Source organism: Stenotrophomonas sp. 28608_Sma (genome assembly GCF_056486185.1).
This window is the reverse complement of sequence record NZ_CM151308.1, coordinates 4,811,208-4,924,262: the sequence shown is the minus strand read 5'-3', so window position 1 is coordinate 4,924,262 and position 113,055 is coordinate 4,811,208. Positions and strand designations below refer to the sequence as shown.

At 67.4% G+C, this 113,055-nt stretch carries 103 protein-coding genes, 1 tRNA gene, 1 pseudogene and 1 riboswitch (2 of these 106 running past the window's edge); of the genes and pseudogenes, 66 read left to right on the top strand and 39 right to left on the bottom strand.

The features are described from left to right. The 4 genes from ACZLHH_RS23180 to acs all read right to left on the bottom strand — a co-directional run. Window positions 1-12, bottom strand: partial view of a manganese efflux pump MntP gene (locus ACZLHH_RS23180; RefSeq protein ID WP_107433447.1) — the 5' portion only. Its footprint begins 564 nt before the window's first position; 12 of the gene's 576 nt are visible here — the first part of the coding sequence; the start codon lies at window positions 10-12; its stop codon lies beyond the left edge, outside the window. 88 nt (window positions 13-100) lie between these two features. Continuing rightward, a riboswitch (yybP-ykoY riboswitch) is annotated at window positions 101-190 on the bottom strand. Between the two features lie 246 nt (window positions 191-436). Continuing rightward, window positions 437-808: a hypothetical protein gene (locus tag ACZLHH_RS23175; protein WP_125893301.1), complete on the bottom strand. Its 372-nt coding sequence runs from the start codon at window positions 806-808 to the stop codon at window positions 437-439. 168 nt (window positions 809-976) lie between these two features. Beyond that, a complete protein-coding gene (locus ACZLHH_RS23170) occupies window positions 977-1,642 on the bottom strand; it encodes a response regulator transcription factor (RefSeq protein ID WP_005420420.1) in 666 nt (221 codons plus the stop codon). A 121-nt stretch (window positions 1,643-1,763) separates the two neighbouring features. After that, complete coding sequence (gene acs, locus ACZLHH_RS23165) at window positions 1,764-3,707, bottom strand: acetate--CoA ligase (protein ID WP_180844895.1); 1,944 nt, start codon at window positions 3,705-3,707, stop codon at window positions 1,764-1,766. 245 nt (window positions 3,708-3,952) lie between these two features. Between acs and ACZLHH_RS23160 the strand changes: the two genes are divergently transcribed. From ACZLHH_RS23160 to xth, 4 genes are all read left to right on the top strand, one after another. After that, on the top strand, window positions 3,953-5,380 hold the full coding sequence (locus ACZLHH_RS23160) for a DcaP family trimeric outer membrane transporter (protein WP_180844894.1): 1,428 nt from the start codon (window positions 3,953-3,955) through the stop codon (window positions 5,378-5,380). Window positions 5,381-5,540: 160 nt separating this feature from the next. Continuing rightward, the gene (locus ACZLHH_RS23155) at window positions 5,541-7,202 is read left to right on the top strand and encodes an MFS transporter (protein WP_180844893.1); all 1,662 of its coding nucleotides are present in this window, start codon (window positions 5,541-5,543) and stop codon (window positions 7,200-7,202) included. 184 nt (window positions 7,203-7,386) lie between these two features. Next, window positions 7,387-8,796: a coniferyl aldehyde dehydrogenase gene (locus ACZLHH_RS23150; RefSeq protein WP_180844892.1), complete on the top strand. Its 1,410-nt coding sequence runs from the start codon at window positions 7,387-7,389 to the stop codon at window positions 8,794-8,796. A 119-nt stretch (window positions 8,797-8,915) separates the two neighbouring features. Next, complete coding sequence (gene xth / locus ACZLHH_RS23145) at window positions 8,916-9,698, top strand: exodeoxyribonuclease III (RefSeq protein ID WP_049455824.1); 783 nt, start codon at window positions 8,916-8,918, stop codon at window positions 9,696-9,698. A gap of 103 nt (window positions 9,699-9,801) precedes the next feature. Here xth and ACZLHH_RS23140 read toward each other — a convergent pair whose 3' ends face one another. Further along, entirely contained in the window at window positions 9,802-10,053 is a 252-nt protein-coding gene (locus ACZLHH_RS23140) for a GlsB/YeaQ/YmgE family stress response membrane protein (protein WP_005411656.1), read from the bottom strand. An 84-nt stretch (window positions 10,054-10,137) separates the two neighbouring features. On the opposite strand from ACZLHH_RS23140, the gene ACZLHH_RS23135 reads away from it, so the two are divergent. The 9 genes from ACZLHH_RS23135 (at window position 10,138) to ACZLHH_RS23095 (ending at window position 18,309) form a co-directional block, all read left to right on the top strand. Then, window positions 10,138-10,737 carry a 4'-phosphopantetheinyl transferase family protein gene (locus ACZLHH_RS23135; protein ID WP_049399162.1) on the top strand — a complete coding sequence of 200 codons (600 nt, stop codon included), beginning with the start codon at window positions 10,138-10,140 and terminating at the stop codon, window positions 10,735-10,737. Between the two features lie 39 nt (window positions 10,738-10,776). After that, on the top strand, window positions 10,777-11,415 hold the full coding sequence (gene rsmG / locus ACZLHH_RS23130; protein WP_012512505.1) for a 16S rRNA (guanine(527)-N(7))-methyltransferase RsmG: 639 nt from the start codon (window positions 10,777-10,779) through the stop codon (window positions 11,413-11,415). A 112-nt stretch (window positions 11,416-11,527) separates the two neighbouring features. Beyond that, window positions 11,528-12,325, top strand: coding sequence for a ParA family protein (locus tag ACZLHH_RS23125; RefSeq protein ID WP_005411653.1), 798 nt, complete (start codon window positions 11,528-11,530; stop codon window positions 12,323-12,325). Continuing rightward, window positions 12,325-13,248: a ParB/RepB/Spo0J family partition protein gene (locus ACZLHH_RS23120; RefSeq protein WP_005411652.1), complete on the top strand. Its 924-nt coding sequence runs from the start codon at window positions 12,325-12,327 to the stop codon at window positions 13,246-13,248. The genes ACZLHH_RS23125 and ACZLHH_RS23120 overlap by 1 nt, the downstream gene beginning before the upstream one ends. Before the next feature lie 125 nt (window positions 13,249-13,373). Beyond that, complete coding sequence (locus ACZLHH_RS23115; RefSeq protein ID WP_180844891.1) at window positions 13,374-14,108, top strand: suppressor of fused domain protein; 735 nt, start codon at window positions 13,374-13,376, stop codon at window positions 14,106-14,108. Window positions 14,109-14,154: 46 nt separating this feature from the next. Beyond that, window positions 14,155-15,120 carry an NAD-dependent epimerase/dehydratase family protein gene (locus ACZLHH_RS23110; RefSeq protein ID WP_049424262.1) on the top strand — a complete coding sequence of 322 codons (966 nt, stop codon included), beginning with the start codon at window positions 14,155-14,157 and terminating at the stop codon, window positions 15,118-15,120. An 89-nt stretch (window positions 15,121-15,209) separates the two neighbouring features. Further along, entirely contained in the window at window positions 15,210-15,932 is a 723-nt protein-coding gene (locus ACZLHH_RS23105; RefSeq protein ID WP_010482377.1) for a glycosyltransferase family 2 protein, read from the top strand. Next, window positions 15,932-16,279, top strand: coding sequence for a lipid-A-disaccharide synthase N-terminal domain-containing protein (locus ACZLHH_RS23100; RefSeq protein WP_005414908.1), 348 nt, complete (start codon window positions 15,932-15,934; stop codon window positions 16,277-16,279). Before ACZLHH_RS23105 ends, ACZLHH_RS23100 begins: the two co-directional genes overlap by 1 nt. Window positions 16,280-16,536: 257 nt before the next feature. Continuing rightward, on the top strand, window positions 16,537-18,309 hold the full coding sequence (locus ACZLHH_RS23095) for a DUF885 domain-containing protein (RefSeq protein ID WP_180844890.1): 1,773 nt from the start codon (window positions 16,537-16,539) through the stop codon (window positions 18,307-18,309). Window positions 18,310-18,442: 133 nt separating this feature from the next. On the opposite strand, the gene ACZLHH_RS23090 is transcribed toward ACZLHH_RS23095, so the two are convergent. The 5 genes from ACZLHH_RS23090 to ACZLHH_RS23070 all read right to left on the bottom strand — a co-directional run bounded on the left by ACZLHH_RS23090 (window position 18,443) and on the right by ACZLHH_RS23070 (window position 25,099). After that, window positions 18,443-21,652, bottom strand: a complete 3,210-nt coding sequence (locus ACZLHH_RS23090) for an efflux RND transporter permease subunit (protein WP_180844889.1) — start codon at window positions 21,650-21,652, stop codon at window positions 18,443-18,445. A 10-nt stretch (window positions 21,653-21,662) separates the two neighbouring features. Continuing rightward, the gene (locus tag ACZLHH_RS23085; RefSeq protein WP_180844888.1) at window positions 21,663-22,868 is read right to left on the bottom strand and encodes an efflux RND transporter periplasmic adaptor subunit; all 1,206 of its coding nucleotides are present in this window, start codon (window positions 22,866-22,868) and stop codon (window positions 21,663-21,665) included. After that, window positions 22,865-24,118 carry a TolC family protein gene (locus ACZLHH_RS23080; RefSeq protein ID WP_049462266.1) on the bottom strand — a complete coding sequence of 418 codons (1,254 nt, stop codon included), beginning with the start codon at window positions 24,116-24,118 and terminating at the stop codon, window positions 22,865-22,867. The genes ACZLHH_RS23085 and ACZLHH_RS23080 overlap by 4 nt, the downstream gene beginning before the upstream one ends. Before the next feature lie 56 nt (window positions 24,119-24,174). After that, entirely contained in the window at window positions 24,175-24,510 is a 336-nt protein-coding gene (locus ACZLHH_RS23075) for a hypothetical protein (RefSeq protein WP_006402574.1), read from the bottom strand. Window positions 24,511-24,700: 190 nt separating this feature from the next. Further along, complete coding sequence (locus ACZLHH_RS23070) at window positions 24,701-25,099, bottom strand: RidA family protein (RefSeq protein WP_049399172.1); 399 nt, start codon at window positions 25,097-25,099, stop codon at window positions 24,701-24,703. A 108-nt stretch (window positions 25,100-25,207) separates the two neighbouring features. Between ACZLHH_RS23070 and ACZLHH_RS23065 the strand changes: the two genes are divergently transcribed. Further along, complete coding sequence (locus ACZLHH_RS23065) at window positions 25,208-26,101, top strand: LysR family transcriptional regulator (protein WP_180844887.1); 894 nt, start codon at window positions 25,208-25,210, stop codon at window positions 26,099-26,101. 55 nt (window positions 26,102-26,156) lie between these two features. Further along, window positions 26,157-26,666: a DNA polymerase III subunit epsilon gene (gene dnaQ / locus ACZLHH_RS23060; protein WP_032130518.1), complete on the top strand. Its 510-nt coding sequence runs from the start codon at window positions 26,157-26,159 to the stop codon at window positions 26,664-26,666. A gap of 13 nt (window positions 26,667-26,679) precedes the next feature. Here dnaQ and ACZLHH_RS23055 read toward each other — a convergent pair whose 3' ends face one another. Next, the gene (locus tag ACZLHH_RS23055; protein WP_180844886.1) at window positions 26,680-27,894 is read right to left on the bottom strand and encodes a nucleotide disphospho-sugar-binding domain-containing protein; all 1,215 of its coding nucleotides are present in this window, start codon (window positions 27,892-27,894) and stop codon (window positions 26,680-26,682) included. A 278-nt stretch (window positions 27,895-28,172) separates the two neighbouring features. On the opposite strand from ACZLHH_RS23055, the gene rpmB reads away from it, so the two are divergent. From rpmB to ACZLHH_RS23020, 7 genes are all read left to right on the top strand, one after another. Beyond that, on the top strand, window positions 28,173-28,409 hold the full coding sequence (rpmB, locus tag ACZLHH_RS23050; protein ID WP_005411638.1) for a 50S ribosomal protein L28: 237 nt from the start codon (window positions 28,173-28,175) through the stop codon (window positions 28,407-28,409). Window positions 28,410-28,419: 10 nt separating this feature from the next. Then, window positions 28,420-28,587: a 50S ribosomal protein L33 gene (gene rpmG, locus ACZLHH_RS23045; RefSeq protein ID WP_170272460.1), complete on the top strand. Its 168-nt coding sequence runs from the start codon at window positions 28,420-28,422 to the stop codon at window positions 28,585-28,587. A 339-nt stretch (window positions 28,588-28,926) separates the two neighbouring features. Further along, entirely contained in the window at window positions 28,927-30,345 is a 1,419-nt protein-coding gene (gene cls / locus ACZLHH_RS23040) for a cardiolipin synthase (protein ID WP_049403632.1), read from the top strand. A 45-nt stretch (window positions 30,346-30,390) separates the two neighbouring features. After that, window positions 30,391-31,812: an FAD/NAD(P)-binding protein gene (locus ACZLHH_RS23035; protein WP_180844885.1), complete on the top strand. Its 1,422-nt coding sequence runs from the start codon at window positions 30,391-30,393 to the stop codon at window positions 31,810-31,812. 9 nt (window positions 31,813-31,821) lie between these two features. Continuing rightward, window positions 31,822-34,014 (top strand): DNA helicase II, encoded by a 2,193-nt coding sequence (gene uvrD, locus ACZLHH_RS23030; protein WP_107433467.1) that lies wholly within the window; start codon window positions 31,822-31,824, stop codon window positions 34,012-34,014. Between the two features lie 177 nt (window positions 34,015-34,191). Next, a complete protein-coding gene (locus ACZLHH_RS23025) occupies window positions 34,192-34,518 on the top strand; it encodes a low molecular weight protein tyrosine phosphatase family protein (RefSeq protein WP_049462274.1) in 327 nt (108 codons plus the stop codon). A 206-nt stretch (window positions 34,519-34,724) separates the two neighbouring features. Continuing rightward, window positions 34,725-35,279, top strand: a complete 555-nt coding sequence (locus ACZLHH_RS23020) for a hypothetical protein (RefSeq protein WP_107433468.1) — start codon at window positions 34,725-34,727, stop codon at window positions 35,277-35,279. 48 nt (window positions 35,280-35,327) lie between these two features. On the opposite strand, the gene ACZLHH_RS23015 is transcribed toward ACZLHH_RS23020, so the two are convergent. Next, a complete protein-coding gene (locus tag ACZLHH_RS23015) occupies window positions 35,328-35,474 on the bottom strand; it encodes a hypothetical protein (protein WP_005411630.1) in 147 nt (48 codons plus the stop codon). 185 nt (window positions 35,475-35,659) lie between these two features. On the opposite strand from ACZLHH_RS23015, the gene ACZLHH_RS23010 reads away from it, so the two are divergent. Continuing rightward, complete coding sequence (locus ACZLHH_RS23010; RefSeq protein WP_005411629.1) at window positions 35,660-36,106, top strand: universal stress protein; 447 nt, start codon at window positions 35,660-35,662, stop codon at window positions 36,104-36,106. Window positions 36,107-36,241: 135 nt separating this feature from the next. On the opposite strand, the gene ACZLHH_RS23005 is transcribed toward ACZLHH_RS23010, so the two are convergent. Continuing rightward, entirely contained in the window at window positions 36,242-36,526 is a 285-nt protein-coding gene (locus ACZLHH_RS23005) for a DUF2782 domain-containing protein (protein ID WP_107433469.1), read from the bottom strand. Window positions 36,527-36,624: 98 nt separating this feature from the next. On the opposite strand from ACZLHH_RS23005, the gene polA reads away from it, so the two are divergent. From polA to ACZLHH_RS22990, 3 genes and pseudogenes are all read left to right on the top strand, one after another. Next, window positions 36,625-39,399 carry a DNA polymerase I gene (polA, locus tag ACZLHH_RS23000; RefSeq protein ID WP_107433470.1) on the top strand — a complete coding sequence of 925 codons (2,775 nt, stop codon included), beginning with the start codon at window positions 36,625-36,627 and terminating at the stop codon, window positions 39,397-39,399. Between the two features lie 536 nt (window positions 39,400-39,935). Continuing rightward, window positions 39,936-40,382: pseudogene (locus ACZLHH_RS22995) on the top strand (DNA polymerase); the annotation flags it as partial. 370 nt (window positions 40,383-40,752) lie between these two features. Continuing rightward, complete coding sequence (locus tag ACZLHH_RS22990) at window positions 40,753-41,232, top strand: DUF421 domain-containing protein (protein WP_087924032.1); 480 nt, start codon at window positions 40,753-40,755, stop codon at window positions 41,230-41,232. 82 nt (window positions 41,233-41,314) lie between these two features. Here the strand turns inward: ACZLHH_RS22990 and hemF are convergent, their stop codons facing one another. The 6 genes from hemF to ACZLHH_RS22960 are packed head-to-tail and all read right to left on the bottom strand — an operon-like array spanning window position 41,315 to window position 48,450. Beyond that, complete coding sequence (gene hemF, locus ACZLHH_RS22985) at window positions 41,315-42,211, bottom strand: oxygen-dependent coproporphyrinogen oxidase (protein ID WP_107433471.1); 897 nt, start codon at window positions 42,209-42,211, stop codon at window positions 41,315-41,317. 54 nt (window positions 42,212-42,265) lie between these two features. Then, a complete protein-coding gene (locus ACZLHH_RS22980; protein WP_107433472.1) occupies window positions 42,266-43,882 on the bottom strand; it encodes a hypothetical protein in 1,617 nt (538 codons plus the stop codon). A 37-nt stretch (window positions 43,883-43,919) separates the two neighbouring features. Then, entirely contained in the window at window positions 43,920-45,038 is a 1,119-nt protein-coding gene (locus ACZLHH_RS22975) for a hypothetical protein (protein ID WP_107433473.1), read from the bottom strand. A 35-nt stretch (window positions 45,039-45,073) separates the two neighbouring features. Further along, a complete protein-coding gene (locus ACZLHH_RS22970) occupies window positions 45,074-45,634 on the bottom strand; it encodes a hypothetical protein (RefSeq protein WP_049398641.1) in 561 nt (186 codons plus the stop codon). Between the two features lie 30 nt (window positions 45,635-45,664). Beyond that, window positions 45,665-46,084, bottom strand: coding sequence for an NUDIX hydrolase (locus tag ACZLHH_RS22965; protein WP_071228602.1), 420 nt, complete (start codon window positions 46,082-46,084; stop codon window positions 45,665-45,667). Beyond that, entirely contained in the window at window positions 46,081-48,450 is a 2,370-nt protein-coding gene (locus ACZLHH_RS22960) for a S9 family peptidase (protein ID WP_107433474.1), read from the bottom strand. Before ACZLHH_RS22960 ends, ACZLHH_RS22965 begins: the two co-directional genes overlap by 4 nt. A gap of 167 nt (window positions 48,451-48,617) precedes the next feature. On the opposite strand from ACZLHH_RS22960, the gene ACZLHH_RS22955 reads away from it, so the two are divergent. The 28 genes from ACZLHH_RS22955 to ACZLHH_RS22820 all read left to right on the top strand — a co-directional run bounded on the left by ACZLHH_RS22955 (window position 48,618) and on the right by ACZLHH_RS22820 (window position 76,069). Further along, on the top strand, window positions 48,618-48,947 hold the full coding sequence (locus ACZLHH_RS22955; protein ID WP_005414880.1) for a hypothetical protein: 330 nt from the start codon (window positions 48,618-48,620) through the stop codon (window positions 48,945-48,947). Between the two features lie 37 nt (window positions 48,948-48,984). Continuing rightward, on the top strand, window positions 48,985-49,638 hold the full coding sequence (locus ACZLHH_RS22950; protein ID WP_107433475.1) for an RNA polymerase sigma factor: 654 nt from the start codon (window positions 48,985-48,987) through the stop codon (window positions 49,636-49,638). Continuing rightward, the gene (locus ACZLHH_RS22945) at window positions 49,635-49,850 is read left to right on the top strand and encodes a hypothetical protein (protein ID WP_012512479.1); all 216 of its coding nucleotides are present in this window, start codon (window positions 49,635-49,637) and stop codon (window positions 49,848-49,850) included. The genes ACZLHH_RS22950 and ACZLHH_RS22945 overlap by 4 nt, the downstream gene beginning before the upstream one ends. 318 nt (window positions 49,851-50,168) lie before the next feature. Continuing rightward, the gene (locus ACZLHH_RS22940) at window positions 50,169-51,467 is read left to right on the top strand and encodes an ABC transporter permease (protein WP_107433476.1); all 1,299 of its coding nucleotides are present in this window, start codon (window positions 50,169-50,171) and stop codon (window positions 51,465-51,467) included. Between the two features lies 1 nt (window position 51,468). Beyond that, a complete protein-coding gene (locus ACZLHH_RS22935) occupies window positions 51,469-52,668 on the top strand; it encodes an ABC transporter permease (protein ID WP_180844884.1) in 1,200 nt (399 codons plus the stop codon). A gap of 128 nt (window positions 52,669-52,796) precedes the next feature. Then, a complete protein-coding gene (locus tag ACZLHH_RS22930; RefSeq protein WP_049462287.1) occupies window positions 52,797-54,194 on the top strand; it encodes a cytochrome ubiquinol oxidase subunit I in 1,398 nt (465 codons plus the stop codon). Between the two features lies 1 nt (window position 54,195). Further along, window positions 54,196-55,209, top strand: coding sequence for a cytochrome d ubiquinol oxidase subunit II (gene cydB / locus ACZLHH_RS22925; RefSeq protein ID WP_005414876.1), 1,014 nt, complete (start codon window positions 54,196-54,198; stop codon window positions 55,207-55,209). A gap of 217 nt (window positions 55,210-55,426) precedes the next feature. Beyond that, window positions 55,427-56,170, top strand: a complete 744-nt coding sequence (locus ACZLHH_RS22920; RefSeq protein WP_180844883.1) for a beta-ketoacyl synthase chain length factor — start codon at window positions 55,427-55,429, stop codon at window positions 56,168-56,170. Beyond that, window positions 56,163-56,960: a lysophospholipid acyltransferase family protein gene (locus ACZLHH_RS22915; protein ID WP_180844882.1), complete on the top strand. Its 798-nt coding sequence runs from the start codon at window positions 56,163-56,165 to the stop codon at window positions 56,958-56,960. The genes ACZLHH_RS22920 and ACZLHH_RS22915 overlap by 8 nt, the downstream gene beginning before the upstream one ends. Continuing rightward, entirely contained in the window at window positions 56,947-57,204 is a 258-nt protein-coding gene (locus tag ACZLHH_RS22910) for a phosphopantetheine-binding protein (protein ID WP_005411610.1), read from the top strand. The genes ACZLHH_RS22915 and ACZLHH_RS22910 overlap by 14 nt, the downstream gene beginning before the upstream one ends. A gap of 18 nt (window positions 57,205-57,222) precedes the next feature. After that, the gene (locus ACZLHH_RS22905) at window positions 57,223-57,480 is read left to right on the top strand and encodes an acyl carrier protein (RefSeq protein WP_006402206.1); all 258 of its coding nucleotides are present in this window, start codon (window positions 57,223-57,225) and stop codon (window positions 57,478-57,480) included. Window positions 57,481-57,502: 22 nt separating this feature from the next. Then, window positions 57,503-58,054 carry a COG4648 family protein gene (locus ACZLHH_RS22900; protein ID WP_012512473.1) on the top strand — a complete coding sequence of 184 codons (552 nt, stop codon included), beginning with the start codon at window positions 57,503-57,505 and terminating at the stop codon, window positions 58,052-58,054. Beyond that, the gene (locus ACZLHH_RS22895; protein ID WP_180844881.1) at window positions 58,047-59,732 is read left to right on the top strand and encodes an ApeI family dehydratase; all 1,686 of its coding nucleotides are present in this window, start codon (window positions 58,047-58,049) and stop codon (window positions 59,730-59,732) included. The genes ACZLHH_RS22900 and ACZLHH_RS22895 overlap by 8 nt, the downstream gene beginning before the upstream one ends. After that, complete coding sequence (locus ACZLHH_RS22890; protein WP_180844880.1) at window positions 59,722-60,492, top strand: glycosyltransferase family 2 protein; 771 nt, start codon at window positions 59,722-59,724, stop codon at window positions 60,490-60,492. The genes ACZLHH_RS22895 and ACZLHH_RS22890 overlap by 11 nt, the downstream gene beginning before the upstream one ends. A 1-nt stretch (window position 60,493) precedes the next feature. Further along, complete coding sequence (locus tag ACZLHH_RS22885; protein ID WP_180844879.1) at window positions 60,494-61,435, top strand: LpxL/LpxP family acyltransferase; 942 nt, start codon at window positions 60,494-60,496, stop codon at window positions 61,433-61,435. Next, complete coding sequence (locus ACZLHH_RS22880; RefSeq protein ID WP_180844878.1) at window positions 61,425-62,975, top strand: HAL/PAL/TAL family ammonia-lyase; 1,551 nt, start codon at window positions 61,425-61,427, stop codon at window positions 62,973-62,975. The genes ACZLHH_RS22885 and ACZLHH_RS22880 overlap by 11 nt, the downstream gene beginning before the upstream one ends. Then, entirely contained in the window at window positions 62,962-63,393 is a 432-nt protein-coding gene (locus ACZLHH_RS22875) for an acyl-CoA thioesterase (RefSeq protein ID WP_071228589.1), read from the top strand. The genes ACZLHH_RS22880 and ACZLHH_RS22875 overlap by 14 nt, the downstream gene beginning before the upstream one ends. Then, window positions 63,390-64,019 (top strand): outer membrane lipoprotein carrier protein LolA, encoded by a 630-nt coding sequence (locus ACZLHH_RS22870; RefSeq protein ID WP_180844877.1) that lies wholly within the window; start codon window positions 63,390-63,392, stop codon window positions 64,017-64,019. The genes ACZLHH_RS22875 and ACZLHH_RS22870 overlap by 4 nt, the downstream gene beginning before the upstream one ends. Then, a complete protein-coding gene (locus tag ACZLHH_RS22865; RefSeq protein WP_197573153.1) occupies window positions 63,991-66,366 on the top strand; it encodes an MMPL family transporter in 2,376 nt (791 codons plus the stop codon). Before ACZLHH_RS22870 ends, ACZLHH_RS22865 begins: the two co-directional genes overlap by 29 nt. Before the next feature lie 53 nt (window positions 66,367-66,419). After that, window positions 66,420-67,670, top strand: a complete 1,251-nt coding sequence (locus tag ACZLHH_RS22860; protein ID WP_180844875.1) for an NAD(P)/FAD-dependent oxidoreductase — start codon at window positions 66,420-66,422, stop codon at window positions 67,668-67,670. Then, entirely contained in the window at window positions 67,658-68,215 is a 558-nt protein-coding gene (locus ACZLHH_RS22855; RefSeq protein ID WP_107433485.1) for a DUF3261 domain-containing protein, read from the top strand. Before ACZLHH_RS22860 ends, ACZLHH_RS22855 begins: the two co-directional genes overlap by 13 nt. Next, window positions 68,212-69,396, top strand: a complete 1,185-nt coding sequence (locus ACZLHH_RS22850) for a beta-ketoacyl-[acyl-carrier-protein] synthase family protein (protein WP_049424190.1) — start codon at window positions 68,212-68,214, stop codon at window positions 69,394-69,396. Before ACZLHH_RS22855 ends, ACZLHH_RS22850 begins: the two co-directional genes overlap by 4 nt. After that, a complete protein-coding gene (locus ACZLHH_RS22845; protein WP_032129169.1) occupies window positions 69,393-69,848 on the top strand; it encodes a hotdog family protein in 456 nt (151 codons plus the stop codon). The genes ACZLHH_RS22850 and ACZLHH_RS22845 overlap by 4 nt, the downstream gene beginning before the upstream one ends. Next, on the top strand, window positions 69,845-70,576 hold the full coding sequence (locus ACZLHH_RS22840) for a 3-ketoacyl-ACP reductase FabG2 (RefSeq protein WP_012512461.1): 732 nt from the start codon (window positions 69,845-69,847) through the stop codon (window positions 70,574-70,576). Before ACZLHH_RS22845 ends, ACZLHH_RS22840 begins: the two co-directional genes overlap by 4 nt. Beyond that, window positions 70,576-71,814 (top strand): beta-ketoacyl-ACP synthase, encoded by a 1,239-nt coding sequence (locus tag ACZLHH_RS22835; protein WP_032129167.1) that lies wholly within the window; start codon window positions 70,576-70,578, stop codon window positions 71,812-71,814. Before ACZLHH_RS22840 ends, ACZLHH_RS22835 begins: the two co-directional genes overlap by 1 nt. Before the next feature lie 62 nt (window positions 71,815-71,876). Beyond that, window positions 71,877-72,317, top strand: coding sequence for a hypothetical protein (locus ACZLHH_RS22830; RefSeq protein ID WP_010482305.1), 441 nt, complete (start codon window positions 71,877-71,879; stop codon window positions 72,315-72,317). Between the two features lie 160 nt (window positions 72,318-72,477). Beyond that, complete coding sequence (locus ACZLHH_RS22825) at window positions 72,478-72,738, top strand: YcgL domain-containing protein (RefSeq protein ID WP_010482302.1); 261 nt, start codon at window positions 72,478-72,480, stop codon at window positions 72,736-72,738. Next, window positions 72,731-76,069, top strand: a complete 3,339-nt coding sequence (locus ACZLHH_RS22820) for an ankyrin repeat domain-containing protein (RefSeq protein ID WP_180844874.1) — start codon at window positions 72,731-72,733, stop codon at window positions 76,067-76,069. The genes ACZLHH_RS22825 and ACZLHH_RS22820 overlap by 8 nt, the downstream gene beginning before the upstream one ends. Window positions 76,070-76,195: 126 nt before the next feature. Here ACZLHH_RS22820 and ACZLHH_RS22815 read toward each other — a convergent pair whose 3' ends face one another. Next, window positions 76,196-77,974 carry a monovalent cation:proton antiporter-2 (CPA2) family protein gene (locus ACZLHH_RS22815; protein WP_180844873.1) on the bottom strand — a complete coding sequence of 593 codons (1,779 nt, stop codon included), beginning with the start codon at window positions 77,972-77,974 and terminating at the stop codon, window positions 76,196-76,198. A gap of 341 nt (window positions 77,975-78,315) precedes the next feature. On the opposite strand from ACZLHH_RS22815, the gene mgtE reads away from it, so the two are divergent. Together mgtE and ACZLHH_RS22805 are read left to right on the top strand one after the other, a co-directional pair. Beyond that, window positions 78,316-79,686, top strand: coding sequence for a magnesium transporter (gene mgtE, locus ACZLHH_RS22810; protein WP_032129164.1), 1,371 nt, complete (start codon window positions 78,316-78,318; stop codon window positions 79,684-79,686). A gap of 143 nt (window positions 79,687-79,829) precedes the next feature. Beyond that, window positions 79,830-82,550, top strand: coding sequence for a bifunctional acetate--CoA ligase family protein/GNAT family N-acetyltransferase (locus ACZLHH_RS22805; RefSeq protein ID WP_180844872.1), 2,721 nt, complete (start codon window positions 79,830-79,832; stop codon window positions 82,548-82,550). A 22-nt stretch (window positions 82,551-82,572) separates the two neighbouring features. On the opposite strand, the gene ACZLHH_RS22800 is transcribed toward ACZLHH_RS22805, so the two are convergent. Both ACZLHH_RS22800 and ACZLHH_RS22795 read right to left on the bottom strand, forming a co-directional pair. Continuing rightward, a complete protein-coding gene (locus ACZLHH_RS22800) occupies window positions 82,573-83,535 on the bottom strand; it encodes an IS110 family transposase (protein WP_132810434.1) in 963 nt (320 codons plus the stop codon). Window positions 83,536-83,817: 282 nt separating this feature from the next. After that, entirely contained in the window at window positions 83,818-84,198 is a 381-nt protein-coding gene (locus tag ACZLHH_RS22795) for a YbjQ family protein (protein WP_071228577.1), read from the bottom strand. Window positions 84,199-84,337: 139 nt separating this feature from the next. Here ACZLHH_RS22795 and ACZLHH_RS22790 point away from each other — a divergent pair, with 139 nt between their 5' ends. After that, the gene (locus tag ACZLHH_RS22790; protein ID WP_134951294.1) at window positions 84,338-85,045 is read left to right on the top strand and encodes an alpha/beta fold hydrolase; all 708 of its coding nucleotides are present in this window, start codon (window positions 84,338-84,340) and stop codon (window positions 85,043-85,045) included. A 113-nt stretch (window positions 85,046-85,158) separates the two neighbouring features. Here ACZLHH_RS22790 and dkgB read toward each other — a convergent pair whose 3' ends face one another. Together dkgB and ACZLHH_RS22780 are read right to left on the bottom strand one after the other, a co-directional pair. Beyond that, a complete protein-coding gene (gene dkgB, locus ACZLHH_RS22785) occupies window positions 85,159-85,968 on the bottom strand; it encodes a 2,5-didehydrogluconate reductase DkgB (protein WP_180845439.1) in 810 nt (269 codons plus the stop codon). Between the two features lie 88 nt (window positions 85,969-86,056). Continuing rightward, on the bottom strand, window positions 86,057-87,271 hold the full coding sequence (locus ACZLHH_RS22780; RefSeq protein WP_032129157.1) for an MFS transporter: 1,215 nt from the start codon (window positions 87,269-87,271) through the stop codon (window positions 86,057-86,059). 107 nt (window positions 87,272-87,378) lie between these two features. Between ACZLHH_RS22780 and ACZLHH_RS22775 the strand changes: the two genes are divergently transcribed. Continuing rightward, window positions 87,379-88,281: a LysR substrate-binding domain-containing protein gene (locus ACZLHH_RS22775; RefSeq protein WP_180845440.1), complete on the top strand. Its 903-nt coding sequence runs from the start codon at window positions 87,379-87,381 to the stop codon at window positions 88,279-88,281. Between the two features lie 461 nt (window positions 88,282-88,742). On the opposite strand, the gene ACZLHH_RS22770 is transcribed toward ACZLHH_RS22775, so the two are convergent. Then, window positions 88,743-90,863 carry a methyl-accepting chemotaxis protein gene (locus ACZLHH_RS22770; RefSeq protein ID WP_180844664.1) on the bottom strand — a complete coding sequence of 707 codons (2,121 nt, stop codon included), beginning with the start codon at window positions 90,861-90,863 and terminating at the stop codon, window positions 88,743-88,745. 183 nt (window positions 90,864-91,046) lie between these two features. Between ACZLHH_RS22770 and ACZLHH_RS22765 the strand changes: the two genes are divergently transcribed. Next, a complete protein-coding gene (locus ACZLHH_RS22765; RefSeq protein WP_071228571.1) occupies window positions 91,047-91,502 on the top strand; it encodes an Rrf2 family transcriptional regulator in 456 nt (151 codons plus the stop codon). Next, window positions 91,492-92,397, top strand: a complete 906-nt coding sequence (locus ACZLHH_RS22760) for an NAD(P)/FAD-dependent oxidoreductase (RefSeq protein WP_180844663.1) — start codon at window positions 91,492-91,494, stop codon at window positions 92,395-92,397. The genes ACZLHH_RS22765 and ACZLHH_RS22760 overlap by 11 nt, the downstream gene beginning before the upstream one ends. Before the next feature lie 164 nt (window positions 92,398-92,561). On the opposite strand, the gene ACZLHH_RS22755 is transcribed toward ACZLHH_RS22760, so the two are convergent. From ACZLHH_RS22755 to ACZLHH_RS22740, 4 genes are all read right to left on the bottom strand, one after another. Continuing rightward, entirely contained in the window at window positions 92,562-93,782 is a 1,221-nt protein-coding gene (locus ACZLHH_RS22755) for an RtcB family protein (protein ID WP_180844662.1), read from the bottom strand. 56 nt (window positions 93,783-93,838) lie between these two features. Beyond that, on the bottom strand, window positions 93,839-94,963 hold the full coding sequence (locus ACZLHH_RS22750; RefSeq protein ID WP_164115353.1) for a slipin family protein: 1,125 nt from the start codon (window positions 94,961-94,963) through the stop codon (window positions 93,839-93,841). Between the two features lie 357 nt (window positions 94,964-95,320). Further along, window positions 95,321-95,394: transfer RNA gene (locus ACZLHH_RS22745), tRNA-Thr, on the bottom strand. Window positions 95,395-96,076: 682 nt separating this feature from the next. Continuing rightward, on the bottom strand, window positions 96,077-97,033 hold the full coding sequence (locus ACZLHH_RS22740; protein WP_049424161.1) for an aldo/keto reductase: 957 nt from the start codon (window positions 97,031-97,033) through the stop codon (window positions 96,077-96,079). 169 nt (window positions 97,034-97,202) lie between these two features. On the opposite strand from ACZLHH_RS22740, the gene ACZLHH_RS22735 reads away from it, so the two are divergent. The 3 genes from ACZLHH_RS22735 (at window position 97,203) to ACZLHH_RS22725 (ending at window position 99,050) form a co-directional block, all read left to right on the top strand. Then, window positions 97,203-98,060 (top strand): class I SAM-dependent methyltransferase, encoded by an 858-nt coding sequence (locus ACZLHH_RS22735; protein ID WP_180844661.1) that lies wholly within the window; start codon window positions 97,203-97,205, stop codon window positions 98,058-98,060. A gap of 118 nt (window positions 98,061-98,178) precedes the next feature. Beyond that, window positions 98,179-98,442 carry a hypothetical protein gene (locus ACZLHH_RS22730; RefSeq protein WP_223276875.1) on the top strand — a complete coding sequence of 88 codons (264 nt, stop codon included), beginning with the start codon at window positions 98,179-98,181 and terminating at the stop codon, window positions 98,440-98,442. Window positions 98,443-98,510: 68 nt separating this feature from the next. Then, on the top strand, window positions 98,511-99,050 hold the full coding sequence (locus ACZLHH_RS22725) for a pseudouridine synthase (RefSeq protein WP_049398657.1): 540 nt from the start codon (window positions 98,511-98,513) through the stop codon (window positions 99,048-99,050). Window positions 99,051-99,144: 94 nt separating this feature from the next. On the opposite strand, the gene ACZLHH_RS22720 is transcribed toward ACZLHH_RS22725, so the two are convergent. Both ACZLHH_RS22720 and hrpB read right to left on the bottom strand, forming a co-directional pair. Further along, window positions 99,145-99,519: a hypothetical protein gene (locus ACZLHH_RS22720; RefSeq protein ID WP_019336760.1), complete on the bottom strand. Its 375-nt coding sequence runs from the start codon at window positions 99,517-99,519 to the stop codon at window positions 99,145-99,147. Window positions 99,520-99,654: 135 nt separating this feature from the next. Continuing rightward, window positions 99,655-102,159 (bottom strand): ATP-dependent helicase HrpB, encoded by a 2,505-nt coding sequence (gene hrpB / locus ACZLHH_RS22715; RefSeq protein ID WP_180844660.1) that lies wholly within the window; start codon window positions 102,157-102,159, stop codon window positions 99,655-99,657. A 67-nt stretch (window positions 102,160-102,226) separates the two neighbouring features. Here hrpB and ACZLHH_RS22710 point away from each other — a divergent pair, with 67 nt between their 5' ends. Further along, window positions 102,227-103,024 (top strand): TatD family hydrolase, encoded by a 798-nt coding sequence (locus ACZLHH_RS22710; RefSeq protein ID WP_180844659.1) that lies wholly within the window; start codon window positions 102,227-102,229, stop codon window positions 103,022-103,024. 76 nt (window positions 103,025-103,100) lie between these two features. On the opposite strand, the gene ACZLHH_RS22705 is transcribed toward ACZLHH_RS22710, so the two are convergent. The 5 genes from ACZLHH_RS22705 to ACZLHH_RS22685 all read right to left on the bottom strand — a co-directional run bounded on the left by ACZLHH_RS22705 (window position 103,101) and on the right by ACZLHH_RS22685 (window position 108,080). Further along, window positions 103,101-103,985 (bottom strand): Rossmann-fold NAD(P)-binding domain-containing protein, encoded by an 885-nt coding sequence (locus ACZLHH_RS22705; protein WP_343205602.1) that lies wholly within the window; start codon window positions 103,983-103,985, stop codon window positions 103,101-103,103. Beyond that, on the bottom strand, window positions 103,982-104,920 hold the full coding sequence (gene panE, locus ACZLHH_RS22700; protein ID WP_180844658.1) for a 2-dehydropantoate 2-reductase: 939 nt from the start codon (window positions 104,918-104,920) through the stop codon (window positions 103,982-103,984). The genes ACZLHH_RS22705 and panE overlap by 4 nt, the downstream gene beginning before the upstream one ends. Window positions 104,921-105,220: 300 nt before the next feature. After that, window positions 105,221-105,988 carry a hypothetical protein gene (locus tag ACZLHH_RS22695; protein WP_180844657.1) on the bottom strand — a complete coding sequence of 256 codons (768 nt, stop codon included), beginning with the start codon at window positions 105,986-105,988 and terminating at the stop codon, window positions 105,221-105,223. A gap of 335 nt (window positions 105,989-106,323) precedes the next feature. Then, the gene (locus tag ACZLHH_RS22690; protein ID WP_005411568.1) at window positions 106,324-107,115 is read right to left on the bottom strand and encodes an ABC transporter permease; all 792 of its coding nucleotides are present in this window, start codon (window positions 107,113-107,115) and stop codon (window positions 106,324-106,326) included. Beyond that, window positions 107,112-108,080: an ABC transporter ATP-binding protein gene (locus tag ACZLHH_RS22685; protein WP_049400895.1), complete on the bottom strand. Its 969-nt coding sequence runs from the start codon at window positions 108,078-108,080 to the stop codon at window positions 107,112-107,114. Before ACZLHH_RS22685 ends, ACZLHH_RS22690 begins: the two co-directional genes overlap by 4 nt. An 84-nt stretch (window positions 108,081-108,164) precedes the next feature. On the opposite strand from ACZLHH_RS22685, the gene ACZLHH_RS22680 reads away from it, so the two are divergent. After that, window positions 108,165-108,914 (top strand): ferredoxin--NADP reductase, encoded by a 750-nt coding sequence (locus ACZLHH_RS22680; RefSeq protein WP_197610696.1) that lies wholly within the window; start codon window positions 108,165-108,167, stop codon window positions 108,912-108,914. A gap of 113 nt (window positions 108,915-109,027) precedes the next feature. Here ACZLHH_RS22680 and ACZLHH_RS22675 read toward each other — a convergent pair whose 3' ends face one another. The 3 genes from ACZLHH_RS22675 to ACZLHH_RS22665 form a co-directional block, all read right to left on the bottom strand. After that, complete coding sequence (locus ACZLHH_RS22675) at window positions 109,028-110,203, bottom strand: lytic polysaccharide monooxygenase (protein ID WP_180844654.1); 1,176 nt, start codon at window positions 110,201-110,203, stop codon at window positions 109,028-109,030. A gap of 179 nt (window positions 110,204-110,382) precedes the next feature. Continuing rightward, window positions 110,383-111,555 (bottom strand): lytic polysaccharide monooxygenase, encoded by a 1,173-nt coding sequence (locus tag ACZLHH_RS22670; protein ID WP_180844653.1) that lies wholly within the window; start codon window positions 111,553-111,555, stop codon window positions 110,383-110,385. Between the two features lie 233 nt (window positions 111,556-111,788). Beyond that, complete coding sequence (locus ACZLHH_RS22665; protein ID WP_180844652.1) at window positions 111,789-112,274, bottom strand: DUF1203 domain-containing protein; 486 nt, start codon at window positions 112,272-112,274, stop codon at window positions 111,789-111,791. Window positions 112,275-112,428: 154 nt separating this feature from the next. On the opposite strand from ACZLHH_RS22665, the gene ACZLHH_RS22660 reads away from it, so the two are divergent. Then, window positions 112,429-113,055 carry the 5' portion of a GGDEF domain-containing protein gene (locus ACZLHH_RS22660; RefSeq protein WP_180844651.1) on the top strand. It continues 576 nt past the right edge of the window, so the window shows 627 of its 1,203 coding nt (coding positions 1-627); it begins with the start codon at window positions 112,429-112,431; the stop codon falls past the right edge of the window.

Below are 113,055 nucleotides of genomic sequence, written 5' to 3'. Positions count from 1 at the left end.
AATGGGGGACATGGGCGGCGGCTGAGGTCGGGCTAGGACGGACGCACGGCCTGCGCTCGCGCCCAACCTGACGTTGCGCGCGCGGGCCGCTGGTCTCGCCAACCATCATGGTTGTCCACGCCACGGCGCACTGGCCGAGTATGTTGACGTGGACGATTCCTGCGTAGGAATCCGGCTACTCCCCAAGGGGACGCGCAGCTTAGCATCGCGATTCACGCACGGCGCATTTCCAGCGAAACGCGCAGGCAGGGCTGGTTTGTATAGCGATGGCTATATCGAGAGCGCAGCGGTGCCTGGTAGTGCCGGCCGCTGGCCGGCAGGTGCACCATCAAAAGCGTGCCAAGCGAGCTTGGCACCTACCGGAGCAGTGCCTGATGGTGCTGGGCCATGCCTGGAGGCCTGGGACCATCCGGACAGCCTTCGCGAACGAAAGCGATCAACGTGCGGATACTTTCGATTCTGTTGAGGGCAGGGTGAGAGGTTGCTCATCGGCTGGGCGGGTCATTGAACTGATCTGGAACTGACACCAGTCACCCATGATCTGCAGATTCGCAACCCGCTGCGGATCGTCCTCCCCGCTGGGCCCCACTGCACGAATGCGCAATGCAGCGATGCTTCTCTCGAGATCGTCGACATGGGTGAACAACTGCTCATTGGCTGCATATTCAAGATCGGCGAAGAGCCGCTGGTACCTTGAATAGCCGAGATCAGGCATGAACCTGCCACTCACGCGCCAGGATTCATATCGGAAGCACTGGACTACACCAATCTTCAAGCCGTCGGTATCGATCAGTGTCCAGGTGTCCATCGTTTCGGGCGGGAAGTTGGAACGTCCAGCTTGAGACCGAATCCATCATCCCGCCAGAGCTGATTGCGTCCTCGGCGGGGCTGGGCAAAAGTGCCAAGCAAGCTTGGCACCTACCGAAGCGATTTCAGGCGGTTTCAGGCCAATGCCGGCCAGCGGCCGGCACTACCTTCAGTCTTCTTCCGGCGGCAGCACGATGGCGTCGTCGTCGATCGCCAGCTTGCCGGCCATCAGCACGGCCTGGGTGCGGTTGGTGACGCCCAGCTTGCGCAGGATGGCGGTGACGTGGGCCTTGATCGTCGCTTCGGAGACGTTGAGGTCGTAGGCGATCTGCTTGTTCAAGCGGCCGGCGCCGAGCATCTGCAGCACGCGGAACTGCTGCGGGGTCAGCTCACGCAAGCGCTGGCCGACTTCGCGTTCCTCGCTGCCGGTGGGCGGCACGTTGTGCGCTTCCGGCGGTGCCCAGGTCTCACCATCGAGGATGGTGCCCAGTGCGTGGCCGATGGTGTCCGAATCCGCAGACTTCGGAATGAAGCCCAGCGCGCCGTGGTCGAGCGCTCGGCGCATCACCGTGGCTTCTTCGCGCGCGGACACCACGACCACCGGCAGCTGCGGATGCAGCGAGCGCATGTGCACCAGCGCGTTGAAACCCTGCGCACCGGGCATGTTGAGATCCATCAGGACCAGGTCGGCGTCGTTGTGCTGGTCGGCCAGCGCGTACAGCGCTTCCACGCTGTCGGCTTCGAACAGCTGCACGCCGGGGATGACCCGCTGTACCGCCCCACGCAGGGCTTCGCGGAACAGCGGGTGGTCATCGGCAATCAGGAGGGTGGTCATGGGTCGAGCTTATCGATCAGGAAAAAGAGCGACGTGATGGCAGGTGCAGGACGGGTCGGACACGGCCGGGTCCCTCCTCCCGGCCACGTCCCTGGCGCGTCCTGCGCCTGCGGTCACGCCATCAGCGCACCTTGCGCTCGTCCACCAGCGACGCCACCACCGACGGATCGGCCAGGGTCGAGGTGTCGCCAAGCTGGTCCGGTGCGTTCTCGGCGATCTTGCGCAGGATGCGGCGCATGATCTTGCCCGAGCGGGTCTTCGGCAGGCCCGGCGCCCACTGCAGGTGGTCCGGCGTGGCGATCGGGCCGATCTCCTTGCGTACCCACGCAATCAGCTCCTTGTGCAGCTCATCGGTCGGCGCCTCTTCGGCCACCAGGGTGACGTAGGCGTAGATGCCCTGGCCCTTCACGTCGTGCGGGAAGCCGACCACGGCCGCTTCCGCCACCTTCGGGTGCGAGACCAGAGCGCTTTCCACTTCGGCGGTGCCGATGCGGTGGCCGGACACGTTGATCACATCGTCCACGCGGCCGGTGATCCAGTAGTAGCCGTCTTCGTCGCGGCGGCAACCGTCGCCGGTGAAATAGCTGCCCGGGTAGGTGCGGAAATACGTATCGATGAAGCGCTGATGGTCGCCGTACACCGTGCGCATCTGGCCCGGCCAGGAATCGCGGATGATCAGGTTGCCCTCGGTCGGGCCGTCCTGGATCTCGCCATCGGCGTTGACCAGCGCCGGCTGCACGCCGAAGAAGGGCAGGGTGGCCGAGCCGGGCTTGAGGTCCATCGCGCCGGCCAGCGGCGAGATCAGGATGCCGCCGGTCTCGGTCTGCCACCAGGTATCGACGATCGGGCAGCGGCTGTCGCCGACCACCTCGTAGTACCAGCGCCAGGCTTCCGGATTGATCGGTTCGCCGACGCTGCCGAGCAGGCGCAGCGACGCGCGCGAGGTCTTCTTCACCGGCTCCTCGCCTTCGCGCATCAGTGCGCGGATGGCGGTCGGGGCGGTGTAGAAGATGCTCACCTTGTGCTTGTCGATGACGTTCCAGAAGCGCGAGGTGTCCGGATAGTTCGGCACGCCTTCGAACATCAGTGAGGTCGCGCCGTTGGCCAGCGGGCCGTACACGATGTAGCTGTGGCCGGTGACCCAGCCGACATCGGCGGTGCACCAGTAGATGTCGTCCTCGCGCAGATCGAACACCGCTTCATGGGTGTAGGCCGCGTACAGCAGGTAGCCGCCGGTGGTGTGCAGCACGCCCTTCGGCTTGCCGGTGGAACCGGAGGTGTAGAGGATGAACAGCGGGTCTTCCGCGTTCATGCGTTCCGGCTCGCAGGTGGCCGGCTGGCTGTCCACCACATCGTGGAACCAGCGGTCGCGCGGGGCCTGCATGTCGACCGCGCCGCCGGTGTGACGCACCACCAGCACGGTTTCCACGGTATTGGTGCCGGGCAGCTTCAGCGCAGCATCGACGTTGGCCTTCAGCGGAATCTTTCGACCACCGCGCAGACCCTCGTCTGCGGTGATGATCAGCTTGCTCTGGCAGTCGCTGACGCGGTCGGCGATCGAGTTCGGTGCGAAGCCACCGAACACCACCGAGTGGATCGCACCGATGCGCGCACAGGCCAGCATGGCCACGGCGGCGTCGACGATCATCGGCAGGTAGATGGTGACCCGATCGCCCTTCTTGACCCCGAGGTTGCGCAGCGCATTGCCGAGGCGGCAGGTGCGCTCGTACAGCTCGCGATAGGTCACGTGCTGGGCCGGTGCATCCGGGCCATCCGGCTCGAACAGCAGGGCGGTCTTGTCGCCACGCTTCTCCAGCTGGCGGTCCAGGCAGTTCACACTGGCATTGAGCTCGCCATCTTCGAACCACTTGATGTGGAAATCGGACAGGTCGTAGCTGACGTTCTTGATCTTCGTCGGCTTGCGCATCCACTCCAGGCGCTCGGCGGCCTTGCCCCAGAAACCATCCGGGTCGGTCACCGAAGCCTGGTACTGCTGTTCGTACGACGTCTTGTCGATGCGTGCCTTGGCGGCGAACTGCGGATCGACGGGGTAGATATCAGCCATGGCACCCTCACTTGCACGTTGACTTTGTATGTGCGGTCGCAGCATCGCAGCGACCGATCCCCTTCAGTTTGCCCCATCCACCCCCGGCCGCGTCACCACTCCGGTTAGACCATGGTCGAAAGTGAGCGCCCAGCAGGGCCGGGTTCGACCAATGGCGAATAGCCGCTGTGCGTGAACGCCCCGCAGTCTCGGCTCGACCGTGCCCCACGCGCGGCATCACCTTGCCACTTGGGAGAGAGGGCAACATGAGCCACCGTACGTTGAAAGCCGTGCGCAAACCTTTGGCGGCCTGCCTGTTGGTCGCCCTGGTCGCACCGGGCATGGCGTTCGCTGAGACCGCCAAAGAAAAAGCGCTGGAAGCACGCGTTGCCGAACTGGAACGCCAGGTCCAGCTGCTGCTGTCTTCGCAGCAACAACAACAGACCCAGATCAGCCAGACCCAGCAGGCGGTGACCGAAGTCCGCACGGTGCAGGCCGAGCAGAAGCCGGTCGCCTCGGTGCCGGCGGGCAAGCAGCCGATCCAGGTCACCACCATCACCTCGGGCGCCGCACCGGGTACCACGGTCAAGATCGGCGGCTTCATCAAGGCCGATTTCCTCGCCACCCAGACCAGCGATGGCCAGCTGGCCGACGACGCCACCGGCCGCTCGCTGTACCTGCCAGGCCAGACCCCGGTGGAAGGCGCCGGCGGCAGCGGCAGGCGCTCGGGCACCGATTTCAACGCCCACGCCAAGTTCTCGCGCTTCAACCTGGGCATCGACAACGTGAGCGAATCGGGCAACAAGGCCGGTGCGTTCTTCGAGATGGACTTCTTCGGCAATTCGCTGGGCAACCAGACCGCGACCAATACCTACGGTGTGACCCTGCGCCACGCCTACATGTACTGGAACAACTGGATGGCCGGCCAGACCTGGTCCAACTTCATGGATGCGGCCGCACTGCCGGAAGCGGTCGACTTCGTCGGCCCCACCGACGGCGTGATCTTCGTGCGCCAGGCCCAGGTGCGCTACACCCAGGGTGGCTTCAGCGTCGCGCTGGAAAACCCGGAAACCACCACCCTCACCGGTACCCGCAACCCGGTCACCGGCGCCTGGACCAACGCCAGCGCCAACTCCGATCGTGGCAGCCTGCCTGATCTGACCATGCGCTATGGCTGGAAGGGCGACTGGGGCACCTTCGGTGTCGGCGGCATCGTCCGCCAGCTGAAGGTCGACAACCAGGCCACCGGCGCCAAGGCCGACAAGGTGGCCGGCGGCCTGACACTGGGCGGCAAGTGGGTGATGGGCGACAGCGATTCGCTGCACTACCAGCTGACCGGCGGCGAAGGCATCGCCCGCTACATCGGCCTGGGCATCACCGCCGATAGTGCCTACGACGTTGCCCGCGACGAGCTCAACCCGACCGGCGTGCTTGCCGGCTACGTGGGCTGGCGGCATGCGTTCTCGCCGAAGCTGCGCACCAACCTGATCTACGCGCGCAGCGACTACGACAACGACAGCATCCTCGGCCCGCTGGTGACCAAGAGCGTGCAGAGCATCCGCGGCAACATCTTCTACTCGCCGCTGCCCAAGGTCGATATCGGTGCGGAGCTGATGTATGGCCGTCGCGAAGTGGAGAACGGCAACAAGGGTGACATCACCCGGTTGCAGTTCACCACCAAGTACAGCTTCTAAGAGCGTGCCGGCCAGCGGCCGGCACCTACCGAGATAGGGTGCCGGCCAAGGTCGGCATCTACCGAGATGGGGTGCCGGCCAAGGTCGGCATCCACCGAATTGAGTGCCGACTAACGTTCGGCACCCACCAACAACGATTGCTTCGGAGGGGAAGCGTCCCATGTCCAGTACACCCAGCACCGCCCATAAAGCGGGCACCCTGACCAAGGGCCACAAGAAGGTCATCTTCGCCTCGAGCCTCGGTACGGTCTTCGAGTGGTATGACTTCTTCCTGTACGGCTCGCTTGCAGCGATCATCGCCAAGCAGTTCTTCAGTGGCGTCAATGAAACCACGGGCATGATCTTCGCCCTGCTGGCCTTCGCCGCCGGCTTCTTCGTGCGTCCGTTCGGCGCGGCCTTCTTTGGCAGCCTCGGCGATCGCATCGGCCGCAAGTACACCTTCCTGGTCACCATCCTGATCATGGGCATCTCGACCTTCCTGGTCGGTGTGTTGCCCAACTACGCCTCGATCGGTTTCGCCGCACCGGTGATCCTGATCATCCTGCGCCTGGCCCAGGGCCTGGCGATGGGCGGCGAGTACGGCGGTGCCGCCACCTACGTGGCCGAGCATGCGCCGGACGACAAGCGCGGCCTGTACACCAGCTTCATCCAGTGCACCGCCACGCTCGGCCTGTTCATGTCGCTGCTGATCATCCTGGCCTGCCGCTACTTCCTCGGCAACGAAGCCTTCGAAGCCTGGGGCTGGCGTATTCCGTTCCTGGTCTCGATCCTGCTGCTGGGCGTGTCCGTGTGGATCCGCCTGCAGCTGAGCGAATCGCCGCTGTTCCAGCAGATGAAGTCCGAGGGCAAGGGTTCCAAGACGCCGTTCCGTGACAGCCTGAAGGGCGGCAACCTGAAGCTGATGCTGCTGGTCCTGCTCGGCGCCGCAGCCGGCCAGGCCGTGGTCTGGTACGGCGGCCAGTTCTACGCGCTGTTCTTCCTCAGCAGCATGCTGAAGGTCGACGCCACCACCTCCTACCTGCTGATCGCGGCCGCGCTGGCGCTGGGCGTGCCGTTCTTCATCTTCTTCGGCTGGCTGTCCGACCGTATCGGCCGAAAGAAGATCATCCTGGCCGGCTGCCTGCTGGCGGCCGTCACCTACATCCCGATCTTCAAGGGCCTGACCCACTTCGCCAACCCGGCCATCGAAGAAGCCCGCAGCAGCTCGCCGGCCCTGGTCGTGGCCGATCCGAACACCTGCTCGTTCCAGTTCGATCCGGTTGGCCTGCGCAAGTTCACCAGCTCCTGCGACGTGGCCACTGCCGCGCTGACCAAGGCGGGTGTGCCGTACGACGTGCAGCCCGCCGCCGCCGGTTCGCTGGCGATGGTGAACGTCGGCAGCGCCAGCGTCACCTCGTATGAGGCTGCTGGCCTGACGAAGGAGGACGGCAAGGCCAAGGCCGATGCGTTCGGTGCGGAACTGAAGACCGCCCTGACCACCGCCGGCTACCCGGCCAAGGCGGATGGCGCCCGCATCAACATCGCCGGCACCATCTTCATGCTGTGGCTGCTGGTGCTGTACGTGACCATGGTCTACGGCCCGATCGCCGCCTACCTGGTCGAACTGTTCCCGACCCGCATCCGCTACACCTCGATGTCGCTGCCGTACCACATCGGCAACGGCTGGTTCGGTGGCTTCCTGCCGGCGATCTCGTTCGCGCTGGTGGCCGGTACCGGCAACCTCTACTACGGCCTGTGGTACCCGATCATCATCGCGCTGATGTCGGTGGTGATCGGCGGCCTGTTCCTGCGCGAGACCAAGGACGTGGATATCACCAAGTAACCGGCGTGCCGACCAACGGTCGGCACCCACCGGGTTTCAGGGGCCGCGGTGCAGACCGCGGCCCTCTTTTTGGTAGTGCCGGCCGCTGGCCGGCAAATACACGATGTCTGCCGGAGATCCATGGGGCTGCCGGCCAGCGGCCGGCACTACCATTGCGTTGCACAGCACGCCGTATAGTCGGCCCATGACCACCACCGCCCCAGCCGACCTTCCCGCCACCCTGCGTGCCCTGCGCAGCACCTGGCAGTCGCAGCGGCCCACGCTCGACCAGCGCGAAGCCGACCTGCGCCGCCTGCGCGAAGCGCTGAAGCCACGCTTGGATGAAATGGCGCAGGCCATCGCCGACGACTTCGGCCACCGCGCCCACGTTGAATCGAAGCTGGCCGATGGCATGAGTGTGCTGTCGGCCATCGACCACCTGCGCCGCCACCTGCGGCGCTGGTCGAAACCGCAGCGGGTCGGTGCCGGCTGGCGGCTGTGGCCGGCGCGCGCGCAGCTGCGGCCGACGCCGCTGGGCGTGGTCGGGGTGATCTCGCCCTGGAACTACCCGGTCACGCTGGCATTGGTGCCGCTGGCCACCGCCATCGCCGCCGGCAATCACGTGTTGCTCAAGCCCTCCGAACACACGCCGTGCACCAGCGCGTTCCTGGCCGATCTCCTGGCCAGCGTGTTCCCGCCCGATCGGGTGGCGGTGGTGCAGGGTGGGGCGGATGTGGCGGCGGCGGTGTCCTCGCTGCCGCTGGACCATCTGCTGTTCACCGGCTCGACGGCTGTTGGCCGCAAGGTGATGGCTGCCGCCGCCGAGAATCTGGTGCCGGTCACGCTGGAACTGGGCGGCAAGTCGCCGGCGATTGTCTGCCGCGATTTCCCGCTGGACAAAGCCGCCGCGCGGCTCGCCACCGGGAAATGGTTCAACGCCGGGCAGACCTGCATCGCGCCGGATTACGTGCTGATCGACACCGTGCGCCAGCGCGAGTTCGTACAGGCGCTGCAGCAGCAGATACGCGAGCGCTACGGCGACTTCAGCGATGCCGACGATTACACCCGCATCATCAACGAAGGGCAGTACCGGCGCCTGCAGGGTTATCTGGCGCAGGCGCGCGAACGCGGTGTGCCGGTGATTCCGCTGGCTCAGGTGGACGATGCGCGCGCTGATCGTGAGCGGCTGCTGGTGCCGACCGTGGTGCTGGACCCGCCGGACGACCTGGACCTGATGCGCGAGGAGATCTTCGGGCCGATCCTGCCGGTGCGCGCCTACCCGGATCTGGATGCGGCGCTGGCCGACGTGCTGTCGCGCGACCGGCCGCTGGCGCTGTATCCCTTCAGCCATGACCGGGCCACGGTGGAGCGCATCCTCGGCCAGGTGGTGGCCGGCGGGGTGACAGTGAATGACACGCTGCTGCACTTCGCCGCCGATGGCCTGCCGTTTGGCGGGGTGGGGGCCAGTGGCATGGGGGCGTACCACGGCCGGGCCGGGTTCGATGCGATGAGCAAGCGGCTGCCGGTGCTGTGGCAGTCGCGCTGGGCCGCCAGCGACCGGCTGCGACCGCCGTATTCGAAGATTGCGGGGTTGTTGAAGTTCCTCTTGCGGTGATCGGGTTCCGGTAGTTGCCAACCTTGGTTGGCACACGGTGATTGCTGGCGCCAACCAAGGTTGGCGTCTACGGGGGTATATGGGCGCCCATCAAGGCCCACCCGGGTAGAATGGCCCCCATGAAGATCGCCTCGTGGAACGTCAATTCGCTCAATGTCCGCCTGCCGCACCTGGAGCAGTGGCTCAAGGACTTCGGCCCGGACATCGTCGGTATCCAGGAAACCAAGCTGGAGGACCACAAGTTCCCCGATTCGGCGCTGATCGCCGCGGGCTACCGCAGCGTGTTCGCCGGCCAGAAGACCTACAACGGCGTGGCGCTGCTGTCGCGTGAGCCGGCGCAGGACGTGCAGATCGGTATTCCCGGCTTCGAGGACGAGCAGAAGCGCGTCATCGCCGGTACCTTCGGCGACCTGCGGGTGATCAACCTGTACGTGGTCAACGGCCAGGACATCGGCACCGACAAGTACGACTACAAGCTGCGCTGGCTGGAAGCGGTCCATGCCTGGATCGCCGAAGAACTGCAGCGGCACCCGAAGCTGATCGTGATGGGCGACTTCAACATCGCCCCGGACGCGCGCGATGTGCACGACCCGGAGGTGTGGAACGAGAACCACATCCTGACCTCCACCGCCGAGCGCGGCGCGCTCAACAAGCTGCTGCAGCTGGGCCTGCACGATGGCTTCCGCCTGCACAACGACGAGGCGGGCACCTTCAGCTGGTGGGATTACCGTGCCGCGGGCTTCCGCCGCAACCTGGGCCTGCGCATCGACCTGACCCTGGTCTCCGACGCGCTGAAGGGCAGTGCGGTGGCCTCGGGCATCGACCGCGAGCCGCGTACCTGGGAACGCCCGAGCGACCATGCGCCGGCGTGGGTGGAAGTAGAGTCGAGCTTGCTCGACTGATCTCCCATGCAGTCGAGCAAGCTCGACTCTACAGAACGGGGCCCGACGATTGCCGGGCCCGTTCTGGAACACCTGCCGGCCAGCGGCCGGCACTACCCTCAGATCACCGTATGCTCTTTCGGGTGAACAGGTTGACGATCGCCAGCAGGATCACCGCACCGATCAGCGAGAACAGGAAGGTGCGGATGGTGATCGCTTCGTTGATGCCGCCGCCGAACAGCCAGCCGGAAATCAGCGCGCCGACGATGCCGACCACGATGTTGAGGATGATGCCCTGCTGGGCATCGCGCTTCATGATGATGCTGGCCAGCCAGCCTACGATGCCGCCGACGATCAGCCAGATGATGATGCCCATGATCGAACCTCCGGTGGGGAACTGTGACCAGTTGACGCGCAGGGCCGTGAACCCGTCGTGGAATTGCGTGACGGGCGCGTGCGGATGAGCCTGCCAGCCACCCTCGATGGCCCGTGGCGCTTCGGCCCGGTGACGGTCTGGCGGCGCCCGCACGTGCCGGGCCACCGCGGTGAACCGCAGGCGCGGCAGGTGCTGGCGCAGGCGCTGGGCGCCGACCCGGACACGCTGCCGCTGGTCCGCGATGACAAGGGCCGGCCGGAGCTGAGCGGCGCGCTGGCCCACTACGGCACCGGCTGGAGCCACAGCGGCGAGGTGCTGCTGGTGGCGCTGGGCGAGGGCGTGCGGCTGGGCGTCGACCTTGAACTGCTGCGCCCGCGGCCGCGTCTTCTGGAAATCGTGCAGCGCTTCTTCCACCCCGAGGAAGTGGCCTGGCTGGAAAGCCTGGACGAGGCCGGGCGCGAGCACTGGTTCTTCCGCGTGTGGTGCGTCAAGGAGGCCATCCTGAAGGCGCACGGGCAGGGCATCTCGTTCGGCCTGCACCGCCTGCAGCTGGCACCGGGGGCCGATGGCGCCCTGCACCTGCGCTGGTGCGACCCGGAACTGGGCGAGGCCGCGCGCTGGCACCTGCACGAATGGCAGGCCACCGGCCAGTTCCGCGCCGCATTGGCCTGGTATCCACACTGAAGCGGGGAATCAGCGCGCAAAACCGGCGATAATGGCGGCATGAGCGAACACCCACTTCCCGCCAGCGTGGCTGCCACGCTGGAACAGGGCCTGGCCAGCATGGGCCTGGACGCCGCGCTGGCGCCGCCGCTGCTGCGCTACCTGGCCCTGCTGCACCGCTGGAACGGCACCTACAACCTCACCGCCATCCGCGACCCGCAGGAGATGGTCACCCGTCACCTGCTCGACTCGCTGGCGATGCAGCCGTTCGTGGCTGACGGCAGCCTGGCCGACCTCGGCACCGGCCCCGGCTTGCCTGGCATCCCGCTGGCGATCGCCTGCCCGGGCCTGCAGGTCACCCTGGTGGAGAGCAACGGCAAGAAGGCGCGCTTCATGCGCGAGGCCGTGCGCCAGCTCGGTCTGGGCAATGCCCGCGTGGCCGAATCGCGCGCCGAGGCGCTGGACGAAGCTGGCCACTACGACCAGCTGACCGCGCGTGCGATGGACACCCTGGCCGGCATCGTCCGCGTTGGTGGCCACCTGCTGCGCCCCGGTGGCGTGCTGCTGGCCATGAAGGGTGTCTACCCGCATGAAGAGATCGCGGAGCTGCCGGCTGGCTGGCAGGTGCGCGAGGTGACCCCGTTGAGCGTGCCCGGCCTGGCCGGCGAACGCCACTTGGTCACTGTTACAGGTCCCTGATTCCCGTCGCCAGCCCCTTGTGGAACAAGAGGTTGGCGATCCACGATTTCCGCAAGGGCCCGGTTGTACGCATAATGACCGGTCCCAGCACACGTCGACGAGGCACACCCGCATGGCCCGCATCATCGCCATCGCCAACCAGAAGGGTGGCGTCGGCAAGACCACGACCGCCGTCAACCTGGCCGCTTCCCTGGCCAACGCACCCAAGCGCGTGCTGTTGGTCGACCTGGACTCGCAGGGCAACGCGACCATGGGCAGCGGCGTGGACAAGCGTGAGCTGGCGGCCTCCACCTGCGATCTGCTGCTGGGCGAGAACAGCGCCGCCGATGTGCGCGTGCAGACCGCCGAAGGCTACGACCTGCTGCCGGGCAACATCGACCTGACCGCCGCCGAGATCCAGCTGATGGGCCAGAGCGAGCGCGAGCAGCGCCTGAAGCGCGCATTGGCGCCGATCCGCGACGAGTACGACTACATCCTGATCGATTGCCCGCCGGCGTTGTCGCTGCTGACGCTCAACGCGCTGGCCGCCGCCGATTCGGTGATCGTGCCGATGCAGTGCGAGTACTACGCATTGGAAGGCCTGAGCGCGCTGGTGGAAACCATCGAAGCGCTGCGCACCAGCCTGAACCCGGCGCTGGAGATCGAAGGCGTGCTGCGCACCATGTTCGACGTGCGCAACAACCTGGCCAACGCAGTGTCGGCCGAGCTCACCGAGCACTTCGGCGACCGCGTGTTCCGCACCATCGTGCCGCGCAACGTGCGCCTGGCCGAGGCGCCCAGCCATGGCCAGAGCATCGTCGGCTACGACCGCGCCTCGCGCGGTGGCGTGGCCTACCTGGGCCTGGCCGGCGAGATCATCCGCCGCAACAACGAACGCAACAAGGCCGCCAAGGCCGTGGAGACCGTCTGATGACCAGCAGCAAGCCGGCAGCCAAGAAGCGAGGCCTCGGCCGTGGCCTGGACGCGCTGCTGGGCCCGAAAGGCGCGGTCAGCCAGGTGCAGGCCACCACTGCGGTGATCGAACCGCTGCCGGGTGAAGTGCTGCGCAAGTTGCCGGTCGGCCAGCTGCAGCCGGGCAAGTACCAGCCGCGCCGCGAGATGGACGAGGGCAAGCTCTCCGAGCTGGCCGACTCGATCAAGTCGCAGGGCGTGATCCAGCCGATCCTGGTGCGCCAGCTGCCGGCAGGCAACTACGAAATCGTCGCCGGTGAGCGCCGCTGGCGCGCATCGCAGCTGGCCGGCCTGGACGAAGTGCCGGTGGTGGTGCGCGAGCTGGAAGACCGCACCGTCATCGCGATGGCGCTGATCGAGAACATCCAGCGCGAAGACCTCAATCCGCTGGAAGAAGCCGAGGCGCTGCAGCGCCTGATCAGCGAGTTCACCCTGACCCATGCCGAGGCCGCCGAGGCCGTCGGCCGCTCGCGCGCGGCGGTGTCCAACCTGCTGCGCCTGCTGGAGCTGCCGGTGGCGATCCGGCTGCTGCTGGAAACCCGCCGCCTGGAAATGGGCCACGCCCGCGCGCTGCTGACCCTGGCTCCCGAGCTGGCTGGCAAGCTGGCGCAGGAAGCGGCCGATGAAGGCTGGTCGGTGCGCGAGGTCGAGCGCCGTGCGCAGGCCTTCGCCGCCGGCAAGGTGCCGAGCAACCGCCCGGTGGCGACGCCGAAGGTGCAGCAGGCCGACATCGCCTCGCTGGAAACCGAACTGTCCGAAGCACTGGGTGCCAAGGTGGCGATCAACCACGGCCGGGGCGGCAAGGGCAAGCTGATCATCCACTACACCGATCTGGATACCCTGGACGGCGTGCTGGAAAAGCTGCGTACGCGCCAGGGCTGAGCCCGGCGCAGCGCCAGGGGGTGCGGCCTGTTCCCGCCGCGTCCTGCAGATGACAGGGAACGCACCGCCGCGCGTGCCGGGGATGCACTGCTCTCCGGTCCGTGGCCTCATCCAGGGAACAGGACATGAGCAACGAATACGAGGACGTCAGCCCGGACGGCACCCAGATACTGGTACATCGCCGCGAAAAGGACTTCGTGCCCGCCATCGGCGAAGAACAGCACATCGAGGCGATCAGCGCCCACCTCGAACGCCATCTGGGCCCGGTGTCCGGTGTCTTCCACGAGATCATCTCCGACCTGGTGCACATCGACGTGCACGTGGTGCCGGCCAATGACCACTGCCCGTACCTGCGCCTGGTCACCTCCGGCATGAGCGACCTGCCGATGACCGTGCCCGCCGAGGTGGACGCGGATGTGCCGCGCTACATGGAGCTGATGGTGACCCTGCCGGCCGACTGGCCGATCTCCCAGGACGCCTTCGAGGACGAGCGCAATTACTGGCCGGTGCGCCTGTTGAAGGGCATGGCGCGGTTGCCGCATGAGTACGACACCTGGCTGGGCTTCGGCCACACCATTCCCAACGGCCATCCCAGCGAGCCCTACGCGCCGGGCGTGGGTTTCGACGGTGCCATCGTGCTGTCGCCGGTGACCGCCCCGGAGGACTTCGCCACGCTGGCGCTGGAGGACGGCAGAACCATCAGCTTCATGAGCCTGGTTCCGCTGTACCCGGAAGAGATGGACCTGAAGCTGAAGAAGGGCGCCGACGCCCTGCTCGACCGCTTCGATGCGAAGCAGATCAACGATGTGATCGAGCCGGGCCGGGTCAACGTCGCCAGGAAGCGTTTCGGTTTGTTCTGAGACCGGTAACATCAGGGGCCTGAATTTCTGCTTCCGGGCCCCTGCCATGACCATCCTGCTTACCGGCGCTGCCGGCTTCATCGGTGCCTATACCGCCCGCGCGCTGCTGGAGGCGGGCCAGCCGGTGGTCGGCCTGGACAACTTCAACGACTACTACGACCCGCAGATCAAGCGCGACCGCGTGGCCGCGCTGTGCCCGACGCTGGACCTGCGCACCCTGGACCTGACCGACCAGCAGGGCCTGGCTGCGCTGTTCGACGAGGTGAAGCCGACCGCGGTGATCCATCTGGCTGCACAGGCGGGCGTGCGCTATTCGCTGGAAAACCCGCAGGCCTACGTCGACAGCAACCTGGTCGGCTTCGTCAACATGCTCGAGCTGTGCCGCCACCGTGGCGTGCAGCACCTGGTCTATGCCTCCAGCAGCTCGGTCTACGGTGATTCGGCCACGCCGCCGTTCTCCGAGGACCAGCGCGTGGACCAGCCGCGCTCGCTGTATGCGGCCACCAAGGCGGCCAACGAGCTGATGGCCTACACCTACGCGCAGCTGTACGGCCTGCATGCCACCGGCCTGCGCTTCTTCACCGTGTATGGCCCGTGGGGCCGGCCGGACATGGCACCGTTGCTGTTCTCGCGCGCGGTGCTGGCCGGGCGGCCGATCGACGTGTTCAACGAAGGCCGCATGCAGCGCGACTTCACACATGTCTCCGACATCGTGTCCGGTATTCTCGGCGCGCTCGCGCATCCGGCCGATGGTCCGGTACCGCACCGGGTGTTCAACCTCGGCAACCATACGCCGGTCGAGCTGGAGCGCTTCATCAGCGTGATCGAGCAGGCCGCCGGTCGCCCCGCGCAGAAGGTCTACAAGCCGATGCAGCCGGGCGACATGGTGCGCACGATGGCCGATACCCGGCGCGCCCATGACGCATTCGGCTTCGACGCGGTGACCCCGATCGAAGCAGGGTTGCCCCCCGTCGTGCAGTGGTGCCGCGAGTATTTTGGCGACCGCGCCTGAGGAGGGATCCTCACACAGCCGGATTCATCTTCGGATAACCTCGGCTTCGGAGAATGCGCGGTCTTTGTCCCCCTTTGGCCGAGTGCCTTATGAGCCAACCCGAGCTTTCCGTTGTCGTCCCGGTGTTCAACGAACGCGACAATGTCGCCCCGCTGGTTGCCGAAATCACCGCCGCACTGCGTGGGCGGCTTCCGTTCGAGATCGTCTACATCGACGACCACTCGCGCGATGACACCCTGGCGGTGCTGCAGGGGCTGAAGGCGACCACGCCGGAACTGCGGGTGCTGCACCACGTGGACCAGAGCGGGCAGAGCACCGCCGTGCGCACCGGCGTCAAGCACGCACGTGCGCCGTGGATCGCGACCCTGGATGGCGATGGCCAGAACGATCCGGCCGACATTCCCAAGCTGCTGGCCGCGCGCGATGCCGCCGAGGCGCAGGTGAAGCTGTTCGCCGGCTGGCGCGTCAACCGCCAGGACAGCGGCAGCAAGCGCTGGGCCAGCAAGTGGGCCAATGCCATCCGTGCACGCATGCTGCGCGACGATACGCCCGATACCGGCTGCGGCATCAAGCTGTTCGAGCGCAGCGCGTTCCTCGACCTGCCCTACTTCGACCACATGCACCGCTACCTGCCGGCGCTGATGCAGCGCGCCGGCTGGAAGACCACCAGCGTGCCGGTCAACCACCGCCACCGTACCGCCGGTGTCTCCAAGTACAACAACCTCGGCCGCGCCCTGGTCGGCATCCGTGACCTGCGTGGCGTGGCCTGGCTGATCACCCGCAGCAAGCGCACCGCGGTGGAGGAGCGTTGATGGATCTGGAGCTGCACTGGCTCGACCAGCCGCTGACCTGGTTGTACTGGACCGGCCTGCATGTGACCGGCTGGAAGCTGATCGGCTACACCGGCGCGCTGATGTTCGGCGGCCGCTGGCTGGTCCAGTTCATCGCGTCCAAGCGTGCGGGCAAGCCGGTGATCCCGCGCTTGTTCTGGTACATGAGCGTGGTCGGCAGCCTGATGACGCTGAGCTACTTTCTGTTCTCGGCCAAGCAGGACTCGGTGGGCGTGCTGCAGAACCTGTTCCCGGCGTTCACCGCGCTGTACAGCCTGCAGCTGGACATCAAGCACCGGGGCTGGAAGCGGGACAAGGCCAGCCACTAGGACTTCGGGGCCTCATCCGGTAGCTGCCGACCTTGGTCGGCGCTGGGTTTGGGGGCCAACCAAGGTTGGCCGCTACCGGAGCCCCGGTCTGCCACGCTACGGTAGATGCCGACCTTGGTCGGCGCTGGGTTTGGGGGGCCAACCAAGGTTGGCCGCTACCGGGGCCCCGGTCTGCTGCGCAGGCAGGACCTTCGTCCCATGCCACGGGCCGTGGGCGGTGCCATCATCGGGGTCTGCCTTCCCGGGAACCTGTGCTCGTGAAAACCCGTCTTGCCGTTGCCCTGCTGATCGCCCTGTCCACCCCCGCCGTAGCCCTGGCCGCACCGCCCGCCGCCGCCGCACCGGCCAGCGTGGCCACCGAATCGCCCGCCGATGCCGCCTTCCGCGCGCTGTACGAGAAGGAATGGAAGTGGCGCCAGGAGGGCGGCGGCGAGGCCAGTGAGGACGAGGACGCTCCGGCCAATGCCACCCGCATGCCCGACGTCGGCCCGGCCGCGCAGCAGGCGCGCCTGAAGGTGTGGGATGAAACCCTGGCTGCACTGAAGAAGATCGACCCGAAGACCCTGTCGCCCGACAACCAGGTCAACTACGCGATCTACCGTGACCAGGTGTTCAACCTGGCCGAAGAAACGCGTCTGCGCGGCTACGAGATGCCGTTCAACGCCGACTCCTCGTTCTGGTCCAACCTGTCCTTCATGGCCCGGCGCGAGATGAAGACCGTGCAGGACTACCAGAACTACATCGCCCGCCTGAATGATGTGCCGCGCTACTTCGGCCAGCAGACCGAAAACATGCGCGCCGGCCTGAAGCGAGGTTTCAGCGTGCCGCGCGCGGTGCTCGATGGCCGCGAGGTGTCGATCGCCACCGTCGCCGAGCTGAAAGACCCGACCGAATCGCCGCTGTACGCGCCGTTCAAGAAGCTGCCCAACAGCATTCCGGCCGCCGAGCAGGCCAGGCTGCGGGCGCAGGCGCGTGAAGCGATCAGCGGCAAGGTGGTGCCGGCGTTCCAGCAGCTGCGCACCTTCTTCGTCAACGAGTACGTGCCGCAGGCGCGCACCACGCTGGCCGCCGAAGCGATGCCGGACGGCAAGGCGTACTACAAGCAGCAGATCCACGAATACACCACGCTGGACCTGTCGCCGGACGAGATCCACCGCATCGGCCTGGATGAAGTCGCACGCATCCAGAAGGAAATGAACGACATCATCAAGCAGGTGAAGTTCAAGGGCAGCTTCGCCGAGTTCCTGACCTTCCTGCGCACCGATCCGCAGTTCTATGCGAAGACGCCGGAAGAGCTGCTGTCGCGCGCCGCATGGATCTCCAAGCGGGCCGACGGTCAGCTCGGCAAGTACATGACGTTGCCGCGCGCGCGCTTCACCATCGTGCCGGTGCCGCCGGACATTGCACCGTTCTGGACCGCCGGCCGCGGTGGCATGGGCACCTACTGGCTCAACACCTACAACCTGCCGTCGCGCCCGCTGTACAACCTGCCGGCGCTGACCCTGCATGAATCCGATCCGGGCCACGCGCTGCAGGGTGCCATCGCCGCCGAGCAGAAGAACCTGCCCGAGTTCCGCCGCAACGCCTACATCTCCGCCTACGGCGAAGGCTGGGCGCTGTACTGCGAGAAGCTGGGCGTGGAGATGGGTATCTACGAAACCCCGTACGAGGATTTCGGCCGCTTGACCTACGAAATGTGGCGCGCCACGCGTCTGGTGATCGATACCGGCGTGCACAGCAAGGGCTGGACTCGCGAGCAGGCCTTGGCCTACCTGCGTGGCCACACCGCGCTGAGCGAGCATGAAGTGACCACCGAAGTGGACCGCTACATTTCCTGGCCGGGCCAGGCGCTGAGCTACAAGCTGGGCGAGATCGCCATCGTGCGCCTGCGCGCGCAGGCCGAGAAGGAGCTGGGCGACAAGTTCGACATCAAGGGCTTCCACGACACCCTGCTCAAGCAGGGCTCGGTGCCCCTGCCGGTGCTGGAACAGCAGATCCAGGCCTACATCGCCGAGCGCAAGAAGGCCTGACCGTTCCAAGGTAGTGCCGGCCGCTGGCCGGCAACCCGCATGCACCGCAATTGTTCGACATTGCCGGCCAGCGGCCGGCACTACCCCTGATTGGAAAACGGGGTCGGATCGCAGGATCCGACCCCGTGGTCTTTCAGCCAACTGCCCGCGGCTTGGCCACGCGTGCTGCAAAGGTCGGCAGCACCAGCAGGGTCAGCACGGTGGCGGTGATCAGGCCACCGATCACCACCGTCGCCAGCGGCTTCTGCACTTCCGCACCGGAACCGCTGGCAATCGCCATCGGAATGAAGCCGACGATCGCCACCAGCGCCGTGGTCAGCACCGCACGGATACGGCTCGATGCACCGTTGATCGCTGCCTGCAGCGGCAGGTCACCGGCATCCAGGCGTTCGCGGATCGCCTGCATCAGCACCAGGCCGTTCAAGGTGGCCACGCCGGAGACGGCGATGAAGCCGACCGCCGCCGATACCGAGAACGGCATGCCACGCAGCAGCAGCGCGAGGATGCCGCCGACCAGCGCCAGCGGCACGCAGCTGAACACCAGAATGGCTTCCTTGCCGCTGCGCAGGGCCATGAACAGCAGGCTGCCGATCAGCAGGAACACCACCGGCACCACCGTTGCCAGTCGCTTCTCCGCGCGCTGCAGGTTCTCGAACTGACCGCCCCAGGTCAGGTACGCACCCGGCGGCAGCGCCACGTCGGCTACTGCGGCCTGCGCCTCGCCGACGAAGCCGCCCAGATCACGGCCACGCACGTTGGCCTGCACTACCACGCGGCGGCTGCCGTTGTTGCGGCTGATCTGGTTCGGTCCTTCGCTGACCGTGATGCGCGCGACCGACGACAGCGGAATCACCAGCCCCGACGGCGTGGCGATCGGCAGCGAGGCCAGCTGGTCCGGATCGTTGCGCGAGGCATCGTCCAGGCGCACCACCACGTTGAAGCGGCGATCACCTTCGAAGATCTTGCCGGCCGCGGTGCCACCAATGCCGGTGGACAGTGCATCACTGACGTCTGCGGCAGTCAGGCCGTACTGCGCCGCCGCCACGTGGTCGATCGCCACGTTGAGCGTAGGCAGGCCGGAGATCTGTTCCACCCGCACGTCGGCCGCGCCGTTCACCGCACGCAGCTTCAGCGCCACCTGGTCGGCCACCTTCTGCAGCTGGCTGAAGTCATCGCCGAAGATCATCACCGCCAGGTCGGTACGCACGCCGGAGATCAGCTCGTTGAAGCGCAGTTCGATCGGCTGGCTGAACTCGAAGCTGTTGCCCAGCTGCTGCCCGGCCAGTTTCTCGAAGCGTGCCACCAGTGCTTCCTTGTCCAGCTTCGGATCGGGCCAGTCCTTGCGCGGCTTCAGCACGATCACGCTGTCGGAGATGTTGGTCGGCATCGGGTCGATGGCCGCCTCGGCGGTACCGGTGCGCGAGAACACGGTTTCCACTTCCGGCTGTTTGGCAATCGCCTTTTCCAACGCCAGCTGCATCGCCAGCGACTGCTCCAGTGAGGTCGACGGCACGCGCAGGGCCTGCATCGCCACGTTGCCTTCGTCCAGCGTCGGCATGAACTCGCGGCCCAGCAGCGAGAACGAACCGATACCCACCACCACCATCATCACCGCACCGGCCAGCACCGTGCGCGGATGCGCCACGGCTTTGCGCACCACTGGTTCGATGCGCGCACGCAGCATGCGGATCAGCTTGGTTTCGTGCTCGCCATCGTCAGCATGTGCATCGCCGTCCTTCACCTTCGGCTCGCGCACCAGCAGTGCGGCCATCGCCGGCACGAAGGTGAAGGAGAAGATGAAGGCACCGATCAGGGCCAGCATGAACGTGGCCGCCATCGGGTGGAACGTCTTGCCCTCCACGCCTTCCAGGGTAAGGATCGGCGCGAACACCAGCAGGATGATCAGCTGGCCGAAGGCCGCAGGGCGCGCCATCTTCATCGCCGAATCGGCGGCCACGCGCAGGCGTTCCATCGCGGTCAACGCACGGCCCAGTTCGGCGCGGCGCTGGCCCAGCATCAGCAGCGTCGACTCGACCACGATCACCGCACCGTCCACCAGGATGCCGAAGTCCAGCGCACCCAGGCTCATCAGGTTGCCGCTGATGCCGAAGCGGTTCATGCCGATCACCGCGAACAGGAACGACAGCGGAATGACCAGCGCGGTGATCGTTGCCGCACGCAGGTTGCCCAGCAGCAGGAACAGCACCACCACCACCAGCAGTGCGCCCTCGGTGAGGTTCTTGGCCACGGTCTTGATGGTGGAATTGACCAGCACGCTGCGGTCCAGCACCGGTGCCGCCACGATGTCGGCCGGCAGCGATTTGTTCACCTGTTCCAGGCGCGCCGCAGCTGCCTGCGCCACGGTGCGGCTGTTGCCGCCGGCGATCATCAGCGCGGTACCCAGCACGGCTTCATGGCCGTTGCGGCTGGCCGCACCCAGGCGCGGTGCGCGGCTCAGGTCGACGTCGGCCACATCGGCCACGCGTACCACCACGCCATTGCGGGTGGCTACCGGGGCCTGTGCCAGATCGTCGGTGGTCAGCGCCAGGCCGTCGGCACGTACCACCAGGCCTTCGCCGGCACGCTGCACGAAACCGGCACCGGCCTGCACGTTGGAACGCTGCAGGGCAGTGACCAGGTCGGCCAGGCCGAGGCCGTGCGCGGCCAGCTTGGCACTGTCCGGATGCACGCCGTATTCCTTGACGTAGCCGCCGACCGTATCGACGCCGGCCAGCCCCGGGCTGGAACGCATCTGCGGCGCGATGATCCAGTCCTGCACGGTGCGCAGGTAGGTGGCACGTTCTTCCGGCGTGCGAAGCAGGTTGCCTTCCGGCGTGCGGTAGACCTCGCCGGCCTGCCAACCCGCTTCACCGGGCTTGGCCAGCCTGGCCGGATCGAACGCCGTGAAGTCCACCGTCCACATCAGCACTTCGCCGAGGCCGGTGGTGACCGGCGACAGCATCGGCGACGCGCCATCGGGCAGGTCTTCCGATGCCTCGCGCATGCGTTCGGCCACCTGCTGACGCGCGAAGTAGATGTCGGTCGCATCGGTGAAGATCGCGGTGACCTGCGAGAAGCCATTGCGCGACAGCGAACGCGTGGTGGTCAGGCCGGGAATGCCGGCCAGCGCGGTTTCCAGCGGATAGGTCACCTGCCGCTCGATCTGTTCCGGGGTCAGTGCAGGTGCCACCGTGTTGATCTGCACCTGGCGGTTGGTGATGTCCGGCACCGCGTCGATCGGCAGCTTGCCCAGCTGGAACAGGCCCACGGCAGCGATCAGCGCCGCCATGAACACCACCAGCCAGCGGTGGCGCACCGCTGTTTCAATGATCAGCTTGAACATGGTCGCCTCCTCAGTGGCCGTGCTCGGCTTCGCCCTTGGCCAGTTCGGCCTTGAGCAGGAAGGCGTTGGCACCGACGATGCGCTCGTTGCCGGTCAGCCCACCGAGGATCTCGATGCGGTCGCCGGCACGGCGCCCGGCCAGCACCGGCTGCGCCTTGAAGCCGCCGTCGACGGCGACGAACACCGCGCTGCTGCCATCAACGTTCTGCACCGCATCGGCGGGCACGCTGAGCGAACCGTCCTGGCCTTCGGTGACCACCACTGCCGAAACCGGCGAACCGGCCGGCGGCAGCGAAGCGTCCACCGGCGTGGCGCGGATCACCGCGACGCCGCCCTGCTGGCGTACATCGGCGGCCGAACCGGTAACGGTGGCGGTGAAGCTGCCACCCGGCACGCTCACTTCCAGCTTCATGCCCGGCGTGACCTGCGCGGCCAGCGCCGGCGGTGCGGTGAACACCAGCTCGTTCATCGTCGGGTCGGCGACGTCGGCCACCGCGCTGCCGGCGGCGACCACGCCGCCCGGGGTGACCTGCACGTTGCCGACGATGCCGGCCACCGGGCTGGTGATGCGCACGCGGCCGCTGGCATCGGGCGCACCATTGGCAGCGGCCTGTGCCTGCGCGGCAGCGGCTTGGGCCTGTGCCGCCAGCGAGCGGGCGCGCGAGGCCTCCAGTTCCTGGCGGGCGACCACGCCCTGGTCGACCAGCGCCTTGTCGCGGCCATAGGCCAGGCGTGCGGCCTCGGCTTCGGCCGATGCAGCCAGCGCATTGGCGCGGAACACCGCAGCCTCACCGCTGACCACGATCGCCAGCGCCTGGTTCTGCTTCACCGCCGTGCCTGGCGCGACCAGCACGCGTTCGACGCGGCCGGTCACCGTGGAGGCAACCGAAGCGCGGGCGCCCACGGTGGGCTCGACCCTGCCGGACAGCCGGGTCGAGCCACCGCCACCGCGACCGATCGCGACCACTTCGATACCGGAGGCCTTGATCTGTTCCTGGGTCAGCTGCACCACGCCTTCATCGGCGTCGGCGGGGGCCTTGGCGGTTTCCGCCTTGGCCTCCTTGCTGTCGGCGGCATGGCCGTGGCCATCGTCGGTGCCGGCCTTGGCCGCAGCGGGGTCTTCATTGGCAGGCGTCTGCGCATTGCCGGCGCAGCCGGCCAGCAGGACGGTCAGCAGCACGCCGCCGATCAGCGGGAAAGTACGGGAGAGAGTCATTTGGCCTCCACAAAAGGTGCGCGCCCCTCAAGGCGGGCAAGATCGATTTCCGCGCCGACGCGCGACAGGCGCGCATCCACGGCGGTGCCGCGGGCGGCGATGAGGGCGCTGCGCGTGCTGCGCAGTTCCAGCTGCGAGATGCGTCCGGCGTCGAAGCCGACGCGGGCCAGGCGATACGCCTCTTCGGCGGCGACCACGCTTTCATCGGCGGCACGGGTCCGGCTTCCGGCGGCTTTCAGTCCGGCTACGGCGGAGAGACGTGCTGCCTCGCTGTCGCGGCGCTGCTGGTCCAGGCGGGCCTCGGCCGCGCGCTGGTCGGCATTGGCGGCGCGGATGCCCCCGCGGTTGCGGTCGAACAGCGGGATGCTGAGGCTGACCCCGAGGTTGTAGGCACGCTCGCCGCCTTCGCGGAAGCGGGTCTGTGCGGCGGTGACACTGAGGTCGGGCAGGGCGCGCTTGCGCTCCACGTCGACCAGCTTGCCGGCCGCATCGGCTTCGGCTTCGGCGATGCGCACCGCCAGTGCCACGTCGGTGGCGCCACGCGGCAGCGGCGGGGCCCGGTCGAGCAGGCTGTCGTCAATCGACTGCACCGGTGCATCCAGCAGCGCGGCACCGGCCAGGCGGGCCAGCGCGGCATCGCGGAAGGCCTGCGCTTCATCCAGCGCAGCGCTGGCATTGGCCACTTCGCTCTGCGCCTGCACCGCGCGCAGCTGTGGCTCGCGGCCCTGCTTGACCATCGCGTTGACCGCGTTGGCGTCATCGCGGGTGAGGGTCAGCGCCTCTTCGGCCAGGGAGTAGCGGCGCAGTGCACTTTCCGCCTGTGCGTAGACCACCGCCAGCTGGCTGGCCACGTCGCTGCGGCTCTGGGCACCACGCAGGTTGGCAGCCTGTGCCTCGGCACGGGCGGCACGGACACGCGCGCCACGCTGGCCCCAGACCTCCAGCGGCTGGGACAGGGTGAGCACGGTATCGGCCTTGCCCATGCCGCCATAGGAGCCGGTGCCCCAGGCGTTTTCGGCGGAGTAGGAGAGGGAAGGATTGGGCAACGCACGGGCCTGGTCGGCACGCGCATCGGCGGCCTCGGCCAGTGCCGTACCGACACGGGTACCGGGCAGCTGGTCCAGGCGTTCAAGCAGGGTGTCGTAGGAGGGGGCGGCTTGCGCCATCACCGATGCCGCCGGGGCCAGGCCCAGCAACACGGCGACGACCAGCCCGGCCGCGCGCGGCGACCGAGGTGTCAGGATCGACATAGGGGGATTCCGGTTGTGAGTGAAACGGGAGCCCGCGATTGCGGGACGCGCTCAACTCACGCCCGGGGGGGACGCGTCAATTCATCCTGGGCGACCGCATAGGTCGCAACGTCGCCGGCATTCATCCAGCGCGCCGGCAGCGGCGTACCGAAGGCGGCGAAATCGTTCGCCGGCAGGCTCAGCGTGGAGTGGTGGCAGTGGTTATGCGTGCAGGCACCCGTGTGCTTGCTGTCGCTGTCACCGCCTGCATCGTCCGCGAGGGATTCGACATGGGCGCTGCTGGCATGCGGTTCCACCGCACACACCAGTGCGTCGGCCACCGGCACGACCACGAATGCCGCCATCAGCAGCATCATCAGGTACGTACGCAGTTGGCGGGTGATCCGGCGCATGGGGGGGAGGCTAGCAAGCGGTTTTCGCCGGATACAATATCAATGGCTACCTCGGGAATTCGTCGGAACCTCCCGTTCAGGTGGGCCGGGCACGCCAGCTCTGGCAGGTGCCGACCTCCTGCCCTGGTAGGTGTCGACCTTGGTCGACACGCTTTTCGACCTCCGACACATTGCCGGCCAGCGGCCGGCACTACCGGTCTGCAGGCAGCTTCGCGATCACCTTGATCTCGAACTGGAACCCATACAGCCAGGTTACGCCGATGCCGGTCAGGGTCGGGTGCGGCGCCTCGCCCCAGTACTCGGGCACGATCGCCCAGGCCTTCTCAAAGTTCTTCTCGGGGTCGACCAGGAACACGGTCACGTCGACCACGTCATCGAAGCTGCAGCCGGCGGCGGCCAGCACCGCGTTGAGATTCTCGAAGGCGCGGCGCACCTGCGCTTCGAAGTCCGGCTCAGGCGAACCATCCTCGCGGCTGCCGACCTGGCCGGAGACGAACAGGAAGCCATTGGAACGGATTGCCGGCGAGTAGCGGTTGCGCTCGTACAGGGCCTGGCGGCCGGCGGGGAAAACGACATCACGCTGTGACATGGGGAAGATCCCGTGGGAAAGAACGCCATCCTCCCCGCCAGCGCTGTCTGGATAAACCGCGATGATCGGCCTAGATTGATTGCCAATTCCAAACAATCATGGCCAGCCATGGACCGTTTCGAGGCGATGCGGGCCTTTGCCCGGGTAGTGGAGACCGGCAGCTTTACCCGCGCTGCGCACACCCTGCAGGTCAGCCGCACCACGGTCACCCAGCTGGTGCAGCAGCTGGAGGCGCACCTGCGGCTGCGGTTGCTCAACCGCACCACGCGCCGGGTCAGCGTCACCGCCGATGGCGCGGCCTATTACCCGCGCATCGCCCGCCTGCTGGCCGAGCTGGAAGAGGTGGAGGGCGGGCTGGGCGACGCGGCCACCCAACCGCGCGGACGCCTGCGCGTGGATGTGCCCGGGCCGTACGCGCGCTTGCGGCTGGTACCAGCGCTGCCGGATTTCCACGCGCGCTACCCGGAGATCCAGCTGGACATCGGCGTGAGTGACCGCGAGGTGGACGTCATCGCCGACAACGTCGATTGCGTGATCCGTGGTGGCACTCCAGCCGACCCGGCGCTGGTGGCGCGGCCGCTTGCTGCGCTGCCGATCGGCTTCCACGCCAGCCCGGGCTATGTGCAGCGCTTCGGCGTGCCGACCGACCCGCGCGCGCTGGAAGGGCCCGATCACCACATGGTCGGTTTCCTCAGCCCGCGCAGTGGCCGCGCCCGCGTGTTCACTGCACAGCGTGGCGATGAGCGCGTCGAGGTGCAGGGCCGCTATACGGTGGGCTTCGATGACGGCAATGCGTATCTGGCGGCTGCGTTGGCGGGGCTCGGCGTGGTCGCGTTACCCAGCTACATGACCGATCCGCACGTGGCGCGTGGCGAGCTGCTGCCGGTGCTGCAGGAATGGCAGCTGCCGCCAATGCCGATGCACGTGATGTTCCCGCCCAACCGGCACATGAGCCAGCGGCTGCGGGTGTTCATTGATTGGGTGGTGGAAGCGTTGGGGTGAGTGCATCGGTCGCGTGCGAAAATCCGGCTGCACGTACTGGAGAACGCATACCCTGATGAGCCGCATCGTCGCACTGGATACCGAAACTACCGGCATCTCCCACCGCCTGGGGCACCGGGTGATCGAAATCGGTGCCGTCGAACTGATCGATGGCCAGCTCACCGGCCGCCAGTTCCACACCTACCTGCAGCCGCAGCGCAAGGTGGACTGGGGCGCGCAGCGCGTGCACGGCATCAGCGACGCGATGCTGGTGGGCAAGCCACTGTTCTCCAGCAAGGCCGCCGAGCTGCTGGAGTTCCTGCGTGGCAGCGAGATGGTCGCGCACAACGCCACCTTCGATGTGGGCTTCCTGGACAACGAGCTGCGCCTGGCTGGCATCCCCGGCACGCTGGCCCAGCATTGCCGCATCACCTGCAGCCTGAAACTGGCGCGCGGGCGCTGGCCGGGTCAGGGCAACAAGCTGGACGATGTGCTGCAGCGCCTGCGTATTCCCGGCAACCGTGGCCTGCACGGCGCGTTGAAGGATGCCCATCTGCTGGCCCAGGTGATTCCGCATTTGCGCTGAGGCCTGGTCGGCGTTACATCGGCCGCAACCAGCGCTCGATCATTGCCACGCCACATGCCACCCCGTCCTCACTGTTCATCGCCACGCCCAAGGCCGCCGCGCGTGCGCGTGTTGCTTCGGTTGCAGCGAAGGTGATGGCTGCTGCCAGCGCTGCTGCATCCAGTCGCTTCGGTGACAACGGTGCCGGTGCTACGCCCAATCGATACAGGCGATCGGCCCAGAAGAACTGATCTGCGGCGAACGGCATCACCAGTGAAGGAATGCCGGCGCGGCAGGCCGAATGCGTGGTGCCGCTGCCACCGTGGTGGATGGCGAATGCGCAACGCGGGAACAGCGCTTCGTGTGGGGTCGGGCCCAGGACGAAGACAGAATCGGGCAAGCGCATCGCAGGCAGTCCCACCCAGCCGGGAAACAGCAGGACACGGCGTGGTGCCAACGCCTGCAGCAGGGCCGGCAACACGCGGTCGCGATCAAAGCCGGTCATGCTGCCGAAGCCCAGATAGACCGGCGGCGGCCCGGCGTCGAGGAAGGCCTGCAGATCGGCCGGCGGCGTCCAGGGCGCATCAGGAAACCGCCATTGGCCACAGACGATGTGGTCGGCCGGCCAGTCCGTCGGTGGCGGCAGCAGCTGCGGCGAGATGCCATAGAGCATCGGCAGGCCGGACCACAGCGAGCGGCGCGGCGATTGCTCCAGCTGCTTGCGGGCCTCGTTGATCGGCTGGCGGAACTGGCGCCAGATCAGGCCGTTGACCAGCCCATAGCTGGCCCGGTTCAACCAGCCCGGCGAGCGTCCCGGCGGCAGGAACGGGGAGCGGAAGGCACGCGTCGGGGTCAGCGGAATCATGCCGGTCCCGATCACCGGTAGACCCCGGCGTTCGCCCACACTCATGCCCACAAAGGCCGCCAAGCCACCGGTCAGAATCGCATCGCAGCCTTCGGCAGCGGCATCGGCCTGACGCATCCAGCCGCTGACATGCTGCAGCGCCATCCGTGCCAGCCCGCTACTGGCGGCGGCAACACCGTTGCCACGCGAGACCAGCGCGACCACTTCGTCATGGATGTCACCTTCAAGAGCCGCATGGGGCACATCCAGTGCCTGCGCGCTGCCCAGGGTGCCGCCATCGGCAAGCAGTGTCACCGCGTGGCCTGCGCCGATCAGCCCATGGCAGAGCATGGCCAGGGGACGCGTATCGCCTTCGGTTCCGTAGGTCAGGGCCAGCAGCCGCATGGAAAGCTCCGCAGTGAACCGGGCCAGTATGCCGGTTGGTGGGCTCCCGGCCCTCCCGGTTCAGTCCCGGCCTGTGGGTAACTTGCGCAAGTGCTTGAACCCGTGCATAATGCGCGGCTCGCTGTGTCCGGTTTTCTACCGGGCGGCGCCCCCGGGAGCACGTCCCCGGCCGCCCAACGCCAGCGTAACCCTTTGATTCTCTTGACGTGTGGTGGGCAACCATCGAGGCCGCCGTCTCCCGGGCTACGGGCTGACACAACTTACTATCGAGGTGCGCAATGTCCCGCGTATGCCAGGTTTCCGGCAAGCGAGTGCAGACGGGTAACAACGTCTCGCACGCCAACAACAAGACCCGTCGTCGTTTCCTGCCGAATCTGCACGAGCGCCGCTTCTGGGTTGCCAGCGAAAACCGCTGGGTGAAGCTTCGTGTTTCCGCGCATGCACTGCGCACCATCGACAAGAACGGTATCGATTCCGTTCTGGCTGAGCTGCGTGCGCGCGGCGAAAAGGTCTGAGGAGTAGACGATCATGGCAGGCAAGCGCGATAAGGTCCGTATGATTTCGACCGCTGGTACCGGTCACTTCTACACGACCGACAAGAACAAGAAGAACACCCCGGGGAAGATGGAATTCTCCAAGTACGATCCGGTCGTGCGCAAGCACGTCCCGTACAAGGAAGGCAAGATCAAGTAATCCGCAAGGATTGCTGATCCCCGCGAAGAAACCCGCCCTTGTGGCGGGTTTTTTCATGCCTGGCATCCAGATGGTGGGTGCCAACCTTGGTTGGCAACTTGTCCCGCCCCCGGTAGGTGTCGACCTTGGTCGACACGCTGTCCCTTCACCCGGTAGGTGCCAACCTTGGTTGGCACGCCGTCCCCACCCCCGGTAGGTGTCGACCTTGGTCGACACGCTGTCCCCCCACCCGGTAGGTGCCAACCTTGGTTGGCACACGGCTTCAAAGCAGTCGAGCGCGGCTCGACTCTACACACCCCGCTGGGCAGAATGGCCCATCACCTCCCGACGGGCGACGCGATGCTGTTCGAGTGGTTGCTGGGTTCCTACCTGCTGCTGATCGACTGGCTGATCCGGCTGGTCGCGCTGTGCTGGATTCCCACCCGCACCACGCCCGGCGCGGCGCGCAGCTGGCTGTTGCTGGTCGGCTTCGTACCGCTGCTGGGCCTGCCGCTGTACCTGCTGTTCGGCCATCCGTGGCTGTCGCGCGAGCGCATCCGCCGCCAGGCCGAGGCCTCGCAGGTGATCCGTGAGGAGCAGGCGCTGCAGCATCGCCTGCGCTGGACCCCACAGCCCGACACCGCCAGCGCCGAGATCGTGCCGTTGGTGCAGCGCCAAGGCGATTTCATGCCGGTACACGGCAACGCCGTCGATCTGCTGACCGACTACGACGAGTCGCTGCACACGCTGATCGCCGACATCGACCAGGCCGAAGACCGCGTGCACCTGCTGTACTACCTGATGTTCGACGACGCGGTCGGCGAGGCCATTGTCGAGGCCTTGCAGCGTGCCGCCGCGCGTGGCGTGCAGTGCCGCGTGCTGCTCGATGCGGTGGGCGCCAAGCGTGGCCTGCGCGCCTATCGCAAGCGCCTGCAGGCGCGCGACATCGAAGTGCGCGCGATGCTGCCCGGTGGCCTGCGCTGGCGTCGCAGCGGACGCATGGACCTGCGCAACCACCGCAAGATCGCGGTGATCGACAACGAAGTGGCCTATGTCGGTTCGCAGAATCTGGCGGGCCCGCAGTTCGTGCCGGGCCACCCGAACCGCGAACTGGTGGCGCGCGTCCGCGGCCCGGCGGTGGCGCACCTGGAAGCCGTATTCGCCAGCGACTGGTACATGGAGACCGGCCAGCGCCTGGATGTGATCACCGATGTGCCCGAATGCGGCGACGACATCGCCACCCAGCTGCTGCCCAGCGGCCCGGCCTACCCGTACAGCAACGCGCGCGACGCGGTAGCCGCGCTGATCCACCTGGCGCGACGCCGGCTGGTGATGGTCACCCCGTACTTCGTGCCTGACGAAGCCACACTGAGTGCGCTGCGTATCGCCGCATTGTCCGGCGTGCAGGTGCAGCTGATCCTGTCTGCCAGCAACAACCAGCGGCTGACGTCGTGGGCGCAGGAGGCCTACTACGATGAACTGCTGCGCTGTGGCGTGCGCATCGCGCTGTACGAGCCGCAGTTCCTGCACGCCAAGCACATGAGCGTGGATGAGGACATCGCCGTGCTCGGCTCCATCAACATGGATATCCGCTCGTTCGCGCTGAATGCCGAGATCGGCCTGATCTGCTACGACCGCGCGCTGGTGCAGCAGCTGTGCGCGATCGAGGACGGCTACCTGCGCGAGTCGCGGCAGCTGGACCTGCAGCAGTGGCGCAGCCGCCCTGCGTGGCGGCGCAGCCGCGAGGGCATCGCACGGCTGGCCGATGCGTTGATGTGAGGCAATGCCGGCCGCCCATTCCGGCAATCCGGCCTGTCATCGCCGATGGCCTACAATTGGCACATGACTGATTCACCGCGTAATGGCGAACTGGACCTGGCGATCATCGGTGGTGGTGCGGCCGGGGTGCTGGGGGCGATCCAGGTATTGCGCCAGGCGAATGCGCCGCTGGCGCTGGCCATCTTCGAACCCGCCTCGCAGCTGGCCCAGGGTATCGCCTATGCCACGCCGTGGCCGGAGCATCTGCTGAACGTGCCGGCGGCGAAGATGAGTGCGTTTGCCGACCAGCCCGGCGATTTCCTCGACTACCTGATGGCCGCCAATGCCTACCAGGGCGAGGCGCGCGAGGTGCTGGGCGAGCGCTATGTGTGCCGCCACTACTTTGCTGCCTACCTGCAGCAGCGCCTGCAGGAGGCCGCTGCGACCAGCCCGGCACAGCTGCAGGTGATCGCGCAGCCGGTGCTGGGCCTGCAGCCGGATGACCACGGTTACCAGCTGACACTCGGCGATGGCAGCACGCTGCACGCCGCGCAGGCGGTGCTGGCCACCGGCAACAGCATGCGACCGCTGCCGGTAGCCGGTGCCGAGGCACTGCCCGCCGATGACGTGATCGAGGCCTGGGACTACGACGGCGTGCGCACCCTGGCCGGCGAGCAGGCCGTGGCCATCGTCGGGTCCGGCCTGAGCATGGCCGACACCGTGTTGGCATTGGTCGCTGCCGGCCACACCGGCCCGCTGCATGTGATCTCGCGCCACGGCCTGCTGCCGTTGCCGCATGCGCATGGTGGCCTGCCCACGTTCGACCCGGCCACGCTGCTGCCGATGAACCTGCGCCAGCGCCTGCGCGCGTTGCGTGGGTTCGCACGCCAGGCACAGGCCGACGGCCTGCCGTGGCAGGGCGTGATGGACCGCATCCGTCCGCACGGGCAGGCGCTGTGGTGCAGCCTCGACGCGGCCGACCAGCGCCGCTTCCTGCGCCATGTGGTGCGCTACTGGGACGTGCATCGCCACCGCATCGCCGAAGAGGTCGACGCACAGCTGCAGGCGCTGATCGAAAGCGGCCAACTGCGTGTTCACCGGTCCCGCCTGCAACGCGTCGGCCGCGAAGGCGATGCCCTGCGGCTGTCGGGTCGCGATGCCACCGGCAATGAACAGCAGTGGACGATCAGCGGCGTGATCAACGCTACCGGCGTGGAAACCCGCGCCAGTGCGCTGCGCAACCCGCTGCTGCAGCAGCTGCAGGCCGATGGCCTGGCCCGCCCCGGCCCGCATGGGCTGGGCCTGGACAGCACGGTGCCGGGCGATCGCCTGTGTGCCGCCGGTGGCCAGCCACAGGCGCGGCTGGGCGTGCTCGGCAGCCTGCGCATCGGCAGCCTGTGGGAAAGTCTGGCGGTGCCTGAACTGCGTCAGCAGGCGCAGGCACTGGCCACCCAGGTGGTCGCAGGAGCCGCGACGGCGATGCCGTAAAATGGGGGCATGGATGTCTCCCACCTGCTTGATGGCCTGAACCCGGCCCAGCGCGAAGCCGTCTCCGCTCCCCCCGGCCACCACCTGGTGCTGGCCGGTGCCGGTTCCGGCAAGACCCGCGTACTCACCCACCGCATCGCCTGGCTGCATGAAGTCGATGGCGTGCCGACCCACGGCATTTTCGCGGTGACCTTCACCAACAAGGCGGCCGGCGAAATGCGCCACCGCATCGACGCACAGCTGCCCAATGGCAGCCGTGGCATGTGGATCGGCACCTTCCACGGCCTCGCCAACCGTCTGCTGCGCCTGCACTGGCAGGACGCGAAGCTGCCGGAAGGCTTCCAGGTGATGGATTCGGACGACCAGCTGCGGCTGGTCAAGCGCGTGGTGCAGGCGCTGGAGCTGGACGACGGCAAGTACCCGGCCAAGCAGATCGCGTGGTGGATCAACGCGCAGAAGGACGAAGGCCGCCGCCCGCAGCACATCCAGCCCGAGCCGCACGACGCCTGGCTGGAAACCATGCGCCAGGCCTACATCGAGTACCAGGCACGCTGCGACCGAGCCGGCCTGGTCGACTTCGCCGAGCTGCTGCTGCGCGCGCATGAGCTGCTGCGCGACAATCCGGCGCTGCTGGCGCACTACCGTGCCCGTTTCCGCGAAATCCTGGTGGACGAGTTCCAGGACACCAATGCCATCCAGTACGCCTTCGTGCGCGTGCTGGCCGGCGATTCCGGCCACGTGTTCGTGGTCGGCGACGATGACCAGGCCATCTACGGCTGGCGCGGTGCCAAGGTCGAGAACGTGCAGGGCTTCCTGCGCGACTTCCCGGGCGCGCAGACCATCCGCCTGGAACAGAACTACCGCTCCACCGCCAACATCCTCGGCGCCGCCAATGCGGTGATCGCACACAACCCGGACCGCATCGGCAAGCAGCTGTGGACCGACAGCGGCGACGGCGAGCCGATCGACCTGTACGCCGCGTACAACGAGATGGACGAGGCACGCTACATTGTCGAGCGCGCGCGCCAGTGGGTGCGAGACGGTGGCAGCTATACCGAAGTGGCCGTGCTCTACCGCAGCAACGCGCAGTCGCGCGCGCTGGAAGAAGCCCTGCTGAGCGAGCAGGTGCCGTACCGCGTGTACGGCGGCATGCGTTTCTTCGAGCGCGCCGAAATCAAGGACGCGCTGGCCTACCTGCGCCTGCTGTCCAACCGCAACGATGACGCCGCCTTCGAGCGCGCGGTCAACACGCCCACCCGTGGCATCGGCGACCGCACGCTGGACGAAGTGCGCCGCGAGGCGCGCGCGCAGGGTATTTCGCTGTGGGAAGCGACCATGCTGGTCACCCAGGGCAGCGCGCTGGCCGCGCGTGCGCGCAATGCGCTGGCCGGCTTCCTGGTGCTGGTCAACGAGCTGCAGGCGCAAACCGTGCACATGACCCTGGCCGAGCGCGTGGACCACGTGCTGGCCCGCTCGCAGCTGCGCGAGCACTGGAGCAAGGAAAGCCGCAACGCGCTGGACTCGGAATCGCGCACCGACAACCTCGACGAACTGGTCTCGGTCGCTTCGCGCTTCGTGCGTCGCGCCGATGACATCGAGGAAGTGGGCGAGGACATGGACGAGCTGGTCGCGTTCCTGGCCTATGCCGCGCTGGAGGCCGGTGAGGGCCAGGCGCAGGCGGGCGAGGACGGCGTGCAGCTGATGACCCTGCACTCGGCCAAGGGCCTGGAGTTCCCGCTGGTGTTCCTGGCCGGCCTGGAAGAAGGCCTGTTCCCCAGTGCACGCTCGCTGGAGGAAAGCGGGCGGCTGGAAGAAGAGCGCCGCCTGGCCTACGTCGGCATCACCCGCGCGCGCCAGAAACTGGTGCTGAGCTACGCCGAATCGCGCCGCATCCACGGCCAGGACAACTACAGCCTGCCGTCGCGCTTCCTGCGCGAGATTCCGCGCGAGCTGCTGCACGAAGTGCGCCCGAAGGTGCAGGTCTCGCGCCCGGCCTCGATGGGCGCCAGCCGGGTGATGGGCCACGCCTCGATCGAGGCGCCGCCGCTGAAGCTCGGCGCGCTGGTCACCCATCCCAAGTTCGGCGAAGGCATGGTGACCGACTACGAAGGCAACGGTGCCCACGCCCGCGTGCAGGTCGAGTTTGCCGATGCCGGCAGCAAGTGGCTGGTGATGGCCTACGCCAACCTGACGGTGATCTGATCACCGTCGGGGGGGCGGGAATTCCTGTAGAGCCGAAGGTAGCGGCAGGAGCCGCTGCCAACGTCGCTTGCGACGGCCCGAAGGGTGCCGGTCAGGACGACCGGCATAGCCATGCTCGGCTGCTTGCAGCGGGAAAAGTCAGTCGAGCACGGCTCGACTCTACAAAAGCGAGTATCCATGACCCGCAACGTGCTCTTCCTCTGCAGTCAGAACCGCCTGCGCAGCCCCACCGCCGAGCAGGTATTTGCCGATTGGCCGGGCATCGAGACCGCCTCAGCCGGGTTGCTGGCCGACGCCGAGGAAGTACTCAGCCCCGAGTTGCTGCAGTGGGCCGACCTGGTCTTCGTGATGGAAAGGGCGCACCGCAACCGTCTGTCCAGCCGTTACAAGGCCTGGTTGAATGGCAAGCGGGTGATCTGCCTGGAAATCCCCGACGACTACGACTACATGGACCCGGTGCTGGTGGAGCTGCTCAAGCGCAAGGTGGCGCCGTTCCTGCGTTGACGGGCTGTTGTAGAGCCGAGCCCATGCTCGGCTGCTTCTGGTGGGAAAGGCAGTCGAGCACGGCTCGACTCTACAAAGGCAGTCGAGCAAGCTATGCCTGTCGTCCTGACCGGCACCCTTCGGGCCGTCGCAAGCGACGTTGGCAGCGGCTCCTGCCGGTACCTTCGACTCTACAATGGGGCCTGACATCTTCCAGGAACGCCCCGATGACCGAACCCACGCTGCACGTCACCGTGAAGTTGAACGCCAAGCTGCAGCCCGAGCATCGCCACGAACTGTTCGAGGACCCGCTCGATGCGCTGCTGCAGGCGGCCCAGGTGGGCGAGCTGACCGGCGGCGGCACCGCGATGTCCGACCTCGGCGAGGTCGAATACGGCGATATCGAAGTGGCGCTGGTCGATGCGGCCGGCGTGCCGAAGCTGATCGATCTGCTGGAGCAGCTGGGTGCGCCGAAGGGTTCGCAGCTGCAGGGCGCAGGCCAGGCTGACCGCAGCTTCGGCGTGACCGAAGGCCTGGGCATCTACCTGGATGGCCTGAACCTGCCGGACGAGGTCTACGAACAGTGCGATTCCAACCACGTATTCGAGCAGCTGTCGGAGAACATCGACGGCCTGGGCGAGATCTGCAGCTGGTGGCAGGGCCCGACCGAGACCGCGCTGTACATGTACGGCGAATCGTTCGAAGCGATGCGTGATGCGATTGCCGGATTCGTGGCCAGCTACCCGCTGTGCCAGAACGCACGCGTGGTGCAGATCGCCTGAAGGTGGGGGCGCTGTAGAGTCGAGCAAGCTCGACTCTACGGCAGCAGGTTATCGGCCGGCTGACTGCCGGGCGTTGTCGCGCAGCGCCATGTCCTTGCCGATCTGGTAGCCGCCGAACAGCACCGCCAAGGCGATGATCGCGGCGACCATGATGGACTTCTGGGAACTCCAGACGGGCGGCTTGTTGTCCTGCATGTCGGTCGTCCTTGGGTGCGGCAGTGCGCCGCCCGCCGAGCATGCGCCGCCCGACCGGTGCGTGCAAGCGGGCGGTGCGCACACGCCAATGCGCGGCGCCGGATTGATTCTGCTCAAGGCGCGCCCTGCACATCCGGTGTGCAATGGTGTTGTTCCCATCTGGCAGACCGCCACGGAGCCCCACCATGTACAAGCGCATCCTGATTGCCACCGACGGATCCGAGCTGGCCGACAAGGGCCTGGCCAAGGGTCTGGAGCTGGCCAAGGACCTCAACGCCGAGGTCGATATCGTGACCGTTTCCGAGCCGTGGGCCGTCGGCATGTACGACGCCATGGGCTGGAGCGTGGGCTACATGAACAGCCCTGAATACAAGGCCGACCGCGAGGAAGGTGCGCAGAAGGTGCTGCAGCCGGCGCTGGCCAAGGCCGCCGAGCAGGGCATTACCGCCAACCCGGTGCACGTGCTGGACCGCTATGCGGCTGACGGCATCATCGAAACCGCCGGCGAGCGCAACAGCGACCTGATCGTGATGACCTCGCATGGCCGCCGTGGCGTGACCCGTGTGCTGCTGGGCAGCCAGACCGCCGAAGTGCTGGCACGCAGCACGCTGCCGGTGCTGGTCATCCGCTGATACAAGCGTTCCCGGGGAGGGGACCCGACGCCGGCCGCAGGATGCGCGCCGGCGTCATCTTTTGTAGGGGCCGGCAGGGGCCCATCCACGCATGGCGTGGATCTACTGAATCGCAGGGATCCGACCCCGGTCACATCACCAGCTGTACAGCTTCCAGTACACCGGCGACACGCCGTCCTTGTCGTTGTCGAAACGGCCATCGCCGTTCTTGTCGTACATGTAGAACGGGGCACCGCGCGACGGGGTCACCTTGACCATGCGCAGCTGGCCGGACACGCGGTATTCCTCGATGACATCGCCGTTGTCCATGGTGCGCTTGGACACATCCGCGCCCTTGACGTCCACCGGGGGAGCGCCGGCGCCACCCATGCTGGCGCAGCCAGTGAGCAGGAGCAGGGAAGCCAGCATCAGGGTCTTCATCGGCGGGGGCCTTTGCCTGGAAAGAGCCCTGATTATGCCCCATCGCGGTGTACGGGCCGTGTCGCCGCGGTGCAGGCACGGGCGCGTAGAATCGACCCATGAGCAGATTAGTCCTGATCGACGGGTCCAGTTACCTGTACCGCGCGTTCCACGCGCTGCCGCCCCTGTCCAATGCACAGGGCGAACCCACCGGCGCGCTGTTCGGCGTGGTCAACATGCTGCGCTCGACGCTGAAGGAGCGCCCGGCCTACGTGGCGTTCGTGGTCGATGCGCCCGGCAAGACCTTCCGCGACGACCTGTACGAGCAGTACAAGGCCAACCGCCCGCCGATGCCCGATGAGCTGCGCAGCCAGGTCGAACCGATGTGCCGCATCGTCGAAGCCTTGGGCATCAGCATCCTGCGCATTCCCGGCGTGGAGGCCGATGATGTGATCGGCACGCTGGCCCTGCAGGGCGTGGCACAGGACCTGAAGGTGACCATCTCCACCGGCGACAAGGACTTTGCCCAGCTGGTGCGCCCGGGCATCGAGCTGGTCAACACCATGACCGGCAGCCGCATGGATTCCGATGCCGCAGTGATGGAGAAGTTCGGCGTGCGCGCCGACCAGATCATCGACCTGCTGGCGCTGATGGGCGACACCGTCGACAACGTGCCGGGCGTGGAGAAGTGCGGGCCGAAGACCGCTGCCAAGTGGCTGGCCGAGTACCAGCACCTGGACGGGGTGATGGCGGCCGCGCCGACCATGAAGGGCAAGATCGGCGAGAACCTGCGCGCCGCGCTGGAGCGCCTGCCGCTGAACCGTGAGCTGGTGACCATCCGCACCGACGTGGAGCTGGACGCCGGCCCGACCACGCTGGCCCTGCGCGAGCAGGACGTGCCGGCGCTGACCGAGCTGTACACGCGCTACGGCTTCACCCAGGCGCTGAAGGAACTGGGTGCGCCGCTGCCGGCGCCGGCTGCCGCCAGCGAGGCCACCCCGAGCCTGCGCGGTACCGCCGCAGGCTTCGCCCGTGGCAGTGCCGAGGCGCCAGCCGCTGGCACGCTGGATCCGGCGCTGGCCGCACCGGGTGAATACGAGACCGTGCTGACCAGCGAGCAGCTGCAGGCCTGGGTCGAGCGCCTGCAGCAGGCCGAGCTGATCAGCTTCGACACCGAAACCGATGCGCTGGACGCGATGCGCGCGCGCCTGGTGGGCGTCAGCCTGGCGGTCGAGCCGGGCAAGGCGGCGTACATTCCGGTCGGCCACGATTACCCGGGTGCGCCGGCGCAGCTGCCGATGCAGGAGGTGCTGGATGCGCTGCGCCCGGTGCTGCAGGACCCGGCGAAGAAGAAGCTGGGCCAGCATGGCAAGTACGACCTGCATGTGCTGCGCCGCCACGGCGTGGACGTGCAGGGCTACCACGATGACACCATGCTCGAGAGCTTCGTGCTCAATTCCACCGCCACCCGCCACGACATGGATTCGCTGGCCCTGCGCTACCTGGGCTACAGCACCATCAAGTTCGAGGACGTGGCCGGCAAGGGTGCCAAGCAGATTCCGTTCTCGCAGGTGGGCATCGACGAAGCCAGCCGCTATGCGGCCGAGGACGCCGACGTCACCCTGCGCCTGCACCGCGCGCTGCAGCCGCAGCTGCTGGCCGAGCCGGCGCTGGACAGCGTGTACCGCGACATCGAGATGCCGCTGGTGCCGGTGCTGACCACGATCGAAGCCAACGGCGTGCGGATCGACACCGACGAACTGCGCCGGCAGAGCCAGGACCTGTCCTCGCGCATGCTGGCCGCGCAGCAGAAGGCCACCGAGCTGGCCGGCCGCAGCTTCAACCTGGATTCGCCCAAGCAGCTGCAGGCGGTGCTGTTCGATGAGCTGAAGCTGCCGGCGGTGGTGAAGACCCCGAAGGGCCAGCCCAGCACCAATGAAGAGGCGCTGGAGGCGATCGCCGACCAGCACGAGCTGCCGCGAGTGATCCTGGACTACCGGGGCCTGGCCAAGCTGCGCAGCACCTACACCGACAAGCTGCCGGAGATGGTCAACCCGGACACCGGCCGAGTGCATACCAGCTACCACCAGTCCGGTGCCGCCACCGGCCGCCTGTCCTCGTCGGACCCGAACCTGCAGAACATCCCGATCCGCACCGAGGATGGCCGCCGCATCCGCCGCGCGTTCATCGCCCCGGAGGGCTTCCAGCTGCTGGCGGCCGACTATTCGCAGATCGAGCTGCGGATCATGGCCCACCTGTCCGAGGACCCGGGCCTGGTGCGTGCCTTCGAGCAGGGCGCCGACGTGCACCGCGCCACCGCCGCCGAGGTGTTCGGGCGCACGCTGGAGGAAGTGACCCCGAACGAGCGCCGCGCGGCCAAGGCGATCAACTTCGGCCTGATGTACGGCATGAGCGCCTTCGGCCTGGCGCGCAACCTGGGCATCGACCGTGGCCAGGCGCAGGACTACGTGGCGCTGTACTTCAGCCGCTACCCGGGCGTGCGCGACTTCATGGAGCGGATGCGCCAGCAGGCCCGCGACCAGGGCTATGTGGAAACCCTGTTTGGTCGTCGCCTGTACCTGAACGACATTCATGCACGTAACCAGGGCCTGCGCGCCGGTGCCGAACGCGCGGCGATCAACGCGCCGATGCAGGGCACCGCCGCCGACATCATCAAACGCGCGATGGTGGACGTGGACCAGTGGCTGCGTGACAGTGGCGCACCGGCACGGATGATCCTGCAGGTGCACGATGAACTGGTGTTCGAAACCGAAAGCAGTTTCGTTGAAGACTTGCGTTTGCAGGTGGTCGAGCGCATGTCGCAAGCGGCCAAACTGCGGGTGCCGCTGGTGGTCGATACCGGCGTCGGCAACAACTGGGACGAAGCACACTGAGGGTGTTTCAGGCCGAAAACGACGTGAATTCGTTCATTCGTCAGAGGTTTCTGACTCGATCATGAATGTTGTCCTGATCGAGGTTCATTAAATTGGGCCCCTTCACGAACCGTTAGTGTTCGGAGTGCTTCTATAACTCTCGACAGGCGCAACGCCTGTTGTGGATCTCTCCCATCCCCTGGAGCAGATCTCGGAACGGGGACTCCTCCCCAAGTGCCCGTTCCCCGGCCCCGTTGACCTCCCCCTGGTCAGCGGGGCTTTTTATTTGTGCCGCCACAACCTTGGATGGGGTCAGATCCCTTTGCCCACGGGGCAAAGGGATCTGACCCCGGATGCTAGGCTGGGCCACTGTCCAGCAGGGGAACCCGCAATGCCCGACCTGTTCGCACTGGCCATGCCGTGGTGGGAGTTCATCCTGCGCGCAGTGGTGGTGTATGTCGTGGTGCTGGGCATGGTCCGGCTCGGTGGCAAGCGGGCTCTGGGGCAGATCACGCCCTTCGACGTGCTGCTGATCGTGCTGCTGGGCAACGCGGTGCAGAGGCCAGGCGCAGGACTACGTGGCGCTGTACTTCAGCCGCTACCCGGGCGTGCGCGACTTCATGGAGCGGATGCGCCAGCAGGCCCGCGACCAGGGCTATGTGGAAACCCTGTTTGGTCGTCGCCTGTACCTGAACGACATTCATGCACGTAACCAGGGCCTGCGCGCCGGTGCCGAACGCGCGGCGATCAACGCGCCGATGCAGGGCACCGCCGCCGACATCATCAAACGCGCGATGGTGGACGTGGACCAGTGGCTGCGTGACAGTGGCGCACCGGCACGGATGATCCTGCAGGTGCACGATGAACTGGTGTTCGAAACCGAAAGCAGTTTCGTTGAAGACTTGCGTTTGCAGGTGGTCGAGCGCATGTCGCAAGCGGCCAAACTGCGGGTGCCGCTGGTGGTCGATACCGGCGTCGGCAACAACTGGGACGAAGCACACTGAGGGTGTTTCAGGCCGAAAACGACGTGAATTCGTTCATTCGTCAGAGGTTTCTGACTCGATCATGAATGTTGTCCTGATCGAGGTTCATTAAATTGGGCCCCTTCACGAACCGTTAGTGTTCGGAGTGCTTCTATAACTCTCGACAGGCGCAACGCCTGTTGTGGATCTCTCCCATCCCCTGGAGCAGATCTCGGAACGGGGACTCCTCCCCAAGTGCCCGTTCCCCGGCCCCGTTGACCTCCCCCTGGTCAGCGGGGCTTTTTATTTGTGCCGCCACAACCTTGGATGGGGTCAGATCCCTTTGCCCACGGGGCAAAGGGATCTGACCCCGGATGCTAGGCTGGGCCACTGTCCAGCAGGGGAACCCGCAATGCCCGACCTGTTCGCACTGGCCATGCCGTGGTGGGAGTTCATCCTGCGCGCAGTGGTGGTGTATGTCGTGGTGCTGGGCATGGTCCGGCTCGGTGGCAAGCGGGCTCTGGGGCAGATCACGCCCTTCGACGTGCTGCTGATCGTGCTGCTGGGCAACGCGGTGCAGAACGCGCTGTTGGGCACCGACACCTCGCTGGGCGGTGGCCTGCTGCTGGCGGCCACCCTGATCGTGCTGAACTATGGGGTGGGCTGGTTGACCACCCGGAATCGGCGCATGGAGCGGATGATCGAAGGAGAGCCCACCGTGATCGCGCGTGATGGCCGGCTGTTGGAGGGCGTTCTCCGCCGCGAACTGATCAGCCGGGCCGATTTCGATGCCGCGCTGCGCCAGCAGGGCGGCCTGCGGATCGAGGACGTGCAGATCGCCTTGCTGGAGACGACCGGGCACATCACGATCATCGTGCGGAAGAGCACCTGACTTGTAGCGCCGGGCCCAGGCTCGGCCGCCCTTCACCGCCTACGCGTGCCCACCAGGCCCTTGCCCAGCGCGACGACATCCATCAGAGCCAGTCGCGTGGCACCAGGTAATCGGCCAGGCGCGCCTCGGCGCTGCCGGCCTCCGGGCTGAAGCCGTACTCCCAACGCACCCGCGGCGGCAGGCTCATCAGGATGCTTTCGCTGCGGCCACCGCTCTGCAGCCCGAACAGGGTGCCGCGGTCGTAGACCAGGTTGAATTCCACGTAGCGGCCACGGCGGTATAGCTGGAACTCGCGTTCGCGCTCGCCATGGGCGGTGTCCTTGCGCTGCTGCACGATCGGCAGGTAGGCGTCGAGGAAGCCATCACCGACCGCGCGCAGGTAATCGAAATCGCGCTCGAAGTCACCGTGCAGGTCGTCGAAGAACAGGCCGCCGACGCCGCGTGTTTCGTTGCGGTGGCGCAGGAAGAAATACTCATCGCACCAGCGCTTGTGCGCGGCATAGCGTTCTTCGCCGAACGGTGTGCACAGGTCGCGTGCGACCCGGTGCCAGTGCTGCACGTCCTCGTCGAACGGATAGAACGGCGTCAGGTCGAAGCCACCACCGAACCAGCTGGCCACCACTTCGCCGTCGCGCTGCGCCTGGAAGAAGCGCACGTTGGCATGGGTGGTCGGCACATAGGGGTTGAGCGGGTGGAACACCAGCGACACGCCGGTAGCACGCCAGGAGGCGCCCGCCAGTTCCGGGCGGTTGGCCGAGGCCGACGGCGGCAGGCGGCTGCCGGCCACGTCGGAGAAGCCGATGCCGGCCTGCTCGAACACCGCGCCATCGCGCAGCACGCGGGTACGCCCGCCACCGCCCTCGGCACGCTGCCACAGGTCTTCCTGGAAGCGGGCCTGGCCATCGACGGCCTCGATCGCCGCACAGATGCGGTCCTGCAGGTCGGTGAGGTAGGCGCGCACGCGCTCGAATTCGTTCATGGCGCGTACTTTACCGCAGGGCCCGCCCGAAGCTGTGGGCAGGCCCTGGCGGGCTCAGCGCTTGCGGTTGGAGTTGCGCGGCGCCGGAACGTCGTCCACGGCCGCCTCGTCGACCGCCTTCTGCAGGGCACCGCCCAGCGTGATCAGTTCCCAGTTCTGGGTTTCGAGCACGTCGCAGGCCACATGCAGGCCACTATGGTCGGCCTTGCACAGCTGCTCCAGGGTTGCCCGTGCGTCCAGTTCCGCACCGTTGCCCTGCGCGGTGACCAGGTTCTCGCACCCTTCGCGCACGCCGGCACGGCAGACCGTGGTGTAGTGCCCGGCGGCCTGCAGCCAGTCGCCGGACAGCGCAAGGCGGTTGCCGAGAATGTTGCAGCCCTGCAGCTTGCCCTGCGCGCAGCAGGCTTCGGCACCGCCCTCGTTGGCCAGCGCCAGCGGGCAATCCTGCGGCAGTGGCAGCACCTTGAACTGCTTCGGTGCACTGCACCGGGTCGGGCCCTCGCCGGTGGGGACGAACACCTGGAAGCGGGTCCAGTTATCCAGGCCCAGCAACTGGCCGCCGGGCAGCGGGCGCAGCACGAAGTCGCCGTCCCGGTCGTGGCGGATGCGGATGTCGCCCGCTTCGACGCGTGCGCGAAGATGGCTGCTCCAGCCCACACCGACCAGGCCGGCATCGCCGAAGTCCAGCGTGTCCATCAGGCCGCCGTCGGACCGGTAATTGCCGCAGGGCAGGACCGTTGCCGGTTGCGGCTGCAACGATGCGCCCACCGCCTGCAACGCCGGCAGGCGCTCGCAGGTGGCGGTGTCATTGCCGGGGGTGCAGGCCGCAGCCAGGGCCTGCACCGCCTGCTGGGGATCTCCCGCGTCCCAGGACAGCTCAGCCACGCGGGTGCAGAAGCCGCCGTGCGGTACCTCGCGGCACAACCGCAACAACTGTTGCCGCCGCTCAGCTGGAATGATCACCGGCACGGTCGGTGCCGTCATCGTCACCATGGCTTCGGTCATGGCGGCCGTCATCGCGGCCTTGACCAGCTGCTCCTGCACTGCCGGGTCGGCCTCGAGTGCGGCGGCACACGCCGGGGTTCCCTGTTCGAAGCCACCGTTGTTGCAGGCGGCGGGGAGTTTGATGCCGGACAGGGCGGCGTCGAGCGCTGCCTTTGCCAGGGCGGGATCGGCCTCGACCGTGGGTTTGGCTTCCTCATGCCAACGATCAGCCAGTTGCAGGCACATGCCGGGCACGCCTTCCCGACACCCCGCTTCCAGGGCGGCCGGGGTCGCTTCGCGACGGTTGTCCAGGCACGCCGCCGCATCAGCCAGGCAGCTGCCTGCAGCCGGCGTGGCGGCTGCGGCGCACTGTGCGGGCGCCTGCAGGAGGTAGACCGTGCCATCCACCTCGACCGTGCGGCCACGATCGCGCACCTGCAGCGCGCTGGGCAGGCCGTACTCCAGGTTCACCAGCTGCAGCTTTCCGTCGATCTGCTGGAACGCGACCGGAGACGGCGCACTGCCGAAGTGCTTCTGCTCGCTGCGGTTGGGTGAGCTGATGCGCAGCGTGCTGCTGCCTTCATCGGCCTTGAACAGGCCGCATTGCGGCGATTGTGCGGCAGCCATCGGCGCGGCCAGCAGCAGGACCCAGGCCAGCCAGCGGCGGCGCGGTGCGGGTGAATGCATGTCGTCTCCTTGACGATCGAACGGGAAGCTCCTGGCGCTACGGCGAACCCTGGCCCTCGCGCGGGGGCGTGCATTGTGCCGCGTCGGGCAGTGGCCGGTAACGCTGGTAGCCGGTCTGGGTATCCATGCCGAGCAGGTCGCCATTGCCGAGCTGGTGCAGCACAAGGGTTTCGCCGTTCTTCTGCAGGTAGACGGCGCCTTCATGCAGGCGGGCATGCGCGCCATCACCGAAGTCGAGCATGTCGATCACGCCACCGTCGGCCTGGTAACGGCCGCACGGCACCTGCTGCAGCGGAACCAGGCGCAGGTCGGTGCCGAGTTCGCGCAGCGGTGCGGTACGTTCGCAGGCACTGACGCGGCCCGCATCGCAGACTACCTGCAGGGCCTGCACTGCCAACGCAGGTTCCAGCGCGTTCAATTGCTGCGCGGCCACTTCCACGCAGAAGCGGCCACTGCGGTGCTGCAGGCACAGTTGCTGCAGCTGATCGCGTGCAGCGGCCGGAAGCGGCGAATCCAGTGTGTCTTGGTCTTCCTGCTGCAGGCGTTGATTCACCCGCTGCATGGCGGCAGCCAATGCATCATTGGTCAGCGCCTCGCAGGCCTGCGGGTCATGCCCGGGCGTGTGTTCGCGGCAGGCAGGTGGGCGATCAAAGCCCGTGGCACCGACGTCGTCGGTGGCCTTCGCTGGGCTGTCATCCCGCAGTTGTCGCAGCAGCGCCGAGCAGCCCGCGCCAACGCCTTCGCTGCACGCGCGCTGGGCCTGGCTGGGCGAAGCCGCGGGCAGCTGCGCAATGCAGTGGCTGCCGGCGGCGCGGCAGCTGCCGGCAATCGCGGCGGGTTCGCTGGCGCAGTCCCGGGACTGCGCCAGCGTGTAGACCACCACGTCGTCTTCGATGCGCTGCCCATCGGCGCTGATCCGGACCGGCAGTGCCACGCCATCGTCGAGCATGACCAGTCGGGCCTGTGCCGCACTGCGATCGACCCACAGCGGCTCCGGCTCGCTGCCGTCGTTGCGGCGGTAGCCGCTGCTGGGTGATGTGAATATCAGCGCCATGCCACCGTCGGTGCTGCGGTATTCGCCACAGCGCAGCGCATCGGCGGCGGCAGGCAGCGCGGCGAACAGCAGCAGCGCGGGGAGAAGGGTCAGCAAGCGCATGCGACGGTCCTTGTCGTGCGGAAAAGGGGGGTGGCTCAGTGGAAGCGCGAGCGGATGTCTGGTCGCAGCAGTCGCCAGGCCAGCCAACCCTGCAGGCCGAGGAGTACGAATGACATGGCCACCATGGTCAGCGTGATCAACCAGCGCTTCAGATGGAGTTCCTGTTGCAGGACGGCGTCGTCGGAGAGAAACGGGATGACGTCGCGCATGAACACGTCCAGCCACCCGGCGATCGCAAAGTTGGTCAATGCACTCATCAGCAGGATCGCCACAAAGCTCCACAGGCCCCAGCTGCGCTCGCGCAGCAGTCCCCAGCTGGCCAGCGTCGAGGCAAGGCACAGCAGTGCGACGATCATCGACGCGGCCACCGGATGCGCCAGAAGCCAGATCAGGCTGTGCAGGTGCTGGAGTTGTACTTCCCTCTCAACCAGGTGCCAGATCGGAAGGTTGTGCAGCGGCCACAGCAGCAGTCCCTGCATCACGAAGTAGACCGTGAGCAGCAGTGACAGCCAGAACGAGGCGTGTGCGATCGGGCGCACCCAGGCGTGATAGGTCGGTTGGACCAGCGAAGGAATCGGCGGGATCGACATTGACATCCGGTGTCCTTGCAGTCGGTGCCCGCGCGCTCAGCGGGCCGTCACCCGGGTGGCGACGGCCGGCAGGATATGGTGTTCGCTCAGCGGTGCCAAGGGCAGGCCGTGCGGTGGCTGCAGCGGCACCCAGGCCAGTTCGGCGATCTCCGCGCGTGCCTGTGGCATGCCGTCCACCTGCACCCACCAGGCCTGGGCCTGCACGCGGTGGCCAGGCTCGTTCACCGCCCAGTCCTGGAACGTGCCCAGCGCGATGGAGGCATCGGTGCACAGCTGCACGCCGAGTTCCTCGTCCAGCTCACGGGCCAGCGCCTGCAGTGGCGCTTCGCCGGGTTCGGGCTTGCCGCCGGGCTGGATGAAGCGGGTGGCGCCGTGCTTGCGCACCACCAGCGCCCGGCCGCGGTCATCCAGGATGACCGCGGCCACGATGTGGATCGTGGCCGCGGCGTTGCTCACTTCAGGTTCTGCTCGAACAGCTTGAGGATGCGCTTGTACTGGTCCAGCCAGGAATCGGCGCGGACGTAGCCGTGGCGCTCCAGCGGGTACGGAGCGATCGACCAGTTGTCCTTGTGCAGTTCGATCAGGCGCTGGGTCAGGTTCACCGAGTCCTGGAAGAACACGTTGTCATCCATCATGCCGTGGGCAATCAGCAGGTTGTCCTGCAGGTTCTGCGCGTACTCGATCGGCGAGGACACGCGGTACGCCTCCGGATCGATGTCCGGGGTGTTGAGGATGTTGCTGGTGTAGCCGTGGTTGTACTGGTGCCAGTCGACCACCGGGCGCAGCGCGGCGCCGGCCTTGAACGTGCCCGGCGAGCGGAACAGCGCCATGAAGGTCATGAAGCCGCCGTAGGAACCGCCGTAGATGCCGGCGTGGTCGCGGTCACCCTGCTGGGTGTCGACCAGCCAGTCCAGGCCGTCCTTGTAGTCTTCCAGTTCCGGGTGGCCCATGTTGCGGTAGATCGCCGTACGCCAGTCGCGGCCGTAGCCCTCGCTGCCGCGGTAATCCATGTCCAGCACGATGTAGCCCTTCTGCACCAGCAGGTTGTGGAACATCTGCTCGCGGAAGTAGGCCGGGTAGCGCTGGTGCACGTTCTGCAGGTAGCCGGCGCCGTGCACGAACATCACAATCGGGTACTTCTTCCCCGGTTCCTTGTTTTCCGGTTCGTAGTACTTGGCCCAGACCACGCTGGCGCCATGCTTGGACGGCACTGCCACCAGCTTTGGCTGGATCCACTGGCGCGCCTTGTAGTCGGCGGTGCGGGTGTCGGTCAGCACGCGGGCCTGGCCACCGGTGCTCGGCAGCACGGCCAGCTGCGGCGGCAGGTAGGCGCCGGAATAGCGCACCAGCAGCTGCTGGCCGTCCGGCGACAACGAGAAGTCTTCCACGCCGTTGAGGCTGGTCAGCTCGCGCACCTGGTGGCTGCCGGTATCGACCGCGCAGACTTCGTAGTCATGCGGCGCCTGCTGGTTGCACAGGAAGTAGAAGCCCTTGCCATCGGCCGACGGCACCGGCGCCGAGGTTTCCCACTTGCCGCTGGTCAGCGCCTGCGGCTTGGCCGTGCCGGCCTGGGTGTACAGGTGCGAGAAGCCCGATTCCTCCGACAGCAGCCACAGCGTGCGGCCATCGGCCATCCAGCCGAAATCGTTGAAGCCCCAGTTGATCCAGCCGTTGTCGGTCAGGCGATGACGGTTCTGCACGCGGCCATCGGCAGCGTTGACGCTGATGATCCAGCGGTCCTTGTTGTCGTTGGCACGCAGCATCACTGCGGCCTGCTGGCCATCGGGGCTCCAGCGGATGCCACCGCCCATGAAGTCGCTCATCACCTGCAGGCTGCGCTCGCCCTTCAGCGCGTCCTTGCCGGCCTTGCGGCGCAGCTCGGCCAGCGGATCGGTGCTGATGCCAGGCAGGCCGGCCAGCGAGACCTTCTCGGCCTTGCCGGTGCGCACGTCCACGTACCACAGGGTGTGCGGTTCGAAGCCGTTGCGGCCGACGCGGGTGCGGGTGTCTTCGGTTTCCTCGTAGCCCGACTCGGTCACGTACAGCGGCATCTTGCCGCCACGGCCGTCGTCGAAGTCCTTCGGCTTGGTCACCACGATCAGGTGGGTCAGGTCCGGCGACAGCACGCTGTCGGCGATCTCCACGTCGGTGCCCAGGTACACCGGGCCCGGTGCGCGGGTCGGGTCGGCCTGGCGCCAGCGCTGGTCCTGGTCCTTCAGTGCTTCGCGCTGGTCGCGGTCGCGGCGCAGGGTTTCCAGCGTGCGCAGCTGCTGGTCGCGCAGCACGTCGGCCTTCGGCGGCGTGCGCGGATCCTTCTCGGCCTTCAGGCTGGCCACCTGCTGCACACCGCTTGCGGCGGTCCAGTGGAACCAGTTCTGGCCAACGCGCCAGATCACGCCATTGTCGGCAGCAAAGTTCACGTTGCCCGCGCGCTCGTTGCTGCGGGTCAGCTGGGTCAGCGCGCCGCTGCGCAGGTCGCGCACGAACACGTCGCCATTGCGGACGAAGGCGCTGCGGCTGCGGCTGCGGTCGTAGACCGGCTCGGCCACGTCCAGGGTGCCACGCTGGTCATCGGCCACCTGTGCGGCCACGCCACCGGCCACCGGCTGGCGGAAGGTATCGCGCACCGGGCTGCCGTTGCGCTTGAGCTGGTATTCCACCTGCTGGCTGTTCCACGACCACCAGGCCTTTTCGACCGGCGGACCGATCCAGTCCGGGTCGGCCATGGCCTGTTCGATGGTGATCGGCGTCGGCGCGGCATGCGCAGCCGGTGCGGCCAGCACGGCCGACAGCAGGAGGGACAGGGGCAGCACTCGGGACATGGGCGGACGGCACCAGAAGAGGAAACCGGCCAAGCGTAGCAGCCGCAAGGGCCCGGGGCAGGGGCCACAGGTCATGGCAGCGGGATTGGCAAAGTGGTGCAACCGGTTGCCGGGCTTGCGCATCCATTCTCCTGAACCCGCATCATCCACCGAACAGGAGCCCGACCATGCAGGAACTGATCCCGATCACCCTCTTCATCTGCATCGCCTACGCGATCCACGCCATTGCCGATGCCCGCGCCCGCAGCAAGCTGGTGGCCCCGCACGTGCCGGAGGAAGTGATCCGCTCGCTGGCCGTGCTGGAAGAAGAGCGCCGCCGCCAGGGCGCGCTGCGCTGGGGCATCAGCCTGGTCTGCCTGGCCCTGGCCATGGCCCTGCTGGAAGCCATCGGTGCCCGTGACCTGACCTTCGGCGCCGCCGCCGCGCTGGTCGGCAGTGCTGGCCTGGGCCAGCTGCTGGCCTGGCACTTCACCCGTCCTGCCGCACGCAAGGGCTGAGCCGGCCCATGTCACGGGCACAGGGGGCGCCCCGCGCATGAGCCTGCTCGGCGAAGCACTGTCGGCACTGCGGGGCCGTCGTCGCCACGAAGCAGCGGCGATGGCGGCACCCGCCGCACCGCTGGATGCGGACCAGGCCCTGGTGCGGGCCATCATCGACGGCTCGCAGGCGGCGTTTTCGCAACTGGTCGAGACCCACCAGCGCACCTGCGCGCATGTGATCGGACGCATGGTCGGCGACCGCGATCAGGTGGCCGACCTGCTGCAGGAGACCTTCCTGGCCGTGTTCCGCCAGCTGCACCGCTTTCGTTTTGAATCCTCGCTGCGCACCTGGGTTTCGCGGGTGGCCTACACCACCGCGCTGCAGCACCTGCGCCGGCGGCGACTGGAGGCGCAATGGATGGTGGCGGTGGAGGTGCCGGAGGAACTGGGAATCGGCGATGAAGGACCGGGGCCGGCTGAACTGAGCGAGGCGCTGCAGGCGGGGCGCCATCTTGGCGTGGCGCTGGAGCGGCTGAGTGCACCGCAGCGCCTGATCGTCGGCCTGCACTACCTGGAGGACTTCGACCTGGTCGAGATCGAGCAGGTGACCGGGCTGGCACGCGGTACCATCAAGAGCCACCTGCACCGCGCGCGCCAAGTCCTGAAGCAGGAACTGACGCGGCATGCCGCCGCCGGAGAACTGCTGTGAGCCCATCGACCGACCCTCGCGATGCGGAAGAACGCGCGCTGGCGCAGGCGTTGCGTGAGCAGACGCAGCAGGAAGAAACGCCGGATGTGAGCGAGGCGCTGCAGAAGCGCATTGCCGCTGAATCGCGCGATAGTGGCGTGGGCTATGTGGTGGTGCAGGTGGTGTTGTTGGGGGCGTTGGTGGCGGCGGCTGTCTGGTATTTCTGGGTCTAGAAGAACGCTGACGCCTGCACCTGATTCTGGACGCTTTTTCCTCCAACGCCTGATCAGATGGCTAGGCATCGGGCGTTGTCTGCAAATCGACAGTTGGTCTTCCGCGTCAGATTCCGTCACCTCGGTCTCGTCGTCGGTGGCGATGGCTCTATCCAGGACCCACGAGCTGCGTGTGTTTCCTGAGGAAAGTTGCAAATCCCATGTCTCCACTTGAGGCGTAGTTTCACAATCAGAGATTCTCAACCATCAGCTTCCAAAGGCATGGAGTGAGAATCACATGGACAGGTGCGCGAGTAAGCCAATGCCGGATGTAGTTGGATGATGCTCTACTACGTCCAGCTTTCGCTTGCCCGATTCAAGCAGCGAGTCGGCACTCATCTGTCAATCGCTCTCATGCTGGGTGCGGGGGTAGGGATCACCACCGTGATGCTTTCCATTGTTCTCCAGGCATCGTCGGATCCCGCTCCAGGCCGGAGCTCGGCACTGTTCCGCCCTTACCTTGACGCGCGTCCAGATGCACTGCGCAGTGGCTCTCCGGATCCTGGTCAGTCACTGACCTGGCCAGACGCGAAGGTGCTTCTGAACCAAGGCCGGACGTGGAAGCAGGCAGCAATGGCAGGGGGCGCGGTGACGCTCTCCCGGCCGGGAGAGCCCAGCGCAAGATTGCGCGCCAGGTTCGCCACGTCCGAAGTCTTCAGTGTCCTCGGCATTGCCGTTGTTCAAGGGCGCGCATGGACCGCCGAGGAGGGGCATGCTGCGAGTCGAATCGTGGTTCTGTCGCGTGCGCTCGCAGAGCGCGAGTGTGCACAGGGCTGTGTTGGTCATCAGTTGGACCTGGGCAGACGCACCTATACCGTGGTGGGTGTCGCGGAGGACTGGCATCCGGTGCCGATGTTTCAGGGAGACCTCACGCGCAGGCCGTTTGTGGAGCCTGACGAGATCTACCTGCCGCTTGAAACCGCAATCGCAGACAAGCTGACTGTTTTGGACGGGACTGCGATCTGGGGTGGTGACCAGGACACGGATCCTGCAGGGGCCAACGTTTCCTGGCTTCAATTGTGGGCGTGGCTGCCCACCGCAGACGATGTCGCCGCTTACCGCGCGAGTCTGAACGCCTATGCGCATGAAAAGGGGCTTCGGATCGAGCCAGGCGCCCAGCAGGTGGCACTCTGGCCGTTGATGGATTGGCTGGACAGGCTGGGATTGGTTCCGGAGCAGGCCAGGATGCAGCTTCGGTTGTCGCTGATCCTGCTCGGCGTGTGCATCGTCAACGCGGCGGCGCTGCTGAGCTTCAGTCTGGGGCGCCGTCGGCGGGAGCTCGCGATACGACGTGCACTGGGAGCACGACGCCGAGACGTGTTCATCCAGCTCATGTGGGAATCCATCGCGGCGGGCGTCGCAAGCGGTGCGCTCGCTGTCGTCACCTATACGCTGGGAATACGGGTGGTTGCTGCGGGAGACGTTCTGCCCAGCGCGATAACAGCGATGCATGCCGGGGCAATGCTGATGGCGGCTGGTCTGGGAGTCGTCACGACGTTGCTCTGTTCATTGGTCCCATCGTTTGAAATCTGCAGGGTCAGCTCACTGTCGAGTGCCTTCGCGAAGGGGGCTGCCTGAAATGTTCGAATCAATGAGGGAGACTCGACGACATCTGGGAAGCGCCGCACTGCTTGCAGTGCAGGCTGCGCTTGCAAGCCTGGCATGTGCGTTCGCACTGCAATCTGTGCTGGACAGCTTCGCCAGATTGAACACCCGCAGCATCCGGGACGCAGTATCGATTGGTGTGGTCAGGGTCTCGGATGTCGAAGAAGGCGCTGATGCTGCAGTGCTGCGGGCAGACCTGTCCGCGATCCGGCTGCCCGGTGTTCAGGACACGGTTGTGAGCGACGCTGTTCCGTTCGGGGGAAGAGCCCATCGATACGGTGTGTGCACCAGCGAGTCGGCCATGGCGTACTCGATGAACGCGGGTACGACAGACGTTGCTGGATGTGATCGCATTCCTGTGGTAACTGCCAGCTCTGGCTTGCTGGCGATGCTGGGCGCGGGAATCGTCCTGGGGCGGGATGCCACAGAGGACGACATGGCTGAAGGTGCTCCGGTGGTGCTGATCAGTGAAGCGCTGGCTGCCCGTCTGTTCGGAACGGAGCGTGCTGTTGGCCGCCACCTGCATTTCGGCCCCGGCAGCAGCCGGGTCATCGTGGGCGTATTTGCGTCTGTTGCTGGACCGGCACCAGGAGGCAATGAGCGGGACTTGCAGTGGGCGCTGCTTCCGGGCCTTCCCATGGGCGCCAGTCGCTATTATCTGGCGAAGTGGAGGTCGGAGGTTGATCGTTCTTCGCTTGATCGCATTGTCGATGCGCTGCAGCGGCCCTATCGGATCGTGAATTCGACCGGTGTCGAGACGCTGGCGGGATATCGCGACGCCTACGTCAAAGCTGATCGCTTCGCTACGACCGTGCTCGCGGTCATGACGGCCATCGTTCTCGGTGTGCTGATGGCCGGGGTTTCCGGAGTCGTAGGCGCCTGGCTTGATCGGCGCCGGCACTCCATTGGGGTTCGACGGACACTCGGTGCTCGCGGCTCAGTGATCTTTGCCGAAATCATGTTCGAAGTTTCACTGTTCACCACACTGGGCGCCCTGCTCGGCGCGTTGTCGTTGCAGTGGCTAGGGCCGCCACAGGATGGCATCACAGGTTCACTGTGGTTCTCGATATCGAGCGCTGTCGTGCTGGTGATGGCGGCCTGCTTGACTGCATTGGTACCCCGGGCCCGGCGAATCGCCAAGGAGCCGCCCTTGACCCTGCTGAAGCCCCTGTAGCCCGTTCATCCTGTCATCCAGCTTCCCTGCGACAAAGTGAAGCAGCGCGTCACCCGGTCGCATCCCACCTTAACGAAATCCTCCTAAAGTGGTCCGGTATCCCACCGGTCACAGGCAGGAGGCGTCCCTTGGACGCGTTGTTGTTGTCCCGGATCCAGTTCGGATTCGTCATCAGTTTCCACGTGCTGTTCCCCGCCTTCACCATCGGTACGGCCAGCTGGCTGGCCTTCATCGAATGGCGGTGGCTGCGCACGAAGTTGCCCGTGTGGCGCGAGCTATATTTCTTCTGGCAGAAGATCTTCGCCGTGTCGTTCGGCATGGGCGTGGTCAGCGGCATCGTCATGGCCTTCCAGTTCGGCACCAACTGGCCGCGATTGAGTGAAGTGGCCGGCACGGTCATCGGACCGCTGCTGACCTACGAGGTGCTGACCGCGTTCTTCCTGGAAGCCAGCTTCCTCGGCGTGATGATGTTCGGCTGGGGCCGGGTCTCGCCGCGCCTGCATTTCTTCTCCACCTGCATGGTGGCGCTGGGCACGCTGTTCTCCACATTCTGGATCCTGTCGTCCAACAGCTGGCTGCATACCCCGGCCGGCTACGAGATGGTCAACGGCATCGTGCATCCGGTGGACTGGTGGCAGGTGGTGTTCAACCCCTCGTTCCCGTACCGCCTGGCCCACATGGCGCTGGGCTCGTTCATCACTACCTGTTTCGTGATCGGTGGCGTGGGCGCGTGGTACCTGCGCAAGGGCACACATGTCGAGGCCGGACGGCGCATGCTGATCGCGGCGGTGGCGTTCGCCGCACTGACCGTGCCGGTACAGATCTTCGTCGGCGACATGCATGGCCTGAACACGCTCAAGCATCAGCCGATGAAGATCGCGGCGATGGAGGCGCATTGGCATGAAACCCAGGAAGGCGAGGGCGTACCGCTGGTGGTGTTCGCGCTGCCGAACGAGAAGGAAGAGCGCAACGATTTCGAAGTCGCCATCCCGAAGCTGGGCAGCGTGATCCTCACCCACAGCCTGGACGGCACCTTCGATCCGCTCACCTCGGTGCCGGCCAGCGAGCGGCCGCCGGTGACGCCGGTGTTCTTCGCCTTCCGCATCATGGTTGGGCTGGGCACGCTGATGCTGCTGCTGGCCTGGGTGTCGGCTTTCCAGCTGTGGCGCAGGAAGCTGCTGGATTCGCCGTGGCTGCTGCGCGGCTGGAACTGGATGCTACCCAGCGGTTTCATCGCACTGCTGTCGGGTTGGTTCGTCACCGAGATGGGGCGCCAGCCGTGGGTGGTATATGGCGTGCTGCGCACCGCTGATGCGGTCGGCCCGCAGAGTGCGTGGATGACGGCGTTGTCGCTGGGTGTCTATGTGGTTGGCTATGCCTTCGTGTTCGGCTGGGGCATCTGGTACCTGGTGAAGATCCTGCGCCACGGGCCGCAGCCGTATGCCGAGGGGCCGTCGCTGGACCATGGCAGCCATACCCCGGCACGTCCGTTGTCGGCCGCCGATGAACCGCTGGAGGAGCGCTGACATGGACCTGATGACCTGGCTGCCGGTGGCGTGGTTCGCGGTGATCGGCTTCGGCGTGCTGATGTACGTGGTGCTGGACGGCTTCGTGCTCGGCATCGGCATCCTTGCCCCGTTCGCCGAGGACGAGGAACAACTGGACCTGATGATGAACACCGCCGCGCCGATCTGGGACGGCAACGAGACCTGGCTGGTGCTCGGTGGCGCTGGCCTGCTGGCGGCCTTCCCCAAGGCCTATGCGGTGCTGCTGTCGGCGCTGTACCTGCCGGTGCTGCTGCTGGTGGTGGCGCTGGTGTTCCGCGGCGTGGCCTTCGAGTTCCGCTTCAAGGCGCATCGATCGCGCCGGTTGTGGAGCGTGGCGTTCGGCCTCGGTTCGCTGCTGGCCACGTTTGCCCAGGGCGTGATCCTCGGCACCCTGGTGCAGGGCATCCCGCTGGTGGACGGTGTCTATCAGGGCGGGCCGTTTGCCTGGTTCAGCCCGTTCGCGATGCTGACCGGTGCCGCACTGGTGGCCGGCTATGCGCTGCTGGGCAGCACCTGGCTGATCCTGAAGACCGAAGGCCGCGTGCAGGCGCTGGCGCGGCAGATGACCCGGCCACTGGTGGTGGCGGTGATCGCGGCGATGGGCCTGGTCAGCAGTTGGCTGCCGTTCCTCGATTCGCGCCTGATGGCGCGCTGGTTCAGCGACGGCAACTTCTGGTGGCTGTCGCCGGTGCCGCTGCTGACCCTGGCGGTAGCCGCCGCGCTGTGGCGCAGTGCCACCCACCCGCGCCGCGACCTGCCGCCGTTCCTGCTCAGCCTGGCCCTGTTCGTGCTCGGCTTCCTCGGCCTGGTGCTGGGCATGTGGCCTTATCTGCTGCCACCGTCGATGACCTTGTGGCAGGCCGCCGCGCCGGCGTCGTCACTGGGCTTCACGCTGGTCGGGCTGGTCATATTGCTGCCGGTCATCCTCGGCTATACGGCGTGGTCCTACCGGGTATTCCGCGGCAAGGTGCACGCCGACACCGGTTACCACTGATCGATTGAAGACGGGGCCTGCCGGTGCCGGGCCCCGTGTTGGGGAATGTGAAACCTGCACACCCTGCGCGGGACGTGCTAGCGTGCGCTCCTTTCCGGCGGCCAGGGGGGCAGCCGGCGACGTCCTGGACGGACGCACGGCTGCAGGAACGGGGGGCCGCCGCGCGTCGCCGTAATGGCTCGTGCCTATCGTTCTCCCGTTGAAGCACCATCGCTAAATGATCGAATTCTCCATCGTCGACTGGGCTGCCTGGGCGCCCGGCCTGAGTGAGCGTAGCCAGTGGCTGGGCTGGGCCGATGCGCCGTACCTGCCGCACGGCGCGGACACGCCGGCGCTGGCCGAGGTGCCGGCGATGCAGCGCCGCCGCATCGAGCGGCTGGGCCGGATGGCGATCCAGGCCGCGTGCTGGTGCGAGGACGGGCAGGGCGCCGACAGTGACGTGCCGCTGGTGTTCGCCAGCCGCCACGGCGACGTGGCCCGTTCGATGGACCTTCTGGGCGCTCTGGCCGGCGACCAGCCGTTGTCGCCGACCGGATTCGGCCTGTCCGTGCACAACGCGATTGCCGCGCTGTATTCCATCGCCCGCGGCCACCGCGGCAACTACTTGGCGCTGGCGGGGGGCCAGGCCACGGTGGAGACGGCCTGCCTGGAGGCCGTCGGCCTGCTGGCCGACGGTGCCCGCGAGGTGCGGGTGGTGGTCTATGAGTCGCCACTTCCGGAAATTTACGCGACGTTCGCCGACGAACCCGACCCGTTCTTTGCCTGGTGCTGGCGCCTGACCGCCCCGGCAGAGGGCCGGCCGACGCTGTCGCTGCAGTGGCAGCCGGCCGACGCCCAGGCCAGCACTGCGCCCGGCCTGCTGCCGCATGCGCTGGACCTGCACCGGTTCCTGTTGTCCGGCGCGCCGGCGCTGGAACACGTGGCCCACGGCCAGCGCTGGCGCTGGAGCCGCCGTGGCTGAGCTGCTGCGCCGCCTCGATCATGCCTGGCGGGTGTTTGGCACCGGCCTGAGCTTTGTCGCATTTGGCCTGGGCGGCCTGCTGCTGGGCGTTCTGGTGATGCCGGTACTGCTGCTGATGCGTGACCCGGTGGCACGCCGCCGCCGCGCCCGACGCGTGGTGCAGGTCGCGTTCGCCAGCCACCTGCGGCTGATGCGCGGCCTGGGGGTGATGACGTACGAGATCGAGGGCGGCGAACGCCTGCAGCGCAACGGCCTGCTGGTACTGGCCAATCACCCGACCCTGATCGACGTGGTCTGCCTGATCTCGCTGCTGCCCAACGCCGACTGCGTGGTCAAGCGGGCCGTGGCCTGCAACCCGTTCATGCGCGGTCCGGTACGGGCCGCCGGCTACATCTCCAATGACGATGGCGCCGGCCTGGTCGATGACTGCGTGGCCGCGGTGCATGCCGGCGGCACCCTGGTGATCTTCCCGGAGGGCACCCGCAGCGTGCCCGGGCAGCCGCCGCGGCTGCAGCGTGGGGCCGCCAACATCGCCGTCCGCGGCCGGCTGGACATCACCCCGGTGCGGATCACCTGCAGCCCGCCAACGCTGACCAAGGGGCAGAAGTGGTATCGTGTCCCCTCACGTCGCTTTCACGTTCGGCTGCAGATCGGCGAAGATATCCCGATCGCGCCATTTCTGGCCGAAGACGACTCGCCAAGGGGGGATGCCTTGGCAGCCCGTCGCGTCACCGAGCACCTTTCTCGTTATTTCGACCTGTCTGGAGATCCGAACCGTGCAAGCACTTGAGCACGAGATCAAGGAATTGATCATTTCCTCCCTTTCGCTGGAGGACATCACGCCGGAGGACATCGATCCGACCGCCCCACTGTTCGTCGAGGGCCTCGGCCTGGATTCGATCGACGCGCTGGAGCTGGGCCTGGCGCTGCAGAAGAAGTACGGTGTGAGCCTCTCGGCCGATTCGGAAGAAACCCGTCGCCATTTCTCCAGCGTGCGCGCGCTCGGCGAGTTCGTCGCCGCCCGCCAGTCGTAACTGGTGCCAGGACCTGCCATGACCAAGAATGAACTGTTCGAACGCATCGTCAGCATCCTGACCGACAGCTTCGAGATCGAAACCGCCCGGATCACCCCCGAGGCCCGCCTGTACGACGACCTGGACATCGACAGCATCGACGCGGTCGACCTGATCGTTCAGCTGAAGCCGTTGCTCGGCCGCAACCTGCAGCCGGAAGCGTTCAAGGCCGTGCGTACCGTGCAGGACATCGTCGATGTGGTGCACAGGCTGCTGCCGGACCAGGCAGCCGCCTGACCGCAGCGCCGGCGGCTCCACCATGGCACGCGCACGCACGGTCGTGGTGGCTGCGATCTCGCTGGCCTACCCGGTGCTGGTGTACCTGGCGATGGGCCGCTTCGAGCCACGCTGGTTGTCGCTGCTGCTGTTCACCCTGGCCCTGCTGCGCGCGCTGAGTACGCGCCAGCCGCTGTGGTGGGCCGCGGCCGCCGGCACCGGCCTGCTGGCGGTGCTGGCCACCGTGCTCAACCAGGCCCTGCCGCTGAAGCTGTACCCGGCGCTGGTCAACGCAGTGATGCTGGCGGTATTCGGCACCAGCCTGCGTTTCGGCCCGCCGCTGGTGGAACGCCTGGCACGGCTGCAGGAACCGGACCTGCCCCCGTTCGCGGTGGCCTATACCCGCCGCGTCACCCAGGTGTGGTGCGGCTTCTTCGTTCTCAACGGCAGCCTGGCCCTGCTGACCGCGCTGTACGCGTCGGACCGGGTCTGGATGCTCTACAACGGATTGTTGGCGTACGTGATGATGGGCGTGTTGTTCGCAGGTGAGTGGCTGGTGCGGCGGCGGGTGAAGGCGGCGCACGCGCATGGCTGAGTGGATTGCCCTGGACCGGCTGCTGCTGGAGGCGCGGCCGCATCGAAGCGTTGGCGTCTGCGATGGCGAGGTGATCGACCACGCCCGCTTCCGCCAGCGCGTACTGGCCTGGCGCGCCGCGTTTGCGGCGGCCGAAGGCCGTGACTGGGCCCTGTATTTCGATGATGCGGTGGCCTTTGCCGCTGCGTTGTTCGGTGCCTGGCATGCCGGCAAGCGGGTGTTCCTGGCTGCCGACAATCTGCCGGCCACGCTGCAGGCGCTGCAGCCGCAGGTGAGTGGTTTCGCAGGCGATGTGTCCGCCGATTATCGTCTGCTGGCGGCGCTGGACGCCGCACCGGACGAGGGTCTTCAGGCGCTGGACGAGCGCGCCTGCGAGCTGTGCGTGTTCACCTCCGGCAGCACCGGACAACCCAGTGCGATCAACAAGCGCATGGACCAGCTGACGCGCGAGGTGGACGCACTGCAGGCTGCGTTCGGCACGCAGCTGGAAGGCGTGCAGGTGCATGGCACGGTGTCGCACCAGCACATCTATGGCCTGCTGTTCCGCGTGCTGTGGCCGCTGGCTGCCGGCCGCCTGATCCATCCACGCCGGTTCTTCCACGAAGATCTGGTGGGTGCGCTGGCCGGTACCGATACGGTGCTGGTCGCGACCCCGGCCCACCTCAAGCGCCTGCCCGAGCAGCTCGACTGGGCCAGCCTGCATGGCCGCCTGCGCGCGGTATTCTCCTCTGGCGGCCCGCTGCCGGAAGAAGCCGCACGCCAGGTGCGGCAGTGGCTCGGCGTGGCACCGACCGAGGTCTATGGCAGCAGCGAGACCGGCGGCATCGCCTGGCGCCGCTGGGACACCGACCTGCCGCCGTGGCAGCCGCTGCCCGGCGTGCAGTGGCGCATCGAGGAGGGCTGCCTGGCGGTGGCCTCCGCACATCTGGAAACCCCGGATTGGTGGCGTACCCAGGACCGCGTTGAAGCGTTGGCCGATGGCCGCTTCCGCCTGCTGGGCCGCGCCGACCGCATCGTCAAGATTGAAGAGCGCCGCGTTTCGCTGGATGCACTGGAACGTGCGTTGCGCGAAGACGCCGAAGTGGATGACGTGCGCGTGCTGGTGCTGCCCGGGCAGCGCGAGCAGCTGGCCGCGGTGGTGGTACCGGCCGACCCGACGCTGCTGGAGGGCGGTGAGGCCGCGCGCCGCGCGCTGGGCCAGCGCCTTGGCACACGCCTGGCACAGGCTCATGACGCGGTCACCCGGCCGCGCCGCTGGCGGCTGGTGCCGGCGCTGCCGATCAACGCACAGGGCAAGGTCACCCAGGCGGCACTGGCAGCGCTGTTCCAGCCGCTGATGCCGGTGCCGGTCTGGGATCACCGCGATGCGGCCAGCGCCACGCTGCGGATGACCCTGGACCCGGCGCTGCGACCGTTCCAGGGCCACTTCCCGCAGGCGGCGATCCTGCCCGGCGTGGCGCAGCTGGACTGGGCGGTGCGGTTTGGCCGCCAGGTGTTCGCCATGCCGGCAGTGTTCCTGCGCATGGATGCGGTGAAGTTCCAGCACGTGGCCCGCCCGGGCGATGAGCTGACCCTGCAGCTGGACTGGGATGCCGCACGCAACGTGCTGGCCTTCCGTTACACCTCCAGCCACGGCGTGCATGCCAGCGGCAAAGTGGTCTTCGCCGATGCGGACTGATCCGGCCGTTGCCGGTGCCGCGTTCGCGCCACTGGTGGTGATTCCCGTCTACGACCACGAGCACGCCATCGCGGCGGTGGTCGACGGCGTGCAGGCCGCCGGCCTGCCGTGCCTGCTGGTCGACGATGGCTCGCATGAGGCGTGCGCGGCAGCATTGCGTTCGCTGGCACAGCGCCAGGGCGTCGACCTGCTGCGCCTGGACGTCAACCAGGGCAAGGGCGGGGCGATGCTGGCCGGTTTCGCCGAAGCCGGCGCGCGAGGCTACAGCCACGTGCTGCAGATCGATGCCGACGGCCAGCACGATACCCGCGATCTGCCACGCTTCATCGAAGCGGCGCGCGCCCATCCCGAGGCGGTGATCTGTGGCATTCCGGCCTACGACGCCAGCGTTCCCAAGGCGCGCCTGTATGGCCGCTACGCGACCCACATCTGGGTCTGGATCAACACGCTGTCGCTGCATCTGCGCGACACCATGTGCGGCTTCCGCGTGTATCCGCTGCCGCCGGTGCTGCGCCTGATCGGTGAAGAAACCATCGGCCGGCGCATGGATTTCGATACCGAAGTGATGGTGCGCCTGTACTGGCGGCACCTGCCGGTCGAGCACCTGGCCACGCGCGTGACCTATCCATCCGATGGCGTCTCGCACTTCGATGTGTGGCGCGACAACGTGCGCATCAGCCGCATGCACACCCGCTTGTTCTTCGGCATGCTCTGGCGCGCACCGCGCCTGCTGTGGCGCCGCCTGCGGGGGCAGCGCTGAGATGGCGGCCGTGCAGGGGGCCCCGCACTGGGCCGACATCGGCGAATCCACCTCGGTGGCCGGCGTGCTGTTCCTGTGCTGGGTGCACCGCTGGTTCGGGCGCTGGCCGTTCCGCCTGTGCGTGTGGCCGGTGGTGGCCTGCCACTGGCTGGGCAACCGCGTTGGCCGCCAGGCCTCGATGCAGTACCTGCAGCGCCTGCAGGCGCACAGCGGTGCGCTGGGTCGCGCGCCGACCCGGGGTGACAGCCTGCGCCACTTCTTCGCGTTTGCCGACACGATGCTGGACAAGATCCTCGGCCTGGGCGGACGCTATCCGGCCGAACGCATCCACCTGCATCGCGACCTGGTGCTGGAAAAGATCGCGCGCCGCGAGGGCGGGCTGATCCTGACCGCGCACATCGGCTGCCTGGAGCTGTGCCAGGTACTGGCCGAACAGGTGCCGGGGTTCCGCATCACCGTGCTGGTGCACACCGCGCATGCGCAGCGCTTCAACCGCCTGCTGCAGCGGTTGGACCCGCTGGCGGCGGTGGAACTGGTGCAGGTAACCGAAATGGGCCCGGCCACGGCGGTGATGCTGGCCGAGCGCGTGGCGGCGGGTGGCTTCGTTGCCATCGTCGGCGACCGCACGCCGGTGCAGGGCGGCCGCAGCGTCACCGCCGATTTCCTTGGCCACCGCGCGCCGTTCCCGATCGGCGCCTATGTGCTCGCCGCCGCGCTGGGTTGCCCGGTCTACACCATGGCCTGCCTGCACCAGGGCGAGGGCTATCGCGTGGCGTTTGAACAGTTCGCCGAACGCATCGCGCTGCCACGTGGCTCGCGCGATGCTGCGCTGGCCGAACAGGCACAGCGCTTCGCGCGCTGGCTGGAACTCCAGGTCATCCAGTCCCCGTTGGACTGGTTCAACTTCTTCCCCTTCTGGGATCAGGCTCCGCATGACGACTGACGCCGTACCCGTGTGCCGCTTTGGCGATGCACCGTTGACCATTGAAGACGTGGTTGCCCTGGCCCAGCGCCAGTGCGAGGCCGCACTGAGCGACGCGCCTGCGTTCCGCGCGCATATCCAGCGCGGTGCCGACTTCCTCGACCGCCTGCTGCGCGAGGACGGCGTGATCTACGGCGTGACCACCGGCTACGGCGACTCGTGCACGGTGAACATCCCGCCGGCGCTGGTGGCTGAGCTGCCGCACCACCTGTACACCTACCACGGCTGTGGCCTGGGCCGTTACCTGGACCCGGTCGAGACCCGCGCGGTGCTGGCTGCGCGCCTGGCGTCGCTGGTGCGTGGCATGTCCGGTGTCAGTGTGCCGCTGCTGGAAGGCCTGGCCACACTGCTGCAGCACGACGTGCTGCCGATGATTCCGGCCGAAGGCTCGGTGGGTGCCAGCGGTGACCTGACCCCGCTGTCGTACGTGGCCGCGGTGCTGTGCGGAGAGCGCGAGGTGCTGCATGACGGCCGCGTGCAGCCGGCGGCGGATGTGCTGGCGAAGATCGGCATGACCCCGTTGAAGCTGCGGCCGAAGGAAGGCCTGGCGATCATGAACGGTACCGCCGTGATGACCGGCCTGGCCTGCCTGGCCTGGCAGCGCGCCGATTACCTGGCGCGCATGGCCACGCGGCTGACTGCGTTCAACGTGCTGGCCAGCGACGGCAACGCGCATCACTTCGACGAAACCCTGTTCGCCGCCAAGCCGCACCCGGGCCAGGGCCGCATCGCCGCGCGCCTGCGCAGCGACCTGCACAGCGAGCGTCCGCCGCGCAATGAACAGCGCCTGCAGGACCGCTACTCGCTGCGCTGCGCACCGCACGTGATCGGCGTGCTGGAGGACAGCCTGCCGTTCCTGCGCCAGCTGATCGAAACCGAACTGAACAGCGCCAACGACAACCCGCTGATCGATGCCGACGGCGAGCGTATCCTGCACGGCGGCCATTTCTACGGCGGCCACATCGCGCTGGCGATGGACACCCTGAAGAACACCGTGGCCAACCTTGCCGATCTGCTCGACCGGCAGCTGGCACTGGTGGTCGATGCCCGCTACAACCACGGCCTGCCGGCCAACCTGTCGGCGGCCACCGGCCCGCGCGCGGCCATCAACCATGGCCTGAAGGCGCTGCAGATCAGCGTTTCGGCATGGACCGCCGAAGCGCTGAAGCAGACCATGCCGGCCAGCGTGTTCTCGCGCTCCACCGAATGCCACAACCAGGACAAGGTCAGCATGGGCACCATTGCCGCGCGCGATTGCCTGCGCGTGATCGAGCTGACTGAACAGGTAGTGGCCGCGATGCTGATCGCTGCCCGCCAGGGCCTGGCGCTGCGCGAACGGGTTGGCCTGAACGCGCAGCTGCATGGCAGTCTGGCCGACATGTACGCCGACCTGGGGCAGCGCATCGCCCTGGTTGAAGAAGACCGCGCGCTGGATCGCGAACTGCGGGAACTGCTGGTGGAGATCCGCGCGCAACGTTGGGAGCTGTATGCCGGTGAATGAAGCAATCGAACGGGCCGGCGAGATTTCGCTGACCCCGGCCTTCCATGACTGCGATCCGATGAACGTGGTCTGGCATGGCAACTACTTCAAGTACTTCGAGATCGCGCGCTGCGCGCTGCTCGGGCGCTACGACTACGACTACCCGCAGATGCTCGAATCGGGCTACCTGTGGCCGGTGGTCGATGCGCGGGTGAAATATGTGCGCCCGCTGCTGTTCAACCAGGCCTTGCGCGTGATCGCGCGCATCGTGGAATGGGAGAACCGGCTGAAAATCGAGTACGAGATTCTCGATGCGCAGAGCGGCCAGGTGCTGACCCGCGCGATGACCATCCAGGTTGCGGTGGACGCGGCCAGCAAGGAAATGCTGTACCAGTGCCCGCCGGTGCTGTGGGAACGCCTGGGAGTGCCTGCGCCATGAACCGAGCGAACCGTTTCGCCCGTGCGCTGCTGTGCGCGCTGCTGCTGGTGGCCGCACCGCTGGTGCAGGCGGCCGACCCCGCCATCGATGCGATCACCCAGGCGGTGGCCCGGCCGGACGTGCTGCGTGGCCAGTTCAGCCAGGAAAAGCAGGTCAGCGGCTTCAAGAACCCGCTGCGTTCGCAGGGCCGGTTCGTGGTCGCGCGCCAGCACGGCGTGATCTGGTCCACGCTCAAGCCGTTCCCCTCCGAGGTGGTGGTCACCGCCGACCGCATCCTCAGCCGCCAGCGCGATGGCAGCACCCGCGTCGAACTCGATGCACGGCAGCAACCGGCGATGCGTTCGGTGAACGCGATCATGTTCGCGCTGATGAGTGGCGACGTGCAGGCGCTGTCCAGCCAGTTCAACGTGACGGCCAGCCGTGAAGGACAAGGCTGGCGGCTGCGGCTGACGCCGAAGTCGGCGATGCTGGCCAAGGCTTTCGAATCGCTGACCCTGCAGGGCGACCGCTACGTGCGCCAGGTCGAGATCGTGGAGGCCAACAAGGACCGCACGCAGATCCAGTTCAGCGCATTGAGCGAGGCACCGGCCACGCTCAATGCCGACGAGGCCCGCCGCTTTGAGTGAGGCCGCGGCATCGAACGCACCGGACCGGTTGCGGCGCTGGTGGCACTGGCTGGGCATCGCCTGGCTGCTGGTGCTGGTGGTACTGGGCGCGCAGCAGTGGCACCTGTGGAGCCAGCAATCGCGGATCGACACCGACATCCTCGCCCTGCTGCCGCAGGATGCACACGACCGTCTGTTGAGCGATGTCACCCGGCGCATTGCCGATGGCAGTTCGCGGCAGGTGGTGGTGCTGCTGGGCAGCAAGGACGGCGCTGCCGCCAAGCGTGCGCAGGCCGCGTTTGCTGCAGCCATGGCCAAGGACGCCGATCACGCCCTGCTGGTACCCAGCGGCTCGATCGAAGGCTGGTTCGATGAGGCGCGCGCGTTCTACGCGCCGTACCGGGACCGCCTGCTGACCCCGGCCCAGCGCGAGCAGCTGCAGGGCAGCGAGCCGGGCGCGCTGGCCGAACAGGCGTTGGCCGCGCTGTACGGCCCGATGGGCGCGCCGCGCCTGACCGACTGGCGGCAGGACCCGTTGTCGCTGTGGCCGCAATGGTGGCAGCAGCAGGCGCAGGGGTCGGGGCTGCGGTTGGGCGATGACGGCTTGCTTGAAGCCGAGGGCAGGCACTGGGCCGTGCTGCAGTTCGATACGCCGGGTTCGGCGTTCCAGCTGGATGGCGAGCGCCATCTCGATGGCCTGCTGGAACGCGCCGGGCAGGCCGCCACGGCAGCGGCGCCGGAGCTGGAAATCCTGCACGCCGGCGTGCCGCTGCATGCCGAGGCCGCCGCGGTGCAGGCCAACCAGGAGATCAACACCATCGGTTGGGGGTCGCTGGCGGCGGTGCTGCTGCTGGTGTGGCTGGCATTCCGCTCGCTGCGGCCGATCCTGCTGGTCGCCGCCTCACTGCTGATCGGCTGTGGCGTGGCGCTGGCAGTGACCGTGCTGGTGTTTGGCAAGGTGCACGTGCTGACCCTGGTGTTTGGTGCGTCGCTGGTGGGCGTGGCCGAGGACTACGGCATTCACTGGTTCGCCTCGCGCCAGGCCGAGCCGGCCGATCGTCGCTGGAAACTGCTGCGGCATCTGCTGCCCGGCCTGTGGCTGGCCCTGCTGACCAGTGCGCTGGCCTACCTGGCATTGGGCCTGGCCCCGTTCCCGGGCCTGCGCCAGATGGCGCTGTTCTCGGTGGTCGGCCTGGCTGCCGCCTTCCTCACGGTGATCTTCTGGTTCCCGTGGCTGGATGGTGGCGAGATCCGCCAGACCCGCTTCTCGCAGTGGCTGGGCAACACGCTGGAGCGTTTCCCGCGCCTGCATGGCCGCCGCGCGGTGACGATGTTCGTGGTGATCACGCTGGCACTGTCTGCCATCGGCATCGCGCGCCTGCAGAGCAACGACGACCTGCGCAGCCTGCAGTCGTCGCCGCCGGCATTGATGGCGCAGCAGATCCGCCTGAGCCAGTTGCTGGGCATGCCCAGCCCGGCGCAGTTCTACCTGGTGCAGGGTGCCGATGCCGCGCAGCTGCTGCAGCGCGAAGAAGCGCTGACCGAACGCCTGCGTGTATTGGCCAACGACAAGCGCATTGGTGGCTATCGCGCGATCAGCGATTGGCTGCCGTCGCCGTCGCGGCAGCAGGCCGATGCCGCGCTGACCGCGAAGGTGGAACCCGGCGTGCTGTCGGCCGTGTCCGAGGCCGTGGGCGAGCCGCTGCAGCGACCGCAGTTCGCGGCAGCGCCGCTCAGCGCCGAAGCCTTCCTGGCCTCGCCGGCCTCGCAGCCGTTCCGTCATCTGTGGGTGGGCGAGGTCGGTGGGCAGATGGTCAGCGTGGTGATGGTCGATGACCTGTCGCGCGCCGATGCACTGGCCACCCTGCAGGGCGCGGCCGAGGGCCTGCCCGGCGTGCGCTGGGTCGACCGCACGGCCGACTTCTCCACGCTGCTGGGCCATTACCGCAAGCTGATGGGCGGGCTGCTGCTGGTCGGCATCGCGCTGGTGTTCGGCGCGTTGTGGCTGCGCTACCGCCGCCAGGCCTGGCGCGTGTTCGCGCCGACCCTGATTGCCGGTGCCTTGACCCTGGGCCTGCTGGGTCTGTTCGGCCAGCCGCTGCAGCTGTTCAACGTGCTGGCACTGATGCTGCTGCTGGGCATGGGCATCGACTACGGCATCTTCCTGATCGAGCACCGCGGCGATGCCAGCGCGTGGCTGGCGGTCTGCGTGGGTGCGGCCAGCACCTGGCTGTCGTTCGGCCTGCTGGGCCTGTCGCAGACGCCGGCGCTGCGTGCGTTCGGCCTGACCCTGCTGTTCGGCATCGGCCTGGTCTGGCTGATCTCGCCGCTGTTCCGGCCGCCGCCACATGACCTGCCGCCAGCTTGAACCTGTCTTCCGACTTCCTTCTTTCCACCTGATCGAGCAACAAGGACGCACCGATGAATACTGCTGTGGATGCTGTCGAACGTACTGAAATCCTGATCATCGGTGCGGGCCCGGCCGGCTCGGTGGCCGCGGCGATGCTGCGCCAGCATGGCCGCCAGGTGCTGATGCTGGAGCGCCAGCAGTTCCCGCGCTTCTCGATCGGTGAAAGCCTGCTGCCGCAGAGCATGGAGTACATCGAAGCGGCAGGCCTGCTGCAGGACGTGGTCGAAGCGGGCTTCCAGCACAAGAACGGCGCCGCGTTCGTGCATGGCGAGGCGCGCACCGCGTTCGACTTCAGGAAGAAGTTCTCGCCAGGCTGGGGCACCACCTACCAGGTGCAGCGCGCCGACTTCGACAACGTGCTGGCACGCGGCGCCGAGCGCATGGGCACCACGCTGCGCTTCGGCGATGAAGTGCTTGCGGTCGAGCCGGGCGAGCAGCCGGCGGTGACCGTGCGTCGTCCGGACGGCAGCGAGTACCGCATCGAGGCCGATTTCATCCTCGATGCATCCGGCTTCGCGCGCTTGCTGCCACGCCTGCTGCAGCTGGAATCGCCGTCCAACTTCCCGGTGCGCGGCGCGATCTTCTGCCACGTGCGCGACAACATTCCGGCCGAAGCGGACTTCGATCGCAACAAGATCCTGATCACCACCCATCCCGAGCACATCGACGTCTGGTACTGGACGATCCCGTTCTCCAACGGCTGCTGCTCGCTGGGCGTGGTCGCCGAGCCGTCGTTCTTCGAACGCTACGAAGGCGACGACCTGCAGAAGCTGCAGGCCATCGTCGGCGAGGACCCCAACCTGACCCGGCTGCTGGCCAACGCCGAATGGGCGGTGCTGCCGGTGCGTCGCATCACCGGTTACTCGGCCAATGTCAGCTCGTTGTGGGGCCCGGGCTACGCCCTGCTGGGCAATGCCGGCGAGTTCCTTGACCCGGTGTTCTCCTCCGGCGTCACCATCGCCTTCAAGTCCGCGCAGCTGGCCAGCGAATGCCTGGCGCGACGCTATGCCGGTGAAACCGTCGACTGGGAAGCTGAATTCTCGATCCCGCTGCGTGCCGGCGTGAAGACCTTCCGCCGCTTCGTTGAAAGCTGGTACGAGGGCGGCTTCCAGAAGATCATCTACCACCCGCAGCAGCAGCCCGAAGTACGCGACATGATCAGTTCCATCCTGGCCGGCTACGCCTGGGACACCAACAACCCGTATGTGGCCGATGAAAGCGGCCGCCGCATGCGCGTGCTGGAGCAGCTGTGCAGCGCCTGATCGCCCGTACCGCGGCCGTGCTGCTGTGCCTGCTGCTGGCCGCCTGTGCCGGCCGCATGCCCAAGCCATTGGTGGAACTGCCGCCGCTGCGCCTGTCGCCGGCCAGCCTGCCGGCGCCGCTGGCATTGCAGCAGCAGCTGCATTTCCGTTTCGGTACGCATGAGCGCGACCTGGATGCTCTGCTGGAAGCCGATGCGCAGCAGGTGCAGCTGGCGGTGCAGGCGATGGGCCAGACCGGCGTGCGCCTGCAGTGGGACGGCCAGCAGCTGACCCAGCAGCGCGCACCGTGGCTGCCGCCGCAGGTGCGTGCCGAGCGCGTGCTGGATGACCTGCAGTTCGCGCTGTGGCCGACCGCGGCCATTGCCGCCGCGTTGCCGGCAGGTTGGCAGGTCAGCGATGACGGCCGGCAGCGCAGCCTGTCGCGCGACGGCACGGTGTGGCTGCAGCTGCAGCGCCTGGACGATGGCAGCGTGCAGCTGGACAACCGCGCCGAAGGCTATGCGCTGCGCATCGAATCGATCGACATGGCCGGGCAGGACCGATGAGTGCACCGATCTACCTGAACGACCTGGGCGTGGTCTGCGCGCTCGGCGATGGCCGCGCCGCGGTCGCGTCGGCGATGTTCGCCGATGTGCCGGGCGGGCTCAGCGACAACGACAGCCTGCTGCCGGGGCGCACCCTGGCGCTGGGAGAGGTGCGCACGCCGCTGCCGGCGCTGGAGGACCTGCCGGTGGCCCTGCGCGGGCGCAACAACGCCCTGCTGGACGTGGCACTGGCGCAGATCGCACCAGCGGTGGCCGCCGCGATCGCCCGCCATGGTGCCGAGCGTGTGGCGGTGGTGCTGGGCACCAGCACCTCGGGCATTGGTGAATCCGAGCAGGCCCTGCGCACCCACGCCGAACAGGGCCAGTGGCCGCAGGGCTTCGATTACGCCCAGCAGGAAATGGGCACCGCCGCGCAGTTCGTGCGCCAGCGCAGTGGTGCACAGGGGCCGGCATGGACCCTGTCCACCGCCTGCTCGTCCAGCGCCAAGGCGCTGATGTCGGCCGCGCGCATGCTGCGCGCCGGCATCGTCGATGCGGTGATTGCCGGCGGTGCCGATTCGCTGTGCCGCTTCACCGTGGCCGGCTTCAGCGCGTTGGAATCGGTGTCGGCCCTGCGCTGCAATCCGTTCTCGCAGCACCGCTCCGGCATCAACATCGGCGAGGGCGCCGCGCTGTTCCTGCTTACCCGCGAGCCGGGTCCGGTGTGCCTGGCCGGGTGGGGCGAATCGGCCGATGCCCATCACATGTCCGCCCCCGATCCGCAGGGGATGGGGGCCATCGACGCCCTGCAGCAGGCGCTGCTGCGCGCCGGCTGGGGCGCCGACGAAGTGGATTACGTGAACCTGCATGGCACCGCCACCGGGCACAACGATGCGATGGAAAGCCTGGCGGTCTCGCAGGTGCTGGGCAACGGCGTGCCGGCCAGTTCGACCAAGCCGCTGACCGGCCATACGCTGGGTGCCTCGGGCGCGATCGAGGCGGCGCTGTGCTGGATCCTGCTGGCCGAGAACCCACAGCAGCAGCTGCCGCCGCACTGGTGGGACGGCGTGCCCGACCCCGCACTGCCGGTGCTGCCGCTGGTCGCGCCGGGCTCCTGCCTGGCGCAGGCGCCGCGGCGGGTGCTGAGCAATTCGTTCGCCTTCGGCGGCAGCAATGCCGTGCTGGCACTGGAGCGTCGATGAACACGCTGTACGCGATCGAGGACGTGGTGCCGCACCGCCAGGACATGTGCCTGCTGGAGCGCATCACGCAGTGGGACCAGGACACCCTCGAGGCTGAACTGGTGGTGCCCGAATCCGGCCTGTTCGTGGAGAACGGCGAAGTGCCGGCGTGGGTCGGCATCGAATACATGGCGCAGGCCATCGCGGCCTGGGCCGGCTGCCGCGCGCGTGCGGCCGGCAAGCCGCCGCAGCTGGGCTTCCTGCTCGGCAGCCGCCGCTACAGCAGCGCGCGCAGCAGCTTCCCCAGCGGTTCGCGGCTGCGCGTACAGGCGCGCTGCGAGCTGTTGGGTGACAATGGATTGGGGATGTTCGCCTGCCGCATCCTGGCGGGCGAGGACGAATGGGCGACAGCCAACGTGTCGGTGTTCGAACCGGCCGACGCGATGGCCTATCTGGAGAGTGGACAGGCATGACAGGGAATCGAAGCGTGCTGGTGACCGGCGCCAGCCGGGGCATCGGCCGGGCCATCGCGCTGCGCATCGCGCGCGATGGCTTCGACGTGGTGGTGCATTGCCGCAGCCGCCTGGAAGAGGCACAGGCCGTGGTGGCCGAGATCCAGGCCATGGGCCAGCAGGCCCGCGTGCTGGCGTTCGACGTAGCCGACCGCGAGGCCGCACGCGCCGCGCTGGAGGCTGATGTCGAAGCGCACGGCGCGTACTACGGCGTGGTCTGCAATGCCGGCATCGCCCGTGATGGCGCCTTCCCGGCGCTGTCGGCGGAGGATTGGGACCAGGTCATCCACACCAACCTGGATGGCTTCTACAACGTGCTGCATCCGCTGATCATGCCGATGGTGCGGCGGCGCAAGCCGGGCCGCATCGTCACCCTGTCGTCGGTGTCCGGGCTGGCCGGCAACCGCGGCCAGGTCAACTACAGTGCCGCCAAGGCCGGCATCATCGGTGCCACCAAGGCGCTGGCACTGGAACTGGCCAGCCGCCAGATCACCGTCAACTGCGTGGCCCCGGGCCTGATCGAGACCGAAATGCTCAACGATGAAGTGATCGAACACGCGCTCAAGCTGATTCCCGCCGGCCGCGTCGGTCGTCCCGACGAAGTGGCGGCCACGGTGGCGTTCCTGCTGTCCGAGCCGGCCGGCTACATCACCCGCCAGGTGATCTCGGTGAACGGAGGCATGCTCTGATGGCTGCCGATCGTCGCGTGGTGGTCACCGGTGCGGCCGCCATCAGTCCGCTCGGCCACGACTGGCCCACCATCGAAGCGCACCTGCGCAGCTGCCGCAATGCCGTGCGCACGATGCCCGAATGGGATGTCTACGCTGGCCTGAACACCAAGCTGGCCGCGCCGGCGCAGGACTTCGAGCTGCCGCCGAACTACAACCGCAAGACCACCCGCTCGATGGGCAAGGTCGCGATCATGTCGGTGCGCGCCACCGAGGTGGCACTGCGCGAGGCTGGCCTGCACGAGCACCCGGTGCTGCGCAGTGGCCGTACCGGCGTGGCCTACGGCTCGTCCTCGGGCAGCCACGAGGCCACCGGTGAATTCGGCCGCATGCTCAACGAGTTCACCACCGACGGCATCAGTGCCACCACCTACCTGAAGATGATGAGCCACACCGCGCCGGTCAACATCGGTGTGTTCTTTGGTTTGTCCGGGCGCGTCTACACCACCTCCAGTGCCTGCACCTCGGGCAGCCAGGGCGTGGGCGCGGCCTACGAAGCGATCCGCAGCGGCAAGCAGACGGTGATGGTGGCTGGCGGTGCCGAGCAGCTCGATGCCACTGCCGCGGCAGTGTTCGACACCCTGTTCGCCACCAGCGTGCGCAATGATGCGCCGCAGACCACGCCGCGCCCGTTCGATGCCGGCCGTGATGGCCTGGTGCTGGGCGAGGGTGCCTGCACGCTGATCCTGGAAGACCTGGAGCACGCGCAGGCACGTGGCGCCACCATCCTTGCCGAGGTGGTCGGCTACGGCACCAACAGCGATGGCCAGCACGTCACCCAGCCCAGTGCCGACACCATGGCCCAGGCCATGCGCCTGGCGCTGGAGGATGCCGGGCTGGACGCGGCGCAGATCGACTACGTCAACGCCCACGGCACCGCCACCGACCACGGTGACATCGCCGAGACCCAGGCCACCGCGCAGGTGTTCGGCAGCCGCATGCCGATCAGCTCGCTGAAGAGCTACGTCGGCCACATGCTGGGCGCCTGTGGTGCGTTCGAGGCCTGGATGAGCATCGAGATGATGCGCGCCGGCTGGTTCGCGCCCACCCTGAACCTGGCCGAGGTCGATCCACGCTGTGGCCAGCTCGACTTCATCACCGGCCAAGGTCGCGAATTGCAGGCCGAGTACGTGATGAGCAACAACTTCGCCTTCGGTGGCATCAACACCTCGCTGGTGTTCCGCCGCTGGCGCGAGTGATCCACTGCCCCACCGCCGCTGTTCCCGCAACCTACCCGCACCCTCGACAAGGAGATGTTCCGATGCGCCGCACCCTGATGATCGCCACGGCCACCGCACTGCTGGCCCTGGCCTCCACCGCTTCTGCCCGCGATACCCGCGTGGAGCAGTCCCTGCAGGAACTGGTCAGTTCGCAGGCTGCCAAGGACGCCGGCATCGACGGCAGCGTCCGCTTCTACCTGGCCGGCCAGCCGGTCAGCGTGCAGCAGCGCCTGGGCGAAGACGTGACCAACAAGAAGACCAACGCCGCCAACAAGAGCGATGCCGAGGCCTGCCGCTGGGTCGCGCTGTCGGCGCTGCGCGCGCTGCAGGACGGTGCCAAGTCGCGCGGCGCCAACGCCGTGGTCGACATCGTCAGCTACTACAAGAAGAACGAGTTCAAGAGCAGCACCAACTACGAATGCTATGCCGGTGCGATCCTCGCCGGTGTCGCGCTGAAGGGCACCTACGCCAAGGTCAAGTAAGCGCCCGTGTGGCGGCGGCGTTGGCTGAACGCCGCCGCCACATTGCTGAATCCTGCCGGGGAAACGCCGCCGATCACGCCGCCATCGTCGGCTGACGGCTTTCCCCGGTGTCGGCTTTCCGACACAATCATGGCTCTTCCCGGGTTATCGTCCCGCGGACATGCACGCCTACGTCTATAAAAGCCAACTCAAGCCGGACACCTACGTCTACGTTCCCCGTCGCGATGATTTCAGCGCGCTGCCTGCGCCGCTGCTCACCTCGCTGGGGACGCTCGCCTTCGTCCTGGACGTGGCCCTGGATGCCCAGCGCCGCCTGGCCCAGGCCGATCCGGAAAAGGTCCGCAGCGAAATGAGCGAGCGCGGGTTCTACCTGCAGGTGCCGCCATCGGTGGCCAGCCTGATGCCGCGCCACTATGACTGACACGTCCCGTCCGCGCGCCCTGTCGATCGCCTTCGCCGTAGGCGCCGTGCTGGCGCTTGGCGCCGCTGTGGGCGGCGTTCCAGGCGCCATCCTTGCGGCACTGGCGCAGCCGGCGTTCGCGCTGGGTGTGTCGTGGTGGCGTCGCAGCCGCGCGCTGCTGCCGCTGAAGATCGTCGCGCGCCAGGACCTGCCGGCGCTGCTGGCGTTGTGGACGGCAGCGCCGCTGTTGCTGGCGCTGCTGCTGGCCTGGCCGCTGGCGGCGCTGCGTGACAGCGGCAGCCTGGCCGCGGTGCTGGGCCTGAGCGTGCTGGTCAGTGCCGGCCTGCTGGCGGCCTGGCGCACCTGGCCGCTGTGGAACGATGTCGAACGCCTGGATGGCAATCTCGCCCAGCATTGGCAGGCGCTGGCCGGACGCGACCTGACCGCCTGGCGCGGTCTCGGTGTCGCCGCGCTGGTGATCGCGCTGGCCGCGCTGGTGGTGCTGCCGGCCTGGCCGGGCCTGTTGCCGGAAGGCGCGCGCTGGCCCGCCGCGCTGGCGGTGGTGCTGCTGTCTCCCGTGCTGCACCTGCTGCTGCAGCGGGTGGCGCCGGCACCCTTGGTGTCGCTGCGCGCGAGCCCGTTGGCCAGCGCCGGCAACGAGCACGAACCGATGTTCGCCGCTGCGGCCGAAACCGCGCCGCTGGAGGCGATGGCGCCGCAGGAGCTGACACCGGCGCTGTATGAAGCCGCGCGCCAGGGTCGCATCGACCGCGGCCTGCAGCTGCTTCAGGCCGGTGCCGATCCGTATGCGCTGCCGGACCCGAACTGGCGCGACCAGCGCAGCCTGGCGGTGCTGGCGGCGGTGCTGCCGGACCTGCGCCTGCTGCGCGAACTGATCGCCCGCGGCGTCGATGTGAATGCGCCGCACCGGGGCATGACCCCGCTGCTGGCCGCCACCCGCGACAGCTGGCACGGCCGCCCCGAAGCGGTGATGACCCTGCTCGCCAACGGTGCCGATTCGCGTGCCATCGACAGCGATGGCAACACCCCGCTGCACCATGCGGCGCGCAGTTCCGACCCGGGCGTGGCCGCGCTGCTGCGCGATGCCGCCGCCGAAGTCGACGCGCTGAACAACGAGGGCTGGTCGCCGCTGGCCGTGGCCTGCCAGGTCGGCAACTGGCGCCTGGCCCGCTTCCTGCTCGAACGCGGTGCGCGCAGCGAACCGGCCGAAGGCACCCCGGTGTTGCTGGCCGCGGCCGCCACCGAAGACGACGATCCGGCCGGCGTGCAGCTGCTGCTCAAGCACAAGGCGCGGGCTGACGCGCGTGATCGCCAGCGCCGCAGCGCGCTGCATGAGGCCGCACTGGCTGGCCACGTCGAGATCATCGGCGTGCTGCTGGGTGCCGGTGCCAATCTGGAAGCGCGCGATGCGCTTGGCCGTACGCCGTGGCTGGAAGCGGCCCGTGCCGGTCGCGCCGCCGTGGTCGAGCATCTGCTGCCGCACAAGCCGGATCTGGTTGCGGTGGACGGCGAAGGCCGCAATGCGGTGCAGCTGGCGGCGATGGCCGAGGATGTCTCGCCATTGCTGATCAAGCGCCTGGTCGAGCTGGGCATCGCCGCCGATGCCACCGATCCGGTTGGCCGCCGTGCGGTGGACTACGCCGCCGAAGCCGGACGCTGGGCGATTGTCGCGCTGCTGGATCCGTCCTATCCATTGCCGGCCGCGGTCAGTGACGGCCTGGCCGAGCGTGGCGAAGCCGCCAGTGCCAGCGGCCTGCTGCCGGACCGCCCGCCGCTGACCCTGCTGCGCGAAGCGCTGGGCTTCGGCAACACCGAAGGCATGGCCGCGCTGGCCAAGCTGTGCCAGCCGGAAGAACTGGGCGGCCTGCTGCTCGACCCCGAGCTGGCGCTGGAGCCGCGCGCGGTGGATTGGCTGCTGGGCCACGGCGCCGATCCCTACGTGCGCGACGCCTGTTCCGATACGCCGATGTTCGCGTTGCTGTCGCGTGGCATCGATGCGGTGCCGGCGCTGCAGGTGATGCTGCAGCGTGGCCTGTCACCGGCCGGTCGCGGTGGCCTGGCGCGCTTCCTTGCCGCCTGCGCACAGCACGATCAGGCCGCCCGTGGCCTGGAGCAGCTGGCGCTGGAACTGCTGGAACGTGGTGCCGATCCGTTCGCGGCCTCGCCGGCGGGTGACCCGCCGTTGTCGCTGGCAGTGCGCCTGGGCTGGCTGCGCCTGCAGCAGGCCCTGCTCAAGGCCGGTGTCGATCGTGAAGCGCGTGACAGCCATGGCATGACCGCATTGCATCTGGCCACCGCATTGGCCCGCGAAGGCGCGCTGAAGCTGCTGGTGCAGCACGGTGCCTCGCCGGAAGCACGTGCCGCCGATGGGCAGACGCCGCTGGGCGTGGCGCTGTCGATCGGTCGCCGTGACCTGGCCGACTGGCTCGACTGGCGAGTGTGGCCGTTGCCGCGCCGCACCCTGCGCGAGGCCGATCTGCCGGCCGCTGCGATGGCTGGTGACGTCGATGCGGTGCGCCGCCTGATCGATCTGGGATTTGCCGTCGACGCAGTCGACGCACAGGGCTGCACCGCGCTGCTGCGTGCGGCCGGTGGTGGCCATCTGGCGGTGACCGACCTGCTGCTGGCGCGTGGCGCTGATCCGCAGCACGCAGCGGCCAGTGGTGCCACGCCGCTGTCGGCGGCGGTCAGCATGCGCCAGGTGGACATCGTTTCGGCCCTGCTCGACGCCGGCGCCAAGCTGGAACACCGCCTGCCGGGCGGCGTGACCGTGCTGATGCTGGCCTCGGCGCTGGGCCTGCCGGACATCGTCGCGCGCCTGCTCACCGCCGGTGCCGACGTGCATGCCGGTGACGCGCAGCAGCTGGGCCCGCTGCACTGTGCCGCGCTGTACGGTTTCAGTGCCCGCGACCGCTCGCGCTTGCTGGCCCTGCTCGATACCCTGCTGCTGGCCGGTGCCGAACCGGACCAGGCCGCCGCCGGTTCGGTCACGCCGCTGCTGCTGCTGCTGGGTGCGCGTGCCGAGCCGGGTACCGCCTGCGACGAGCAGGTGGTGATGGCGGCGGTAGAGCGCCTGCTGGACGAGGACGTGAGCCTGGACGTGCGTGATCCGCGCGGCTTCGGCCCGCTGCATCTGGCCGCCCTGCACGGCCTGCCACTGCTGGTGCAGCGCCTGCTGCGCGCCGGTGCCGACCCGGAAGTGCGCGACAGCCTCAACCGCAGCCCCCGCGAGATCGCGGTGATGCGCGGCTTCATCGACGTGGCCGGCGAGTTCGAACCACGCGTGCCGGGCGTTTCGTCGATGGCGCGGTTCCTGCGCGACAACGGCTGATCGCTGGAAATGGGTAGTGCCGGCCGCTGGCCGGCAACCTCATGAAACCTCCGGGATCCCGAGGCTGCCGGCCAGCGGCCGGCACTACCGCAATCTGTGGTGGGTGCCGACCGTTGGTCGGCACGCCTACTTGCCGTCGCTTTCCGCGTCGGCCTCGAACAGGTGCATCAGGTCGTTGCGTGCATCGCGCGAGGTCTGGATCACCGCAGCCTCGTCGTCGTACACCAGGTACTGGTCACGCAGCAGCTGTTCATCGTGCTCGCGGAAACGCTGCACGTGGCGTTCGGCCACATCGGCTGCCACACCCAGCGCGGTCAGCACGCGGCCGCTCATCTCCAGGCTGGTACCGAATACTTCGCGGAACGGTTCGGCCGACATGTCCATCAGGCGCCACGCATGCTGGCGGTTGCGTGCGCGCGCCAGCACCTTCGCGTCCGGGTACAACCGGCGCACCATGCGCACCGCGCGCAGGTTGGTCTCCGGGTCGTCCACGGTGATCACGAACACATCGATGTGCTCGCCGCCGGCCGCGCGCAGCATCTCCGGCCGGGTCGGGTCGCCGTAGTACAGCTGGTTGCCGAAGCGGCGCAGGTCGGCCACGGTATCGGGGTTCGCTTCCAGTGCCACGAACGGCACCTTCTGCGCGGTCAGCAGGCGCGCGATGACCTGGCCGAAGCGGCCCATGCCGGCGATCAGCACCTTCGGCCGGTTGTCCGGCGCCACCTTGTCGGCCTCGGCTGCCTCGCGCGGCGTTGCCTTCTCCTGGCCGAGCAGCTTGAGCAGCGCGATCATCAGCAGTGGCGTGATCGCCATCGACAGGCCGACGATCGCCACCAGACGGTCATGGTTGGCGTTGCCCAGCAGGTGCGCGCGCTGCGCTTCGTTGAACACCACGAAGGCGAACTCGCCGCCCAGCCACAGCACGCTGCCCAGTAGCAGCGAGTGCCGTGAACTGAGCTTTGCGATGCGCCCGATCACGTACAGCAGGCTGAATTTGACCACCAGCAGGATCGCCACGCCGGCGGCGATCAGCCACGGCTCGGCAACGATGCGGTCCAGGTCGATGCCCATGCCCACCGCAATGAAGAACAGGCCCAGCAGCAGCCCCTTGAACGGCTCGATCTGCGCTTCCAGTTCGTGCCGGAACTCCGAATCGGACAGCAGCACGCCGGCCAGGAACGCGCCCAGGCTGGGGCTGAGGCCGGCTTCCTGCATGAACCAGGCGGTGCCCAGCACCACCAGCAGTGCGGTGGCGGTGAATACTTCCGGGCTGCGGGTACGCGCGATGATGCCGAACACCTTGCGCAGCACCGGTCGCCCGCACAGGATCACCACCGCCAGCGCGCCGAGGGCCACGGCGGCGTCTTCCCAGCGCAGGGTCTCGTTCTTTACCCCGCCCAGCAGCGGGATGGCCGCCAGCAGCGGAATCGCGATCAGGTCCTGGAACAGCAGGATGGCGAACCCGAGCCGGCCATGGTCGCTGTTGATCGCCTTGTGTTCTGACAGCAGCTGCAGGCCGACCGCGGTGGACGACAGCGCCAGTGCCACGCCCACCACCAGTGCGCTCTTCCATTGGAAATGGTCGAGCAGCAGCAGGCCACCCAGCACCAGCCCGGACAGCGCCACCTGCGCCGCACCGGCACCGAACACCGAGCGCCGCATCACCTTCAGGCGTGCCGGCGACAGTTCCAGGCCGATCACGAACAGCAGCATCACCACGCCGATCTCGGCGGCGCCGAGGATGCGGTCGGCGTCCTGCACGAAGCCGAGCCCGTCCGGGCCCAGCACCACGCCGGCCGCCAGGTAGCCCAGCACCGCGCCGAAGCCGAACTTCTTGAACACCGGCACGGCGATGACCGCTGCCAGCAGCAGCACCAGCGCCAGTTCCAGACCACCGCTATGCATGGGAATACCTGGTCATCGGGGGAGCCCGCTGTGCGTCCGTTCGGGTGGGGGAGGGCGTGGTGAGCACCACCGCGACATTATGCGCGCCGGCCTGTGTATGCACGAGAACAACTCGCCGGCCGTCGGCGCGGGGTGGCCGGGTTGACCTGCATGGCCCACGGGTCCAGACTGCCCGCCGCTGGCGGCGCGTCCTCCAGCACACGCATCCCGGAGTCCCCAACCCATGTCCAGCGACAGTAGAAGTCGACCTCGTTCGACGCCAGCGATGGCCACCGCCTGACATCGGGACGGTTTGCCTGCGTTGGCGTTGCGCGAGGTCGCACCCCCACAAGGCAAAACCGATGAACCAGAAGCAATTGCTGCGCCCGGTGGCCGATGCCGCCGCACTGGCCGCACCGCTGGCGAATTACAACACCGCCGACGCGGTGGAATTCCTCAACACGCTGGAACTGACCCGCGCCGCGGAAACGCTGGCTGCGCTGCCGTTGCCGCGTGCAGTGAAGATGCTCGAAGCGCCGGAGCTGCATCGCAGCGGTGAGCTGGTGGCCGCGCTGCCACCGGCGCGGGCTGCGGCGCTGCTGGGCCTGATGGCCGACGACCGGGCCACCGACATCGTCCACGAGCTGGATGAGGAAGAACGCGCGCGGCTGATCCCGCTGCTGGGCACCGACGCCCGCCAGGCCATCCAGAAGCTGCTCAGCTACCCACCGAACACTGCCGGTGCGCTGATGACCACCGAGTACGTGGCGGTGCCTGCCAGCTGGACGGTGGCGCAGACCCTGCAGCACATCCGCCAGGTCGAGCGCACCCGCGAGACGGTGTACGCGATCTACGTGCTGGACCCAGCCAGCCAGCAGCTGCAGCAGGTAGTGACCATGCGCCGGCTGATCACCGGCCTGCCCGAGGAATCGATCCTGGATGTGGCCCAGGTCAATCCGCCGGTGACGGTGGATGCGCTGATGGACCAGGAGGAAGTGGCGCGGCTGATCCGCCGCCACGACCTGCTGGCGATCCCGGTGGTCGACGACCAGCAGCAGATGCTTGGCATCGTCACCGTGGACGACGTGCTCGATGCGCTGATCGAGGAATCCACCGAGGACGCGCACAAGTTCGGCGGCATGGAGGCACTGGACAAGCCCTATATGCAGATCGGCTTCTTCGAGATGCTGCGCAAGCGCGCCGGCTGGTTGAGCGTGCTGTTCCTGGGTGAGATGCTGACCGCCAGCGCGATGCAGCACTATGAGGACGAACTGGCGCGTGCGGTGGTGCTGACCCTGTTCATCCCACTGATCATGAGTTCGGGCGGCAACTCCGGTTCGCAGGCCACCTCGCTGCTGATCCGCAGCCTGGCGCTGCGCGAACTGCGCCTGCGCGACTGGTGGAAGGTGGCCCTGCGCGAAGTGCCCACCGGCATGGTGCTGGGCGCGATCCTCGGCTGCCTGGCCATCGTGCGAATCGTGATCTGGCAGCTGGGTGGCCTGCATGACTACGGCGAGCACTGGATCCTGCTGGCGATCACCATCGGTGCGGCGCTGGTCGGCATCGTCACCTTCGGCTCGCTGTCCGGCTCGATGCTGCCGTTCATCCTGAAGCGGCTCGGCTTCGACCCGGCCAGTGCCTCGGCCCCGTTCGTGGCCACCCTGGTGGACGTGACCGGCCTGGTGATCTACTTCAGCATCGCCGCGATGATCCTGCACGGCACGCTGCTGTAAGCCGGAACCATCGTGCTCCGGCAGGTGCCGACCTTGGTCGGCACGCAGAACAAAAAGGGGACGGAGGGGATTAAGTCGTTCAAGGCACATGAGGCACAAACGACTTAATCCCCTCCGTCCCCTTTTTTGGGTACCGTAGGCGCATGAGTACCTACCACCTGCAGTCCGTGTTTCGTCCGCAGTCGGTCGCGGTGATCGGCGGCAGTCCACGTGAGCGTTCGGCCGGGCGCGCGGTGATGCGCAACCTGCGTGGCACTGGCTTCCCCGGCAAGGTGGCCTGGATCAACCCGCGGCATGCCGAGATCGATGGCATCCGCACGATCAAGCGGTTGAAGGATCTGGACTGGGTACCGGACCTGGTCGTCATCACCGCACCGGCGGCGATCGTGCCGCAGGTAGTGCGTACCGCCGCCGAACGCGGCGTGCAGGCCGCGATCATCCTCACCGCGCACCTGGGCGAAGGCCCGGGCTCGTTGTCGGAACAGGTGGAAACGGTGGCGCGCAAGCATGGCCTGCGCATCCTGGGCCCGCACTGCCTGGGTGTGATCGCACCGCATGCGCGGCTCAATGCCAGCATCGCCGCGCACTTCCCGCAGGCCGGCGACCTCGCCCTGATCTCCGAATCCTCGGCGATTGCGGCGGCGCTGGTTGAATGGGGTGTGGCGCGCTCGGTCGGCTTCTCCGCCGTGGTCTCGCTGGGCGACACGATGGACGTCGACTTCGGCGACCTGCTCGACTACTTCGCCACCGACTACCGTACCCGCGCCATCCTGCTCTACGTCGAGCAGATCAAGGATGCGCGCAAGTTCATGTCGGCCGCGCGTGCCGCCGCGCGTGCCAAGCCGGTGGTGGTGGTGAAGTCCGGCCGCGCCGAGCGCGTGCAGCCGGGCAGCCGCGATACCCATGTGCAGGCCCTGGCCCGCGCCGACGACGTCTACGGCGCGGCCTTCAACCGCGCCGGCCTGCTGCGCGTGGGGGCGCTGGACGAGCTGTTCACCGCCGCCGAATCGCTGGGTCGGTTGGGGACGTTCCCCGGTCGCCGCCTGGCCATCCTCAGCAACGGTGGTGGCGTGGGTCGCCTTGCGGTGGACCAGCTGATCGCATTGCGTGGCACGCTGGCCAACCTGTCCGACAGCACCGTCGAGAAGCTCGACGCGGTGCTGCCGCAGGGCTGGTCGCGCAGCAATCCGGTGGACATCGTGGTTGACGCCGATGGTGACCGCTATGCCGCAGCCATCGAAGCGCTGCTGGCCGACAACGAGAATGACGCGGTGATGGTGGTCAACGTGCCGACCGCGTTCACCTCATCGGCGGACGCCGCGCAGGCGCTCACCCGCACACTGGGCCTGCGCCCACGCCATCACCGCGACAAGCCGGTCTTCGCGGTGTGGCTGGGCAACGACGATCAGGCCACCGCCACGCTCAACGCGGCACGCGTCCCGACCTACCCGACCGAGGCCGAAGCCGTACGTGGCTTCCAGCACCTGGTGCGCTACCGCGAAGCGCAGAACGCGTTGATGGAAACGCCGCCCAGCCTGCCGCAGGATTTCAGTGTCGACACGGCCGCCGCGCGCGCACTGGTCGATGCCGCGCTGGCCAACGGCCAACAGTGGCTGGACCCGCTGGCTACGCATGAACTGCTCAAGGCCTATGGCATTCCCTCCGCGCCGGTGATGCATGCGCGCGATGCGCACGAAGCGATGGACCTGGCGCAGCCGCTGCTGGAACGCGGTGCTACGGTCGCACTGAAGATCCTGTCGCCGGACATTCCGCACAAGTCGGAAGTGGATGGCGTGCGCCTGAACCTGTCCACGCTGCCGGCGGTGCAGAGCGCGGCCAACGCGATCCTGTCGCGTGCACGCCAGCTGCGGCCGGATGCACGCATCGATGGCCTGCTGGTACAGCCGACCATCGTCCGCCCGAAGGCGCGCGAACTGATCGTCGGCATCGCCGATGACGCGACGTTCGGTCCGGTGATCGTGGTCGGTCGCGGCGGCACCGCCGTCGAAGTGATCAACGACAAGGCACTGGCGCTGCCGCCGCTGGACCTGCGCCTGGCCCACGAGCTGATCGGCCAGACCCGCGCCTCGCGCATCCTCAAGGCCTACGGTGATGTGCCCGCCGCCGACGAGCGTGCACTGGCACTGGCGCTGGTGAAGCTGGCACAACTGGCTGCCGATATCCCCGAAGTGCGCACGCTGGACATCAACCCGCTGCTGGTCGACGGCAAGGGCATCCTCGCCCTCGATGCCCGCGTAGCGGTGGCGCCGTCGCGCATCCTGCACAAGGGCCGCGGCCATCCGCGTTTCTCGGTGTTCCCGTACCCGAAGGAGTGGGAGCGCACCATCGAGCTGTCCGATGGCGGCCGTACCTTCGTGCGCCCGGTGCGGCCGGAGGACGACGCACTGTTCCGTGCGTTCTTCGCCCGCGTCAGTGACGAGGACCTGCGCCTGCGTTTCTTCCAGTCGGTGAAGCACTTCAGTCACGAGTTCATCGCGCGCCTGACCCAGCTCGATTACGCACGCTCGATCGCGCTGGTGGCGATCGAACCGCGCAGCGGCGAAATGCTGGGCGCGGTACGCCTGCACGCCGATGCCGATTACCACCGTGGCGAGTACGGCATCCTGATCCGCTCGGATCTGAAGGGCCACGGCATCGGCTGGCGGTTGATGGCGATCATGATCGAGTACGCCAAGTGGCTGGGCCTGGACGTGGTCGAAGGCCAGGTGCTGCGCGAGAACAGCACCATGCTGGCGATGTGCCAGAGCCTGGGCTTCAAGACCAGGCTGGATCCAGACGATCCGACGGTGATGATGGTGACCCTGCCGGTGCAGCAGGTCGAGGTGCCGGCACCGGACTTGTAGAGTCGAGATCCTATGTTCGTGGTCAAGCCTGCTGGAAGCAGGCTTGACCCACCTTCAGCATCGCCGGATCGAAGTCCCGGCCGCTTTTGAAGACACCCCAGGCGATCCTGGCCAGCTTTCTGGCCAGGATGTTGAAGACGGCGGTGCTGGGGTGACCGCGTTTTGACAGCTCGTCGTAGAGCGGTTGCCCCCGACGACACCGCTTGAGCCCCATGGCGGCCATGTAGAGCATCTGGCGCAGCACTGGCGCGCCCTGTTTGGACAGCCGACGCCGTCCCGTTCTGCCGCCAGACTCGTTGGGCCGGGGATCCAGGCCCGTGCAGGCGATCCACGCGTTGGCGTTGGCCAACGGCCAGCGCGTCATGTAGTAAATCAGGTGAGCGGCGACGGCGGGGCCGATACCAGGGATGGTCAACAGGCGCTTGTAGAGCGTGCCATGCTCTCCATCGCGAGCCAAGCGCTGCAGTTCGCTTTCCAGCTCGGACAGCGTCCCAGCCAGAGCGCAGAACAGATCTGACAGCTCCCCGGGGGCACTTTTGCTTACCCCGAAGGATTGCTCCAGGCGCGCGCGTGTCTTTACCAGCGTCTGCCGCTTGCGCAGCAAATCGTGCATCTGCTGCTGCTCATCGGTACGCGGTACGTATTCACGCAGGCGATCGTTCTCCTTCTTCACGTACCGGGCGATCGCTTCGGCGTCCATGGCGTCCGTCTTGCCACGCGAGCCCGTCGCCCGGCCGTAGTGCTTGATCAGACGTGGATTGATCACATAGACAACGTGGCCTGCCTGGCCAGCCATCCGAGCCAACAACTCGTAGTACCGCCCCGTCGCCTCCATGCCAATCCGGCATCGCTGGGGCAAGGTGTTGAGCCACTGGGCTATGCCGGCCCGGGTGTTGGCGATCCTGTCGCCGGCCTTGCGGTCGGCCACTGCCGGTACGAACTCCTTGGAGTCCACGTCCACGCCAATATCGAGAGAATCAGACATTTGTACGGCTCCCAGCTATCTTTAAGGGGCTGGGGTGGTACCGCACCGACGTTAGCTTGCCTACATCGACGATCTCCTTTGGGGGCCGTACGATCCTTTATCGACGTTCGTGTGCGGGATGGGGATCGCTCGACTCGTCTGTCGGCTAGTATCCGCAGATGCATGCTTGACGGTCCCTCCACCCTGGCTCCTACATACCGCGTAGGAGCCGGGAGGAACATACAAGCTTGCTCGACTGTCGTCATCGGGAAGCAGTCGAGCAAGCTCGACTCTACGGTCAGGTTAGCGGAGGGGCTCCACCACCACCGCCGTGCCATAGCACAGCACCTCGGTCAGCCCGGTCATCACGTCGGTGGCGTCGTAGCGCATGCCGATGATCGCGTTGGCGCCCAGCTGCCGCGCGTGCTTGACCATGTCGCGGTAGGTTTCCTCGCGGGCCTGTTCGCACAGCTCGGTGTAGATGGTGATGTTGCCGCCGAAGATCGTCTGGATGCCGCCCAGGAAGTTGCCGACGATCGAGCGCGAGCGCACGGTGATGCCGCGGACCACACCCAGATTGCGCACGACACGGTGGCCGGGCAGCTCGAAGGCGGTGGTGACCAGCGCATCGTCGAAGCGCAGCGCGGGCGGGGAAGGGGAGCCGCTGTTGTAGGGGTCTGCCATGGTCGCGTCCGTGTCGTCGCTTTCTGTAGAGTCGAGCCATGCTCGACTGGCTGTGGCGCAGTCGAGCATGGCTCGACTCTACAACGCAACCGCCCGTTGCGGCATGGCTCCGTCACCGTGATGGCGCGACAATACCCCCATGACCAACCGTATCCCCCTGTTGCTGCTGCCCGGCCTGCTCAACGACGCCGAGCTGTGGCGCTCACAGCTGGCTGACCTGGCCGACATCGCCGATTGCACGGTGGGCGACCAGACCCGCGGCGAAACCCTGCAGGGCGTGACCGAGGACGTGCTGGCGCAGGCGCCGGAGCGCTTTGCGCTGGCCGGTTTCTCGCTGGGCGGTTTCGTCGCCCAGCAGATCCTGCGCATCGCGCCCGAGCGCGTGCTGAAGCTGGCGTTGATCGATACCTCGATCCATGCCGATTCGCCGGAACGTGCCGAGCAGCGCCGCAGCCAACGTGCCAGCGTGCGCTTGCCGGGAAAATTCCACGGCTTCGGTGACGTGCTGATGCGCAGCTACATCGATGCTTCTCGGCTGGATGACTACGTGCTGGTGCAGCGTGTGCGCGACATGACCGCGCGGTTGGGCGCCGAAGTGTTCCTGCGCCAGAGCGCGCTGGAGCGCCGCGATGGCCACGATGTGCTGGCCGGGTACCGCGATCCGCTGCTGATCGTCTGCGGCGCAAACGACCGCATCACGCCGCTGGCGGTGAGCGAGGAGATGCACGCCCTGGTGCCGCACTCGCAGCTGGTGGTGGTGCCCGATTGCGGGCACCTGGCACCGATGGAAAAGCCGGACGAGGTCAGTGCGGCCATGCGTGGGTGGTTGCTGCAAGGCGAGGGATAGCTCTGCCTTTGGTAGGTGCCGACCTTGGTCGGCACGATGTGTCATCGACTGACCAGAGGCCAGTGCCGACCAAGGTCGGCACCTACGATTCCGATACGTAACCCCAGTTGGGATCAATCCCAGGCCGGGGCAATCCCTTCCGGATTCGCGAGGCGATGGCCGCGATCCAGCTTGGCGATCTGCGCCATGTCTTCGTCGGTCAGGCGTACGGCCGCTGCTTCCAGGTTGGCTGCCAGGTTTTCGCGCTTGGTCGACGACGGAATGACCGAGAAGCCCTGCTGCAGCGCCCACGCCAGCGCAACCTGCGCCGGGGTGGCCTGGTGGCGGCCGGCAATGGCCTGGATCACCGGGTCCTTCAGCACTTCGCCATAGGCCAGGCTCATGTAGGCGGTGATGTGGATGCCGTTGTCCTGCAGGAACTTCACCAGCAGGCGGTTCTGCAGGTACGGGTGGATCTCGATCTGGTTGGTGGCGATGGCTTCGGCGCCGAGGATCTCGATCGCCTTGCGGGTCTGCGCGATGGTGAAGTTGGAGATGCCGATCGCCTTGGTCAGCCCTTGCGCCTTGGCCTCGGCCAGTGCCGGCAGGTATTCCTCCATCGGCACATCGACCTTGTCATTCGGTGACGGCCAGTGGATCAGCGCCAGGTCGACGCGGTCGGTGCGCAGCTTCTCCAGACTGGCACGCAGGCTGGCCAGCAGCGCATCGCGCTTGAACTCGGTGATCCACACCTTGGTGGTCAAGTACAGATCATCACGCGGCACGCCCGACTCGGCGATGGCCTGGCCGACTTCGGCTTCGTTGCCGTAGATCTGCGCGGTATCGATGGCGCGGTAGCCGACCTCCAGTGCATTGCGCACCGAGTCGATCACGGTCTGGTCTTTGAGGCGGAAGGTGCCGAGACCGAAAGCGGGGACAGTCATGGGAAGCTCCAACGGGGGGAAGGGAGTAGCAGAAGGAAGAGGGTAGGACAGGCACCGTATGCATGCCGGCAACGGTGCATTGCATGGATCAATGCGCGGTGGCGGCAATGCCGTCGGCGCGGTGGTCGACGCCATCACGGCGGTCGAGGCGGCCACTGAGCACGGTCAGCGCGTAGGCCAGTACGACCACCAGCGCGCCCAGCCAGGGCGTATGCATCAGGCCGATGTGCTCCACCACCAGACCGCCCAGCGAGGCGCCCAGGGCGATGCCGACGTTGAACGCGGCAATGTTCAGGCCCGATGCCACGTCGGTGGCCTGCGGTGCATAGCGCTGCGCCTGCTTGACCACGTAGACCTGCAGGCCGGGCACGTTGCCGAATGCCACCGCACCCAGCGCCAGCACCGTCAGCAGCATCAACCAGGTGTTGTAGGCAGTGAACGTGAGGACGAACAGCACCAATGCCAGCAGTCCGAAGATGCGCTTCAGCGCGGGCACCGGACCCATGCGGTCGGCCATGCGCCCGCCCCACAGGTTGCCGATCGCCACCGATACGCCGTACACCAGCAGCACCAGGCTCACGGCGTTGGCCGGAAGGCCGGTGACGTCCTGCAGGATCGGCGCCAGATAGGTGAAGGCCAGGAAGGTGCCACCGTAGCCCAGCGCGGTCATCGCATAGACCAGCAGCAGGCGTGGCTGGCCGAGCACGGCAAGCTGCTGGCGGAGGCTGGCCGGCGCACTCTGCGGCAGGTTGCGCGGTACGAACAGCAGCGCGCCGATCAGGGCGACCACGCCGAGGCCGGCTACCGCCAGGAAGGTCGCGCGCCAGCCCAGATGCTGGCCGATGAAGGTACCCAGCGGCACGCCGGTCACCAGCGCCACGGTCAGGCCGGTGAACATGATGGCGATCGCGCTGGCCGCCTTCTCCTTCGGCACCACGGCGGTGGCGATGATCGCGCCGATCGAGAAGAACACGCCGTGCGCCAGGCCGGTGAGGATGCGGGCGATGATCAGCGAGGTATACCCGGGTGCCATCCAGGCGACGACATTGCCGAGCGTGAACAACACCATCAGCGCCACCAGCAGTTGCTTGCGCGGTACGCGTCCGGTCAGCGCAGTCAGCACCGGCGCACCGATGGCCACACCCAGCGCGTACAGCGAGACCAGCAGGCCGGCCGAGGGCAGGCTGACCTGCAGGTCGCCGGCGATGGTCGGGATCAGGCCGACGATGACGAATTCGGTGGTGCCGATGGCAAAGGCACCGAGGGTCAACGCCAGCAGGGCGAGGGGAATGCCACGGATCATGACAGGGTCCAGCAGGAGGGAGAGGCTGCGCAGTCTGCGCCGCCGACCTTTGCTGAAAAACCGGTCTTCACGCCAATCACTATTGCCGTGCAGTCAATAATAGGGGCATGAAGACCACTCTCGATGAAATGCAGGCGTTCCTTTCGGTGATCGACAGCGGTTCGATCAGTGCTGCCGCCGAGCAGCTGGGGCAGACGCCCTCGGGCGTGAGCCGCGCGCTGGGGCGGCTGGAGGACAAGCTGGGGATCACCCTGCTGACCCGCACCACCCGCCGCCTGAACCTGACCGCCGAGGGCGAGGCGTTCCTGCGCCATGCGCGCGCGATCATCGATGCGGTGGAATCGGCCGAGGAACAGATGGCGGCGCGCCGCGAACGCCCGGCGGGGCGCCTGCGCGTGGATGCGGCGATGCCGTTCGTGCTGCACGTGATCGCGCCGCTGGTGGCCGGCTATCGCGCGCGTTACCCGGAAGTACAGCTGGAGTTGAACAGTTCCGACCGCTACATCGACCTGCTCGAACGGCGCACCGATCTGGCGATCCGGATCGGCCCGCTGGCCGACTCCACCCTGCATGCGCGGCTGCTGGGCCGCTGCCAGCTGCGGCTGGTGGCCAGCCCGGACTACCTGGCCAGGCACGGCGAACCGGCCAGCGTCGCCGCGCTGGGCCAGCACACGCTGCTCAGCTTCAACGAGCCGGAATCACTCAACCGTTGGCCGCTGCCCGGAGAGTCGGATGGGCTGCTGCTGGTGCGCCCGGATATTGCCGTATCCAGTGGCGAGACGCTGCGCCGGCTGGCGGTGGAAGGTGTGGGCATCACCTGCCTGTCTGACTTCGTCACCGATCGCGACCGCAGCGCCGGCACCCTGGTGCAGGTGCTGGCGGCGCAGACGCTGGATGTGTACCAGCCGATCCATGCGGTGTACTACCGCAACACCGCCGTGTCGTCGCGGATCAGCTCGTTCGTGGATTACCTGGCCGACGCGATGGCGCAGAGCGATTACGTGCGCTGAGGTTGCCGGCCAGCGGCCGGCACTACCGCACGCGCCGGTGGGCGCGGCTGCTCTGGTGGGTGCGGACCGTTGGTCCGCACTGATCCTGCCGCCGCCCGACCAACGGTCGGGCGCTACCCATGTGGCGGCGGACGCTGCCGGCCAGCGGCCGGCACTACCGCACGCGCCGGTGGGCGCGGCTGCTCTGGTGGGTGCGGACCGTTGGTCCGCACTGATTCTGCCGTCGCCCGACCAACGGTCGGGCGCTACCCATGTGGCGGCGGACGCTGCCGGCCAGCGCCCGGCACTACCGCACGCGCCGGTGGGCGCGGCTGCTCTGGTGGGTGCGGACCGTTGGTCCGCACTGATCCTGCCGTCGCCCGACCAACGGTCGGGCGCTACCCATGTGGCGGCGGACGCTGCCGGCCAGCGGCCGGCACATCGCATGGGTAGTGCCGGCCGCTGGCCGGCAACCGGATCACTCAGGCCGCACGCGCCAACGCGTCCTTCGCTGCCGCCGGGGTCGACAGATCGAACACATCCACCGCGTCGATCAACCGGTTCGCCTGTTGTTCCAGGCTGCGTGCGGCGGCACTGGCTTCCTCCACCAGCGCGGCGTTCTGCTGGGTGGTGCCATCCATCTGGATCACGGTCTGGCTGACCTGCTCGATACCCGCGCTCTGCTCCTGCGAGGCCGCGGAAATCTCGGCCATGATGTCGGTCACGCGCTGCACCGATGCCACGATCTCGGCCATGGTGTCACCGGCCTCGCGCACGCGCTGTGCACCGTGCCCGACCTGCTCAACCGAGGCTTCGATCAACGCCTTGATCTCCTTCGCGGCCGCGGCCGAGCGCTGCGCCAGCGTGCGTACTTCACTGGCAACCACCGCGAAGCCGCGGCCCTGCTCGCCGGCACGCGCGGCTTCCACTGCCGCGTTCAGCGCCAGGATGTTGGTCTGGAACGCGATGCCATCGATCACGCTGATGATCTCGGCGATCTGCCGCGACGAGGTTTCGATCGCGCTCATCGTCGTCACCACCTGGCCGACCACGTTGCCGCCCTGCGAGGCGACCGTGTGCGCGCCGATCGCCAGCTGGTTGGCCTGGCGTGCGTGCTCGGCGTTCTGGCGCACGGTGGAGGTCAGTTCTTCCATCGACGCGGCGGTTTCTTCCAGATTGGCCGCCTGCTGCTCGGTACGGCGCGACAGATCATTGTTGCCGGCGGCGATCTCTGCAGCCGCAGTGTGGATGTTGCCGGAGGCGTGCTTGATGTCGGTGACGATGGTCGCCAGCTGCGCGGCGGTGGTGTTGGCATCGCCGGCGATGCGCGCGAACACGCCCTGGAAATCGCCATGCATGCGCGCGCCGAGGCGGCCATCGGCAATCGCGCGCAGCATGCTGGAGACCTCGCCGAGGTTCAGTTCGGTCGTCTGCATCAATCGGTTCAAGCCGTCGACCATCGCGCGGAAGTCATGCTCGAAACGTGCGCTGTCGCCACGCTGGCTGAAGTCACCCCTGGCAGCGGCTTCGGCCAGGCGGCGGATCTCGCCATTGATCATGCCGAGATTGACCTTGGCGGTATCCAGTGCGTCGGTGATCACTGCCTTCTCGCCGGGCAGGCGTTCCATGTCCTGGCTGAGGTCGCCGATGGCGTAGCGCCCCATGATCGCGATCGCGCGCAGCTTCACCTGGATGTGCGCATCGACCAGCGCGTTGCTGTCGGCCACCATCGTGCCGAACGCGCCGGGGAAGGCACTGGCATCCATGCGGTGGCTGATGGTGCCGGCTTCATGCGCCTGTGCCATCGTGGCCTGTGCATCGAGCACACCGCGCAGCGTGGACTGCACCGCCTGCATGGCCTGCGCGAGGCGACCGATCTCATCGCGGCTGCGCACCTGCACAACATGCTGCAGATCACCGGCGGCCACTGCACGCGCAGCGGCCTCCACCGCCAGCACCGGCTGCACCACCGCACGCCGCAGCCACCAGCCCAGGCCCATCAGCAGCAGCACGGCGGCCAGCACGGTCAGCGCCGCGCACAGCAGCAGCGTCTGCCGCGCCTGCTGCGAACGGGCCGCTACCGCCGCTTCGGCCACCTGCGTGGCGTGCGTACTCAACGCATCCAGCGCAGTTGCCACCGGGCGGTCCTTGCCGCGCACGAGGTTGTCGCCGGCGGCGGGATCGTAGCTGGCCTCGGCGAACGCCTGCAGCGCCGCGTGATAGTCCTCCTGCAGCTGCGCATGCAGGCCGATGAAGGCCTGCGCCAGTTCGCGCGTGCGTGCATCCGGGCTGCTGACCAGGCCCTTGGCCAGCTGCTCGACCAGACGACCCTCGCTGTCGAAGGCGTCCAGGTGGCGTTGGCGCAACGCGTCGTCGTGGCCGCGCAGCAGCACGTTCTTCCATTCCTGCACCTGGCCGCGGAACTCGCGCTGCAGGCGTTCGGCATCGCGGCTGTGCGCGACTTCGGGTGGAACCTCGGTGGACAGCTTCAACCAGGCGGAGGCCAGGCCGGCCAGAGCGCACAGCAGGACCACCGCCAGACCAACAGAAACCGCGCCGAGCAGCTTGGACTGCAGGCGCGGAGCACGGACAGACGCATTCATGGGGAAGAACTCTCGGGAAGGGGCACTGCGGTATCGACCCGCTGCGCACGCCCTGAAGTGGGATGTTGATCACATTCGCGTTTCGTTTAGTGATGTGAAGGAGATGTTTCATAGGACAGATGTGTCCATATGGAACGAAAGCAGACCCTCGACAGAGGAATTAAATGTAACTATTGTCGTTACATGAAATCCGCGAACCCGCTTTCCGACGCCCTGCACGTGATGGCGCACCTGGTCGGCCATACCGCCCCGCGCACGTCCGAACAGCTGGCGTCCTGCCTGCCGACCCATCCGGTGGTGATCCGTCGTCTGCTGGCACAGCTGCACAAGGCCGGCCTGGTGCGCAGCACCCGTGGTCACGGCGGCGGCAGCCTGCTGGCACGCGATGCCGCGGCGATCACCCTGCATGACATCTATCTGGCGGTGGGAGCACCGCCGCTGGTCCAGGTCGGCGCTCGCGATTCCGGCGGTGGCTGCCCGATCCAGCAGCTGGTCAACAGCGCCCTGCTCGAAGGCGCGCGCGAGGCGCAGCGGCTGCTTGAGCAGCGCCTGCAGGCGACCACGCTGGACCAGCTCGGCGCCGACTTCGCCCGCCATCTTGCCCATCACCGTTCCCTGGAAGGTCACCATGAATCCTGATGTGCTCATCGTCGGCGGCAGCTACGCCGGCATTGCCGCCGGCCTGATCCTGGCCCGTGCCCGTCGCCCGGTCACCGTCATCGATGCCGGTTCACCGCGCAATCGCTTCGCCAGTCATTCGCACGGGGTGCTGGGGCTGGATGGCATCAGCGGCGCCGAGCTGCTGAAGACCGCGCGTCAGCAGCTGCTGGACTACCCCACGGTGCGTTGGGTGCATGCCGAAGTAGAGCACGCCCGCACCACCGCCGAAGGTGTGGAAGTGCGTACCGCCGATGGCCAGGTGCTGGCCGCGCGCAAACTGCTGCTGGCCAGCGGCATCGCCGACCAGCTGCCGGAACTGCCCGGACTGGCCGAGCGCTGGGGCAGCACCGTGCTGCACTGCCCCTACTGCCACGGCTATGAAGTCGGTGGTGGTGCCATCGGCCTGCTCGGCGGCCATCCGATGTCCGCCAGCAAGGCGCCGCTGTTCGCCGACTGGGGCAATGTCACGTTCTTCAGCATGGGACTGGACATCACCGACGAGGAACGCGCCGCCATGCAGCAGCGTGGCGTGCACATCGAGACGTCACCCGTGCTGGGTGTGCAGGGCGACCAGCCGACCTGGCTGGAAGTGGAGCTGGCCGATGGCCGCCGCATCGCACAGCGTGCGCTGTTCGTGCCGGCTACCCAGGCGATGGCCACGCCGCTGGTGCAGCAGCTGGGGTGCACATTGATCGAGAGCCCGCTGGGGGTGCTGATCGAGGTCGACATGATGAAGCAGACCTCGGTGCCGAACGTGTACGCCGCAGGCGATGCGACCACGGTCGGCAACATCACTCTGGCCACCGCCGAGGGCGTGCGTGCGGGGATCGGCGTGCATCATGCGCTGGTGGCCGAGGACAGCGTGCCGCGCTGACCCCCGACGCGACGTGCTGCTCTGGTAGATGCCGACCTTGGTCGGCGCCGTTTCATCCACGCATGGCGTGGAAGAGCAGTTGAGCAAGCTCGACGCTACGGATCCCGGGCATCCATTCGCCCGTGCCCGTCGAGCAGGTGCCGGCCTTGGCCGGCACCGTTCCATCATCCCTTCACGCACAGCACCTGGCGCAGCGTGTGCACCACGTCGACCAGGTCAAGCTGCGCGGCCATTACATCGTCGATCGACTTGTACGCGGCCGGCGACTCATCCAGCACGCCGCTGTCCTTGCGGCATTCCACATGCGCGGTGGCCTCGCGGTGCTGGGCCAGCGTGATCTGCTGGCGCGCAGCGCCACGGCTCATTACCCGGCCGGCACCGTGGCTGCAGCTGTGGAAGCTGTCCGCGTTGCCCTTGCCACACACGATGTAGCTGCGCGTGCCCATGCTGCCGGGAATGATGCCCAGCTCGCCCTCGCGGGCACTCACTGCACCCTTGCGCGTCACCAGCAGCTCCTGGCCGTGGTGCGTCTCCTTCTGCACGTAGTTGTGGTGGCAGTTCACCGCCATCGCCGCCAGCTGGAACTTCGGCAGCCGGTGGCGCATCTCGGCCAGCACCCGCGACATCATTGCCTCGCGGTTCTGCCGGGCGTAGTCCTGCGCCCACGACACTGCTTCGACGTAGTCATCGAACAGCGGCTCGCCTTCCATGAAGAACGCCAGGTCCTTGTCCGGCAGGTGGAAGCCGAGCACGCGCCGGGCCAGTTCCTCGCGCGCCTTCTCGATGAAGTACGTGCCGATCAGGTTGCCGGTGCCACGCGATCCGCTGTGCAGCATCACCCACACCGTGTCCGTCTCGTCCAGGCACAGTTCGATGAAGTGGTTGCCGCCGCCCAGCGTACCCAGCTGGCGGTCGAGCTTGTCGGTGCGGATCCTGCGGTGCTTGTCCTTGATGTTCTCCAGACCGGCGGCCAGCCCGGACTGCACCAGCCGCGTATGGATGCTGTCGGGCATGCGGTGGTGCTCGCCGCCGCGTCCGTTGCCGACCGGGATGCTGCGCTCGATGCTGTTGCGCAGCTGCCGCAGGTCATCGGGCAGGTCGTTGGCACGCAGCGTGGTACGCACCGCCGCCATGCCGCAGCCGATGTCGACGCCGACCGCCGCCGGGATGATCGCACCGCGGGTCGGGATCACCGAGCCCACGGTCGCGCCCTTGCCCAGGTGCACGTCCGGCATCACGGCCACCCACGGCCCGACGAACGGGATCGCGGCGATGTTGCGCAGCTGCTCATGCGCCTGTGCTTCCAGCGGCACACCGTTGACCCAGCCCTTGATCGGCGTGGTGCCCTCGGCGTGCAGCCATTGATAGTTGTGTTGAGTGTCCATGTCTTCGTGTATGTCCTTGATGGGCCGGCGGCGCGTCCCTGCGCCGCCGCGACCCCCTACCTGATCGTCACCAGCTGCTTCAGCACGCCATCCAGGCCGCCGAACACGGTGAGCTTGTCGATCTTCTCGGTGACCTTCTCCAGTGCCTCCAGCTCCTTCAAGCGCATCAGCACCGGGTTGTCCTCGATCAGCTTTGCGGTGTTGAGCTGCGAACGCGTGGCGTTGGCCTCCTCGCGACGGCGGATCACGCTGGCCTGGGCCTGCTTCTCGGCCAGCACCACACCGTTGAGGATCTCCTTCATCTCACCCGGCAGGATCACGTCCTTGATGCCCACGCCGAGCAGCCGCACGCCGTGGCCCTCGATCGCCGCCTGCACATGGGCGGCGATCTCGCCGTCCAGTGCCGCCTTGTCACCCAGCAGCTCGTCCAGGCTGCGCGCGGCAATCGCCTGGCGCAGGCCGAACTGCAGCTGCCGGTAGACGAACTCGTCGGCATTGCTGAGCGTGCGGTGTGCACGCACCGGGTCGACCACCTGCACGGTCGCGGCCAGGTTCACCCGCAGGGTCACCTTGTCGCGGCTGAGCAGTTCCTGGCCGGACACGTCCAGCGAACGCGCACGCAGCTCCACACGCTCCACCGACACGTTGCCGTTGAAGTTCCAGAACGCGTGCAGGCCGGCGTCCAGCGTCTGTCGCAGCGTGCCGTCGATGAACAGCAGGCCGACCGACTCGCTTGGCACGGTGCTGATCACCGCCACACGCGGCAGCACGCCCAACTGGCCCAGGCGCTGCTGCACGTCCGCCGGAATGCGCGGCTCGTCACCCAGCGCCATCACGCGCACCTGGGTGTCGACCGAACCCCGCCAGTACAGACGGCGGCTGCCCGGCGGCAGGACTTCATCGATGCGGCCGTTGCGCAGCAACAGACCGACCTCGGTGGCGCCGACATTGGCCAGCACGAAGTGCGTGTCCAGTCGTGCGCCCAGCGCCTCGATCAGGCTGTCCTGGTCGCTGCCGGTGTAGGCCGCGCCCTTCGATGCAGTGTGGATGTCCACATGCGGACGGCCGCCGAACGGCGACAGGCGGTGCACGCCCGGCAGCAGGATCTGCTGGAAACGACGGTTGCGATACACCAGGCCGCGCTCGCCGTCGCCGATCACGACCTTGATGGTCCAGAACATGGGAGTCTCTCCTTGTATGGCTCTGGTGGTTCGACCCGTTGCGGATGAATCGCCATGACCCGGGCCGATCAGGTCGTGGCAGGGCTGGCTGCACACCTTGTGCAGCTGGCGGAAGAGGGCGGCCATCGGCGGACGGTCCACGCGCGGAGCCTTCGGTGCACCGGCACTGCTGCCGTCGTCGTTCCCGGCAGGCAGCACCGGTGCGGAACGTGGCTGGCAGTGGCGGCGGGCCGGGGCCCGGCGTGCGGTCCGTTGCCTTCCACGTTCCTGCCCGAAGGCGTTGTCCGTGGACGGCGGCGATGGCCGCTGGGGCTTGCGCCCCGGGTGTTGCTTCAAGTCATGACGTGACAGGTCATGTGGTTTGGAGTGGGAATCGAACCCACGACAGACGGATTACGGATCCGTTGCTCTGACCAAGCTGAGCTATCCAGTTGGGGACCGCGCGGAATCGAACCGCGTACCGGCGAACCGATGCCTGCTTCCAGCAGGCGATCCAGGCGATGGCATGTCCGCGACCTCCGGCATACGCCACGGCAACGCCGCGCGCACCAGCCCGTGGTGGAAACGGGACCATTGGAGAATCGAGGGTGCAGGCCACCGACATTATCGCGAGCGATAATGTTTGGGTGCGATGCAGATAATGTCCAGGCGCTGCCGATCGCGCGAAGTAAATCCTTCGGCGGGGCGGGAAAAACCTGGGTCAGTGAGCGGCGGGTTGCCGCGCGGGGTGCAGTTCTGGCATCGCGGGTCCTTGTGCCGACGCAAACGAAAACGCCCCCGGGACTTGCGTTCCGAGGGCGTCGTCAAGCCTCGGAGATCGGGGTGGCCGATCTCCGCAGGGCGGTTATCAGGCCGTTGTCAGCTGGACTTCCTTGCCGAACGCGCGCGCCAGCACGTCCATGCGCAGGCATGGCAGCAGTTTGGCGATGGCGACGGAATGCGCGTTCAAGGGAAGTTTCCAGTGGTTGTTGAAACGAGGTGCGCACGATAAACCACGATTTATTCGTGCGCAACCATTTTGTTCAATTATTTTCTTCTTTACCGCGCAATGCCGGCCAGCGGCCGGCACTACCGGACTGTGCAATGCCGGCCAGCGGCCGGCACTACCGGGTCTCAGGCTTCCGTGCTGGCGGCATCCAGCTGCGCGACATCCTGCACGCTCAGCGACACGTTGGCTGCGGCCAGCAGATCGTGCAGCTGCTCGACGCTGGTGGCGCTGACGATCGGCGCGGTGATTGACGGCCGTGCGATCTGCCATGCCAGTGCGATCTGCGCGGCACTGGCGTTGTGCTTGCTGGCCACGTCATCCAGTGCCTGCAGGATGCGCAGGCCACGCGGATTCAGATAGCGCTTCACCACGTTCTCGCCACGCGCCGGGCTCTTGGCCGCATCGGCCGGCGTACGGTATTTGCCGCTGAGGAAGCCACTGGCCAGCGCGTAGTAGCCGATCACGCCGATCTGTTCGCGCTGCACCAGCGGTTCCAGTTCCTTTTCGTAGCCGGCACGGTCATACAGGTTGTACTCCGGCTGCAGGGTTTCGTAGCGTGGCAGTTTGTAGTCGGTGGATACCTTCAGCGCATCGGCCAGGCGCGTGGCGCTGTAGTTGGAGGCACCGATCGCGCGCACCTTGCCGGCTTCGATCAGCCGGCCGAATGCGGCCAGGGTCGCTTCCAGCGGCGTTGACTCGTCATCCTCGTGGGCCTGGTACAGATCGATCACGTCGGTCTGCAGGCGGCGCAGCGAATCTTCCACCGCGGCGTTGATGTTGTCCGGGGTCAGGCCGGGGCGCTCGGCCCACTTGGCCACCTTGGTCGCCAGCACCACCTTGTCGCGCTTGCCGCTGCGGGCAAACCACTTGCCGATCAGCGTTTCCGATTCGCCGCCGGCATTGCCCGGCACCCAGGCCGAATACACATCGGCGGTGTCGACCAGGTTGAAGCCGGCATCGACGAAGGCATCGAGCAGGGCGAAGCTGGCCTTCTCATCGGCGCTCCAGCCGAACACGTTGCCACCGAAGGCGAGCGGACGTACATGCAGGCCGGAACGGCCCAGTTCGCGGGTTGCCGTCATGGGCACGGACTCCTTGGGGGAAGTGCTCCAGAATAAAACGCGTTGTGTGACCGTGCTGCGGCGGTGACCACAAAACAGTGTTCCGCGATGCGCACGCAGCTAACGTTTTGTGAACACCTGGGACGCCGCGGCTGCTAGTCTCGCCGCATCTTCCGCTGGAGTCGCTCCGATGATGCCTGCTTCGTCCCTGCGTGGTTGCCGCCTGCTGCTTGCTTCGGCCCTGCTTGCCGCTGTTCCCGCGTTCGCCGCACCGGCCACGGTGGCACCGGCGAAGATCCAGGTGTCACCGGCCATCGATGCGGCGGTGAAGGCGTCGACCCGTGATGCCAACAACGTCAAGCGCGATGGCTTCCGTCATCCGGCGCAGACGCTGTCGTTCTTCAAGGTGACGCCGGAAAAGACCGTCATCGAGATCACCCCCGGCAATGGCTGGTACTCGGAAATCCTGGCGCCGCTGCTGCAGGACAAGGGCCACTATGTTGCCGCCGTGGTCGACCCGATGGCGGTGCCCGAGGGCCGCGGCCGTGACTACCAGCAGCGCAGCCGCGACAGCCTGGAAAAGAAGTACGCCGGTGCGCCGGCACAGTTCGGCAAGACCGCCGTGGTCGCCTACGATCCGGCCAGGCCGGTGTTCGGCCCGGCCAGTTCAGCCGACGTGGTGCTGACCTTCCGCAACGTGCACAACTGGCGCAAGGCCGGCCAGGCACAGGGCATGTTCCAGGGCTTCTTCAACGTGCTCAAGCCGGGCGGCGTACTGGGCGTGGTCGAGCATCGCGCCAAGGCCGACGTGGCCGACGACGATGACACCGGCTATGTCGGCCAGCAGCAGGTGATTGCGATGGCCGAGGCCGCCGGCTTCAAGCTGGACGCGCGCAGCGAGGTCAATGCCAACCCGCGGGACACCAAGGACCACCCGAACGGCGTGTGGACGCTGCCGCCGACCAACCAGCACGACAAGGCCGATGATGCGAAGTACCAGGCGATCGGCGAAAGCGACCGCATGACCCTGCGCTTCATCAAGCCGTAAGAGGGGGGCCGGTCAGGACGGCCGACATCGTTCCTGCTCGGCTCATCCCGCGTAGCGCGGCGCATGGCTGGTCCCAACCGGCCATGCGCCGGAATTCGATCGTATGCAAGGACATGAATTGTTGAAGAAGGTCTTTTACATCGCTGTCGCGGTGCTGGTGCTGGGGCGGTTGATCGATTTTGTGTTCTACGGTGGTCATGCCCACGATCTGATGGCGACGGTAGGGTTTGCCGTGCTGTTCGCGGGTGCCCTTCTGGAGGAACGTTCGCGCAGGGCCGACCCGCCGGCCGCAGGCCTGCGGCGGCGGGCCAATGTCATCGCCGCGTGCGGCATCGCACTGGTGCTGGGCTCGTTCCTGCTGGAATGGAAGGTTTTCGGCTGAGCCGGCCGTGATCGCGGCGGCAACGCGGGAATGGGACAATGCCCCATCCGCCGCCTGCCGTGCCCGCAATGCTGATCGCCTTCAACAAGCCCTTCAACGTGCTCTGCCAGTTCACCGACCGCAGCGTGCCGCCGCGGCCGACCCTGGCCGGGTTCGGCCTGCCGCCGCGCGTGTATGCCGCCGGTCGCCTGGACCATGACAGCGAAGGCCTGCTGCTGCTGACCGACAACGGTACGCTGGCGCACAAGCTGACCGACCCGAAGCACAAGGCTGACAAGACCTACTGGGTGCAGGTGGAAGGCATGCCCAGCGACGAACAGCTGCAACAGCTGCGCGACGGCGTGGTGCTCAATGACGGGCCGACCCTGCCGGCGAAGATCGAGCGCCTCGATCCGGCGCCGTCGCTGTGGACACGCGATCCGCCGGTGCGCTTCCGCAAGACCGTGCCTGACAGCTGGTTGGCGATCACGATCCGGGAAGGCCGCAACCGGCAGGTGCGGCGGATGACCGCGGCGGTGAACCTGCCGACGCTGCGGCTGGTCCGCGTGTCGATGGGGCCTTACCGGCTGGACGACCTGCAGCCGGGGCAGTGGCTGCAGATCGGTTGATGCAGAAAGGGCCGGATACCTTCCGGTGTCCGGCCCTCATGTAGTGCCTTGGGGTCAGCGCCCTTCCTGTGGAAGGGAACCGACCCCGGCAGGCTCAGGCGTCGCTGCCGATATCGCTGTGCTCGTCCACCACGGTGTCGTTGCGGCGGTCACGTGCGTTGATGCGCTGCGCCTGCCCATTCACCACGTGGCCATTGGCGGCCTTCTTCTTCTGCTGCTTACGGTACAGCGCGTAGCCGAGCAGGCCTACACCGACCGCAGCGGCGGCCACGGCCACTGCCGGATTGCGGCGCACGAACTTGGTTGCGGCCTTGCCGCCGGTCTTCACTGCGCCGATGGCGGCGCCGGTCTTGATCCAGTCCGCATTGCGCAGGCTGCCACCGGCGCTCTTCAGGCCATCGCCGGCGGTGTGGGCCAGCTCCAGGGCGCGCTCCAGAGCGCGGTCGGTGATTACGGTCAGCTTGCTCATGCGGGGGTCCTTTGCCTCGGGTCGAAGTCCAGTGTCGCGTGTTGCCCGTAAACGGTATGTCAGTCGAGGTCACACGTGGCGTGACTTTACCGCAGCCATTCAGGATCAGGCAGGGTCCACAGCCGGCCCCACTGGTCAGGTCCCGCGCGGCTTGGCCCGATGGGTGGCCGTCGCCGTCCACGGGTCATCCGGCCACGGATGGCGCGGGTAGCGGCCCTTCATTTCCTTTTTCACTTCCGCGTAGGTGTTTTCCCAGAAATTGCGCAGGTCCTGGGTGACCTGCAGCGGGCGGCCACCGGGCGAGAGCAGGTGCAGGGTCAGCGGCACGCGGCCATCGGCGATGCGCGGCGTGTCGGCCAGGCCGAACAGTTCCTGCAGTTTCACCGCCAGCACCGGCGGCAGCGGTTCGCCGCTCTCGCTGTTCAGCGCGTAGGTGATCGCCCTCTCCAGCCCGGAGGGCACGGTGATGCGGGTGGGTGCATGGCGTTCGACCAGCTGACGCTGTGACCACTCCAGGGGCGACTTCAGCGCTTCGCCGAAGCTGGACTCGTCCAGCGCATCCAGGCGGCTCTTGCCGGCGAACGCGGGCTGCAGCCATTGCGCACGCGTGGCCAGCAGGGCGTCGTCGCTGCAGTCGGGCAGGCCGAGCTCGGGCATCCAGCGCCGCAGCGATTCCACCCGTGCCTGCCATTGGCGCAGGCCCTCGGTCCACGGCAGCGCCTGCAGGCCGAGTTCGGCCACCGCGTCGGTCAGGGCCTGCGCGGCGTGCTGCGGATCGACCCGCCCGGCTGAGCGGGTGTCGAGCACGATGCGGTCGAAACGGGTCTCGCGCAGTGCCACCAGGGCGCGACGCTCGCTGTCCCAGCGCACTACGTCCTCGGTCACGAAGCGCTCCGGCCAGGCCTTGCGCAGCTGGCCTTCGTCCACCGGTGCGGCACGCAGCAGCAGCGCGTCGCGTGCCTCGAAGCGCAGTTCACTGGCTACCAGCCACGGCTCGCCACGCAGGTCGCTCAGATCGTGCAGGCGTGCACTGCGACCATTGGCCAGCAGGTAGCGCAGCGGATCGCTGGGGTGCTGGACACCGATGCGGTCCGGGAACGCGTGCGCGAGCAGGTCGCCCATTTCGTGCGCTTCGATGCTGGCCGGCGGTGCGGCATCGCAGCGCAGGCGGCGACGCCATTGTTTGGCGGCGGCATCGATCGCGGCCAGGCCGCTGCGGTTGGCATCGCCCGGTGCGCGGCCATTGCGGAATGCCGCCAGCGCACGCCAACGCGCGGCCAGCGCATCACCGCCCTGGCGCAACGGATCGCGCGCCTCCAGCAGGGCGGCCAGATCGGCGGCCAGCGCCTGTGCGCGGGCATCGGGCGCGGCCAGCAGCATCGCCGCCATCCGCGGATGCGTGCCCAGCGCCAGCACACGGCGGCCAAGTGCGGTGATCGCACCGCTGCTGGACAGCGCGCCGAGCCGCTGCAGCAGTTCGCGGGCGGCACCCATCGGGCCGGCCGGTGGCGGATCGAGGAAGCGCAGGTCGCTGCTGCCCCAGGCGGCCAGTTCCAGCGCCAGTCCGGCCAGCTCGACCTGATCGATTTCGGCGCGGCGCTGCGGCTCCAGCCGCTGCGACTGCGGCCACAGCCGCCAGGCCACGCCTTCGGCCACGCGACCGGCGCGACCGGCGCGCTGGTCGGCCGACGCCTGCGCGATGGCCACCACGTCCAGCCGGGTGAAGCCACTGTTGGGGTCGTAGCGCGGTTCGCGCGCCTGGCCGCTGTCGATCACCACGCGCACGCCCGGCAGCGTCACCGAGGACTCGGCCACGTTGGTGGCCAGCACCACACGCCGACGACCATCACTGGCCGCCTGCAGGACCCGCGCCTGCTGCTCCACCGGCAGTTCACCGTGCAGGGCCAGCACTTCAACACCCGCATCCAGCGATTCCTGCAGCCCGGCCTGCACCCGCACGATCTCGCGCTGGCCGGGCAGGAATACCAGCAGGTCACCCGGGTGCTCGGCCAATGCCTGCTGCACCGCGCGGCGAACCTGCAGTTCCAGCGCCTCATCGCGGCGCGCCGGGAAATGGCTGACCGTCACCGGGTAGCTGCGGCCTTCGCTGCTCAGGCGCGGCGCATCGAGGAAGCGGGCAAGTCGCTCGCCATCCAGCGTGGCCGACATCACCACCAGGCGCAGGTCGTCGCGTAGCTGCGCCTGCACGTCCAGCGCCAGCGCCAGGCCCAGATCGCCACTGAGATGGCGCTCGTGGAATTCATCGAACAGGATCGCGCCGACGGTTTCCAGCATCGGGTCGTCCTGCAGCATCCGGGTCAGGATGCCCTCGGTGACCACCTCGATGCGGGTGCGCGCGGATATCTTGTTCTCGAAGCGGATGCGGTAGCCGACCGTGCCACCGACCTCTTCGCCCAGCTGCCGCGCCATGAACAGCGCGGCGCTGCGTGCGGCGACCCGGCGCGGTTCCAGCAGGATGATCTTCCGCCCCTGCAGCCACGGCGCATCGAGCAGCGCCAGTGGCACCTGGGTGGTCTTGCCGGCGCCGGGCGGTGCCTCCAGCACCAGCCGCGGCTGTGCGGCCAGGTGCTGCTGGATCTGTGGCAGCAGCGGGGAGATAGGGAAGAGCGGGGCGTTCATGTGCAAAGGATAAGGGGCCACGGCGGGCGCAGGTACAATGCGCGGGCACTTTTCCCCCGCGATGACCATGCACCTGATCGATATCGGCGCCAACCTGACCCACGACTCCTTCGACCGCGACCGCGATGCCGTGCTGGACCGCGCGCGCCAGGCCGGCGTGGTGCAGATGGTCATCACCGGTGCCAGCCGCGAGCACTCGCCACTGGCCCTGCAGCTGGCGCAGCAGCACCCGGGCTTCCTGTATGCCACCGCCGGCGTGCACCCGCATCATGCGGTGGAGTACACCGAGGAATGCGACGCCGAGATGCGCGCGCTGCATGCCCACCCGGAAGTGGTGGCGGTTGGCGAGTGCGGGCTGGACTACTTCCGTGACTTCTCGCCGCGCCCGGCCCAGCACCGCGCGTTCGAGCGCCAGCTGCAGCTGGCCGCAGACAACGGCAAGCCGCTGTTCCTGCACCAGCGCGACGCGCATGCCGATTTCATGGCACAGATGAAGAACTTCGAGGGCCGTATCGGCCCGGCGGTGGTGCACTGCTTCACTGGTGAGCGTGACGAGCTGTTCGACTACCTGGACCAGGACTGGTACATCGGCATCACCGGCTGGCTGTGCGACGAACGCCGTGGCGCGCACCTGCGCGAGCTGGTGAAGAACATTCCGGCCAACCGCCTGATGATCGAGACCGACGCACCGTACCTGCTGCCGCGCACGCTGAAGCCGATGCCGAAGGACCGCCGCAACGAACCGATGTTCCTCTCGCACGTCGTGGAAGAGCTGGCGCGCGACCGTGGCGAAGACGTGGCGGTGACCGCCGCGAATGCAACTGCCGCGACGCGTGCGTTCTTCCGCCTGCCGGACGCGGGTTGATCAGGTAGTGCCGGCCGCTGGCCGGCAGCAGCATGAACGCCGCAAACATCGCGCGGTTGCCGGCCAGCGGCCGGCACTACCGGAGCAGGTCGCGCAGGCCCTCACGGTAGCTGGGGAAGCGCGGCTCCCAGCCCAGCGCCTCACGCGTGCCGAGACTGTCGATGCGCTTGTTGCTCTCGTAGAAGCGCCGCAGCGTCTGGCTCAGCGCAGGGTCGTCCCAGGCCATGGCAGGTGGCATCGCAAACCCGCCCAGCTGCGCGGCGAAGGCCAGTACCTGCTGCGGCGGTGCCGGCTCGTCGTCGGCCGGCAGATACAGCCCATCCACGCACGGCCGCTGCATCGATGCGATAACGACCGTTGCCAGGTCATCCACGTGCAGGCGGTTGAACACCAACCCTGGACGCACTACGTGGCGCGCACGTCCCTGTGCCAGCTGCAGCAGCGCATTGCGTCCCGGTCCGTACAGTCCGGGCAGGCGGAATACCGCCGAGGCGATACCGCGCTGCTCCGCCAGCGCACGCCACTGGTCCTCGGCGCGCCTGCGTTGCATGCCGGTCGTTTCAGTGGCATCGGCCACGCTGGTTGCGTTGATCCAGCCGCCGGCCCGATCGGCATAGACCGACGTGGATGACAGATAGCCCACCCAGTGAAGTGCTGGACTTTCCTGCAGTGCCGGCAGCAGCAGACGCAGTGCCGGGTCACCCTCGGCATCGGGCGGCACGCTGCACAGCACGGCCTCGGCCTGCGCGATCTCATCGAGCAGGGCGGGAGACGGTGGCGTGTCAGCTCGCAGCTGATGGCACGGCAGGCCATCGTGCGGTGACGACGCCGGGTCGCGCACCGTGCCGGCCACGTGTACGCCCAACGCCCGCAGATGCGTAGCCAGCACGCACCCGCTCCAGCCCATGCCGAGGATCAGCACCCGCGAGGGCAGCTCGCTGGCCTGCAACGTCTGGCTCACGCGCCGCGCAGTGCCTGGTAGGCCTGCAGGCTGCTGTAGGCGACCTGCAGCAGCAGGGCTTCCTGGTCGGCCTTGCGCGCGCGCGCCAGCATGTCGCCGACGATCTGTTCTGCCTCCACCTGCTGGCCGGCTTCCAGATCGCGCAGCATCGAAGCCTTCAGTGCCGAGCCGGCCTGGGTGAGGGTGCCGCGTGCGGTGTCCTGCGCGGCATCGGGAATCGGTTCACCGGCAGCCTCAGCCACGGCCAGGCACTCGTCGTACAGGCCACGCACGATCGCCTCGCCATCATCGGTGGCGACGATGCTGCCGATATCCGCGCGCAGCAGGCAGGTCGCGGCGGCCAGCGCGGTCAGGAACGTGTACTTGATCCATTGCTCCTGGCCGATGTGTTCGCTGGCCAGGTGATCAAGCTGGGCCTGCACGCAGACCGCAGCGAATGCGCGCACACGTTCGGAGATGGAACCACCGTCACGCTCGCCGAAGGTGAGCTTGGCCGGTTTGCCCAGATGCAGCACTGCGCCATCGGGCGCCTTGGTGGCGCTGATGAAGCACAGGCCGCCAAGCACGGCGTCGCGGCCGAAGCGCGCGTCCAGTGCGTTGTAGTGATGCAGGCCGTTGAGGATCGGCAGTACGGTGGTGCCTGCGCCAACAGCCGGGGCAATGGCGTCGATTGAACTGGACAGGTCATAGGCCTTGCAGCTGAGGATGACCAGGTCGAACGGCTTCTGTGCGGCCGATGCGGGCAGCGCGTCGGCGGTGACGTGCTGCACCGGGAAGCTGGCATCGCCGAGCGGGCTGCGGATGACCAGGCCGTCGCGATCCAGCTGGGCGGCGCGTGCGGGGCGCACCAGGAAGGTCACGTCCACGCCAGCCTGAGCCAGGCGACCGCCGAAGTAACCGCCGGTACCGCCGGCGCCGAGGATCAGGATGCGCATTGCACGTTCACCGTTTTCTGGGGAATCAGGAGTGCGATTGTGCCGGAGATTGCGGCCAACGGCGGGGCCCCTCGTGGTGGTTCGCGGAATGCACTGTTCACTGGGGTTGGCCGGGCGGGTAGGCCGCGCAGGGGACGCTGCAAGTACATCCATGTAAGCTCGGTCGCCGCATCCATGCGGCTCACGCCCCTGCGCAACCTACCCGCCCGGCCACGGACATGTTCCGGGTGCGGCCACCACGGAAGACAGATCAAGAGCGGAAGCGGGTCGCTCGCTGCGCTCGCTCGTGTAGAGCGGTGCTCAGGGTAGTTGTTCGCTGAAGTCTTCGGTGTAGCCCAATAGCAGTGTGGTGCGGGTGGCCAGCGTTGCAGCCAGTTGTGCCCACGTGTCGTGCGTTCCGGCCGCGTAGATGCGCTGCAGGTCCGCGACCAACGCGCTCGCCTCTGCAGGCGACGGTGCGCGGTCGCGCTGGAAACCGAGCCACGATGCGCCGAGTCCGAACAGACGGTAGTCGTAGCGCTCCTGCAGATGCCGGATCAGGGCGTGGTTCTGGAAGATGTCCCAGTCCGCGCTGAAGTAACCGTTGGGCAGGGCGGCAATCAGCAGGTCATCGCGGGTCACGGGCACCTGCTGCACGCAGACCGCGTCATCGATGATGAGATCCGGCTTCGCATTGGCAGCGACCAGCGCCTCGATATCCTCCTCGCTGCACATCAACGTACCCGCCAACGCGGTCCACTGCAGCCGATGCGTGGAATGCTCAAGCTGCGCGACGACGTGCGCCAGCAACCGCTCGCGTGCCGCCAACGCATCTTCAGGCGTCGCCGGGTCTTCGTTCTCGTACAGCGCGATGCGCTCGTCGTCGGACGCGTGCATGCTGGTGTAGCGGCACTGGCCGACTTCGTCGAGCGTGCACAGATAACGATGAAGGGGATCAGCCACGTGCAGCGAGGCCAGGCAATCCAGCACCTCATCCAGCATGGGCGAATCGCTCAGCAGGACATGGCTGAACGCATCGATCGGACCATCCGACACGGCCTTGTCCAACGCAATGGAAGTGATCTTCATCGCTACAGCCTAGCCGTAATCCGAAACGAAAAGAGCCAAGCATCGGCCTTACCGTGAACGCTCCATCCACGCATGGCGTGGATCTACCGTGTCGACCAAGGTCGACACCTACCAACAGCGAACGGAAACTGTCAGGGGTGGGGCGGTGTGGGGGTGCAGGACCGTTGGCGCCATGGATGGCGCCATCGAGCCCCCACGGACGGGTTTACGGCGTGTCCTGCACCCCCACACCGCCCTGCCCAACTCGTGATGCTTCCGCCTTGGCTGTTGCTGTTGCCGGCCAGCGGCCGGCACTACCACTGCAGGTGCAGGGCCGCAGGCCCTGCAGGCACGCCTCAGCTGCGCATGCCCACGCCACGGCGCAGCAACCACAGCGCCAGCGCCGTCAGCACCACCACGAATCCGATCATCAGCCCGTAGGCCACCGGCAGCGGCACATCGCTGCTGCCCAGCAGGCCATAGCGGAATGCATTGACCATGTAGAAGATCGGGTTCGCGTGCGTCGCCGCTTCCGCCCAGCCCGGCAGCAGCTTCACCGAATAGAACACGCCACCCAGATAGGTAAGCGGGGTCAGGATGAAGGTCGGCACGATCGCCACGTCATCGAACTTCTTCGCGTACACCGCGTTGATGAAACCGGCCAGCGAGAAGATCGTCGCACCCAGGATCACCGTGGTCAGCATCACCAGCGGGTGCGGGATGCGCACCGGGGTGAAGAACATCGCGATGATCAGCACGATCACGCCCACCATCAGGCCGCGCAGCACGGCACCGGCCACGTAGCCCCACAGGATCACCCAGTTCGGCATCGGGCTGACCAGCAGCTCTTCCACGTGGCGGCCGAACTTGGCGCCGAAGAACGAGGAGCTGATGTTGCCGTAGCTGTTCTGGATCACGCTCATCATCACCAGGCCCGGCACGATGAACTGCATGTAGGTGTAGCCGCCCATGTCCCCCACGCGCGACCCGATCAGGTTGCCGAAGATCAGGAAGTACAGGGTCATGGTGATCGCCGGCGGCACCAGGGTCTGGCCCCAGATGCGCATGATGCGGGCGACTTCGCGGCGCACGATGGTCATCAGTGCGATGCGGTTGCGCTGGCCGTCGGTCAGCTCGGTGGTGCTCATGCAGGCTTCTCCAGGTTGCCGGTGAGGCGCACGAACAGCTCCTCCAGGCGGTTGCTCTTGGTACGCATCGATCGCACGCGGATACCGGACTCGTTGAGCGTGGCAAACACGCGGTTGAGGTCCATTGCGCGCGGCATGTCGATGTCCAGCGTGTGCGGGTCCGGTGCGGTCAGCGTCGCGCCCTCGATCACCGGCAGCTGCGCCGGCAGGTCACCGTCGATGTCCAGCAGGAAGCCTTCCACGTCCAGCTTGGCCAGCAGGGTGCGCATCGGCCCCTGCTCGACGATCTGGCCATGATTGATGATCGCCAGGTGGCGGCACAGGTACTCGGCTTCTTCCAGGTAGTGCGTGGTGAGGATGATCGTGGTGCCGGCGGCGTTGATCTCCTTCAGCACGCGCCACATGTCGCGGCGGATCTCGATGTCCACGCCGGCGGTCGGCTCGTCCAGGATCAGCAGGCGCGGGCGGGTCATCATCGCGCGGGCGATCATCAGCCGGCGCTTCATGCCACCGGACAGCGTACGGCTCATCACCTGTGCCTTTTCCCACAGGTGGGCGCGCTTGAGTTCCTCTTCGGCACGCTGCTCGGCTTCCTCGCGCGGCACGCCATAGAAACCGGCGTAGTTCACCAGGATGTCGAAGGGCTTTTCGAACAGGTTGAAGTTGATTTCCTGCGGCACCAGCCCGATCAGGCGCATGGTGGCGCTGCGGTTGCGCACCAGGTCGCTGCCGAATACTTCCACCTGGCCCTCACTGAGGTTGACCAGGGAGCTGATGATGCCGATCAGGGTGGACTTGCCGGCACCGTTGGGGCCGAGCAGGGCGAAGAAGTCGCCCGGGGCCACTTCCAGGGAAACCCCCTTCAGGGCCTGGGTGCCGTTGTCATAGGTCTTGCGCAGGTCGCGCACGCGCAGGGCGGGCGCCGTATCGTTCTGGGATGCCAAGCTCGAAGCCTTCGCGCCCATGGGCTGGCGCTGGAGAGGGGCGGGGAGGGGCTATTATAGAAGACCCCGAGGGCTTGCCCCGGCTACACACTGTCCCGAAAAGTCGTGCCTGTTCAATTCCCCCTCAAGCTGGTCGGCTGCCGCATGCTGGCCCCGACCGTCGGCCACTACCAGTTCGTGCGTGACGATGGACAGCCGCTGGATTTCCAGCCCGGCCAGTTCATCCAGGTCCATTTCAGCTACGCCGACGGCACCGAAACCAAGCGCAGCTACTCGCTGGCGACCATCCACGACCACGCGCTGGGCCCGGGCGAGGCGGTGGATATCGCGGTCAGTTTCGTACCCGGCGGCGCCGCCACGGCCCTGTTCGAGGCGCTGGAGCAGGGCGGCCAGATCTGTGCGTCCGGCCCCTATGGCCGGTTCTGCCTGAATCCCGGTGATCACAACGCCCGCTACCTTCTGATCGCCACCGGTACTGGCGTTACCCCGTACCGCTCGATGCTGCCGCTGCTGGAAACGGCCATGGCCGAGCGCGGCGTGCAGATCGTGCTGCTGCAGGGCGCGCGCAGCCCGGGCGAGCTGCTGTACAGCGAAGATTTCTACAGCTTCGCCGAAAAACACCCGAACTTCCGCTATGTTCCATGCCTGTCGCGCGAACTGCCGGCTGATCCGCACCCGGACGTGCAGCACGGCTACGTCCAGCAGGCGCTGTCCGGCTTCACCCCGGACCCGGCCACTGACATCGCCTATCTGTGCGGCAACCCGGACATGGTCGATGCCTGTGCCGAACTGCTGAAGGCCGCTGGCCTGGGCAACCCGCAGATCCGCCGCGAGAAGTACGTCAGCAGCAAGTAAGCCTGCGTAGTGCCGGCCGCTGGCCGGCAACCGCGTGGACCCTGGTAGTGCCGGCCGCTGGCCGGCAACCCCATGAAACGGAGGCGGCATCACGCCGCCCCCGGTGTCCAGCCTCAGTACGCGATCCAGGCGTCGCGCCACGCATAGCCGGTGCCCGGACGATAGGCATCGGCATTGATGTTGCACCAGGCGCCTTCCGGGAACGGGCGGCAGGCATACAGCTTGCCGTCAGTGCCCTTCACCACGGTCTCGCCCGGCTTGTAGTTGCCGAGGCCGGCCGGGTACACGAAGTCGAAGTCGCCGCCCGGCGGATCGACCGGATCGATCGGGCCCGGCCCCGGCACCTGGGTTTCCAGCTGGAAGCGGTTGCCCGGCTTCAGGTACACGCGGTTGTCGGTGGCCGAGGCGACCGGCGTGATCACGCCGTTCTTCATCACGCCCACGCGCGCATGCTGTGCACTGGCATTGACCTTGCGGGCCAGGGCCAGCGGCCACTGCGTCGGGCTGGTCTGGCCAGCGGCCAGCTTGGTTTCCACGCGCTCCAGATCGTTGCCGTTGGCATTGAACACACGCAGGGTCACGGTGCTGTCCACGTCCAGTGCGCCATTGGCGGTCACCGCGCCGGCATCCTGCCACTGCGGCGGCGGAACCACGCCACCGCCACCTTCGAAGCGCACGTCCATGCAGGTGTAGAAGGCTTCCTGCGAATCCGAGCGCTGCCAGGTGTTGTAGATGATGTGCTGGCCAGTGCGCTTGGGCAGCGGGCAGTCCAGCTTGTAGACACCGCCTTCGGACAGCGGCACGTTGCCCAGGGTGCAGAATTCCTGCAGGTCGGCCCAGCGCAGCGGGCTGCCCGGCTGCCAACCGTCACGGGTGACGTAGAACTTCCACTCGCGGGTGGCGTGCGGCGCCGGCGCCAGGAATTCGAAGGTGTAGCGGCCACGCGAATCGGCGCGCATCGGCGTGGTCGGCCAGTCGCTGCGGTTCAGATCGAGGCCGCGGTACTTGGGGATGCTGGCACTGCACAGTTCGCCGTCACGCACCAGGTCGCGGTGGTTGCCATTGGCGTTGCCGTGGGCGATCGCGCTCCAGTCATAGAACGGCTGCGCGCCACCGATGGCCTTGGCCGCGGCACAGGCCGGGTTGGTCGGGTTCTCCGGATTGCCCTCGTGGCACTGCTTCACGCGGCTGAGCGGCTTGGTCATGGTGCCGTGGGCGAAGGCGCTGCCGGACAGGGCCAGGCCGGCAACAACGGACAGAGCGAGGACTGCCCGATGGGACAGGTGCATGCAGGAACTCCTTTGCGAAGTGTGGGGAAACCTCGCGTAGTCTTCACATGCAGGCTGGCTGGCAACATCGGACAAGTTTGAAATCGATGGGCGCCGCGATCACTCCGCAACAGGATGCTCACTGTGCCGCTGTCCTGGCAGAAGGCGGTGCATGCTGCACCGCCTCCTGCATCACGACCTCAGTATGCGATCCACGCGTCGCGCCAGGCCGCGCCGACACCCGGCCGGTACGCCTCGGCGTTGACGTTGCACCATGCACCCTCCGGGAACGGGCGGCAGGCATACAGCTTGCCGTCGCTGCTCTTCACCACGGTCTGGCCCGGCACGTAGCTGCCGATACCGGCGGGATACACGTGGTCAAAATCACCGCCCGGTGATGGCGTACCCGGGTCCGGCACCTGGGTATCGAGCTGGAAGCGGTTGCCATCCTTCAGGTACACGCGGTTGGCGGTGGCCGAGGCCGTCGGTGTGATCACGCCATTGCTGAGCACGCCGACGCGCGCATGCTGGGCACTGGCATTGACCTTGCGGGCCAGCGCCAACGGCCATTGCGCGGCCGCGGTCTGGCCGCTGGCCAGGATCGCTTCCACGCGTTCGACATCATTGCCGTTGGCATTGAACACGCGCAACGCCAGGGTGGTGCCGACCGGCAGCTCGCCGCGCGCGGTGACCGGGCCGGCATCCTGCCACTGCGCTGCGGGCGGGGTGCTGCCACCGCCTCCTTCAAAGCGCACGTCCATGCAGGTGTAGAACGCTTCGGTCGAATCCGAGCGCTGCCAGGTGTTGTAGATCACATGCTGGCCGCTGCGCTGTGGCAGCGTGCACTGCAGCTTGTAGGTGCCATCGGCCGACAGCGGCGTGTTGCCCAGCGTGCAGAACTCCTGCAGATCGGCCCAGCGCAGCGGGCTGCCCGGTTGCCAGCCGTCGCGGGTGACGAAGAAGCGCCAGTCACGCGTGGCGTGCGGCGCGGTCGCCTTGAACACGAAGGTGAACTTGCCGCTGGCGTCTGGCTGGATCGGTGTGGTCTGCCAGTCGCTGCGGTTCACATCCAGCCCGCGGAAGGTCGGGTTGTTGCCGCTGCACAGCTTGCCATCGGGCACTACGGCCTGGTGGTTGCCGTTGGCGTTGGCCTGATTGATGCCGTTCCAGTCGTAGAACGCCTGCGAACCACCGACGGCCTTGGCGGCAGCACAGGCCGGGTTGGTCGGGTTCTCGGGGTTGCCCTGGAAACAGGCATAGACGCGGCTGACCGGCGTGGTCATGGTGCCGTGGGCGAATGCGTTGCCGGCCAGGCACAGGCCCGCAGCGGCGAACGAGGTGGCCAGCAACAGCGGTGTGGATCGGAATGACATGGCGCTTCCTTGTGGTCGTCGATAGAGAACGGTGACCGCAGGAGCTGCGCTGCACGGCGGACTTTCGGCGGCACCACGGCGAGTATCGAGTCGCGATGCAGGGTGCGGAACCACCGAAGCGCCGATCCGTGACTGGGGGTGTGAAGCCCTTCCCGCCGGCTTCACGCGGGACTGAACGGATGCGCTGGTGATCACGTGTTCGGCGTGGCATCGATCACGTCGTGGAGATCCTGCTACGTCGACGCCATACCCACCCGATCCGCCTGGCATGAGAAGCAACCGTGGACCGCGTTGTGCAGCTGCACGAAGGCCACGGCAGGGTCGGCAAACAGCGCGTCCAGCCGGGCGGCGACATCAGTGCCCGCGCTGATCTCTGCGGCCAGCATCAATGCAGCCTGGTCATAGGCGCGCAACGAGATCGTACGGCGCTGTACATAGGCGGGTACCTCGCCCGGCGGCAGCACGCAGCGCGATACGCCACGCTGCACGAAGATCGGGCCCGAGGCGTGATAGGGCGAGTGCAGCGGCAGGTGCACATGGGACAACAGCAGCAGCTCGCTGCCGCTGGGCGGATCGCTCAGGCCGATCCGGCAGGGGTGTCCTCCTGTTTCGCCGGCCCAGCGACGCTGGATGCCGAGCGCAGCCAGCGCGGTGTCACTCTTCTCGAACAGGTGCTGGAAGGGGCGGTGGTCGAGGCCACCGAGGTACCACGCATGCATGGGCGTCTCCTTGGTTTTCCCCGGATTCTGCGCACGCACCGGCCGTCATGCTCGCCGTTTTCAGACCGGGCATCGCCATCGGGCCAGGCCGTGCCACGGGGATCGCACCGCAAGGCGCTAAGATGCGCGCGCCGCCCCGGCCGACGAGCGCCGCATGTCCCTGGATTTCCCCACCCTCACCGTGCTTGGCTTCCTGCTCTGCATCGGCATCGCCGTGGGGTTCTCATTGCTGCTTGTGGTGCTGCGCGGGCAACCGGTGCTGCGCCTGTGGACCGCCAGCCTGTGGCTGCTGACCCTGGGCGTGACCCTGCTTGCGCTGCGCCCCTACCTGCCGTTGGTGCCGGTCATACTGGCCGGGAATGCGGCGATGGCCGGTTGCGCGGTGCTGATGCTGCGCGGCGTGGCGCTGCATCTGGAACAGCCGCTGCCGCTGTGGCGGCCGTTGTTGATGGCAGCCGCGTTCATGGCCTGCATTTTCGCCTTCCTGGTGCTCTGGCCGGACCTGGGCGTGCGCCTGCAGGTGTTCAGTGTGTTCACGCTGCTGGTCGATGGCTGGATCGCATGGCTGCTGCTGCGGCATGCCCCCGTGCAGCAGCGCACCAGCTGCCGTCTGGCGGCGGCGGTGTTCCTGGCCGAGGCGGCACTGTACGCGGTGCGCCTGTTCCTGCCGGTGGCGCCCGATGCCGGTGAGGACATCATGCGCACCGGCACGCCGATGTTCGTCACCTACATTGCCGGGGTGATGCTGGAGCTGGCGCGATGTTTCGCGATGGTGCTGCTG

Bases quoted from the DNA above. Each gene is read 5' to 3' on its own strand.
- ACZLHH_RS23175 (WP_125893301.1), bottom strand. From the start codon at position 808: ATGGACACCTGGACACTGATCGATACCGACGGCTTGAAGATTGGTGTA.
- ACZLHH_RS23170 (WP_005420420.1), bottom strand. From the start codon at position 1,642: ATGACCACCCTCCTGATTGCCGATGACCACCCGCTGTTCCGCGAAGCC.
- acs (WP_180844895.1), bottom strand. From the start codon at position 3,707: ATGGCTGATATCTACCCCGTCGATCCGCAGTTCGCCGCCAAGGCACGC.
- ACZLHH_RS23160 (WP_180844894.1), top strand. From the start codon at position 3,953: ATGAGCCACCGTACGTTGAAAGCCGTGCGCAAACCTTTGGCGGCCTGC.
- ACZLHH_RS23155 (WP_180844893.1), top strand. From the start codon at position 5,541: ATGTCCAGTACACCCAGCACCGCCCATAAAGCGGGCACCCTGACCAAG.
- ACZLHH_RS23150 (WP_180844892.1), top strand. From the start codon at position 7,387: ATGACCACCACCGCCCCAGCCGACCTTCCCGCCACCCTGCGTGCCCTG.
- xth (WP_049455824.1), top strand. From the start codon at position 8,916: ATGAAGATCGCCTCGTGGAACGTCAATTCGCTCAATGTCCGCCTGCCG.
- ACZLHH_RS23140 (WP_005411656.1), bottom strand. From the start codon at position 10,053: ATGGGCATCATCATCTGGCTGATCGTCGGCGGCATCGTAGGCTGGCTG.
- ACZLHH_RS23135 (WP_049399162.1), top strand. From the start codon at position 10,138: ATGAGCCTGCCAGCCACCCTCGATGGCCCGTGGCGCTTCGGCCCGGTG.
- rsmG (WP_012512505.1), top strand. From the start codon at position 10,777: ATGAGCGAACACCCACTTCCCGCCAGCGTGGCTGCCACGCTGGAACAG.
- ACZLHH_RS23125 (WP_005411653.1), top strand. From the start codon at position 11,528: ATGGCCCGCATCATCGCCATCGCCAACCAGAAGGGTGGCGTCGGCAAG.
- ACZLHH_RS23120 (WP_005411652.1), top strand. From the start codon at position 12,325: ATGACCAGCAGCAAGCCGGCAGCCAAGAAGCGAGGCCTCGGCCGTGGC.
- ACZLHH_RS23115 (WP_180844891.1), top strand. From the start codon at position 13,374: ATGAGCAACGAATACGAGGACGTCAGCCCGGACGGCACCCAGATACTG.
- ACZLHH_RS23110 (WP_049424262.1), top strand. From the start codon at position 14,155: ATGACCATCCTGCTTACCGGCGCTGCCGGCTTCATCGGTGCCTATACC.
- ACZLHH_RS23105 (WP_010482377.1), top strand. From the start codon at position 15,210: ATGAGCCAACCCGAGCTTTCCGTTGTCGTCCCGGTGTTCAACGAACGC.
- ACZLHH_RS23100 (WP_005414908.1), top strand. From the start codon at position 15,932: ATGGATCTGGAGCTGCACTGGCTCGACCAGCCGCTGACCTGGTTGTAC.
- ACZLHH_RS23090 (WP_180844889.1), bottom strand. From the start codon at position 21,652: ATGTTCAAGCTGATCATTGAAACAGCGGTGCGCCACCGCTGGCTGGTG.
- ACZLHH_RS23085 (WP_180844888.1), bottom strand. From the start codon at position 22,868: ATGACTCTCTCCCGTACTTTCCCGCTGATCGGCGGCGTGCTGCTGACC.
- ACZLHH_RS23080 (WP_049462266.1), bottom strand. From the start codon at position 24,118: ATGTCGATCCTGACACCTCGGTCGCCGCGCGCGGCCGGGCTGGTCGTC.
- ACZLHH_RS23075 (WP_006402574.1), bottom strand. From the start codon at position 24,510: ATGCGCCGGATCACCCGCCAACTGCGTACGTACCTGATGATGCTGCTG.
- ACZLHH_RS23070 (WP_049399172.1), bottom strand. From the start codon at position 25,099: ATGTCACAGCGTGATGTCGTTTTCCCCGCCGGCCGCCAGGCCCTGTAC.
- ACZLHH_RS23065 (WP_180844887.1), top strand. From the start codon at position 25,208: ATGGACCGTTTCGAGGCGATGCGGGCCTTTGCCCGGGTAGTGGAGACC.
- dnaQ (WP_032130518.1), top strand. From the start codon at position 26,157: ATGAGCCGCATCGTCGCACTGGATACCGAAACTACCGGCATCTCCCAC.
- ACZLHH_RS23055 (WP_180844886.1), bottom strand. From the start codon at position 27,894: ATGCGGCTGCTGGCCCTGACCTACGGAACCGAAGGCGATACGCGTCCC.
- rpmB (WP_005411638.1), top strand. From the start codon at position 28,173: ATGTCCCGCGTATGCCAGGTTTCCGGCAAGCGAGTGCAGACGGGTAAC.
- cls (WP_049403632.1), top strand. From the start codon at position 28,927: ATGCTGTTCGAGTGGTTGCTGGGTTCCTACCTGCTGCTGATCGACTGG.
- ACZLHH_RS23035 (WP_180844885.1), top strand. From the start codon at position 30,391: ATGGCCTACAATTGGCACATGACTGATTCACCGCGTAATGGCGAACTG.
- uvrD (WP_107433467.1), top strand. From the start codon at position 31,822: ATGGATGTCTCCCACCTGCTTGATGGCCTGAACCCGGCCCAGCGCGAA.
- ACZLHH_RS23025 (WP_049462274.1), top strand. From the start codon at position 34,192: ATGACCCGCAACGTGCTCTTCCTCTGCAGTCAGAACCGCCTGCGCAGC.
- ACZLHH_RS23020 (WP_107433468.1), top strand. From the start codon at position 34,725: ATGACCGAACCCACGCTGCACGTCACCGTGAAGTTGAACGCCAAGCTG.
- ACZLHH_RS23015 (WP_005411630.1), bottom strand. From the start codon at position 35,474: ATGCAGGACAACAAGCCGCCCGTCTGGAGTTCCCAGAAGTCCATCATG.
- ACZLHH_RS23010 (WP_005411629.1), top strand. From the start codon at position 35,660: ATGTACAAGCGCATCCTGATTGCCACCGACGGATCCGAGCTGGCCGAC.
- ACZLHH_RS23005 (WP_107433469.1), bottom strand. From the start codon at position 36,526: ATGAAGACCCTGATGCTGGCTTCCCTGCTCCTGCTCACTGGCTGCGCC.
- polA (WP_107433470.1), top strand. From the start codon at position 36,625: ATGAGCAGATTAGTCCTGATCGACGGGTCCAGTTACCTGTACCGCGCG.
- ACZLHH_RS22990 (WP_087924032.1), top strand. From the start codon at position 40,753: ATGCCCGACCTGTTCGCACTGGCCATGCCGTGGTGGGAGTTCATCCTG.
- hemF (WP_107433471.1), bottom strand. From the start codon at position 42,211: ATGAACGAATTCGAGCGCGTGCGCGCCTACCTCACCGACCTGCAGGAC.
- ACZLHH_RS22980 (WP_107433472.1), bottom strand. From the start codon at position 43,882: ATGCATTCACCCGCACCGCGCCGCCGCTGGCTGGCCTGGGTCCTGCTG.
- ACZLHH_RS22975 (WP_107433473.1), bottom strand. From the start codon at position 45,038: ATGCGCTTGCTGACCCTTCTCCCCGCGCTGCTGCTGTTCGCCGCGCTG.
- ACZLHH_RS22970 (WP_049398641.1), bottom strand. From the start codon at position 45,634: ATGTCAATGTCGATCCCGCCGATTCCTTCGCTGGTCCAACCGACCTAT.
- ACZLHH_RS22960 (WP_107433474.1), bottom strand. From the start codon at position 48,450: ATGTCCCGAGTGCTGCCCCTGTCCCTCCTGCTGTCGGCCGTGCTGGCC.
- ACZLHH_RS22955 (WP_005414880.1), top strand. From the start codon at position 48,618: ATGCAGGAACTGATCCCGATCACCCTCTTCATCTGCATCGCCTACGCG.
- ACZLHH_RS22950 (WP_107433475.1), top strand. From the start codon at position 48,985: ATGAGCCTGCTCGGCGAAGCACTGTCGGCACTGCGGGGCCGTCGTCGC.
- ACZLHH_RS22940 (WP_107433476.1), top strand. From the start codon at position 50,169: ATGATGCTCTACTACGTCCAGCTTTCGCTTGCCCGATTCAAGCAGCGA.
- ACZLHH_RS22935 (WP_180844884.1), top strand. From the start codon at position 51,469: ATGTTCGAATCAATGAGGGAGACTCGACGACATCTGGGAAGCGCCGCA.
- cydB (WP_005414876.1), top strand. From the start codon at position 54,196: ATGGACCTGATGACCTGGCTGCCGGTGGCGTGGTTCGCGGTGATCGGC.
- ACZLHH_RS22920 (WP_180844883.1), top strand. From the start codon at position 55,427: ATGATCGAATTCTCCATCGTCGACTGGGCTGCCTGGGCGCCCGGCCTG.
- ACZLHH_RS22905 (WP_006402206.1), top strand. From the start codon at position 57,223: ATGACCAAGAATGAACTGTTCGAACGCATCGTCAGCATCCTGACCGAC.
- ACZLHH_RS22900 (WP_012512473.1), top strand. From the start codon at position 57,503: ATGGCACGCGCACGCACGGTCGTGGTGGCTGCGATCTCGCTGGCCTAC.
- ACZLHH_RS22895 (WP_180844881.1), top strand. From the start codon at position 58,047: ATGGCTGAGTGGATTGCCCTGGACCGGCTGCTGCTGGAGGCGCGGCCG.
- ACZLHH_RS22890 (WP_180844880.1), top strand. From the start codon at position 59,722: ATGCGGACTGATCCGGCCGTTGCCGGTGCCGCGTTCGCGCCACTGGTG.
- ACZLHH_RS22885 (WP_180844879.1), top strand. From the start codon at position 60,494: ATGGCGGCCGTGCAGGGGGCCCCGCACTGGGCCGACATCGGCGAATCC.
- ACZLHH_RS22880 (WP_180844878.1), top strand. From the start codon at position 61,425: ATGACGACTGACGCCGTACCCGTGTGCCGCTTTGGCGATGCACCGTTG.
- ACZLHH_RS22875 (WP_071228589.1), top strand. From the start codon at position 62,962: ATGCCGGTGAATGAAGCAATCGAACGGGCCGGCGAGATTTCGCTGACC.
- ACZLHH_RS22870 (WP_180844877.1), top strand. From the start codon at position 63,390: ATGAACCGAGCGAACCGTTTCGCCCGTGCGCTGCTGTGCGCGCTGCTG.
- ACZLHH_RS22865 (WP_197573153.1), top strand. From the start codon at position 63,991: ATGCCGACGAGGCCCGCCGCTTTGAGTGAGGCCGCGGCATCGAACGCA.
- ACZLHH_RS22860 (WP_180844875.1), top strand. From the start codon at position 66,420: ATGAATACTGCTGTGGATGCTGTCGAACGTACTGAAATCCTGATCATC.
- ACZLHH_RS22850 (WP_049424190.1), top strand. From the start codon at position 68,212: ATGAGTGCACCGATCTACCTGAACGACCTGGGCGTGGTCTGCGCGCTC.
- ACZLHH_RS22845 (WP_032129169.1), top strand. From the start codon at position 69,393: ATGAACACGCTGTACGCGATCGAGGACGTGGTGCCGCACCGCCAGGAC.
- ACZLHH_RS22840 (WP_012512461.1), top strand. From the start codon at position 69,845: ATGACAGGGAATCGAAGCGTGCTGGTGACCGGCGCCAGCCGGGGCATC.
- ACZLHH_RS22835 (WP_032129167.1), top strand. From the start codon at position 70,576: ATGGCTGCCGATCGTCGCGTGGTGGTCACCGGTGCGGCCGCCATCAGT.
- ACZLHH_RS22830 (WP_010482305.1), top strand. From the start codon at position 71,877: ATGCGCCGCACCCTGATGATCGCCACGGCCACCGCACTGCTGGCCCTG.
- ACZLHH_RS22825 (WP_010482302.1), top strand. From the start codon at position 72,478: ATGCACGCCTACGTCTATAAAAGCCAACTCAAGCCGGACACCTACGTC.
- ACZLHH_RS22820 (WP_180844874.1), top strand. From the start codon at position 72,731: ATGACTGACACGTCCCGTCCGCGCGCCCTGTCGATCGCCTTCGCCGTA.
- ACZLHH_RS22815 (WP_180844873.1), bottom strand. From the start codon at position 77,974: ATGCATAGCGGTGGTCTGGAACTGGCGCTGGTGCTGCTGCTGGCAGCG.
- mgtE (WP_032129164.1), top strand. From the start codon at position 78,316: ATGAACCAGAAGCAATTGCTGCGCCCGGTGGCCGATGCCGCCGCACTG.
- ACZLHH_RS22805 (WP_180844872.1), top strand. From the start codon at position 79,830: ATGAGTACCTACCACCTGCAGTCCGTGTTTCGTCCGCAGTCGGTCGCG.
- ACZLHH_RS22800 (WP_132810434.1), bottom strand. From the start codon at position 83,535: ATGTCTGATTCTCTCGATATTGGCGTGGACGTGGACTCCAAGGAGTTC.
- ACZLHH_RS22795 (WP_071228577.1), bottom strand. From the start codon at position 84,198: ATGGCAGACCCCTACAACAGCGGCTCCCCTTCCCCGCCCGCGCTGCGC.
- ACZLHH_RS22790 (WP_134951294.1), top strand. From the start codon at position 84,338: ATGACCAACCGTATCCCCCTGTTGCTGCTGCCCGGCCTGCTCAACGAC.
- dkgB (WP_180845439.1), bottom strand. From the start codon at position 85,968: ATGACTGTCCCCGCTTTCGGTCTCGGCACCTTCCGCCTCAAAGACCAG.
- ACZLHH_RS22780 (WP_032129157.1), bottom strand. From the start codon at position 87,271: ATGATCCGTGGCATTCCCCTCGCCCTGCTGGCGTTGACCCTCGGTGCC.
- ACZLHH_RS22775 (WP_180845440.1), top strand. From the start codon at position 87,379: ATGAAGACCACTCTCGATGAAATGCAGGCGTTCCTTTCGGTGATCGAC.
- ACZLHH_RS22770 (WP_180844664.1), bottom strand. From the start codon at position 90,863: ATGAATGCGTCTGTCCGTGCTCCGCGCCTGCAGTCCAAGCTGCTCGGC.
- ACZLHH_RS22765 (WP_071228571.1), top strand. From the start codon at position 91,047: ATGAAATCCGCGAACCCGCTTTCCGACGCCCTGCACGTGATGGCGCAC.
- ACZLHH_RS22760 (WP_180844663.1), top strand. From the start codon at position 91,492: ATGAATCCTGATGTGCTCATCGTCGGCGGCAGCTACGCCGGCATTGCC.
- ACZLHH_RS22755 (WP_180844662.1), bottom strand. From the start codon at position 93,782: ATGGACACTCAACACAACTATCAATGGCTGCACGCCGAGGGCACCACG.
- ACZLHH_RS22750 (WP_164115353.1), bottom strand. From the start codon at position 94,963: ATGTTCTGGACCATCAAGGTCGTGATCGGCGACGGCGAGCGCGGCCTG.
- ACZLHH_RS22740 (WP_049424161.1), bottom strand. From the start codon at position 97,033: ATGACGGCAACCCGCGAACTGGGCCGTTCCGGCCTGCATGTACGTCCG.
- ACZLHH_RS22735 (WP_180844661.1), top strand. From the start codon at position 97,203: ATGATGCCTGCTTCGTCCCTGCGTGGTTGCCGCCTGCTGCTTGCTTCG.
- ACZLHH_RS22725 (WP_049398657.1), top strand. From the start codon at position 98,511: ATGCTGATCGCCTTCAACAAGCCCTTCAACGTGCTCTGCCAGTTCACC.
- ACZLHH_RS22720 (WP_019336760.1), bottom strand. From the start codon at position 99,519: ATGAGCAAGCTGACCGTAATCACCGACCGCGCTCTGGAGCGCGCCCTG.
- hrpB (WP_180844660.1), bottom strand. From the start codon at position 102,159: ATGAACGCCCCGCTCTTCCCTATCTCCCCGCTGCTGCCACAGATCCAG.
- ACZLHH_RS22710 (WP_180844659.1), top strand. From the start codon at position 102,227: ATGCACCTGATCGATATCGGCGCCAACCTGACCCACGACTCCTTCGAC.
- panE (WP_180844658.1), bottom strand. From the start codon at position 104,920: ATGCGCATCCTGATCCTCGGCGCCGGCGGTACCGGCGGTTACTTCGGC.
- ACZLHH_RS22695 (WP_180844657.1), bottom strand. From the start codon at position 105,988: ATGAAGATCACTTCCATTGCGTTGGACAAGGCCGTGTCGGATGGTCCG.
- ACZLHH_RS22690 (WP_005411568.1), bottom strand. From the start codon at position 107,115: ATGAGCACCACCGAGCTGACCGACGGCCAGCGCAACCGCATCGCACTG.
- ACZLHH_RS22685 (WP_049400895.1), bottom strand. From the start codon at position 108,080: ATGGGCGCGAAGGCTTCGAGCTTGGCATCCCAGAACGATACGGCGCCC.
- ACZLHH_RS22675 (WP_180844654.1), bottom strand. From the start codon at position 110,203: ATGCACCTGTCCCATCGGGCAGTCCTCGCTCTGTCCGTTGTTGCCGGC.
- ACZLHH_RS22670 (WP_180844653.1), bottom strand. From the start codon at position 111,555: ATGTCATTCCGATCCACACCGCTGTTGCTGGCCACCTCGTTCGCCGCT.
- ACZLHH_RS22665 (WP_180844652.1), bottom strand. From the start codon at position 112,274: ATGCATGCGTGGTACCTCGGTGGCCTCGACCACCGCCCCTTCCAGCAC.